At 68.1% G+C, this 114,061-nt stretch carries 101 protein-coding genes, 1 tRNA gene, 1 pseudogene and 1 CRISPR repeat array (1 of these 104 cut by a window edge); of the genes and pseudogenes, 52 read left to right on the top strand and 51 right to left on the bottom strand.

Going from position 1 to position 114,061, the window contains the following annotated elements; all coding sequences use genetic code 11:
• Positions 1-240: 240 nt before the first annotated feature.
• Positions 241-471 (bottom strand): hypothetical protein, encoded by a 231-nt coding sequence (locus tag ACT541_RS03535; RefSeq protein WP_476134310.1) that lies wholly within the window; start codon positions 469-471, stop codon positions 241-243.
• Positions 472-1,198: 727 nt separating this feature from the next.
• Between ACT541_RS03535 and ACT541_RS03530 the strand changes: the two genes are divergently transcribed.
• From ACT541_RS03530 to ACT541_RS03515, 4 genes are all read left to right on the top strand, one after another.
• Positions 1,199-2,437 (top strand): acetate/propionate family kinase, encoded by a 1,239-nt coding sequence (locus tag ACT541_RS03530; protein WP_476134308.1) that lies wholly within the window; start codon positions 1,199-1,201, stop codon positions 2,435-2,437.
• Positions 2,438-2,452: 15 nt separating this feature from the next.
• Positions 2,453-4,597 (top strand): phosphate acetyltransferase, encoded by a 2,145-nt coding sequence (gene pta, locus ACT541_RS03525; protein WP_476134306.1) that lies wholly within the window; start codon positions 2,453-2,455, stop codon positions 4,595-4,597.
• Between the two features lie 82 nt (positions 4,598-4,679).
• Positions 4,680-5,501, top strand: coding sequence for a threonine/serine exporter family protein (locus ACT541_RS03520; RefSeq protein ID WP_476134305.1), 822 nt, complete (start codon positions 4,680-4,682; stop codon positions 5,499-5,501).
• Positions 5,498-5,974: a threonine/serine exporter family protein gene (locus ACT541_RS03515; protein WP_476134303.1), complete on the top strand. Its 477-nt coding sequence runs from the start codon at positions 5,498-5,500 to the stop codon at positions 5,972-5,974. Before ACT541_RS03520 ends, ACT541_RS03515 begins: the two co-directional genes overlap by 4 nt.
• Position 5,975: 1 nt before the next feature.
• Here ACT541_RS03515 and pcaF read toward each other — a convergent pair whose 3' ends face one another.
• From pcaF to ACT541_RS03490, 5 genes are all read right to left on the bottom strand, one after another.
• A complete protein-coding gene (pcaF, locus tag ACT541_RS03510; protein ID WP_476134302.1) occupies positions 5,976-7,178 on the bottom strand; it encodes a 3-oxoadipyl-CoA thiolase in 1,203 nt (400 codons plus the stop codon).
• A gap of 797 nt (positions 7,179-7,975) precedes the next feature.
• Complete coding sequence (locus ACT541_RS03505; protein WP_476134301.1) at positions 7,976-9,019, bottom strand: cupin domain-containing protein; 1,044 nt, start codon at positions 9,017-9,019, stop codon at positions 7,976-7,978.
• 40 nt (positions 9,020-9,059) lie between these two features.
• Positions 9,060-10,244 carry a 3-hydroxybenzoate 6-monooxygenase gene (locus tag ACT541_RS03500; protein WP_476134299.1) on the bottom strand — a complete coding sequence of 395 codons (1,185 nt, stop codon included), beginning with the start codon at positions 10,242-10,244 and terminating at the stop codon, positions 9,060-9,062.
• A gap of 176 nt (positions 10,245-10,420) precedes the next feature.
• A complete protein-coding gene (maiA, locus tag ACT541_RS03495) occupies positions 10,421-11,068 on the bottom strand; it encodes a maleylacetoacetate isomerase (protein WP_476134297.1) in 648 nt (215 codons plus the stop codon).
• 11 nt (positions 11,069-11,079) lie between these two features.
• Positions 11,080-11,784 carry a fumarylacetoacetate hydrolase family protein gene (locus ACT541_RS03490; RefSeq protein ID WP_476134296.1) on the bottom strand — a complete coding sequence of 235 codons (705 nt, stop codon included), beginning with the start codon at positions 11,782-11,784 and terminating at the stop codon, positions 11,080-11,082.
• A gap of 239 nt (positions 11,785-12,023) precedes the next feature.
• Here ACT541_RS03490 and ACT541_RS03485 point away from each other — a divergent pair, with 239 nt between their 5' ends.
• On the top strand, positions 12,024-12,506 hold the full coding sequence (locus ACT541_RS03485; RefSeq protein ID WP_476134294.1) for a MarR family winged helix-turn-helix transcriptional regulator: 483 nt from the start codon (positions 12,024-12,026) through the stop codon (positions 12,504-12,506).
• A 214-nt stretch (positions 12,507-12,720) separates the two neighbouring features.
• Here the strand turns inward: ACT541_RS03485 and ACT541_RS03480 are convergent, their stop codons facing one another.
• The 14 genes from ACT541_RS03480 to ACT541_RS03415 form a co-directional block, all read right to left on the bottom strand.
• Complete coding sequence (locus tag ACT541_RS03480) at positions 12,721-13,425, bottom strand: ABC transporter ATP-binding protein (RefSeq protein ID WP_476134292.1); 705 nt, start codon at positions 13,423-13,425, stop codon at positions 12,721-12,723.
• An 11-nt stretch (positions 13,426-13,436) separates the two neighbouring features.
• A complete protein-coding gene (locus ACT541_RS03475; protein WP_476134290.1) occupies positions 13,437-14,189 on the bottom strand; it encodes an ABC transporter ATP-binding protein in 753 nt (250 codons plus the stop codon).
• Positions 14,186-15,202 carry a branched-chain amino acid ABC transporter permease gene (locus tag ACT541_RS03470; RefSeq protein ID WP_476134288.1) on the bottom strand — a complete coding sequence of 339 codons (1,017 nt, stop codon included), beginning with the start codon at positions 15,200-15,202 and terminating at the stop codon, positions 14,186-14,188. Before ACT541_RS03470 ends, ACT541_RS03475 begins: the two co-directional genes overlap by 4 nt.
• Positions 15,195-16,067: a branched-chain amino acid ABC transporter permease gene (locus ACT541_RS03465; protein ID WP_476134287.1), complete on the bottom strand. Its 873-nt coding sequence runs from the start codon at positions 16,065-16,067 to the stop codon at positions 15,195-15,197. Before ACT541_RS03465 ends, ACT541_RS03470 begins: the two co-directional genes overlap by 8 nt.
• Positions 16,068-16,211: 144 nt before the next feature.
• Positions 16,212-17,396, bottom strand: coding sequence for an ABC transporter substrate-binding protein (locus ACT541_RS03460; protein WP_476134286.1), 1,185 nt, complete (start codon positions 17,394-17,396; stop codon positions 16,212-16,214).
• Positions 17,397-17,640: 244 nt separating this feature from the next.
• The gene (locus ACT541_RS03455; RefSeq protein WP_476134285.1) at positions 17,641-18,429 is read right to left on the bottom strand and encodes an enoyl-CoA hydratase-related protein; all 789 of its coding nucleotides are present in this window, start codon (positions 18,427-18,429) and stop codon (positions 17,641-17,643) included.
• Complete coding sequence (locus ACT541_RS03450) at positions 18,426-19,454, bottom strand: zinc-dependent alcohol dehydrogenase family protein (RefSeq protein ID WP_476134283.1); 1,029 nt, start codon at positions 19,452-19,454, stop codon at positions 18,426-18,428. The genes ACT541_RS03455 and ACT541_RS03450 overlap by 4 nt, the downstream gene beginning before the upstream one ends.
• Positions 19,455-19,491: 37 nt before the next feature.
• Positions 19,492-20,682 (bottom strand): benzoyl-CoA 2,3-epoxidase subunit BoxA, encoded by a 1,191-nt coding sequence (boxA, locus tag ACT541_RS03445; RefSeq protein WP_476134281.1) that lies wholly within the window; start codon positions 20,680-20,682, stop codon positions 19,492-19,494.
• A 76-nt stretch (positions 20,683-20,758) separates the two neighbouring features.
• Positions 20,759-22,207, bottom strand: coding sequence for a benzoyl-CoA 2,3-epoxidase subunit BoxB (gene boxB, locus ACT541_RS03440; protein ID WP_476134280.1), 1,449 nt, complete (start codon positions 22,205-22,207; stop codon positions 20,759-20,761).
• 89 nt (positions 22,208-22,296) lie between these two features.
• Positions 22,297-23,982, bottom strand: a complete 1,686-nt coding sequence (gene boxC / locus ACT541_RS03435; protein WP_476134278.1) for a 2,3-epoxybenzoyl-CoA dihydrolase — start codon at positions 23,980-23,982, stop codon at positions 22,297-22,299.
• A gap of 138 nt (positions 23,983-24,120) precedes the next feature.
• Positions 24,121-25,689 (bottom strand): 3,4-dehydroadipyl-CoA semialdehyde dehydrogenase, encoded by a 1,569-nt coding sequence (locus tag ACT541_RS03430; RefSeq protein WP_476134277.1) that lies wholly within the window; start codon positions 25,687-25,689, stop codon positions 24,121-24,123.
• Complete coding sequence (locus ACT541_RS03425) at positions 25,686-26,495, bottom strand: alpha/beta fold hydrolase (RefSeq protein ID WP_476134276.1); 810 nt, start codon at positions 26,493-26,495, stop codon at positions 25,686-25,688. The genes ACT541_RS03430 and ACT541_RS03425 overlap by 4 nt, the downstream gene beginning before the upstream one ends.
• On the bottom strand, positions 26,495-28,063 hold the full coding sequence (locus ACT541_RS03420; protein ID WP_476134275.1) for a benzoate-CoA ligase family protein: 1,569 nt from the start codon (positions 28,061-28,063) through the stop codon (positions 26,495-26,497). Before ACT541_RS03420 ends, ACT541_RS03425 begins: the two co-directional genes overlap by 1 nt.
• Positions 28,064-28,084: 21 nt before the next feature.
• Positions 28,085-28,570 (bottom strand): 4-hydroxylaminobenzoate lyase, encoded by a 486-nt coding sequence (locus ACT541_RS03415; protein WP_476134274.1) that lies wholly within the window; start codon positions 28,568-28,570, stop codon positions 28,085-28,087.
• A gap of 139 nt (positions 28,571-28,709) precedes the next feature.
• On the opposite strand from ACT541_RS03415, the gene ACT541_RS03410 reads away from it, so the two are divergent.
• The 6 genes from ACT541_RS03410 (at position 28,710) to ACT541_RS03385 (ending at position 35,070) form a co-directional block, all read left to right on the top strand.
• Positions 28,710-29,732: a helix-turn-helix transcriptional regulator gene (locus ACT541_RS03410; protein WP_476134272.1), complete on the top strand. Its 1,023-nt coding sequence runs from the start codon at positions 28,710-28,712 to the stop codon at positions 29,730-29,732.
• Complete coding sequence (locus tag ACT541_RS03405; protein WP_476134270.1) at positions 29,729-30,256, top strand: hypothetical protein; 528 nt, start codon at positions 29,729-29,731, stop codon at positions 30,254-30,256. Before ACT541_RS03410 ends, ACT541_RS03405 begins: the two co-directional genes overlap by 4 nt.
• A 135-nt stretch (positions 30,257-30,391) precedes the next feature.
• Entirely contained in the window at positions 30,392-31,582 is a 1,191-nt protein-coding gene (locus ACT541_RS03400) for an ABC transporter substrate-binding protein (RefSeq protein WP_476134268.1), read from the top strand.
• 88 nt (positions 31,583-31,670) lie between these two features.
• Positions 31,671-32,537: a branched-chain amino acid ABC transporter permease gene (locus tag ACT541_RS03395; RefSeq protein ID WP_476134267.1), complete on the top strand. Its 867-nt coding sequence runs from the start codon at positions 31,671-31,673 to the stop codon at positions 32,535-32,537.
• Positions 32,534-34,309: a branched-chain amino acid ABC transporter ATP-binding protein/permease gene (locus ACT541_RS03390; protein WP_476134265.1), complete on the top strand. Its 1,776-nt coding sequence runs from the start codon at positions 32,534-32,536 to the stop codon at positions 34,307-34,309. The genes ACT541_RS03395 and ACT541_RS03390 overlap by 4 nt, the downstream gene beginning before the upstream one ends.
• Complete coding sequence (locus ACT541_RS03385) at positions 34,306-35,070, top strand: ABC transporter ATP-binding protein (RefSeq protein ID WP_476134263.1); 765 nt, start codon at positions 34,306-34,308, stop codon at positions 35,068-35,070. The genes ACT541_RS03390 and ACT541_RS03385 overlap by 4 nt, the downstream gene beginning before the upstream one ends.
• 158 nt (positions 35,071-35,228) lie before the next feature.
• Here the strand turns inward: ACT541_RS03385 and ACT541_RS03380 are convergent, their stop codons facing one another.
• Positions 35,229-36,038: a universal stress protein gene (locus ACT541_RS03380; protein ID WP_476134261.1), complete on the bottom strand. Its 810-nt coding sequence runs from the start codon at positions 36,036-36,038 to the stop codon at positions 35,229-35,231.
• Positions 36,039-36,333: 295 nt separating this feature from the next.
• Between ACT541_RS03380 and pheS the strand changes: the two genes are divergently transcribed.
• The 3 genes from pheS to polA all read left to right on the top strand — a co-directional run bounded on the left by pheS (position 36,334) and on the right by polA (position 43,121).
• A complete protein-coding gene (gene pheS, locus ACT541_RS03375) occupies positions 36,334-37,416 on the top strand; it encodes a phenylalanine--tRNA ligase subunit alpha (protein WP_476134260.1) in 1,083 nt (360 codons plus the stop codon).
• A 64-nt stretch (positions 37,417-37,480) separates the two neighbouring features.
• A complete protein-coding gene (gene pheT / locus ACT541_RS03370; RefSeq protein WP_476134259.1) occupies positions 37,481-39,901 on the top strand; it encodes a phenylalanine--tRNA ligase subunit beta in 2,421 nt (806 codons plus the stop codon).
• Positions 39,902-40,049: 148 nt separating this feature from the next.
• On the top strand, positions 40,050-43,121 hold the full coding sequence (polA, locus tag ACT541_RS03365) for a DNA polymerase I (protein ID WP_476134257.1): 3,072 nt from the start codon (positions 40,050-40,052) through the stop codon (positions 43,119-43,121).
• Between the two features lie 190 nt (positions 43,122-43,311).
• Here the strand turns inward: polA and ACT541_RS03360 are convergent, their stop codons facing one another.
• The 5 genes from ACT541_RS03360 to infC form a co-directional block, all read right to left on the bottom strand.
• Complete coding sequence (locus tag ACT541_RS03360) at positions 43,312-45,171, bottom strand: acyltransferase family protein (RefSeq protein WP_476134255.1); 1,860 nt, start codon at positions 45,169-45,171, stop codon at positions 43,312-43,314.
• 135 nt (positions 45,172-45,306) lie between these two features.
• On the bottom strand, positions 45,307-45,672 hold the full coding sequence (rplT, locus tag ACT541_RS03355) for a 50S ribosomal protein L20 (protein ID WP_476134254.1): 366 nt from the start codon (positions 45,670-45,672) through the stop codon (positions 45,307-45,309).
• 41 nt (positions 45,673-45,713) lie between these two features.
• Positions 45,714-45,911, bottom strand: coding sequence for a 50S ribosomal protein L35 (rpmI, locus tag ACT541_RS03350; protein ID WP_476134252.1), 198 nt, complete (start codon positions 45,909-45,911; stop codon positions 45,714-45,716).
• Positions 45,912-46,136: 225 nt separating this feature from the next.
• Positions 46,137-46,700: a putative glycolipid-binding domain-containing protein gene (locus ACT541_RS03345; protein ID WP_476134251.1), complete on the bottom strand. Its 564-nt coding sequence runs from the start codon at positions 46,698-46,700 to the stop codon at positions 46,137-46,139.
• Between the two features lie 118 nt (positions 46,701-46,818).
• The gene (infC, locus tag ACT541_RS03340) at positions 46,819-47,358 is read right to left on the bottom strand and encodes a translation initiation factor IF-3 (protein WP_476136017.1); all 540 of its coding nucleotides are present in this window, start codon (positions 47,356-47,358) and stop codon (positions 46,819-46,821) included.
• Between the two features lie 307 nt (positions 47,359-47,665).
• Here infC and ACT541_RS03335 point away from each other — a divergent pair, with 307 nt between their 5' ends.
• Positions 47,666-48,445 carry an alpha/beta hydrolase gene (locus tag ACT541_RS03335; RefSeq protein ID WP_476134249.1) on the top strand — a complete coding sequence of 260 codons (780 nt, stop codon included), beginning with the start codon at positions 47,666-47,668 and terminating at the stop codon, positions 48,443-48,445.
• Positions 48,446-48,490: 45 nt separating this feature from the next.
• Here ACT541_RS03335 and ACT541_RS03330 read toward each other — a convergent pair whose 3' ends face one another.
• From ACT541_RS03330 to ACT541_RS03295, 8 genes are all read right to left on the bottom strand, one after another.
• Positions 48,491-50,116, bottom strand: coding sequence for an ABC transporter ATP-binding protein (locus ACT541_RS03330; protein ID WP_476134248.1), 1,626 nt, complete (start codon positions 50,114-50,116; stop codon positions 48,491-48,493).
• Positions 50,113-50,529, bottom strand: coding sequence for a type II toxin-antitoxin system VapC family toxin (locus ACT541_RS03325; RefSeq protein WP_476134246.1), 417 nt, complete (start codon positions 50,527-50,529; stop codon positions 50,113-50,115). Before ACT541_RS03325 ends, ACT541_RS03330 begins: the two co-directional genes overlap by 4 nt.
• Positions 50,529-50,768: a hypothetical protein gene (locus ACT541_RS03320; RefSeq protein ID WP_476134245.1), complete on the bottom strand. Its 240-nt coding sequence runs from the start codon at positions 50,766-50,768 to the stop codon at positions 50,529-50,531. Before ACT541_RS03320 ends, ACT541_RS03325 begins: the two co-directional genes overlap by 1 nt.
• Positions 50,769-50,800: 32 nt before the next feature.
• Positions 50,801-51,907: an ABC transporter permease gene (locus tag ACT541_RS03315; RefSeq protein WP_476134244.1), complete on the bottom strand. Its 1,107-nt coding sequence runs from the start codon at positions 51,905-51,907 to the stop codon at positions 50,801-50,803.
• Between the two features lies 1 nt (position 51,908).
• Positions 51,909-53,012, bottom strand: coding sequence for a microcin C ABC transporter permease YejB (locus ACT541_RS03310; protein WP_476134243.1), 1,104 nt, complete (start codon positions 53,010-53,012; stop codon positions 51,909-51,911).
• A gap of 13 nt (positions 53,013-53,025) precedes the next feature.
• On the bottom strand, positions 53,026-54,918 hold the full coding sequence (locus tag ACT541_RS03305) for an extracellular solute-binding protein (protein WP_476134242.1): 1,893 nt from the start codon (positions 54,916-54,918) through the stop codon (positions 53,026-53,028).
• On the bottom strand, positions 54,915-56,771 hold the full coding sequence (locus tag ACT541_RS03300) for an extracellular solute-binding protein (RefSeq protein WP_476134241.1): 1,857 nt from the start codon (positions 56,769-56,771) through the stop codon (positions 54,915-54,917). Before ACT541_RS03300 ends, ACT541_RS03305 begins: the two co-directional genes overlap by 4 nt.
• 183 nt (positions 56,772-56,954) lie before the next feature.
• A complete protein-coding gene (locus ACT541_RS03295) occupies positions 56,955-57,500 on the bottom strand; it encodes a c-type cytochrome (protein WP_476134240.1) in 546 nt (181 codons plus the stop codon).
• Positions 57,501-57,726: 226 nt separating this feature from the next.
• Between ACT541_RS03295 and ACT541_RS03290 the strand changes: the two genes are divergently transcribed.
• The gene (locus ACT541_RS03290) at positions 57,727-58,488 is read left to right on the top strand and encodes a 3-deoxy-manno-octulosonate cytidylyltransferase (RefSeq protein ID WP_476134238.1); all 762 of its coding nucleotides are present in this window, start codon (positions 57,727-57,729) and stop codon (positions 58,486-58,488) included.
• 10 nt (positions 58,489-58,498) lie between these two features.
• Complete coding sequence (locus ACT541_RS03285; protein ID WP_476134236.1) at positions 58,499-59,386, top strand: prephenate dehydratase; 888 nt, start codon at positions 58,499-58,501, stop codon at positions 59,384-59,386.
• A 70-nt stretch (positions 59,387-59,456) separates the two neighbouring features.
• Here the strand turns inward: ACT541_RS03285 and ACT541_RS03280 are convergent, their stop codons facing one another.
• On the bottom strand, positions 59,457-60,236 hold the full coding sequence (locus tag ACT541_RS03280) for a HesA/MoeB/ThiF family protein (RefSeq protein WP_476134234.1): 780 nt from the start codon (positions 60,234-60,236) through the stop codon (positions 59,457-59,459).
• Positions 60,237-60,531: 295 nt separating this feature from the next.
• Here ACT541_RS03280 and ACT541_RS03275 point away from each other — a divergent pair.
• Positions 60,532-60,621: transfer RNA gene (locus tag ACT541_RS03275), tRNA-Ser, on the top strand.
• Positions 60,622-60,896: 275 nt separating this feature from the next.
• On the opposite strand, the gene ACT541_RS03270 is transcribed toward ACT541_RS03275, so the two are convergent.
• The 13 genes from ACT541_RS03270 to ACT541_RS03210 form a co-directional block, all read right to left on the bottom strand.
• Positions 60,897-62,687 carry a recombinase family protein gene (locus ACT541_RS03270; protein ID WP_476134233.1) on the bottom strand — a complete coding sequence of 597 codons (1,791 nt, stop codon included), beginning with the start codon at positions 62,685-62,687 and terminating at the stop codon, positions 60,897-60,899.
• The gene (locus ACT541_RS03265; protein ID WP_476134232.1) at positions 62,680-63,264 is read right to left on the bottom strand and encodes a DUF2924 domain-containing protein; all 585 of its coding nucleotides are present in this window, start codon (positions 63,262-63,264) and stop codon (positions 62,680-62,682) included. Before ACT541_RS03265 ends, ACT541_RS03270 begins: the two co-directional genes overlap by 8 nt.
• Entirely contained in the window at positions 63,261-63,602 is a 342-nt protein-coding gene (locus tag ACT541_RS03260; protein WP_476134230.1) for a DUF3489 domain-containing protein, read from the bottom strand. Before ACT541_RS03260 ends, ACT541_RS03265 begins: the two co-directional genes overlap by 4 nt.
• A gap of 351 nt (positions 63,603-63,953) precedes the next feature.
• Positions 63,954-67,360: direct repeats of the CRISPR family, unit length 32 nt; unit sequence GTTTCGATCCACGCCCCCGCGAGGGGGGCGAC.
• Positions 67,361-67,558: 198 nt separating this feature from the next.
• A complete protein-coding gene (gene cas2 / locus ACT541_RS03255; RefSeq protein ID WP_476134229.1) occupies positions 67,559-67,849 on the bottom strand; it encodes a CRISPR-associated endonuclease Cas2 in 291 nt (96 codons plus the stop codon).
• A gap of 7 nt (positions 67,850-67,856) precedes the next feature.
• The gene (cas1c, locus tag ACT541_RS03250) at positions 67,857-68,891 is read right to left on the bottom strand and encodes a type I-C CRISPR-associated endonuclease Cas1c (RefSeq protein ID WP_476134228.1); all 1,035 of its coding nucleotides are present in this window, start codon (positions 68,889-68,891) and stop codon (positions 67,857-67,859) included.
• The gene (cas4, locus tag ACT541_RS03245) at positions 68,888-69,559 is read right to left on the bottom strand and encodes a CRISPR-associated protein Cas4 (protein WP_476134226.1); all 672 of its coding nucleotides are present in this window, start codon (positions 69,557-69,559) and stop codon (positions 68,888-68,890) included. The genes cas1c and cas4 overlap by 4 nt, the downstream gene beginning before the upstream one ends.
• Before the next feature lie 16 nt (positions 69,560-69,575).
• Entirely contained in the window at positions 69,576-70,529 is a 954-nt protein-coding gene (cas7c, locus tag ACT541_RS03240; RefSeq protein ID WP_476134225.1) for a type I-C CRISPR-associated protein Cas7/Csd2, read from the bottom strand.
• A complete protein-coding gene (gene cas8c / locus ACT541_RS03235; RefSeq protein WP_476136015.1) occupies positions 70,526-72,388 on the bottom strand; it encodes a type I-C CRISPR-associated protein Cas8c/Csd1 in 1,863 nt (620 codons plus the stop codon). The genes cas7c and cas8c overlap by 4 nt, the downstream gene beginning before the upstream one ends.
• On the bottom strand, positions 72,385-73,050 hold the full coding sequence (cas5c, locus tag ACT541_RS03230; RefSeq protein ID WP_476134224.1) for a type I-C CRISPR-associated protein Cas5c: 666 nt from the start codon (positions 73,048-73,050) through the stop codon (positions 72,385-72,387). The genes cas8c and cas5c overlap by 4 nt, the downstream gene beginning before the upstream one ends.
• Positions 73,051-73,183: 133 nt before the next feature.
• Positions 73,184-73,315, bottom strand: coding sequence for a hypothetical protein (locus tag ACT541_RS03225; protein WP_476134222.1), 132 nt, complete (start codon positions 73,313-73,315; stop codon positions 73,184-73,186).
• A gap of 28 nt (positions 73,316-73,343) precedes the next feature.
• A complete protein-coding gene (locus ACT541_RS03220; RefSeq protein WP_476134221.1) occupies positions 73,344-75,605 on the bottom strand; it encodes a CRISPR-associated endonuclease Cas3'' in 2,262 nt (753 codons plus the stop codon).
• Between the two features lie 187 nt (positions 75,606-75,792).
• Positions 75,793-76,293, bottom strand: coding sequence for a hypothetical protein (locus ACT541_RS03215; protein ID WP_476134219.1), 501 nt, complete (start codon positions 76,291-76,293; stop codon positions 75,793-75,795).
• Positions 76,294-76,385: 92 nt separating this feature from the next.
• Positions 76,386-76,775: a hypothetical protein gene (locus ACT541_RS03210; RefSeq protein WP_476134218.1), complete on the bottom strand. Its 390-nt coding sequence runs from the start codon at positions 76,773-76,775 to the stop codon at positions 76,386-76,388.
• 211 nt (positions 76,776-76,986) lie between these two features.
• Here ACT541_RS03210 and ACT541_RS03205 point away from each other — a divergent pair, with 211 nt between their 5' ends.
• A complete protein-coding gene (locus ACT541_RS03205) occupies positions 76,987-77,190 on the top strand; it encodes a helix-turn-helix domain-containing protein (RefSeq protein ID WP_476134216.1) in 204 nt (67 codons plus the stop codon).
• Positions 77,191-77,279: 89 nt separating this feature from the next.
• On the top strand, positions 77,280-77,573 hold the full coding sequence (locus ACT541_RS03200; protein ID WP_476134214.1) for a hypothetical protein: 294 nt from the start codon (positions 77,280-77,282) through the stop codon (positions 77,571-77,573).
• A gap of 50 nt (positions 77,574-77,623) precedes the next feature.
• On the opposite strand, the gene terL is transcribed toward ACT541_RS03200, so the two are convergent.
• Genes terL through ACT541_RS03185 form a run of 3 tightly spaced genes read right to left on the bottom strand, consistent with a single transcriptional unit; the run spans position 77,624 to position 80,929 of the window.
• A complete protein-coding gene (gene terL / locus ACT541_RS03195; protein WP_476134213.1) occupies positions 77,624-79,057 on the bottom strand; it encodes a phage terminase large subunit in 1,434 nt (477 codons plus the stop codon).
• Positions 79,057-79,494, bottom strand: a complete 438-nt coding sequence (locus tag ACT541_RS03190; RefSeq protein WP_476134211.1) for a DUF5681 domain-containing protein — start codon at positions 79,492-79,494, stop codon at positions 79,057-79,059. The genes terL and ACT541_RS03190 overlap by 1 nt, the downstream gene beginning before the upstream one ends.
• Positions 79,484-80,929: a site-specific DNA-methyltransferase gene (locus ACT541_RS03185; protein WP_476134209.1), complete on the bottom strand. Its 1,446-nt coding sequence runs from the start codon at positions 80,927-80,929 to the stop codon at positions 79,484-79,486. Before ACT541_RS03185 ends, ACT541_RS03190 begins: the two co-directional genes overlap by 11 nt.
• 1,014 nt (positions 80,930-81,943) lie before the next feature.
• Between ACT541_RS03185 and ACT541_RS03180 the strand changes: the two genes are divergently transcribed.
• The 32 genes and pseudogenes from ACT541_RS03180 to ACT541_RS03025 form a co-directional block, all read left to right on the top strand.
• Positions 81,944-82,957 (top strand): AraC family transcriptional regulator, encoded by a 1,014-nt coding sequence (locus ACT541_RS03180; RefSeq protein ID WP_476134207.1) that lies wholly within the window; start codon positions 81,944-81,946, stop codon positions 82,955-82,957.
• A gap of 108 nt (positions 82,958-83,065) precedes the next feature.
• Positions 83,066-83,806 (top strand): serine hydrolase family protein, encoded by a 741-nt coding sequence (locus tag ACT541_RS03175; protein WP_476134205.1) that lies wholly within the window; start codon positions 83,066-83,068, stop codon positions 83,804-83,806.
• 55 nt (positions 83,807-83,861) lie between these two features.
• Positions 83,862-85,880 carry a CocE/NonD family hydrolase gene (locus ACT541_RS03170; protein ID WP_476134204.1) on the top strand — a complete coding sequence of 673 codons (2,019 nt, stop codon included), beginning with the start codon at positions 83,862-83,864 and terminating at the stop codon, positions 85,878-85,880.
• Positions 85,881-85,949: 69 nt separating this feature from the next.
• Entirely contained in the window at positions 85,950-86,504 is a 555-nt protein-coding gene (locus ACT541_RS03165; RefSeq protein WP_476134202.1) for a DUF6305 family protein, read from the top strand.
• Positions 86,505-86,642: 138 nt separating this feature from the next.
• Positions 86,643-87,977, top strand: a complete 1,335-nt coding sequence (locus ACT541_RS03160) for a hypothetical protein (RefSeq protein WP_476134200.1) — start codon at positions 86,643-86,645, stop codon at positions 87,975-87,977.
• Between the two features lie 39 nt (positions 87,978-88,016).
• Positions 88,017-88,157: a hypothetical protein gene (locus ACT541_RS03155; protein WP_476134199.1), complete on the top strand. Its 141-nt coding sequence runs from the start codon at positions 88,017-88,019 to the stop codon at positions 88,155-88,157.
• 10 nt (positions 88,158-88,167) lie between these two features.
• The gene (locus tag ACT541_RS03150) at positions 88,168-89,373 is read left to right on the top strand and encodes a hypothetical protein (protein ID WP_476134197.1); all 1,206 of its coding nucleotides are present in this window, start codon (positions 88,168-88,170) and stop codon (positions 89,371-89,373) included.
• A 174-nt stretch (positions 89,374-89,547) separates the two neighbouring features.
• A complete protein-coding gene (locus ACT541_RS03145) occupies positions 89,548-90,666 on the top strand; it encodes a hypothetical protein (protein WP_476134195.1) in 1,119 nt (372 codons plus the stop codon).
• Positions 90,650-91,090 (top strand): poly-gamma-glutamate biosynthesis protein PgsC, encoded by a 441-nt coding sequence (gene pgsC / locus ACT541_RS03140; RefSeq protein WP_476134194.1) that lies wholly within the window; start codon positions 90,650-90,652, stop codon positions 91,088-91,090. Before ACT541_RS03145 ends, pgsC begins: the two co-directional genes overlap by 17 nt.
• A gap of 31 nt (positions 91,091-91,121) precedes the next feature.
• On the top strand, positions 91,122-92,276 hold the full coding sequence (gene pgsW / locus ACT541_RS03135; RefSeq protein ID WP_476134192.1) for a poly-gamma-glutamate system protein: 1,155 nt from the start codon (positions 91,122-91,124) through the stop codon (positions 92,274-92,276).
• A gap of 1 nt (position 92,277) precedes the next feature.
• Entirely contained in the window at positions 92,278-93,558 is a 1,281-nt protein-coding gene (locus ACT541_RS03130; protein WP_476134191.1) for a methyl-accepting chemotaxis protein, read from the top strand.
• Positions 93,559-93,635: 77 nt separating this feature from the next.
• On the top strand, positions 93,636-95,564 hold the full coding sequence (locus ACT541_RS03125) for an ATP-binding protein (protein ID WP_476134190.1): 1,929 nt from the start codon (positions 93,636-93,638) through the stop codon (positions 95,562-95,564).
• Positions 95,542-96,954 carry a sigma-54-dependent transcriptional regulator gene (locus ACT541_RS03120; protein WP_476134189.1) on the top strand — a complete coding sequence of 471 codons (1,413 nt, stop codon included), beginning with the start codon at positions 95,542-95,544 and terminating at the stop codon, positions 96,952-96,954. Before ACT541_RS03125 ends, ACT541_RS03120 begins: the two co-directional genes overlap by 23 nt.
• Positions 96,955-97,359: 405 nt before the next feature.
• Positions 97,360-98,193, top strand: a complete 834-nt coding sequence (locus ACT541_RS03115) for a transporter (protein ID WP_476134187.1) — start codon at positions 97,360-97,362, stop codon at positions 98,191-98,193.
• 145 nt (positions 98,194-98,338) lie between these two features.
• Positions 98,339-99,430: an AraC family transcriptional regulator gene (locus ACT541_RS03110; protein ID WP_476134185.1), complete on the top strand. Its 1,092-nt coding sequence runs from the start codon at positions 98,339-98,341 to the stop codon at positions 99,428-99,430.
• Between the two features lie 169 nt (positions 99,431-99,599).
• A pseudogene (locus ACT541_RS03105) lies at positions 99,600-100,807 on the top strand (IS3 family transposase).
• Between the two features lie 145 nt (positions 100,808-100,952).
• Positions 100,953-104,750, top strand: a complete 3,798-nt coding sequence (locus ACT541_RS03100; protein ID WP_476134183.1) for a proton-conducting transporter transmembrane domain-containing protein — start codon at positions 100,953-100,955, stop codon at positions 104,748-104,750.
• Positions 104,743-105,705: a respiratory chain complex I subunit 1 family protein gene (locus ACT541_RS03095; RefSeq protein ID WP_476134182.1), complete on the top strand. Its 963-nt coding sequence runs from the start codon at positions 104,743-104,745 to the stop codon at positions 105,703-105,705. The genes ACT541_RS03100 and ACT541_RS03095 overlap by 8 nt, the downstream gene beginning before the upstream one ends.
• A gap of 10 nt (positions 105,706-105,715) precedes the next feature.
• Positions 105,716-106,144 carry an NADH-quinone oxidoreductase subunit B family protein gene (locus tag ACT541_RS03090; RefSeq protein WP_476134181.1) on the top strand — a complete coding sequence of 143 codons (429 nt, stop codon included), beginning with the start codon at positions 105,716-105,718 and terminating at the stop codon, positions 106,142-106,144.
• Between the two features lie 10 nt (positions 106,145-106,154).
• Positions 106,155-106,655 (top strand): 4Fe-4S binding protein, encoded by a 501-nt coding sequence (locus ACT541_RS03085; protein ID WP_476134180.1) that lies wholly within the window; start codon positions 106,155-106,157, stop codon positions 106,653-106,655.
• Positions 106,652-107,167, top strand: coding sequence for an NADH-quinone oxidoreductase subunit C (locus ACT541_RS03080; RefSeq protein WP_476134179.1), 516 nt, complete (start codon positions 106,652-106,654; stop codon positions 107,165-107,167). The genes ACT541_RS03085 and ACT541_RS03080 overlap by 4 nt, the downstream gene beginning before the upstream one ends.
• Positions 107,164-108,249 carry a hydrogenase large subunit gene (locus ACT541_RS03075; RefSeq protein WP_476134177.1) on the top strand — a complete coding sequence of 362 codons (1,086 nt, stop codon included), beginning with the start codon at positions 107,164-107,166 and terminating at the stop codon, positions 108,247-108,249. The genes ACT541_RS03080 and ACT541_RS03075 overlap by 4 nt, the downstream gene beginning before the upstream one ends.
• 9 nt (positions 108,250-108,258) lie before the next feature.
• Positions 108,259-108,492 (top strand): HypC/HybG/HupF family hydrogenase formation chaperone, encoded by a 234-nt coding sequence (locus ACT541_RS03070; protein WP_476134176.1) that lies wholly within the window; start codon positions 108,259-108,261, stop codon positions 108,490-108,492.
• Positions 108,489-108,941 carry a hydrogenase maturation nickel metallochaperone HypA/HybF gene (locus ACT541_RS03065; RefSeq protein ID WP_476134175.1) on the top strand — a complete coding sequence of 151 codons (453 nt, stop codon included), beginning with the start codon at positions 108,489-108,491 and terminating at the stop codon, positions 108,939-108,941. The genes ACT541_RS03070 and ACT541_RS03065 overlap by 4 nt, the downstream gene beginning before the upstream one ends.
• Positions 108,942-108,985: 44 nt before the next feature.
• Positions 108,986-109,558: a 4Fe-4S dicluster domain-containing protein gene (locus ACT541_RS03060; RefSeq protein WP_476134173.1), complete on the top strand. Its 573-nt coding sequence runs from the start codon at positions 108,986-108,988 to the stop codon at positions 109,556-109,558.
• A 19-nt stretch (positions 109,559-109,577) separates the two neighbouring features.
• Positions 109,578-111,497 carry an anaerobic carbon-monoxide dehydrogenase catalytic subunit gene (gene cooS, locus ACT541_RS03055; RefSeq protein WP_476134172.1) on the top strand — a complete coding sequence of 640 codons (1,920 nt, stop codon included), beginning with the start codon at positions 109,578-109,580 and terminating at the stop codon, positions 111,495-111,497.
• Positions 111,498-111,555: 58 nt separating this feature from the next.
• Positions 111,556-112,359, top strand: coding sequence for an ATP-binding protein (locus tag ACT541_RS03050; RefSeq protein ID WP_476134170.1), 804 nt, complete (start codon positions 111,556-111,558; stop codon positions 112,357-112,359).
• On the top strand, positions 112,347-112,547 hold the full coding sequence (locus tag ACT541_RS03045) for a CooT family nickel-binding protein (RefSeq protein WP_476134169.1): 201 nt from the start codon (positions 112,347-112,349) through the stop codon (positions 112,545-112,547). The genes ACT541_RS03050 and ACT541_RS03045 overlap by 13 nt, the downstream gene beginning before the upstream one ends.
• Entirely contained in the window at positions 112,544-112,819 is a 276-nt protein-coding gene (locus ACT541_RS03040; RefSeq protein ID WP_476134167.1) for a hypothetical protein, read from the top strand. Before ACT541_RS03045 ends, ACT541_RS03040 begins: the two co-directional genes overlap by 4 nt.
• Positions 112,820-112,939: 120 nt before the next feature.
• Entirely contained in the window at positions 112,940-113,581 is a 642-nt protein-coding gene (locus ACT541_RS03035; protein ID WP_476134165.1) for a Crp/Fnr family transcriptional regulator, read from the top strand.
• A 1-nt stretch (position 113,582) separates the two neighbouring features.
• Positions 113,583-113,999: a hypothetical protein gene (locus ACT541_RS03030; protein WP_476134164.1), complete on the top strand. Its 417-nt coding sequence runs from the start codon at positions 113,583-113,585 to the stop codon at positions 113,997-113,999.
• Between the two features lie 5 nt (positions 114,000-114,004).
• A protein-coding gene (locus tag ACT541_RS03025; protein ID WP_476134162.1) for a methyl-accepting chemotaxis protein crosses the window boundary here: on the top strand, positions 114,005-114,061 show its start. It continues 1,404 nt past the right edge of the window; only the first 57 of its 1,461 coding nucleotides appear in the window; its start codon is at positions 114,005-114,007; its stop codon lies beyond the right edge, outside the window.

The raw sequence follows: 114,061 nt of genomic DNA, 5'->3' as shown, positions 1-114,061 counted from the left end.
ACGGATGGATATGCGCAAGCCGCATCGACCGGCACGGAAGACCGTGCGCGACGACACGCCGCACCCCCGTCCGGACCGAAAACGGGCCGAAACGAGCTCCGGAGGCCCGGCGCAACCGGCGCGGACGCGGCAGAACCGTCGGCAGCGTGGGGATCGCAAAGCCGCGGCAGAACGGACGGACGCCGCGCCGCGAGGGGCGCAGGAGCGGTGGCGCGACGGACCGCCGGCGAACGGGGCGGCCTATTCGGCGGCGCCGCGGACCAGCCCGCCGTTGCACAGGGCATCGCAGATCGCCGCCCAGGCGCCGCGGTCGGCAGGCGACTGGCCGAGGCCCATGGCGGAGGCGAGAAGGTCGAGCGCCTCCCAATCCCGGCTGCGACGCGCGGCGGAAATGGCGGATTCGGCCGCGATCGCGCCACGACGCCACTCGCTCAGATCGCGATCGTTCATCGTATCGACTTCGTCGTGCATGGCACGCCTCGCTCAGTCGTATGGCCGGTGGCGTCGGCAGGTCGGGCGAGAGGTCGCTCGCTCCGGAGATGTCGGCAACATCGACGGAAGGCGATCCGCGTCGGCGGCAATTCGTCGGCGAGATCGGAGAATGTACGAGCGCCCAATCGGTCGATTTCGTACACGATCGCCTCTCGACGATCCTTGTCGGCACCGGCGCGTCCGAGCAAGAGCCGAGGAATAATACGATCGTATAAGAAACATCGCGACGACCGATCGGAAGTCGTCCGCGCCGTCTTCGACGGCAGATCTCGCGCGCACGTGCGGCGAACGGCGATCGTGTCGCGGAAGACCTTCGTCCAATGGTCGCGGAGCGCTGCCGCCGGTCGCGAAGCTGGAGTAGACTGACGAGGGCGCGACGATCGACCGACTCGTCGGCAACGAGAGCAGTGACGTAGAACGTGCCGGCCGCGAGGGCGGCGCGAGAGACTTGATGGGGCCGATCGCCCATGGGCCGGGCCGCCGCGCTGACGCGTGTCGACCGATGCGGGATGCGGCATCCCCGGCCAACGGGCGACGAATCCATCGAACGCATGGCCGGCCCGCGAAAAAGGCGCGGCCCGCGGCCTTCGTCGAGACCCCGACTGGGGTCTTTACTGATACCAAAGTATTCCTACTTTGGTATCACATTGGCCAAGTCATATGATGAGTAGCGACCTGCCTGGTCGCCCGCCCGAAAGGCCTGTCCATGTCGCAGTCGTCCCGCCTCGTGCTCGTCGTGAACTCCGGTTCGTCGTCGATGAAGTTCACGCTTCTGCCGGCCGGCGGTGGCGAAGCTCTGGTCTCGGGCATCGCCGAGTGCCTCGGGCTTCCCGAGGCGCGCATCGTCGTCAAGGAGAACGGCGCCAAGACCATCGCCGATCTGACGCGTGGCGACCACGCCGGCGCCATCGCAGCGCTCTTCGCCCGGCTCGACCACGAGGGCCTGCTCGACCGCATCGCCGTCGTCGGCCATCGCGTCGTCCAGGGCGGCGACATCTTCACCGAGAGCGTGATCGTCACGCCGCAGGTCGTCGCCGACATCGAGAAGCTCGCGCCGCTCGCGCCCCTGCACAATCCCGCCCACCTGATCGGCCTGCGCGCCTGCATCGAGGCGATGCCGAACGTGCCGCAGGTCGTCGTCTTCGACAGCGCCTTCCACCAGACCATGCCGGCGGCCGCCTATACCTACGCCGTGCCGCGCGTCTATGCCCGCGATCACGGGGTGCGCCGCTACGGCGCCCACGGCACGTCGCATCGCTACGTCTCCGCCGAGGCGGTGCGCGTCCTCGGCCTCGACCCGGCCGACCACGGCCTCGTCGTCGCCCATCTCGGCAACGGCGCCTCGGCGACGGCCGTGGTGAACGGCTGCTCGGTCGACACCTCGATGGGCATGACGCCGCTCGAGGGTCTGGTCATGGGCACCCGCTCCGGCGACATCGACGTCGGCGCCGTCGCCCACATCGCCCGCGTCAGCGGCAAGGACATCTTCCAGCTCGACGCCATGCTCAACAAGGAGAGCGGCCTGCTCGGCATCTCCGAACTGTCCAACGACTGCCGCACGCTGGAAGCCGCCGCCGACGAGGGCCACGAGGGCGCCAAGCTGGCGCTCGACGTCTTCGTCCACCGCCTCGCCCGCTACGTCGGCGCGCTGGCGACCTCGCTGCCGCGCTTCGACGCTCTGGTGTTCACCGGCGGCATCGGCGAGAATTCGGCGCGGATTCGCGCCATGACGCTGAAGCACCTCGCGGTCTTCGGCTTCGCGATCGACGAGGCGGCCAATGCCGCGACCTTCGGCGGCAGGGCCGGGGTCATCGGTCGCGGTCGCGCCACCCTCGCCGCCGTGATACCGACCGACGAGGAAGGTCTCATCGCCGCCGATGCCGCCCGTCTCGCCGGCCTCGACATCGAAGACGAAGAGCCCGTGCTCGCCGCCGAAGCCGTCTGATCCCCGGAGTTCGCCATGAACGTCGCCACCGCCCGTCACACCTTCTACCTCGTGCCGGTCTCGAGCGAGCCGGGCCTCACCTCGATGGCCCTCGGCCTCGTCCGGGCGCTGCAGCTCGCGGGCGTCAAGGTCGGCTTCCTCAAGCCGATCGTGCAGCCCGAGGCGATCGTCGGCGACACCGACCTCGCCTCGCACTTCGCCCGCACGCTCTGCGGTACCCAGACGCCCGAGCCGATTCCCTTCGACCACGCCGCCGAGATGGTGCGCGCCGGCCGGCTGTCGGACCTGATGGAAGAAGTGGTGGCGCTGGCCGAGACGGTGCGCGCGACCCACGACGTGGTGATCGTCGAGGGCCTGATCCCCGACGCCGACTTCCAGATCGCCACCCGCCTCAACATCGAGATCATCCGCTCGCTCGGCGCCGATCTGGTGCCGGTGATGATCGGCCATGCGCGCGATCCCGCCAAGCTCGCCGCCAAGACCGCGGCGGCGATCGAGCAGTACGGCGACGACGGTCGCCGACCGATCGCCGGCGTGCTGATCAACCACTGCACCACCGCCCATGCCGCGACGCTGGCGTCCGCCCGCCTGCTGAAGCTCGAGAGCGGCGCCGAGGTGCCGATCATCGCCGCCGTGCCGACCGCCGCGAAACTGTCGGCGCCGCGCATCCTCGACATCGCCGAGGCGCTCGACCTCGAAGTCTTCCATCGCGGCGACATCGCCTCCGCCCGCGCCCAGGCGCATCTGGTGGCAGCGCGCTCCTGCGAGAAGCTGATCGGCCATCTGCGCCCCGACACGCTCGTCGTGACCCCCGGCGACCGTTCCGACGCGATCCTCGCCACGGCGCTGGTCGCCCAGCGCGGCATGCCGCTCGCCGGTCTGCTCTTCACCTGCGGAACGCGCCCGGCGCCGGAGGTGGAGGCGCTGCTGCGCCTGCCGCCGCTCGACCGCCTGCCGCAGCTCGGCACCCGGGACGACACCTTCACCACGGCGACGAAACTCGCCAATCTGTCGAGCCACGTCGGTCGCGACGACGCGGTGCGGATGGAGCGGGTGATCGCCTTCGTCGCCGAGCAGATCGTCGTCGAGCCGCTGCTGTCGCGCATGAACCTGCCGGTCGAGGCCCTGATGCCGCCGCCGGTGTTCCGCCATCGTCTGGTCGAGGCGGCGCGGGCCGCCAACCGGCGCATCGTCCTGCCGGAAGGCGACGAGCCGCGCACGCTGCGCGCCGCGGCGATCTGCGCCGAGAAGGGCATCGCCCGCTGCGTCCTGCTGGGCAAGCCGGAGACGGTGCGAGCGGTCGCCGCCGACCACGGCATCGATCTGCCGGACGGTGTCGAGATCCTCGATCCCGAGACGACCCGCGGCGCCTATGTCGGCCCGATGGTCGAGCGCCGCAAGGCCAAGGGGCTCACCGCCGTCCAGGCCGAGAAGGGCCTCGAGGACACGGTCGTGCTCGGCACGATGATGCTGGCGGAGGGCGACGTCGACGGCCTCGTCTCGGGCGCCGTCCACACCACCGCCAACACCGTCCGCCCGGCGCTGCAGCTGATCAAGACCGCGCCAGGCTCGTCGATCGTGTCGTCGGTCTTCTTCATGCTGATGCCCGATCAGGTGCTGGTCTACGGCGACTGCGCCATCAACCCCAACCCGAATGCCGAGGAACTGGCGGAGATCGCCATCCAGTCGGCCGATTCGGCCGCCGCCTTCGGCATCGAGCCGCGCGTCGCGATGATCTCCTACTCGACCGGTTCCTCGGGTGCCGGCGAGGACGTGGAGAAGGTGCGCGAGGCGACCCGGCTGGTGAAGGAGCGTCGCCCCGACCTCGCGGTCGACGGCCCGATCCAGTACGACGCGGCTTCCGTCGAGAGCGTCGGCCGCCAGAAGGCGCCGGGCAGCCCGGTCGCGGGACACGCCAACGTCTTCATCTTCCCCGACCTCAACACCGGCAACACCACCTACAAGGCGGTGCAGCGTTCGGCGAACGTCGTCTCGGTCGGCCCGATGCTGCAGGGCCTGAGGAAGCCGGTCAACGACCTCTCCCGCGGCGCTCTCGTCGACGACATCGTCTACACGATCGCGCTGACCGCCATCCAGGCGGAGGCCGGCGACGGCGCCGCCAGGCGCACGGCCTCGACGCTCGACGCCGCGGCGGAGTGAGGATGGGGATCTCGACTCGCGATCCCTTCTCTGCGACGCTCTTCGGCCGGCTCGCGCCGACCGATCTCACGACGGAGCGCCCATGACCACGCCCGAGGCCGCGGCGGCCGACGCCGATCCCGATCCGTCGGTGCCGGCGCGTCATCGCGATCTCGAGCAGATCGCCAACGCGGCGCTGCGCCTCGGTCGGCTGATGATGGAATGCGGCGCCCGCGTCGGCGTGGTGCGCGAGGGCATTCGTCTCGTCGCCCTCGGGCTCGGCGCCGAGAGCGTCGGGGTGCGCTGCGGCTATGCCTCGCTGGCGGCGACCGTCGGTGTCGGCTCGATCACCATCACCCGCATGTCCGAGGTCGGCCGCCACGCGGTCAACCACCGGCTCGATCTGGCGCTGCGCCGCTATGCCCTCGAGATCCGCGAGACCGGCGGCACCGCCGCCGACGTCCAGGCAGGGCTCGACCGGCTGGTGCGCGAGACGCCGCATCATTCGCCGATGGTCATCGCGCTCGCCACCGGCCTCGCCTGCGCCGCCTTCGGCCGGCTGCTCGGCATGGACTGGGCCGGCTTCGTGCCGGTGTGGGTCGGCGGGACGATCGGCCAGCTCGGACGCCATCACCTGCTGCGGCGCGGCGTGAACCTCCACGTCATGGCGGCGCTGGTCGCCTTCACCGCCGGCTCGATCGGCGGCTGGGGGGCGAAGCTGCTCGGCTCCGGCAGCGTCGAGATGGCGTTGATGGCCTCGACGCTGTTGCTCGTCCCCGGCGTGCCGGCGACCAATGCGCAGATGGACATCATGGAGGGCTTCCCGACGGTCGGCTCGGCCCGCGCCGTGGTGGTCGCCATGATCATGGTCTTCTCCACCACCGGCATCTGGTGCGCCAACGCGTTGATGAGGGCCTTCTCGTGACCGCGATCCCGCCCCTTCTCCTCACCATCGGCCATCAGGCGCTGTTCGGCGCGGTGGCGGCCGTCGGCTTCGGCGTGCTGTTCAACTTCGGCCGCGCCAACCTGCGCTGGTGCGCCGGTGCGGGCGCTCTGGCGCTCGCGGTGCGCACGGTGTGCCTCTCGGCGCAGTGGAGCCTGGAGGCGGCCTCCTTCGTCGCGGCGCTGACGGCGGCGAGCCTCGTCGTCTTCTTCGTGCGCGAGCGCGGCGAGGGCGCCGACGCGATCGGGCTGGCCGGCTGCATCCCGATGGTGCCGGGCGCCTTCTTCGGCAAGGCGCTGCTCGGCTTCTTCGCCCTGACGACGCCGGGCGCCGCCGATCCCGGCGCGCTGATGGTCTCCTCGTCGGAGGCGCTGCTGCGCGTCGTCTTCACGCTGGGCGCGATCGGCGCCGGCCTCGCCGTGCCGACCCACATGACGCGCAATCGCGGGTTCTGATTCACACCCGCTCCAGCGCCACGGCGATGCCCTGGCCGACGCCGATGCACATGGTCGAGAGCGAATGGCGTCCGCCGGTACGCGCCAGTTCCAGCGCCGCCGTGCCGGTGATGCGCGCGCCCGACATGCCGAGCGGATGGCCCAGCGCGATGGCGCCGCCGTTGGGGTTCACGCGAACGTCGTCGTCGGCGATGCCGAGGGCGCGCAACGTCGCCAGCCCCTGCGAGGCGAAGGCCTCGTTGAGCTCGATCACCGAGAGATCGGCGACCGAGAGACCGAGCCGGGCGAGCAGCTTCTGCGACGCCGGCGCCGGGCCGATGCCCATGACGCGCGGCGGCACGCCGGCCGCCGCCCCGCCGAGCACGCGGGCGATCGGCGTCAGACCGTGGCGCTTCGCCGCCGCCTCGGAGGCGAGGATCAGTGCCGCGGCGCCGTCGTTGACGCCCGACGCGTTGCCGGCGGTGACCGATCCGCCCTTGCGGAACGGCGCCGGCAGGGCGGCGAGCGCCTCGAGCGTGGTGGCGCGCGGGTGTTCGTCGCGGTCGACCACCACCGGATCGCCCCTGCGCCTCGGGATGGTCACGGGGGTGATCTCGGCGGCGAGGCGACCGCTGCCCTGCGCCGCGGCGGCCTTTTCCTGCGAGCGCCAGGCGAAGAGGTCCTGGTCGGCGCGGGAGATGCCGTGATCCTCCGCCACGTTCTCCGCCGTCTCGGGCATGGAATCGACGCCGTACTGCGCCTTCATCAGCGGATTGACGAAGCGCCAGCCGATGGTCGTGTCGTGGATCTCGGCGGCACGCGAGAAGGCGGTCTCGGCCTTGGGCATGACGAAGGGCGCGCGCGACATGCTCTCGACGCCGCCGGCGATCATCAGGTCGGCCTCGCCGGCCTTGATCGCGCGGGCCGCCATGATCACCGCGTCCATGCCGGAACCGCAGAGCCGGTTGACCGTGGTGCCGGAGACCGCCAGGGGCAAACCGGCGAGCAGCAGGCTCATGCGGGCGACGTTGCGATTGTCCTCGCCGGCCTGGTTGGCGCAGCCGAAGATCACGTCGTCGATCGCCTCGAGGTCGAGCCCGGCGTGGCGGGCGGCGAGCGCCCTGAGCGGCACGGCGCCGAGATCGTCGGCGCGCACCGACGAGAGCGCCCCGCCGAAACGGCCGATCGGCGTGCGGACGTAGTCACAGACGAAGACCTCGGCCATGCGATGCGTTCCCCTCCTCGTCGGCCGTCGCGCCGGCCGGATGATGCGCCCCTGTGGACCGGGGTCGGATGTCTGGTGAAATCGGCGGCGGTCGGCGCGGTCACGCCGGTCGAGCGTCCCCCGCCCGACCCGTCGCCCCACGCCCGCACCCGTCGGCACCGCCACGGCGGCAAGCCGACCGGCCGCGCCTGCCGATGTCGAAATGGTTCCACGGCCACCGCCCGCCGTCCAATGCGATGTTCGCATCGACGAATATTGTTCGTGATTCGAACGTGATGAGGGGGCGATCGCGGAGGCGGGGGTGGAGGGGGGGTGGGGTGGGGGTGGGGAGAAACGAACGGGGTGGCGCGGCGGAGAGAGCGGCGGGGCCTGGAACCGGCGGCGAGAGCGGCAGACGGGGAACCGGCTCGTGGTCGCGACAGCGGCGGGCGACGCTGCGGCCATTCCGCCGGGGGCGGGCGCCGACCGATGTCCGGCGGCGCGTGCCTCCGCCCTCCCCTCGGGAGACCTTTACGCTGTTCGAAAAGAGTCCGGATCGACGCCGTGCGCGATCCTTCGAGACGCGCCTGCGGCGCTCCTCAGGATGAGGTTCCGTATACGTCCTCTTCAAAAAAAACAAACGCCTCATGCCGAGGAGGGCGCCATGGGCGCCCGTCTCGAAGCATCGCGCACGGCGTCGAACTCGGTTCCCCGAGTTGCGCAACGATCCCCGGGGAGCACCGCGCCCACCCGCCCGAAACGCCGGAGGGGAGGCGCCCGGCGGGTGCCTCCCCTTCGTGTGTCCCGTCCGATCGATCTCAGCCGAACAGCTCGTAGAAGCCGAGCTTCCTCTGCATCGGGGCGTCGTCGACGACGAAGAGATGGGCCGGTTTCGTCGCCGACGCGTTCTCGATCTCGACCTCGGCGTGGGTCGGCACGGCCATCGTGTCGAACTGCTCGAAGGCGAGCTCCACCCCGTCGATCCGCGCCGTGCCGGCGCCGTCGACGACGTTGATCACGCCCGAGGCCGAGTGGCGCGGCAGGCGCAGCGTCTCGCCGGGACGCAGGCGGATCGCCGAGAAGCCGAGGATCGGCATGCATTCGGCCCCGGTCTCCGGGTTGACGTAGGCGAGCCGTACCGCCTCGCCGCGCGGGGTGACGCTCTCGAGATCGGCGAGCGCCGCCCTCACCTCGCGCCAGGGGAAGCGCACCAGCGGATAGTTCGCCCGCGGCCGCGTCACCGCCGACCAGGGCAGCAGGCCGGCGCGGCGATAGCGGGTCTGCGAGCCGTCGGCCTCGTTGCGCGGGGTCTGCGGCGCGCCTTCGGTGCAGTAGGAGGCCTCGAGCGCATAGACCATCGGCAGGTCGAGCGCGTCCATCCACACGACCGGGCCGGTGCCGGCATGGCCGTGCTCGTGCCACAGGCCCGAGGGGGTCAGGATGAGATCGCCCGGCTCCATCGGACACTTCTCGCCCTCGACGATGGTGAAGCCGCCCTCGCCTTCCACCACGAAACGCACGGCGGAGGGAGAGTGGCGATGGTTGGGCGCGGTCTCGCCGGGCAGGATCAGCTGCATGCCGATGTAGATCGACGGCGTCGCCTGCATGTTGTCGAGACCGAGGCCCGGATTGGCGAGCACCAGCACGCGGCGCTCGGCCTTCTCGATCGGGGTGAGGCGACCGGCCTCCAGCAGCTGCGGCCGGACGTCGGCGTAACGCCACAGGATCGGCTTCGTCCGCCGCGACGGGATGCCGTAGGGCAGTGCCGCGCGCAGCGCCGGCCACAGCGGCACCAGATTGCGCGCCGTCAGGCCGTGGCGGTAGTCGAGCGGCAGGTCTTCCAGCCTTCCGAGTTCGGACATCGTGCGTTTCCTCCGGAATCTCGTCGTTCTTTTTCGTTGATCAGTCCGACAGGCCGTTGCCGCCGTAGAGCCAGGCGAGGCTGTCGTAGAAGCCGTCAGGCGTCTTGTCGCCGAGCCACTTGTTGCGCACGAGGCGTTCGACGCCCTGCGCGTGGTAGACGCGGCCGAGTTCGCGGCTCGACAGGATGACGCGGTAGGCACGCGGGATGCGTAGCGTCTGGTAGGCGAGGAAGGCGGTATTGAAGTCCTCGTGCCTCGTCAGCGCGTCGCCGAGGCAGACCGCGTCCTCCAGCGCCATGCACGCACCCTGCGCGAAATACTGGTGTGTCGGATGGGCGGCGTCGCCGAGCAGGACGACGTTGCCGTCGGTCCAGTTCTCGATCGGGTCGCGATCGCCCAGCACCCAACGCCGCCAGGTCTTCGGCACTTCGAGCAGCTTGCGCGCCTTCGGCACGATGTTGCCGAAGCGCGACAGCACTTCCTCGGAGGTGCCGGGTTCGTTGGTCCCGACATTGGCGATGTCGGTGACGAAGGTGGCGACCAGATTGAAGGTCTTCCAGCCCTGAAGGGGATAATGGACCATGTGGCACTTGGGGCCGGCCCAGAGCGTCGCCGCGTTCCAGCGCAGGTCTTCCGGCATGTCCTCGATCGGCAGCACGGCGCGATAGGCGACGTGGCCGGAGAGTTTCAGTGCGTCGCCGCCGGTCAGTTGCTCGCGGATCTTGGAGCGGACGCCGTCGGCACCGATCACCGCGTCGCCTTCGAAGACGTGGCCGGCCTCGGTGACGACCTTGGCACCCGTCGCGGTGTTCTCGTAGGAGACGACACGCTCGTTGTTGACCAGCGTCACGTCCGGGTGCGCCACGCAGGCGTCGTAGAGCACGCCGTGCAGATCGGCGCGGTGGATCACCGCATAGGGGTTCTTGAAGCGGTCGCGGAAGGGCTGGTCGACCGGAATGTGGGCGATCTCGTCGCCCGACATGCCGTCCATCATGATCAGCTTGTCGATGTAGACCGCCTTGGCGCGGCCGGCATCGCCGACGCCCAGCCAGTCCATGGCGTGGAAGGCGTTGGGGCCGATCTGGATGCCGGCGCCGATTTCGCCGAACTGCGCCGCCTGTTCGAGGACGGTGACGCGGAACCCGGTCTTGGCCAGCGACAGCGCCGCCGAGAGACCACCGATGCCGCCGCCCGCCACCACGACGGACCTCTTCGCCTTGCTCATGTCGTTTCACTCCCGATTGCCCGGCCGTCTGCGCGGCCTCGTTCGATTTCGGTATGCTGCATAATCATCAGTATACTGTCAATCTGAGATGCGAACGGCCGTCGAGGTTTCTTCCATCCACCGGCGCACCGCGAATCGCACGGCCGATCGGACGGCGGATCGCGACGCCGCCTCTCTCACGCCTCCGCGTCGGGCTGTTTGCCCGGCACGGCATTCGCGAAGGCGGGCAAGGCGTTGCACGCCGCCTCGACCTCGACGAGGCGCGGATAGGCCGCAAGATCGACGCCGAAGCGCCGGGCGCCACCGAGTTGCGGCGCGAGGCAGATCTCGGCCATGCCCGGCGTATCGCCGAAGACGAAGCGCCCCTTGCCGGCATGGCGGCGGGCGATCGCCTCGAGCGCCTCGAGGCCGAGGGCGTTCCAGTGGTGATACCAGGCGTCGACCTCGTCCTGACTGTGGCCCATCGGATCCTTGAGGTGGTTCAGGACGCGCAGGTTGCAGATCGGATGGATGTCGGCGGCGATCGCCAGGGCGAAGGCGCGGACCTCGGCCCGTTCGAACGGGTCCTTCGGCAGGAAGGCCGGCTCGGGGATCGTCTCCTCGAGCCATTCGACGATCGCCAGCGACTGGGTCAGCGCATGGCCGTCGACCTCGAGGGTCGGCACCAGCCCCTGCGGGTTCAGCGCGCGGTAGGCGGGCGTCTTCTGCTCACCGCCGCCGCGTCTCAGATGCACCGGCACGAAGTCCGGCGTCACGCCCTTGAGCGCGAAGGCGATGCGGCAGCGCCAGGCCGCGCCCGAACGGAAGAAGCCGTGGAACCGCATCGCCCTCTCCCTCAGATCGCGTCGGCCGGGCCGATCTTCAGGTCGAGCGGCGGCAGGCCGTCGATCGAGCCGGTGACCGTGTCGCCCGCCACCACCGGACCGACACCGGCCGGAGTGCCGGTGTAGATCAGGTCGCCGGGGACGAGGTGGTAGTAGCGCGACAGGTGCGAGACGAGTTCCTCGACCGACCAGACGAGGTCGGAGAGATGGGAGTCCTGCTTGGTCGCGCCGTTGACCGCGAGGGTGATGCGCTGCGGACCGATCGCGCCGAAGGCCGCCTTGGGCAGGATCGGCGTGATCACGGCGGACTTCTCGAAGTCCTTGCCGAAGTCCCACGGCCGCTGCTTGGCGCGCGCCTCGAGCTGGAGGTCGCGGCGGGTCATGTCGAGGCCGCAGGCGTAGCCGAAGACCGCGTCCATCGCTTTTTCGACCGGCACGTGCCAGGCCGGCGCGCCGATCGCCACGACGAATTCCATCTCGTAGTGGAAGTTCGCGGTGCCCGGCGGATAGGGGATGGTCTCGCCGGTCGGCACGATCGCGCCGGCCTGCTTGAGGAAGTAGAAGGGCGCCTCGCGGTCGACCTCGACGCCCATCTCCTTGGCGTGGTCGGCATAGTTGCGGCCGACGCAGAAGATGCGGTTGACCGGGTAGCGGGCCTCGTCGCCCACGACCGCGACGGTCGGAGCGGGGGCGACGGAAAACAGGAGCTTGGTCACGTCGGTTCGTTCCTCGAGAAGTGGAAGGAGGCATTCGCCGCCCAGACTACCGCATGAGGCGGAGTGGTCGAGACGAAAGTTTCATGTATGCTGCACTCATTAATCAGTATACTGATAGATCGATCCGAGTCAAGATGCGGCTCGAATCGCAGAATGGACTTGCGCGCGGAGACACGAGACCGATGATGACCGAGCCCGTTGCCGTCGCTTCGCGCCGACGCACCCGACGAGATCCTTCCATGAGCCTCGACCACGACATCGCCATCTATTCCATGCCGGGCCACGTGATCCGGCGCCTCAACCAGGTCGCCGTGTCGCTGTTCCACGACGAATGCGCCAAGGCCGGGCACGACCTGACGCCGGTGCAGTACGCGGCGCTGAAGGCGTCGCAGAAATATCCCGGCATCGATCAGGTGTCGCTCGCCGGCGCCATCGCCTACGACCGAACCACCATCGGCGGCGTCGTCGGCCGGCTGGAGGAGAAGGGCTACATCCGCCGCGCCGCCGCCCCCGAGGACCGCCGGGTGCGCCGCATCTTCCCGACGCCCGAGGGCGAGGCGCTGATCGCCGAGATCGATCCGATCGTCGCGCGCGTCCAGATCCTGATGCTCGACGGGCTCGACGACGACGAACGCGCGACCTTCGTCCGGCTGGCGTCGAAGGCGGCGGAAGCCGGCAACGACCGGTCGCGCGCGCCGCTCCGGCCCTACGAGCCGAAGTGAGACCCCGGTCTTCGTCGGACCCGGGCAGAGGCCCTTCACCCTGAGGTGCGAGCGCAGCGAGCCTCGAAGGGCGGAGGGCCGAGAGGCACGGCCCGTCGAGGCTTCGCCCTTCGAGGCCCGGCTTTCCGCCGGGCACCTCAGGGTGAAGCCGAACAGGGTGCCGACGGGCAAGGCTCCATACGGTCGGACGAGGCTGCGTGTCGTCATCGTCGCCTCACACCGAGAGATAGGTTTCCTGGATCGACGCGTCGGCGAGGAGTTCGGCGGTGGTGCCGCGCCAGGCGACCTCGCCCTTCTCCAGCACGACGTGACGATCGGCGAAGTCGGCCAGCGCCTCGATCTCCTTGTCGATGACGATCATCGCGAGACCCGTCCCCTTCAGCACGTCGAGCGCCTTCCAGATCTGCTGGCGGATCAGCGGCGCGAGCCCTTCCGTCGCCTCGTCGAGGATGAGGAGATCGGGGTTGGTCATCAGCGCCCGGCCGATCGCCAGCATCTGCTGCTCGCCGCCCGACAGCTGGTTGCCACCGTTGGCGAGACGTTCGGCGAGGCGCGGGAAGAAGGCCAGCACGCGGTCGAGCGTCCAGGCCTCCCGGCTGCGGGCCCCCGGGCGACCGGCCATCACCAGATTCTCGCGCACCGAGAGATTGGGGAAGATGCCGCGGCCTTCCGGCACCAGACCGATGCCGAGGCGGCAGACGCGATGAGGCGCCGCCCCGCCGATCGCCTCGCCCTTGAAGCGGATGGTGCCGGCGGTCGGCTTGAGGAGGCCGGTGATCGACTTGACGGTGGTCGACTTGCCCATGCCGTTGCGGCCGATCAGCGTGACGACCTCGCCCTCGGCGACGTCGAAGGAGATGCCGAACAGTGCCTTCGACGAGCCGTAGCCGGCGTGGAGGTCGGTGACTTCGAGCAGCATGTCCCACCTCCTCAGTGCGAATGGCCGAGATAGGCGGCGCGGACGTCCTCGTCGGCGCGCACCTCGGCGGGAAGGCCGGTCTTGATGACGCGGCCGGCGACCAGAACCGAGATGCGGTCGGCGAGGCGGAACACCGCCTCCATGTCGTGTTCGATCAGGACGATGGTCGTCAGCCCCTTGAGGCGGGCGACGAGATCGGTCATCGCCGCACCGTCCTGCCGCCCCATGCCGGCCATCGGCTCGTCGAGGAGCAGCAGACGCGGCTTCATCGCCAGCGCCATGGCGAGTTCGAGCTGACGGCATTCGCCGTGCGAGAGATCGGCGACGATGGTGGTGGCCTTGTCCGCCAGCCCCACCGTCTCCAGCGCCTCGCGCGCCGGCTCGACCAGCGCCGGATCGGTCCAGGCGCGGCGGAAGAAGCGGAAGGAATGACCCTCGCGCCCCTGCACCGCCAGCATGACGTTGGCGAGCGCGGTGAAGGAGGGGACGAGCGAGGTGATCTGGAAGGACCGCGCCACGCCGCGCCGGGCGCGCAGATGCGCCGGCATGCGGGTGACGTCCTCGCCGTCGAGCAGGATGGAGCCGAGATCGGGCAGGAGCTGGCCCTGGAGCTGCGAGACGAAGGTCGTCTTGCCGGCGCCGTTCGGCCCGATCACGCCGTGGATCTCGCCTTCCACCAGATCGAAGTCGAGATGGTTGGTGGCCATCAGGCCGCCGAAGCTCTTCACGAGGCCCTTCACCTCGAGCAGGCGATGCGTGCTCATCGGGCGGCCCTCCCGTTCGTCGCGAGCTTCACCAGATCGGCGAGGCCGCCGCGCAGCGTCAGCACCACGACGACGATGATCGCGCCGAAGGCGAGCTGCCAGTATTGCGTCCAGGAGGACAGCACCAGTTCGAGGATGACGAAGGCGGCGGCGCCGACGATCGGACCCCAGATGGTCGAGAGCCCGCCGAGCACCGCCATGACGACGAGATCGCCCGAACGCACCCAGCTCATGTCGGCCGGCGAGACGAACTGCTGGCCGGCGGCGAGCAGCGCGCCGGCGAGGCCGCAGACGACGCCGGAGACGACGAAGGCGGTGAGCCTGTAGGCATAGGGCGGGATGCCCGTCACCGTGACACGGCGCTCGTTCTCGGCCGAGGCCCGGAGCACGATGCCGAAGCGGCTGGAGACGACGCGGCCGAGCAGGAACACGGTCGCCGCCAGCACGCTCAGCGCGAGATAGAAGAACGGCGTGCGGGCGGAGACGTCGCGGCCGGCGAAAGTGATCGACGACAGGATCTGCAGCCCGTCCTCGCCGCCGTATTTCTGCAGCGCCACGGCGCCGTAATAGAGCATCTGGTCGAAGGCCAGCGTGATCATCAGGAAATAGGGACCGGAGGTGCGCAAGGAGACGACGCCGGTCGCGAGCGCCACGAGGCCGGCGACGAGACCGGCGAGCGGCAGGGTGATCGCCAGATCCGCGGTGCCGTCCCAGACGAAGGGGCCGAGCGCCAGCGCCTCGCCGTTGAACTCGTGGAAGGCGGCGATGCCGACGACGTAGCCGCCGACGCCGAAGAGGCCGGCATGCAGCAGGCTGACGAGGCCGGCGAAGCCGACGATCAGGTTGAGGCCGATCGCGGCGATCGCGAAGACCACGACGCGGGTCGCCAGCTTGATCAGGAAGGGGTCGCCGAGCGCGTTCGCGACCGGCGGCACGGCGGCGAGGATCGCGATCGCGACCACGGGCGCGAAGCGGTCGATCGGGGTCGGGCGGTGCGGGTCGAGCTCAGCCATGGACGGGGAACAGTCCCTTGGGTTTGAAGGCGAGGATCAGCGCCATCAAGAGGAAGATCGCCATCGAGCCGAGCGCCGGCGGCAGCATGACGCGGCCGAAGGTGTCGACGAGGCCGACGATCAGCGCCGCGACGAAGGCGCCGCGGATCGAGCCGATGCCGCCGATGACGGTGACGACCAGCGCCAGGATGAGGATGGGTTCGCCCATGCCGACCTGCACCGCCAGGATCGGCCCGGCCATCAGCCCGGCGAGACCGGCGAGCGCCGCGCCGAAGGCGAAGAGGCCGGCGAAGACGAGAGAGACGTCGACGCCCATGGCGGACGCGATGGCACGGTTCGACGAGCCGGCGCGGACCCACATGCCGAGCCGCGTCTTCATCACCACGAGCCACAGGAGGCCTGCGACCGCGAGGCCGACCGCCAGCACCACGAGGCGGAAGGTCGGGTAGACGAGACCGGGCGCCAGTTCGATCGAGCCGGCGAGCGCCGGCGGCAGCGGCATGCGCAGCGGCACGGGGCCGAAGACGAGGCGCGTCGCCTCGTTGGCCATCAGCACGATGCCGAAGGTGACGAGCACCTGATCGAGATGGTTGCGGGCATAGAAGCGGCGGAAGAGGCCGAGCTCCAGCACCACGCCGAGCGCCGCGGTCGCGGGGATCGCGACGAGAATGCCGAGCACGAAGGAGCCCGTCGCCGCCTGTACCGACGCGGCGAGGAAGGCGCCCGCCATGTAGAGCGAGCCGTGCGCCAGATTGATGAAGTTCATGATGCCGAAGACGAGCGTCAGCCCGGATGCCATCAGGAACAGGGTGACGCCGAACTGGATGCCGTTGAGCAGTTGTTCGGCGAAGAGGGCGAAGGTCATCGCGAGGCTCCGGCGATCGGTCGGCTTTCACGAGGGGAGAGACGATCGGGCTTCGATGCGCGAGGCGCGCGACCCCTCATCCGCCCCTGACGGGGCACCTTCTCCCACAAGGGGAGAAGGGAAGAGCCGCCTTCCCGCCTAGCCTCACTTCATCGCGCATTTGGCGACGTAGGAATCCTGGTGATCGGCGGCGATCAGCGTGCGCTTCGCCATCACCGGGCGGCCCTTGGCGTCCTTGACGATCTCGGCGAGCCAGAAGTCCTGCACCGGGTAGTGGTTGGTGTTGAAGCGGAACTTGCCACGGAGGCTGTCGAACTTGACCGTCTCCAGCGCCTTCTGGAAGCCGGCCGCATCCTCGACCTTGCCGCCGACGGTCTTCAGCGCCGCATCGAGCGCCAGAACCGTGTCGTAGGCCTGCGCCGCGTTGGGCGACGGCAAGCGGCCGTACTTGGCCTCGAAGTCGGCGCGGAACGTCTTCGACGCCGCATCGTCGGCGTCTTCCGCCCAGTGGGTGGCGGCGAAGGCGCCGACCGCGGCGTCGCCCATGGCGGGCAGCACCGTCTGGTCGAGCGAGAAGGAGGGGCCGTAGAGCGGCACGGTCTTCTTCAGGCCGGCCTGATCGTACTGCTTGACGAAGTTGATGCCCATGCCGCCCGGATAGAAGAAGAACACGCCTTCCGGGGCGGCGGCGCGCAGCTGGGCGATCTCGGCGGCATAGTCGAGCTGACCGAAGGCGGTGTAGACCTCGCCCACGACCTCGCCCTTGAAGGTGCGCTTGAAGCCGGCGAGGAAGTCCTTGCCCGCCGGATAGTTGGGCGCCATCAGATACATCTTCTTGATGCCGCGCTTCGTGGCCTCGAGGCCCATGGCCTCCGGCGACGTGTCGTTCTGGAACGAGGCGACGAAGAAGTGCGGATGGCACTGCGTGCCGGCATATTGCGACGGACCGGCGTTGACCGAGACGACGAAGGCGCCGGCGTCGAGCGCGGGCTTGGCCACCGCCAGCATGACGTTGGAGAAGTTCACGCCGGTCAGGATCTGCACCTTGTCGCGCTCGATCATCTTGTCGGCGACCTGGCGGCCGACGTCGGGCTTGGCCTGATCGTCGCCCTGGATCACCTCGACGGCGCGTCCGCCGAGCTTGCCGCCGGTGGCGGCGAGACCGAGGTCGAAGCCGTCGCGCAGCTCCTGACCGAGCTGGCCGCCGGGGCCGGAGAAGGTCGACAGGAAGCCGATGCGGATCGGATCCTCGGCGAAGGCCGCCGGGGCGGCGAGCATCGTGCCGGCGACGAGCGCGGCGGCGAAGGGGATGCGGCGATCGATACGCATGGATGCCCTCTCTCGTTTCCTCGGGGGCCTTTTCGGCCCTCTCCTTCGGCATGCGCGGCACTTCCGGCCGCTTGAACCGATTGAGGCTCACGATATAGATCGTCAGCATACTGTCAATATAGTGCAGGCCGATTTCTGCGTGTTTTTTCGTATGGTGGGCGGCAGACGGACGGGCGCGAGCGACCGCGCGCCGGCGGGGCCGCGGGCGAAACGGCGGATTTCCGCCGTCGGGGGATCGAGGATCTCAGTCGAAGTGCGGCGGGCGTTTCCGGGCGAAGGCGGCGAGGCCTTCGGCATAGTCGGCGTGGCGGCCGGAGATCTGCTGCGCCTCGCGCTCGACGACGAGCTGGGCGGAAAGATCGTTCGTCTCGGCGGCGCGCATCACCTGCTTCAGCCGGGCGAGGGCCGCGCGCGGGCCGGTGGCGAGCCGGGCACAGATCGCCTCTGCCCGTTCCATCAGCCGATCGTCGTCGACCGCCTCGGCGACGAGACCGAGGAGGGCCGCCTCTTCGCCGGTGATCGTCTCGGCGAGGAAGACCAGCGCGTTGGCCTTCGCCCGGCCGACGAGGCGGGGCAGCAGCCACGAGCCGCCGGCATCGGGGACGAGGCCGATACGCGAGAAGGGCTCGGTCAGCTTCGCGCCTCTCGCGGCGATCACCACGTCGCCGTGGAGGGCGACGTTCAGGCCCGCGCCGGAGGCGATGCCGTTGATCGCCACGACGACCGGGATCGGGATCGACCGGATCTTCTCGACCAGCGGCTCGTAGAACTCGGCGAGCGAGCGGCCGAGATCGAGCGGGCCTTCGGCGATGGCACGGATGCGGTCGGAGAGGTCCTGACCGGCGGAGAAGGCACGGCCCTCACCGGTCAGCAGGATCGCCCGACAGGCAGGATCGGCCTCCGCCTCGACCAGCGCCGCCATCAGGGCGCGGTGGAGATCCTCGGTGAAGGCGTTGAGCCGGTCCGGCCGGTTCAGCCGCAGCACGCGGAACCGATCGCGGATCTCGACGCGGACGAGAAGGGTGTCGCTCATGCGGCGCTCCCGAGATCGACGACGATCTTGCCGACGTGGGCGTTCTCCTTCATCCGCGCGAAGGCGGCCGGCGCCTCGGCGAGCGGGAAGCGGGCGTCGATCACCGGATCGATCGGCGACAGCGCGATCGCACGCAGCATCGCCTCGAAGGCCTCGCGGTCACCGCAGGTGACGCCCTGGAGGCGGACCTGCCGCATCACCGCGAGCGACAGATTGAAGGTGGCGAAATTGCCGGAGAGCACGCCGATCAGCGCCACCGTGCCGCCGGGGCGGACGAAGCGGATGGATTGATCGAGCGTCTCGGCGCCGCCGACCTCGACCACCAGATCGAGCCGTCCGCTGGCGAGATCGCGCACCGCCGGGCCCCATTTCGGCGTCTCGCGGTAGTTCACGACAGCCGCGGCACCCAGCCGGCGAAGGACCTCGGCGCGCTCCTCCGACGAGGTGATGGCGATCACCTTCGCGCCGGCGCGGACCGCGAACTGCAAAGCGAAGAGCGAGACGCCGCCGGTGCCCTGGATCAGCACCGTGTCGCCGGGGCGGACGCGACCGAGATCGACGATCGCCGACCACGCCGTCAGCGCGGCGCAGGGCAGCGTCGCGGCGCATTCGAGGTCGATCGCGTCGGGGAGCCTCACCACCGCCTCGGCCGAGACGATCATCCGCGTCGCCAGCGTGCCGTCGCCGCCGGGGCCACCGAGCGCGGTCGAGAGCTTTTCCGTCGTCGCCTCTCCGGAGAGCCAGCCGGTGAAGAAATGCAGCGCCACGCGGTCGCCCGGCGCGACGCGGCCGACACCCGCGCCCACCGCCTCGACGATGCCGGCGCCGTCGGAACAGGGCACCACGGGGAGCGCCTGTTTCGGATTGTAGATACCTTCGACCAGCAGCAGGTCACGGCGGTTGAGGCTGGCGTGATCGAGGCGCAGGCGGACCTCGCCGGGGCCGGGCTCGCGGAGCTCTCGCCGGGCGATGCGCAGCCCGTCGAGGCCGAAGGCGGTCAATTCCAGCACGGTGGCCGCAGCCATGGGCATCTCCTGCGACGGTCCTTTGGAGGAAGATGCCTCAATAGGTCTCGACGTGATAGCGGCCGGCCTCGCGCATGACGCCACGCAGCGCCTCCCAATCGAGGCCGGCGCCGCGGCAGACGTCGGCGAGCGCCTCGTCGACGCCGGTCTCCATGCCCTTGAGGCCGCACATGTAGAGATGCGTCCGATCGGACTTCAGCAGATCGGCCATCAGCGCCGCCTCGCGCCGCATCAGGTCCTGGACATAGACCTTGGGCTCGCCGGGCACGCGGCTCCAGGCGAAGAACTTGGTCAGCAGGCTCTCCGGCACCTTCTGCAGCGGACCGAAATAGGGCAGTTCCTCGGGCCGGCGGGCGCCGAAGAACAGCACCATCTTGCCCGGCGCATTGGGCTGGGTGCGCCGGCGCCATTCGGTCATGCCGCGGAAGGGAGCCGAGCCCGTGCCGGTGCAGACCATGACGATGTTGGCGGTCGGGTCGTCGGGCATCAGGAAGGTCGCGCCGAAGGGGCCGGTGACGGTGACCTCGTCGCCCTTCTTCAGGTCGCAGACCCAGTTGGAACAGACGCCGCCCTCGACGCGCTTGACAGTCAGGGACAGGTTGTTGTGGTTCGGCCGCTCGCCGTGGCGGGGGCTGGCGACGGAATAGAGCCGCACCCGGTGGGGCTCGCCGTTCGCGTCCACGCCCGGCGGGACGATGCCGATCGACTGGCCCTCGAGGACCGGGAAGGGCGTGTCGCCGAAGTCGAGGATGACGTGGCGGATGTCGGTCGTCGCATCGTCCGCGGTCAGCCGGTAGATGCCGGTGACGCGGGCGCGGGCCGGACTGGCGCGGTTGAAGAGATTGATCGCCGGCTTTCCCGCCGACTTCGGCGCGACCGACTTGCCGCCGGCACCGCCGTGGGCGGAGGCGATGATGGCGCCGACCTCGTCGTCGATCGCCTCGAGCGTGGCGAGGCCGCCGAGTTCGGGCTGGGCGGGGAGTTCGCCCCAGGAATGCTGCTCGTCGAGCGACCACGGCGTCGTCACCATGCGCCAGTTGTCGATGGCACCGGTCGGGCACGGGGCGATGCAGGCCATGCAGAAATTGCAGGTGGCGACGTCGACCACGTAGTTGTCGTCGCCATGGGTGATGGCGTCGACCGGGCACATCTCTTCGCAGGTGTTGCAGCGGATGCAGATCTCCGGATCGATCAGATGCTGCTTCAGGACGGTGGTCGGGGCGTTCATGGGCTGGCTCCGGAGATGGGACGACGGAGGTACGGTCGCGGCGGAGGGGCGGCCGAGCCGCCCCTCCCCGTCCTGGTCACGCGGCGATCTTCACGTACTCGAAGTCGCCCGGCTTGTTGTCGATGCCGACCTTGGGCGGGTTGATCCAGCCGGCGTAACGGCCCGGCTCCAGCTCCTGACGCATCAGCGAGTCGAGGAAGGAGAGGTCGTCGCGCGACGGCAGCCACGTGTCGCGCTTCGCCGCCCAGTCGGCTTCCGACAGGATGATGCCCTTCGGCGTCGCCTGCATCGGGGCGAACTCGCCGATCTGGCGGTTGAAGGCCTGATGCGGCAGCTCGAGGCGGAAGTCGATGCCTTCCTTCTGCATGATCTTGTTCCAGCGCTCGACGCCCTTGGCGCAGTCGGCGGAATAGTCGTCGCGCAGGCGCATGTTGAGCGCGGTCAGCGCCGGCACGTGCTCCTCGACGATCTTGCCGTCGACGAACTTCATCACCGGATAGGTGGCGTCGGTCAGGACGTGATCGTCGTCGATCTTGGTCTCGCCGAAGCGGCCCTTGAGGCCGGCGTTGTAGTAGTTCGCCGAGTTGGTCGAGATCTCCGCGCCGAACAGGTCCAGCGTCAGCGGATAGTGCATGTTGAGCTTCTTCTGGATCAGCGGCAGGTCGATGACGCCGAGCTCGCGGATCTTGGCGATGTCGTTCGGGTCGGTGATACCGGCGGCCTTCATCGCCTGACAGGTGCGCTCGATGGTGCGGCCGACGCCGGTCTCGCCGACGAACATGTGGTGCGCCTCTTCGGTCAGCATGAAGCGGCAGGAGCGCGACAGCGGATCGAAGCCCGACTGGGCGAGGCTCTCCAGCTGCATCTTGCCGTCGCGGTCGGTGAAGAAGGTGAACATGAAGAAGGAGAGCCAGTCCGGCGTCGCCTCGTTGAAGGCGCCGAGCATGCGCGGCGTCTCCTTGGAACCGGAACGGCGGCGCAGCAGCTCGTCGGCCTCCTCGCGGCCGTCGCGGCCGAAATACTTGTGCAGCAGATAGACCATCGCCCAGAGGTGACGGCCCTCCTCGACATTGACCTGGAACAGGTTGCGCATGTCGTAGAGCGACGGGGCGGTGGCGCCGAGGTGGCGCTGCTGCTCGACCGAGGCCGGCTCGGTGTCGCCCTGGATGACGATGAGCCGGCGCAGCATGGCGCGGTACTCGCCCGGCACGTCCTGCCACGCGGCCTCGCCCTTGTGCTTGCCGAAGTTGACCTTGCGGCCCTCCTCCTTCGGCGCCAGCAGCACGCCCCAGCGGTAGTCCGGCATCTTGACGTAGTCGAACTTGGCCCAGCCCTGCGGGTCGACCGAGACGGCGGTGCGCAGATAGACCAGCGCGTTCTGGAAGCCTTCCGGCCCCATGTCCTTCCACCAGTCGACGTAGTTCGGCTGCCAGCTCTCGAGCGCGCGCAGGACCTGACGGTCGTTCACGAGATCGACGTTGTTGGGGACCTTGGTCGAGTAGTCCACGTTGATCGTATCGGACATGACTTCCTCCCTCGGGGGGGACGGCCCCCGCTCGTTTCGTTCTTGTCGGGATCGAGGGCGCCGCCCGGGTCGGGCCGGGCGGCGCGACCTCAGACGCGGCGCATGTCGTAGGTCGGGCGCAGGCCGGTGCCGTAGCGGCGCAGCGCACCTTCTTCGCCGACCGCGTTGGGACGCTGGAAGATCCAGTTCTGCCAGGCGGTGAGGCGCGCGAAGATCTTGGATTCCATCGTCTCGGGACCGGCGAAGCGCAGGTTGGCCTCGAGGCCGGTCAGCGCGTCGGGCGAATAGGACGCCCGTTCCTCGAGATAGACGCGGACCTCGTCGGCCCAGTCGATGTCGTCGCAGGCGAAGGTGACGAGCCCGGCCTTCTCCGCCGCAGCGGCGTCCATCGCCTCGCCCTTGCGGGCTTCGAGCGCGTCGACCGCTTCCGGCGTGGCGAGGAAGCGGTTGGCGAGCCGGGTGAGGCCGTGGCTCATCGGATAGGGGCCGAAGTTGGCCGCGGTCAGCGCCATGGTCGGGGCCGGACGATTGTCGCCCTCGAAGCTGCCGATCAGCATGTAGGACCGGTCGGCGGCGAGCACGAGTTCGGCGAGCAGGCCGGTGAAGCAGGAATCCGGCTCGACCAGCGCCACCAGGGTGCGCGAGGTGACGTCGACGCGCTTCAGCGTGCGCTTCCAGTACTGGCGGATCTCGTTGACCAGCCAGTGGCCGGCGTTGGCCTCGAGGAAGGCGTCCCAGGCGGCGACGCGCGTGCCGTCGCCCTTCGACTTGAAGACGAAGGTGCCGATCTCGAAGGCGTTGTTGCGCAGATCGAGGATGGCGTCGTCGAGCTCGCGGGCGAGCCGCAGGATCCAGGCGTCCGACCCTTGCAACTCCAGCTCGGCGACCGAAGCGGGGGCGCCGGCGTCGGGACCCTCGAGCGTGATGGTGGCGATGCGGGCCGCACGGTCGATGTCGACCGTGACCAGCGAATAGTCGATGCCGTCGGCGCGGAACGAACGGGCGAGCGGCTTCAGCGTGATGCCCTTGCCGGCGCCGCGGGTGGACTTCGCGGCATAGTCGGCGGCGCGCTCGGCGACGACCTCTTCGAGGCGGGTCGCCGGCACGATCTCGTCGACGAGACGCCAGTCGACGGCGCGCCGGCCCTTGATGCCTTCCTCGATAGTGCAGAAGACGTCGGCGTGGTCGCGGCGGACCTTGCGCTTGTCGACGACGCGGGTGAGGCCGCCGGTGCCGGGCAGCACCGCGAGCAGCGGCACCTCGGGCAGCGACACGGCGGAGGAGCCGTCGTCGACCAGGATGATGTGGTCGGCCGCCAGCGCCAGTTCGTAGCCGCCGCCGGCGGTCGCGCCGGTCGCGACGCAGATCGTCTTGAGGCCGGAGAATTCCGAGGAATCCTCGATGCCGTTGCGGGTCTCGTTGGTGAACTTGCAGAAGTTGACCTTGTGGGCGTGTTCGGAGCCGGCCAGCATGCGGATGTTGGCGCCGGCACAGAAGACCTTGGGCTTCGCGGAGCGCAGCAGCACCACCTTCACGTCCGGATGCTCGAAGCGCAGGCGCTGCAGCGCGTCGGCGAGCTCGATGTCGACGCCGAGGTCGTAGGAATTGAGCTTCAGCAGATAGCCCTCGAACAGGCCGCCGTTCTCGTCGACGTCCATGGCGAGCGTCGCGACCGGACCGTCGAAGGAGAGCTTCCAGTGACGCCAGCGCGACGGGTCGGTCTGGAAGTCGATCCGCGTGGCGCCGTTCGCCAGCTTGCGTGCCTCGTCGGCCATGTTTCCACCCTCGTTGTGTTTGGTTGACCTGAACTATAATGCATGATTGTGCAGAGTCTAGAGGCTTTCGAAAGGTGACATGCATTTTTTTGCATGATGCCGGACGTACGAAAGCCGAGGGGGCGCGAACGCCCTGCCTCAGAGCGCGACTTCGGTGGCGTCGGCGGCGATCGCGGCGAGCATCGTCGGCGAGCCCTGCAACGCCGTGCGCTGCATGAAGAAGCGCAGGCCGCGGAGACCGCCCAGTTCCTCGCCGCCGCCGGCGCGGCCGGGGCCGCCGTGGACGCACTGGGGCATGACGATCGCATGGCCGGTGTGGCCGCGGCCGACTTCCGTATCGACCGTCAGGACGCGGCCGTGGAAGGGGGCGAGGCGGGCGGCGATCTCGCCTGCCTCGTTCGCGTCGTCGCCGTAGACCGAGGCCGCGAGCGAGCCTTCGCCGCGGGCGGCGAGCGCGACGGCCTCGTCGAGCGAGGCATAGGGGATGACCGTCACGACGGGGCCGAAGACCTCGACGTCGTGAACGGCGGAGAGCGTCGCGCCGGTGTCGGCGACGAGCAGCGTCGGGGCGAGGAAGGCGCCCTCGCCGACGTCGGCGCCGTGGACCGCCGCCGGAATGCCGCCGCCGCGCACGATGCGGGTCTCGGGCGCCAGTGCGGCGAGGCCGGCGAAGGCGGCGCGCAGCTGCTTCTCGTCGACCAGCGGGCCGACGGTGACCTCGGGAAGCGCCGGATCGCCGACGACGAGCCCGTCGATGCGGGTGGCGAGCGCTTCGACGAAGGCGTCCTTGACGGCCGCCGGCACCAGGATGCGGCGGATGTTGGTGCAGAGCTGGCCGGCCTTGACCGAGACGGCGGCGAGCGCCTGTTCGAGAAGGCGTTCGAAGGCGGCGGCCTCCGGCGTCGCCGAGGGGGCGAGGACGGCGACGTTGACGCTGTCGGCCTCGATGCCGAGGCGCGGGTTGGCGGCGAGGACCGCCGGATGCGAGCGGATCATCCGGCCGGTGTCGGCGGAGCCGGTGAAGGCGATGCAGTCGAAGGGCTCGACCGCGTCGAGCAGGCCTTCCGCCGCGCCGCAGACGAGCGACAGCACGCCCGGGGGCAGCACGCCGGCCTCGACCACCGCGCGGACCATGGCTTCGGCGAGCCAGGCGGTGCCCGACGCCGGCTTGGCGACGACCGGCATGCCGGCGACGAGCGCCACGGCGACCTTCTCCCACAGGCCCCAGGAGGGGAAGTTGAAGGCGTTGATGAAGATCGCCGCGCCCGGCCGCGTCGTCCAGACGTGGCGGGCCTCGAAGGGGCCCTTGGCGAGACGGTCGGCGCCCGGCTCGATCAGCCGGCGGGCGGAACCGAGACCGGCGGCGAGCCTTGCATAATACTTCAGGGTGGCGATGCCGCCGTCGACGTCGATCGACGCGTCGCGGGTCGTGTTGCCGGAGTTCTGCCGGGCGATCGCCAGCCAGTCGTCGCGGCGGGCGGCGAGCGCGTCGGCGATCGCGCCGAGCAGCGCACCGCGCTCGGCGAAACTCATCGCCGCGAGCGCGGAACCGCCGACGCTGCGGGCATGATCGAGGGCGGCGGCGCAGTCGACGCCGGTCGAATCGACCGTGCCGAGCGCCTTGCCCGTCACGGGGTCGACGAAGGAACGGCCGGGGGCGGCGCCCGCGACGAAGCGATCTTCGACGTAGCTCTGGAGACGGATCATGCGAAGACCTCTGAAACGGAGAACTCGGGAAAGGCAGCGAAGAAACGGGTGATCGCCGCGACGGTCGCGTCGCACGCCTCGCGGTGGGGCGAATGCTTCACGCCCGGCAGCATCTCGACGAGCACCGGGGCGGGCGACAGATCGACCGCGGCCTCGGGCTGGAGGCGCGTGCCGTACTGGTCGTCGACGCCCTGGATCACCAACATCGGCCGCGACACGGTCTCGAGGCTCGACCGGATGTCCCAATGGCGGAATTCGGGATCGAGCCAGGCGCCGTTCCAGCCGAGGAAGGCGACGTCCGGATCGGCATGCCAGCGGGCGAGCTTCGCCCTGAGATCGGTCGTCTCCCAGGCGGTCTTCGCCTCGGCGATCGCCGCGACGCACATCTCTTCGACGAAGAAATGCGGCGCGATCAGCACCGCCGCCTCGACGCGGGGGTCGCGGACGACCCCCAAGTGATGCGCGGCGATCGAAGCGCCGTCGGAATGGCCGACGAGGACGCCGCGGCGAAAGCCGATGGCATCGAGGAGCGCCGGCAGCATCTCCTCGGCCTCGCGCTGCATGTAGTCGAGCGGGCGCGGCAGCGGCACGGGGTCCGACTTGCCGTAGCCGGCACGCGAGAAGACGAAGACGCCGCAGCCGGTCGCTTCCTGCAGGGCCTGCGGAAAATCGAGCCACAGGCCGACCGAGCCGAGCCCCTCGTGGAGCAGCACCAGCGTCGGTGCCGTGTCGGGCGCAGGCCCGAGATGGACGAACTCCAGACGCCGGCCGGCAACCTCGACGAAGCCGTCGCGGGGGAGGGTCATCACCCTTCCTCGCGCAGCTTGAAGCGCTGGATCTTGCCGGTGGCGGTCTTGGGCAGGCCGTCGACCACCTCGATCCAGCGCGGGTACTTCCACATGCCGATCGACGCCTTGACGTGGTCCTTGAGCCTCTGCTCGAGGCCGTCGACGGCGGCGCCGTCCTTGAGCACGACGAAGGCCTTGGGCTTCAGGAGCCCCTCTTCGTCCGCGTGGGAGACCACCGCGGCCTCCAACACGTCCGGATGGGAGGCGAGCGCCGCCTCGATCTCGAAGGGCGAGACCCAGATGCCGGAGACCTTGAACATGTCGTCGGCGCGACCGCAGTAGGTGTGCCGGCCGGTCTTGTCGCGGATGTATTTGTCGCCGGTCTTGGTCCATTCGCCGCGGAAGGTGGCGCGGCTCTTCTCGCGCTGGTTCCAGTAGCCGTCGGCGGCCGACGGCCCGCGCACGAAGAGTTCGCCGATCTCGCCGTCGTCGACCTCGCGGCCGCTCTCGTCGAGCAGCTTCAGCTCGTAGCCGGGGACCGCCGTACCGGAGGTGCCGTAGACGATCGAGCCCGGCGCGTTCGACAGGAAGATGTGCAGCATCTCGGTCGAGCCGACGCCGTCGAGGATGTCGGCGCCGAAGCGCTTCGCCCAGGCTTCGCCGATGTGCTCGGGCAACGCCTCGCCGGCCGAGGCGCAGATGCGCAAGGCGGGCGAGCCGGCGTGGCTCGCGTGGTCGCGGTCGTGCAGCATGGCGGCGAAGAGGGTCGGCACGCCGAAGAAGATCGTCGGGCGGTGCGTCTCCAACATGGCAAAGACGGCGGCGGGCGTCGGACGGCCGGGGTTGAGCACCGCCGTGGCGCCGACCGACATCGGGAAGGACAGCGAATTGCCGAGCCCGTAGGCGAAGAAGAGCTTCGCCGCGGAGAAGCCGACGTCGTCCTCGCGGATACCGAGAATGGCCTGGCCGTAGAGCTTCGCCGTCGCCATCAGCGAGGTGTGGACGTGGCGGGTGCCCTTGGGCGCGCCGGTCGAGCCCGAGGAATAGAGCCAGAAGCAGGTCTCGTCGGGATGAGTCGGCACCGTCTCGAAGACGTCGGACGCCGCCGCCAGTTCCGCCGTCAGGCCGCGATGCGGTGCTTCGGCCTTCCCGCCGGCGACGAGCACGTGGCGCAGCGACGAGATGCCCGGCAGGACGGGGGCGACCACCGGCAACAGAGCGTCGGAGACCACCAGCACCTTCGCTCGGCTGTCGTCGAGCATGTAGGCGTACTGATCGGCGGCGAGCAGCGTGTTGAGCGGGATCGGCACGATGCCGGCGCGGATGGCGCCGAGGAAGACGACCGGCCAGTCGACCGTGTCGAGCATGATCATCGCCACCCGGTCCTCGCGGGAGAGCCCGAGCGCGGCGAGCACGTTGGCGAAGCGGCGGGTCTCGGCGGCGAGCGCCGAATAGGTGAGCCGGCGGTCGGGGTCGACGAAGGCGGGCTTGTCGCCGCGGCCGGCGCGGAGGTTGCGATCGAGCAGGTCGTCGACGGCGTTGTAGACGCGGCCCGCGGCGGCGATGTCGGACATGGGAGCGGTCATGGCGGATCTCCTCGGGGGGCGTCAGCGGCCGGTGAACTCGATCGCGCCGTCGGGCAGCAGATAGAGGACGTAGGCAGAGCCGTCGGTGACGGTCGGGTGATGCGCCGAGCCGGGGCCGTAGACGTACCAACCCTCGGGATGGCCGTCGAAATTCGGTTCGGCCACGACCGGCATGATCATGCCGATCTCGCCCTTGGGGTGGACGTGATGGGGGCCGCGGATGCTCTCCATCATCACCACGTCGACCGAGAAGGACCCGGCCTCGGCGCCGGGCGCGATCACCCGGCCCCAGCGGATGCCGCCGTTCTCGCGCGGGCAGATCCAGCCCTCGGCGTCGCCGGTCTCGATCAGCCGGGCGATGCGGCGGAACGTGTCGCCGTTCGGCGGAAACTCGGCCTCGAGCCGGGCGGCGAGCGCGTCGTCGAGCGGGCGGCCCTCGATCGCGCGCGCCACCGCGCCGATCTCGGCGGCGAAGGCCCGCCGCGCCTCGGTGTCTTTCTCGGTCATCGGATCGTCTCCCTCGGCGTCCGCTCTTCGGCCTCGAAAGGGGAGCGGAACTATATTGCATAATTTCATGCCGCGCCGGGCGGCTTGCCGTCAAGGGGGCGCTGTACTATTTTTCATCCATTCCAATTCGAGACCGCTCATGACCGCATCCGACGACCTCCCCGCCACCGACTCCCCGCCGCCGGACACCGAGGCCGCCGACGCCAAGGGCGCGGAGACGGTGCGCACCGGGCGGGCGGCGAGCCGTGAGGATGCCGACGAGGCCTTCCTGGTCGAGCTCGGCCAGCGGGTGCGGCGGATGCGGGCACTGCGCGGCATGTCGCGCAAGGTCCTCGCCAAGGTCTCGGGGATTTCCGAGCGCTACATCGCCCAGCTCGAGGGCGGCCAGGGCAACGTCTCGATCATGCTGCTGCGCCGCGTGGCCGAGGCGATCGGCGCGCCGCTCGAGGATCTCGTCGTCGCCGACGACGGCGGCGACTGGCGGCTGGTGCGCGACCTGATGCGCGGCGCCTCGCCGGCCGTGGTCGCGGAGGTCCGGTCTCTGCTCTCGGGCGAGAAGCTGCCGAGCGGGCCGAGGCCGGTCGGTGACCAGCACATCGCCGTCGACCGCGTCGCGCTGATCGGCCTGCGCGGCGCCGGCAAGTCGACGCTCGGGCGCATCGTCGCCGAGCGCCTCGGCTGGCCCTTCGTCGAGCTCAACAAGGAGATCGAGGCCGAACACGGCTTCTCGATCAACGAGATCCTCAATCTCTACGGCCAGGACGGCTATCGCCGGCTGGAGCGGGTGACGCTGCAGCGGCTGGTCGAACAGCCCGGCCCGATGCTGCTCGCCACCGGTGGCGGCATCGTCGGCGAGCCGGTGACCTTCGAGCTGCTGCTCGCCTCGTTCTTCACCGTCTGGGTCCGCACCTCGCCGGCCGAGCACATGAGCCGCGTCCGCCAGCAGGGCGACCTCCGCCCCATGGCCAACGACAAGGCGGCGATGGCGGAGCTGATCACCATTCTGTCGAGCCGGGAGCCGCTCTATGCCCGCGCCCGCGTGCAGATCGACACGTCCGGCGTCGGCGTCGAGGCGAGCGCCGCGCGGCTCTACGGGCTGGTCCAGTCCTACTGCGTCAACGGCTGCCCGTGGCAGTCGCGCAATCGCGGCGCCAAGGGGTGAGCGAGCCGACCTACCCCGCCGATCTCGTCGGACGCCCGCTCGCCGCACTTCTCGCCGCCCGCGCCGGCCTGCCCGACGAGGCGATGCTGGCGCTGCGCGTCACGCTCGACCCGCGCGACGCCATCGACGAGCATCGCACCACCGCCGATCTCGTCCGCCTCGGCCATCTCGTCACCTATGCCCGCATGCAGGACGGCATGAAGCTCGGCTCCGGCCGCGCGGTCCTGTGTTTCGCCGGCGAGGCGGGCGGACGGGCGCGGTTCGTCGGGTTCCATCGTTTCTTCGCGCGGCGGCCGGGCATCGTGCCGGGCGACATCGTCTACGACTACGACGTCGCCGATCTCTTCCATCAGTTCGCGGCCCGCGCCCGCAGGCCGGTGTTCCACGACGCGATGGAACTGCCCGGTCTCGCCGATCTCGCCGGCCGCCTCGTCGTCGCCTGGCCGCGCCCGGCGATGATCGCGGTCAGGCCCGCCGACCATCCGGCGCTGACGGTCGCGGCACTCGACCCGGTCTCGCAATGAACAATATTGCATGTTCGGCTTGACCTTCGAATGAGATGAAATAAAGTTCCTCTCGTGAGGGAGTGGCGCGCGGGGCCGACAGAGCCCACGGAAAAACGAACGCGCGCCGAAACGTCCAGTCCGGGAGGGATCACGATGACGTCGTCGCGACGCGAATTCCTGTTGTCCGCCGGTGCGCTCGGCGCCGCGGGGCTCTTGGGGGGCGTCGCCCCCTTCGTCCGCCCCGCCGCCGCCGCCGGCGCGCTGAAGATCGGCCTTCTCCTGCCGGCATCGGGCACCTATGCCCCGCTCGGCGAGGCGATCCGACGCGGCGCAGAGCTCTACGTCAAGGAAAAGGGCGGTTCACTCGCCGGTCGGGCGATCGAGTTCACCGCGCTCGACGACGAATCCGCGCCGCCCAAGGCGACCGAACTCACCAACAAGCTGGTGTTCGGCGAGAAGGTCGACGTGCTGGTCGGCACCGTGCATTCCGGCGTCGCCGCCGCCATGGTCAAGATCGCCCGCGAGGCCGGCGTCACCACGCTGGTGCCCAACGCCGGCGCCGACGCCATCACCGGCGGCCTCTGCGCTCCCAACATCTTCCGCACCTCCTTCGCCAACGGTCAGGTCGGCGTCGCCACCGGCAAGGCGATGCTGGCGGCCGGCATCAAGGAGGCCGTCACCTGCACCTGGCGCTACGCCGCGGGCGAGGAGATGGTCGCCGGCTTCAAACAGGCCTTCGAGGCGGGCGGCGGCAAGATCGTCAAGGACATCGCCCTACCCTTCCCCGACGTCGAGTTCCAGTCGGCGCTGGCCGAGATCGCGGCGGCGAAGCCCCAGGCGGTCTACTCGTTCTTCGCCGGCGGCGGTGCCGCCAAGTTCATCAAGGACTTCGCGGCGGCCGGCCTCAAGGGGCAGGTGCAGCTGTGGGGACCGGGCTTCCTCACCGACGGCGTCGAGCAGGCGGTGGGCGAGGCCGGCGACGGGGTGAAGACCGTGCTGCACTATGCCGACGGGCTGAAGAACCCCGAGGACGCCGCCTTCCGCAAGGCGTTCCAGGCGGCCCATGGCATCGCACCCGACGTCTACGCGGTGCAGGGCTGGGACGCGATGCGGGTGCTCGACATCGGCCTTTCGGCCGTCGGCGGCGACGCGGCGAAGAAGGACGAGCTGCACAAGGCGATGGCGGCGGCGAAATTCGCCTCGCCGCGCGGGCCGTTCGAGTTCTCCGCCTCGCGCAACCCGAAGCAGAACTTCTACCTGCGCGAGCTGAAGGGGGGCAAGAACGGGCTCGTCGGCATCGCCGCCGAGAGCCTCGCCGACGCGGCCAAGGGCTGCAAGGCCTGATCCCGCCTCACCTTCGAAACCGTCCGAGGGGCGCGCGGCGCGACACGCCCGCGCCCCTCCCGGTCCGTCACGAGAAGGTTTGCCCGCGATGGAGCTCGTGCTCGTCCAGATCTTCAACGGAATCCAGCACGGGTTCCTGATCTTCCTCGCCGCCAGTGGCCTGACGCTGGTCTTCGGCATCCTCGGCGTGATCAATCTCGCCCACGGCTCGTTCTACATGCTGGGCGCCTATCTCGCGCTGACGCTGACCGAGGCGACCGGCGACGTCTTCCTGGCGGTCGGCCTCGGCGTGCCGCTGGCGGTCGGCTTCGGTTGGGCGATCGAGCGGGTGTTCATCCGCCATCTCTATGCCCGCGACCACCTGCAACAGGTGCTGCTGACCTTCGCGCTGATCCTGATCTTCAACGAGCTGCAGCGCACGATCTGGGGCAACCATCCCCACGGCGTGCCGGCACCGGCCTATCTCTCCGGCTCGATCGCGCTGACCTCGACGCTGTCCTATCCGGTCTATCGGCTGGCGCTGACGGCGATCTGCGCCGCGCTCGCCGCCGCCATGTTCTTCGTGGTGCAGAAGACGCGGGTCGGCCAGTTGGTGCGAGCCGGCGAATCGAACCGCGAGATGACCGAGCTCCTCGGCTTCGACGCGACGCGGCTCTACGCCATGGTCTTCGCCGTCGGCTGCGCGCTGGCGGCCCTCGCCGGCATGCTCGCCGCGCCGGTCGAGAGCGTCTACCCGGGCATCGGCGAGCGCATCCTGATCATCTCCTTCGTCGTCGTGGTGATCGGCGGCATCGGCTCGATCAAGGGCGCCTTCGTCGGCGCGCTGGCGATCGGCGTCGCCGACGCGCTCGGCAAGGTGTTCCTGCCGAGCTTCGCCGGCGTGCTGGTCTATGCGCTGATGGCGACGGTGCTGGTCGTCCGTCCCGCCGGCCTCTACGGGAGGGTGATCCGATGATCCGCCTGCCCTCCGGCGCGGTGATCGCGCTGCTTCTGGCGCTGGCGCTGGCCTTCGCGCTGGTGCCGGTCTTCGCCGGCCCCTTCGAGGTGAAGTTCGCCACCCGGGTGATCGCCACGGCGATCTTCGTGATCGGCCTCGATCTGCTGATCGGTGTCACCGGTCTCGTCTCCTTCGGCCATGCCGCCTGGTTCGGCCTCGGCGCCTATGCGGTGTGGTTCGTCACCCCGCCGGACTACGAGCCGGCGAACCTCGCCGTGGCGCTCGGCGCCGGCATCGCGCTCCCGGCGGCCGTCGCCGCCGTGGTCGGCGCCTTCGCGGTCCGCACGCGCGCCTTCTACTTCATCATGGTGACGCTCGCGGCGTCGCAGATGCTCTTCGCGCTGTTCCACGACACCAAGATCGCCGGCGGCTCCGACGGTGCCTCGATCGACGTGAAGCCACTGCTGGAGATCGCCGGGCGGACGGTGCTCGACTTCTCCGGCCGCAACACGCTGCTGTGGTTCGCGCTCGCCGCCCTCGCCGTGGTCTATGTCGCGACGCTGGCACTCGCCCGCTCGCGCTTCGGCCGGGTGCTGCAGGGCACGCGCGCCAACGAGACGCGGATGAACGCCCTCGGCTTCGACGCCACCCGTTACAAGTGGGCGGGCTTCGTCGCCGCCGCCGCCATCGCCGGGCTCGGCGGGGCGATCTTCGCCTCGATCGACGGCTTCGTGCCGCCGGAGATCATGAATTGGCGCGAATCCGGCCTCGCCATCATGATGGTGGTGCTCGGCGGCGTCGGCTCGATCTGGGGGCCGATCGTCGGTGCGCTGGTCTTCTCGCTGGCGGAGGAGGTGCTGAAGAGCCCGAAACTCGTCGGCGCGATGGTCTCCGACCACTGGCCGATCGCCATGGGCCTGTTCCTCATCGCCGTGGTGCTCGGAGCGCCGAAGGGCATCGCCGGCTGGCTGCCGCAGCGCGCCGTCCGGCCCTGGACGGCGCCCGAGACGGCCGATCTCGAGCCGGCGAAGGAAACTGCCCACGCCAAGCCGCCGAAGCTCGACGTCGCCGGTCTGCGCCGCACCTTCGGCGGCCTGACCGCCGTCGACGGCGTCACCGTCGCCTTCGCGCCCGGCCGCATCCATGCGGTGATCGGCCCGAACGGCGCCGGCAAGACCACCTTCACCAACCTCCTCACCGGCACGCTGCCGGTCTCCGCCGGTACCATTCGGCTCGACGGCGTCGACGTCACGACGATGTCGGCGGCGAGCCGGGCGCGGCGGGGGATCGGCCGATCCTTCCAGCGCACCAACGTCTTCCTCGGCTTCACCGTCGCCGAGAACTGCGCCGTGGCGGCGCAGGCACGCGGGCTCGCAGGCAGCAGTCGGGCGCAGGAGGCCCGTGCGGTCGCCGACGCCCTCGAGGCGACCGGTCTCGTCGACCGCGCCGATCGGGTGGTGTCGTCGCTGTCGCACGGCGAACAGCGCCAGCTCGAGATCGCCATGCTGATCGCCTCCGGCGCCCGGCTGCTGGTGCTCGACGAACCGCTCGCCGGCATGGGGCCGGAGGAGACGGTGCGGGTGACGGCGCTCCTCAGGGAGCTCGCGCGCGATCACACCATTCTCCTCATCGAGCACGACATGGACGCGGTCTTCGCCTGTGCCGACACGGTGTCGGTGCTGGTCGGCGGCCGCCTTCTCGCCCACGGCACGCCGGACGACATTCGCCGCGACGCGGCGGTGCGCGAGGCCTATCTCGGCCGTTTCGCCGGACTGGAGGACGCCGCATGACACCCGCTCTCGCGCTCGCCCCCCGTCCCGCGCGCGCTTCCGAGGCGACCGAGCCGCTGCTCGCCGCCTCAGGCATCGCCACTGCCCACGGCCGCGTGCCCTGCCTGCGCGACGTCGCGTTGCACATCGCGCCCGGCGAGACGATCGGTCTCCTCGGCCGCAACGGCATGGGCAAGACGACGCTGCTCCGCACGATCTGCGGCCTGATGTCGGGCGGACCGACCGCCTCGATCCGCTTCCGCGGACGCGAACTCTCGGGCGCGAGACCTGCCGCGATCGCGCGGGCCGGCATCGCCCTGGTACCGGAGGGGCGCGGCATCTTCCCCAATCTGACCGTGCTCGAGAACCTGACGCTGCCGCATCGCGCCGGTCCCGGCGGGCGGCGCGACTGGACATTGGAGCGGGTCTTCGACCTCTTCCCGCGGCTCGCCGAACGGCGCGGCAACTGGGGCGACCAGCTCTCGGGCGGCGAACAGCAGATGCTGTCGATCGGCCGGGCGCTGATGACCAACCCCGAACTCCTGATGCTCGACGAGGCGACCGAGGGCCTCGCCCCCAAGGTGCGCGACGCGATCTGGAAGACGCTGTCGATCGTCGCGGCGACCGGCATGGCGATCGTGGTGGTCGACAAGAACCTCGAGGATCTGTTCGGCCTCGCCGATCGCCACTTCATCCTCGCCAAGGGCGAGATCGTCTTCGAAGGCACCACCGCGGCGCTGACCGCCGACGCCGACCTCGTCCACCGCTGGCTCGGGGTCTGAACGCGCGCCGATCGGGCGGCGAGAGGGCTCGACCCTCGCCCCGGAGGTCGCCGCCGCGTCTCGCGCATCACACGCGAAGACGCCGACGGGCCGGATCGATCTCCCCGATCCGGCCCGTCGCGTTTTCCGATCCCACGTCTTCGGTGGGGCCCGTGCCTTCAGTGGGCGAAGAGCACCGGCAGCGTCATGTGGCGCAGGATGTAGCGCGTGCCCGAGCCGCGGCCGAAGAAGGCGAGGCCGGCATGGTCGAAGGCGCCGATCGCCATCAGGTCGGCGGAATGGTCGGCCGCCTGATTGAGCAGCGTGTCCATCAGCTTGATCTCTTCGACGACGACCGTCTGGAAGCGGGCGCCGATGCGATGGGCGGCGAGCGCGCCGACGACCAGATCGGCGAACTCGTCGGTGGCGTCGCCCGGCCGGCCGGCCTCCACCACCAGCGCGTCGGCGCCGGAGGCGACCAGCGGCAGGGCTTCGTGCAGGGCACGGGCGGCGCCGCGCGAACGGTGCCAGGCGAAGAGCGGGCGGTGGCCGAGATCCTCGTAGTTGCCGGCATAGGGCACCATCAGCACCGGACGTCCGCTCTCGAGGATGATCTGCTCGGGCAGATCGGCCGGGGCGCGGCCCCCCTCCTCGGCCTGACCGAGGACGACGAGATCGAAGGTGCGGGCGATGTCGGTGGCGCGCGACAGGATCTCCTGTTCCGAACCGCGGTTGATGTCGACGAAGGTGGCCTTGTCGCCGAGCGCCGTGGTCGCGGCCTCGAAGGCCGCGCGCACTTCGGCGACGGCGACGACATACTCCGCCGGCGGCCAGGAGGCGACGACGCCGACACGGTGGGCGGCCAACTGTTCGGCAAACAGGCCGGTCAGGCGGGCGCCGTCGCGCGCCGCCAGCTTCACCGCGAGCGCGAGGCGGACAGCGGTGCGCGGAGAGCGGTCGAGATGCACCAGAATGTTCGCGAGAGCCATGGTCGTTCGTTCCTCGTCCTGGTCGGCGTACGGCCGTTCGTTTATTGGGCTCCTTCGCCCGAAAAGGGCTCGAGACGTCGTCCCATGGTAGGGGCGATCGGGTCGCTTCGGAAGCGGGAAAATCAGTATTGTTCGCATTTCGGACGGTTGTCCGCATTCCTCCGGAGCGCCGGTCGCGGCGGCGTGACCGCCCGGCCGGCAGGCAAGCGCCGGCAGGCCTTTCCCCGCACGGCGTTTCCGGCTAGAAGTGCCGCCGATTTCCCTTTTTGCGACGCATCCTTCGGAACACGGATCCATGAGCGACATCGACGATCTCGAAAAGTCCCTGAGCGCGGCCATCGCGGACGCCTCCGACGAGGCGGCGCTGGAAGCGGTGCGCGTCGGCGCGCTCGGCAAGAAGGGGACGGTGTCGGACCTCCTGAAGACGCTCGGCGCCATGGACCCGGAGGAGCGCAAGACGCGCGGTGCCGCCGTCAACGCCCTGAAGGAGCGCATCGGCGAGGCGCTCGCCGCCCGCAAGACCGTGCTGAAGGCCGCGGCGCTTTCCGCCCGTCTCGCCGCCGAGACGGTTGACGTGACGCTGCCCTTGTGGTCGAGCCCGGCCAACGAGGGCCGCATCCACCCCATCTCCCAGGTCACCGACGAGCTGACGGCGATCTTCGCCGACATGGGCTTCGCAGTCGCCGAAGGGCCGGACGTCGAGAGCGACTTCTACAACTTCACCGCTCTGAACTTCCCCGAGGGCCATCCCGCCCGCGAGATGCACGACACGTTCTTCTTCGAGCCGGGGCAGGACGGCAAGCGTCAGCTGCTGCGCACCCACACCTCGCCGGTGCAGGTGCGGACCATGCTGTTGCAGACGCCGCCGATCCGCATCATCGCGCCGGGCCGCACCTATCGCTGCGACAGCGACCAGACCCACACGCCGATGTTCCATCAGGTCGAAGGCCTCGTCATCGACAAGACCTCGACCATCGGCACGCTGAAGTGGGTGCTCGAGGAGTTCTGCAAGGCCTTCTTCGAGGTCGAGAGCGTCGAGATGCGCTTCCGCCCGTCGTTCTTCCCCTTCACCGAGCCGTCGATGGAGGTGGACATCCGCTGCGATCGCTCCGGCCCGGAGATCAAGTTCGGCGAGGGCGACGACTGGCTGGAGATCCTCGGCTGCGGCATGGTTCACCCGAACGTGCTCCGCAACTGCGGTCTCGACCCGGACGAGTACCAGGGCTTCGCCTTCGGCATGGGCATCGACCGCATCGCCATGCTCAAGTACGGCATGCCGGACCTGCGCGCCTTCTTCGACGCCGACGTGCGCTGGCTGAAGCACTACGGCTTCCGCCCGCTCGACCTGCCGACGCTGTTCGGCGGCCTCAGCGTCTGAACCCGACCCTTTCGCCTCATTCGTCGCGCGCCGTTCGCGCCGACGCACCGACGGGACCGATCCCATGAAGTTCACGCTCTCCTGGCTGAAGGACCACCTCGACACCGAGGCCACGCTCGACGAGATCGTCGCGATGCTCACCCGCATCGGGCTCGAGGTCGAAGGCGTCGAAGACAAGGGCGCGGTCCTCAAGCCCTTCGTGGTCGCCCGCGTCGTCTCCGCCGTGCAGCACCCCAACGCCGACCGCCTGCGCGTCTGCATGGTCGACTTCGGCGGCCCGGCACCGATCCAGGTGGTCTGCGGCGCGCCGAACGCCCGCGAGGGCCTGCGCACCGTCTTCGCCCCGGCCGGCACCTATATCCCGGGCAAGGACATCACGCTGGGCGTCGGCCAGATCCGCGGCGTCGAGAGCCACGGCATGATGTGCTCGGCGGCCGAGCTGGAACTCTCCGAGGACCACGACGGCATCATCGAGCTTCCCGCCGACGCCCCCGTCGGCACCGCTTACGCCGACTATGCCGATCTCGACGATCCGGTGATCGACGTGTCGCTGACGCCGAACCGTGCCGACTGCACCGGCGTGCGCGGCATCGCCCGCGATCTCGCCGCGGCCGGCCTCGGCACGCTCAGGCCCGACGCGGCGCGCAAGACGCCCGGCCGCTACGCCTCGCCGGTCAAGGTCTCGCTCGACTTCGCCGCGGGCGACGTCGTCGCCTGCCCGGCCTTCCACGGCCGCCACATCCGCGGCGTCAAGAACGGCCCGGCGCCGGAGTGGATGCAGCGTCGCCTCAAGGCTATCGGCCTGCGTCCGATCTCGGCGCTGGTCGACATGACCAACTACGTCTCGATCGACCGCGGTCGGCCGCTGCACGTCTTCGACGCGGCGAAGCTCTCCGGCGACATCGTCGCCCGCTACGGCAGGACCGGCGAGAGCCTCGAGGCGCTCGACGGCAAGACCTATGCGATCGACGAGCGCATGTGCGTCATCGCCGACGCCTCCGGGCCGCTCGGCCTCGGCGGCATCATGGGCGGCGAGGCGACCGGCTGCTCGGACGAGACCACCGACGTCTTCGTCGAATGCGCCTGGTTCGACCCGGCCCGCACCGCCGAGACCGGCCGGCGCACCGGCATCGTCTCGGACGCGCGTTATCGCTTCGAGCGCGGCGTCGATCCGGCCAACCTCGAGAACGGCATCGACTACGCCACCCAGATCATCCTCGACCTGTGCGGCGGCGAGCCGTCGGAGCCGGTGGTGGTCGGCGAGGCGCCGATCACCGAGCGGATCATCGAGTTCCCGATCTCGGAAGTGAAGCGGCTGACCGGCCTGACGCTCCATCGTGCCGAGATCCGCGACATCCTCGAGAAGCTCGGCTTCTTCGTCGTCGCTCCCAGCGACACGTTCCGCGTCGCGGTGCCGACGTGGCGTGCCGACGTGACGCAGAAGGCCGATCTGGTCGAAGAGGTGATGCGCATCCACGGCCTCGAGAACGTCGTCTCGACGCCGCTCGACGCCACCGGCACCGTCGGCAAGAAGGTGTTGACGCCGCTGCAGATCCGCCGCTCCAAGGCGCGTCGCGTGCTCGCCACCCGCACCATGCTCGAGGCCGTCACCTGGTCCTTCGTGTCGAAGGCCGAGGCCGAGCACTTCGGCGGTGGCAAGGCCGAGCTCGCGCTCGCCAACCCGATCGCCTCCGATCTCTCCGACATGCGCCCGTCGCTGCTGCCCGGCCTGGTGGCCGCGGTCGGCCGCAACGTCAAGCGCGGCACCGCCGACGTGGCGCTGTTCGAGGTCGGTCAGGTCTTCAAGGGCGACCGCCCCGAGGATCAGAAGCTCGAGGCCGCCGGCCTGCGCCGCGGCACCGCGTCGTCGACCGGTTCGGGCCGTCACTGGCTCGGCGCCGCGGGCGCGGTCGGCTGGACGGTCGCCAAGGCCGACGCGCTCGCCGTGCTGGAAGCGCTCGGCGTGGCGGTCGACCGCCTGCAGATCGCCCGCACCGCGCCTTCGTGGTATCACCCCGGCCGTTCCGGCACGCTGCAGATGGGGCCGCAGAACGTGCTCGCCCATTTCGGCGAGATCCATCCGGCCACCCTCGAGGCGATGGACGTGACCGGGCCGATGGTCGGCTTCCAAGTCTATCTGGATGCCATCCCCGAGCCCAAGGCCAAGGCGACCAAGTCGAAGGGCGCGCTGGTTCTGCCCGAGCTGATGGCGCTCTCGCGCGACTTCGCCTTCGTCGTCGACGAGAAGGTCGAGGCCGAGAAGATCCTCAAGGCGGTGCGCGGCGCCGACAAGGCGCTGATCACCGACGTGCAGGTCTTCGACGTGTTCCGCGGGGCGGCGCTCGGCGAGGGCCGGAAGTCGGTCGCGGTGGCGGTCCAGCTGCAGCCGCGCGAGGCGACGTTGACCGACAAGGACCTCGAGGCCGTCGCCGCCAAGGTGGTGGCCGCCGTGACCAAGGCGACCGGCGCGACGCTCCGCGCCTGAGGCCGACGGCATCGACGAAGACCTGAAACGGCGCCGCGGGCGCCGTTTCGCGTTTCGGGACGTCGGTGTCGGGGGCGCACCGCGCATTCCCCGGGGAGGAGCGCGATCCGTGCTTGTCCCGTCGTCCGGGGTCGCTACCATGCGCCCCATGAACACGATCCTCCCCAACGGTGCTTCCGCCCGTCCGGTCAAGGCCGGCGACCATCTCTTCCTGGTCGACGGCTCGTCCTACGTCTTCCGCGCCTATCACGCGCTGCCGCCGCTCACCCGCAAGTCGGACGGCGTGCCGGTCGGCGCGGTCTCCGGCTTCTGCAACATGCTGTTCCGCCTCCTCAAGGAGGCGAAGAAGACGGGCACCGTCGAACCGACCCATTTCGCCGTGATCTTCGACGCCTCGGGCGACACGTTCCGCAACGCGATCTACGACCAGTACAAGGCCCATCGGCCGGAGGCGCCGGAGGATCTCAGGCCGCAGTTCGGGCTGATCCGCGAGGCGACCCGCGCCTTCAACGTCGCCTGCGTCGAGCAGAGGGGCTTCGAGGCGGACGACCTGATCGCCACCTATGCGACGCAGGCGCGCGCGCTCGGTGCCGACGTCACCATCGTCGCCTCCGACAAGGACCTGATGCAGCTGATCGAGCCGGGCGTCGTCATGCTCGACACGATGAAGGACAAGCGCATCGAGACGCCGGAGGTCTTCGACAAGTTCGGCGTGACGCCGGACAAGGTGGTCGACGTGCAGGCGCTGGCCGGCGATCCGGTCGACAACGTGCCGGGCGTGCCGGGCATCGGCATCAAGACGGCGGCGCAGCTCGTCAACGAATACGGCGATCTCGAAACGCTGCTCGCGCGCGCCGCCGAGATCAAGCAGCCGAAGCGCCGCCAGTCGCTGATCGACCACGCCGAGGCGGCGCGCCTGTCGCTGCGCCTGGTGACGCTCGATCGCGCCGTGCCGGTCGACACGCCGATCGAGGATCTGGCGGTCGCCGAGATCGACGGGCCGCGGCTCGTCGCCTTCCTCAAGGCGATGGACTTCGGCTCGCTCACCCGCCGCGTGGCGGAGGCGACCGGGGCGGTCGCCGAAGCGATCGAGAAGGCGACCGTGCCGGTGTTGCACTGGCCGCCGGCGAGCGCGGGCGGGACGGCTTCCGTCGGCAGCCCCCCCTCCCCGACCCTCCCCCTCGAGGGGGGAGGGGGAGCGGGTGGCAGCGCCGACGCTCGAACCACGACGGCGGATGGCGCATCGCCTCCTTCGTCCCCTCCCCCCATGAGGGGGAGGGACAGGGAGGGGGGCTTCGGCGCCGCCGATTCCGCCTCGATCGTCGGCACGCCGGCCGCCCTCGCGGCCGCCCGCGCGGTGCCCTGCGGGCCGATCGACACGTCGGCCTACGAGACCGTCGGGACGCTCGAGCGGCTCGAGGCGTGGATCGCCGAGGCCCGCGAGGTGGGCGTCGTCGCCTTCGACACCGAGACCACCTCGCTCGACGCGATGCAGGCCGAGATCGTCGGCTTCAGCCTCGCCACCGCGCCGGGCAAGGCGTGCTACGTGCCGCTCGCCCATCGCTCCGGCGACGGCGGCCTCTTCGACGACGGGCCGGCGCCGGGGCAGATCCCGATCCGCGCCGCACTCGCCGCACTCGGTGGACTGCTCGCCGATCCGGCGGTGCTCAAGGTCGGGCAGAACCTCAAATACGACGCGCTGGTGGTCGGGAACCACGGGCTGACGATCGTCAACTTCGACGACACGATGCTGATGTCCTACGCGCTCGACGCCGGGCGCGGCAGCCACGGCATGGACGAACTCTCCAAGCGCCACCTCGAGCACACGCCGATCGCCTACAAGGACGTCGCCGGCTCGGGCAAGTCGTCCGTCACCTTCGACCGCGTCGCCATCGACAGGGCGACGGCCTATGCGGCCGAGGACGCCGACGTGACGCTGCGCCTGTGGCGCCTCTTGAAGCCGCGGCTGGCGGCGGAAGGGCTCGCCACCGTCTACGAGACGCTGGAGCGGCCGCTGGTGCCCGTCATCGCGGCGATGGAACGGCGCGGCATCGCCATCGACCGGCAGATGCTGTCGCGGCTCTCCGGCGAGTTCGCCCAGGGCATGGCGCGGCTCGAGGCCGAGATCGAGACGCTCGCCGGCGAGCCTTTCAACGTGGCCTCCCCGAAGCAGCTCGGCGAGATCCTCTTCGGCAAGATGGGCCTGCCCGCGCCGAAGAAGACCGCGACCGGCGCCTGGGCAACCGGCGCCGACGTGCTGGAAGATCTCGCGGCGCAGGGCCACGACCTGCCGGCGCGCGTGCTCGACTGGCGGCAGATCGCCAAGCTCAAGTCGACCTACACCGACGCGCTGCCGAGCTTCGAGAACCCGACGACGAAGCGCGTCCATACGTCCTTCGCGCTGGCGGCGACCACGACCGGGCGGCTCTCCTCGTCCGAACCCAACGTGCAGAACATTCCGGTCCGCACCGAAGAAGGCCGCAAGATCCGCCGTGCCTTCGTGGCGACGCCGGGCAACCTGCTGATCTCGGCCGACTACAGCCAGATCGAGCTGCGCGTCCTCGCCCACGTCGCCGACGTGCCGGCGCTGCGTCAGGCCTTCGCCGACGGCATCGACATCCACGCCATGACGGCATCGGAGATGTTCGGCGTGCCGGTTCAGGGCATGGACCCGTCGATCCGCCGTCGCGCCAAGGCGATCAACTTCGGCATCATCTACGGCATCTCGGCCTTCGGCCTCGCCAACCAGCTCGGCATCGGGCGCGGCGAAGCGGCGGCCTATATCGACAAGTATTTCGAACGCTTCCCCGGCATCCGCGCCTACATGGAGGCGGCGAAGGCGGAGGCCCGTTCGAAGGGCTACGTCACGACGCTGTTCGGGCGGCGGGCGCACTATCCCGGCATCACCGACAAGAACCCGGCGATGCGCGCCTTCAACGAACGCGCGGCGATCAACGCGCCGATTCAAGGATCGGCCGCCGACATCATCCGCCGGGCGATGATCCGCATGGATGCGGCTCTGAGCGATGCCCGGCTCTCGGCCCGGATGCTCCTTCAGGTGCACGACGAACTGGTGTTCGAGGTGCCGGAGGGGCAAGTCGAGGCGACCATCCCGCTGGTCAAGCGCGTCATGGAGAGCGCGGCGGAACCCGCCGTGCGTCTCGCCGTGCCGCTGGTGGTCGAAGCCCGCGCCGCGGCGAACTGGGAAGAGGCGCACTGAGGAAGAGGGCACGCGGGAGCGCCGTACCTGTTCGGCTTCATCCTGAGGTGCCCGGCCATCGGCCGGGCCTCGTGAGGCGCGAAGCCATGACGGGCGGTGCCACTCGGCCCTTCGCTCTTCGAGGCTCGGCTACGCCGAGCACCTCAGAGTGAAGGGCCTCTATCCACCTCCGACCAGGGCAAGTTGCCTCTCACTTCCTCACCGGTTCGGGAATCGCCTTCGCCACAAGCCTCGCGCCGGAAAGCGTCAGGTGGCCGTAGTCGAAGTGCATCGGGCCGCCGTCGGGGTCGAACAGGCGGCATTTGCCGGCCGGGCATTCGACGTCCCAGGCCGAGACCCAGACGGCGCCGGCGGCCTTCACGATCGGCGCCATCGTCCGATCGCGGTCGCGGCGTTCCATCACGCGCTTCTTCGCCGCCAGTTCCGGATCGCCGCGCATCATGGCGTCGGCCAGGATCGCCGGCATCTCGCCTTCGTATTCGACGGTCGGGCCGATCACCGTGACGGAGACGCCGCGCGCCACCAGCCGCGAGACGGTGTCCTTGACCAGATCGTCCTCGCCGTCGAGCCAGCGGCCGGCGAGGATGATCGCGTCGATCCGGTTCTTCACCAGCCAGTCGTCGAGGATCCACGGCATGAAGCCGAGGCAATGGCTCTCGGCGCGGACGTTCCACAGGCCGCGACAGGCCGCTCCCGTCGCCTGCATCACGTTCCAGGCGGGGAAGCGCTCCTCGATCGCCTTCCAGTACTGCGCCGCGTGGCTGTCGCCGAAGACCAGCATGTTGGGCTTCGTCGTCGAAAGCTTGAGGCAGGCGTCGCGTTGGTAGGTCTCGCCGAGCGAGACGAAGCAGGTGCCGTCGAGGAACTGCGCCCTGTGGTCGGCGGTCGCGGTGTAGTCGGCATAAGCCGCGACCTTGCGCACCTCCGGCGGATAGGTTCGCCAGTTCTCGGCATTGAGATGCACGACGCCGGCCGTCGCGACGATCAGGCCGACGCCGACGAGGCCGCCCGCCACCAGCCGGCCGGGGCGGAAGCCGCGGAAACCGTCGATCGTCGGGCGCTCGACGAAGCGATAGGAGAGCACGGCGGCGGCGAAGGACAGCGTCACCACGATCGCCGTGTCGGCGGGCGTCAACACCATGTCGTGGCGCAGGCGCCAGAAGGTGATGATCGGCCAGTGCCAGAGATAGAGCGAATAGGAGATCTTGCCGATGAAGCGGACGGGGCCGGCGGCGAGCAGCCGTGCGGTGATCGCACCGTCGCCATAGGCGATGATCAGCGCCGTGCCGACGGCCGGCAGCAGGCCCCAAGGCACGGGGAAGAGGCTCGTCGGGCGGATCAGCAGGTAGCCGAGCGCGATCAGGCCGGCGCCACCCAGCGCCGCCATGTCGCGGGCGCGCTGCGAGGCGAGCAGGGGCGCCGCACCGGCGGCGACCAGCGCGCCGAGCGCCAGTTCCCAGATGCGGCCGGGCAGGCCGTAGAAGCCGTGCACCGGCATCGACAGGCAGAGCCACAGGCCGAGCGCGAAGGAGAGAAGCGCCGTCACCACCAGCACCGGTTTCAGCCGGTCGGATGCGAAGCGATGAACGATCGCGATGAGGAGCGGGTGGACGATGTAGAACTGGTCCTCGACGCCGAGCGACCAGGTGTGGAGCAGCGGCAGCGTCTCGGCCGCCGGGCCGAAATAGCCGGTGGTGAACTCGAACCAGATGTTGGAGACGAAGGCGGCGGCGGCGGCGGTCGAGAAGGCGAGCGCCCGGAGATCGCCGGGGAAGAGGAAGAGGCAACCCGCGATCATCACGCCGGCGAGCATCACGAAGAGCGCCGGGAAGATGCGGACGATGCGCTTGCCCCAGAAAGCGACGACCGAGAAGCGGCCGGCCTCGATGTCGCCGAGCATGATCGAGGTGATCAGGAAGCCGGAGATGACGAAGAAGACGTCGACGCCGATGAAGCCGCCGGAAATCTGCGACACCCCGGCGTGATAGAGCACGATCGGCACCACCGCGACCGCACGCAGACCGTCGATGTCGTTCCTGTAGCGCAGCATGCCGTCGATCCCCGTTTCGCCGCCCCTCGATGCACCGGGCGGCTTGCGCGAGCAAGAGGGGGCGAAGGCGGCGGAAAAAAGAAAAGCCCCGCGCGGAGTTCGCGCGGGGCCTTTCGAACCGTCCGAGTCGGGCGATCAGGCGGCGAGAGCGGCCTGGGCCTTCTCGACGAGGGCCTTGAAGGCCTCCGGCTGGGTGATCGCGAGATCGGAGAGGACCTTGCGGTCGACCTCGATGCCGGCCTTGTTGAGGCCGTCGATGAAGCGCGAGTAGGTCATCGTCTCGGCGACCGAGCGGACACCGGCGTTGATGCGCTGGATCCACAGGGCGCGGAAGTTGCGCTTCTTGTTCTTGCGGTCGCGGTAGGCATAGATCATGCCCTTCTCGACGGCCGCCTTGGCGGTACGGATGGTGTTCTTCCGGCGGCCGTAGTAACCCTTGGCGGCCTTCAGAACCTTCTTGTGCTTGGCGTGCGAGGTGACACCGCGCTTGACACGAGCCATGGCTGGTAATCCTTACGAATGGTGGGGTCTGGCGGTGCGGCTCAGCCGTAGGGCAGGAACTGCTTGACGATCTTCGCGTCGCAGTCGGCGAGCACCGTGGTGCCGCGCGCGTCGCGAATGAACTTCGTCGTCCGCTTGATCATGCCGTGGCGCTTGCCGGCCTGAGCGACCTTCACCTTGCCGGTGGCCGTGAGCTTGAAGCGCTTCTTGGCGCCGCTCTTGGTCTTCATCTTGGGCATTTGGCTCTCTCGAGTTTGGGGACGCGAATACGGCGGCGCCCGAAAGCACCACCGGCCACGCGATCGGCAGACCGCATGTGAACCCTCGTGTCCCGAATTGACTTTGGGTTCGAGCCTTCATGAACCACCTCGGCATGCCCTTGGATCAGCCGGCCGGTTCGCGAGACCGCGGGGTTATAGGCGCATGATGTCGGAAATGCAACGGGGAACGAACCGCGCCGTGTCTCAGGCGAGCGCGATCGCCGCGCCGTGGCGGGTCGGGGTCGCCTCGTCGTCGAGTTCGACCTCGAAGGCCGCGTCGCCGACGGTGACGGCGAGCTTCTTCCCCCCGTCGAGCGGCTTCAGCGCGACCGTCGCCTTGACCGGCTCGAGGGCGGCGACGTCGACGACGATCGCCTCGAGGCTCTGCGCCTTCTCCGCCTTCTTGCCGAGCCGCTTGACCAGCGCCATCAGGCCGAAGGGCGAGCCGGCGACGAGACAGTCCTGGAGGCCGGCGAATTCCTTGCGCGGCTTGCCCTCGCCGTCCGACCAGCCGCCGTAGCCGTCGTGGCGCAGCGCCAGCGTCGGGCCGCCGAGACGGGTCAGGTGGAGGGAGCGGACGCAGGCCCATTCGGCGTCGACCACGATGCGCCAGCGGGCGCCGAAGGCGGCCTCGCCGGCTCCGCCGATCGCCACGCCCTCGGCGGCGATCTGGCTGTCGGAGATCTTCAGCTCGACGTGTTCGAGGCCGGTGACGGCCGCATCGTCGCCGATGGTGCGCCAGCGCAACTGTCGAAGAGTCGTGCTCATCGGACGGTCTCCGTCATCGTCCGGCCGCGTCGCGAATGGGGGCCGGATGGAAAACGCCCCGCCGAGGCGGGGCGTCGAAAGGCTCTGCCGGCAGGGCCTCCGGCCGTTCCGGCACCGCTCAGCGCGGCGCCAGAATCATGATCATCTGCTTGCCTTCGAGGCGCGGATCGGCCTCGACCTTGGCGATGTCCGCGGTGTCGTCGCGGAAGCGGGCGAGAACCTGCAGACCGAGATCCTGATGCGCCATCTCGCGGCCGCGGAAGCGCAGGGTCACCTTGACCTTGTCGCCTTCCTCGAAGAAGCGGCGAGACTGCTTCATCTTGGTGTCGTAGTCGTGGTCGTCGATGCCCGGGCGGAGCTTGATCTCCTTGATCTCGACCACCTTCTGGTTCCTGCGCGCCTCGGCGGCCTTCTTCTGGGCCAGGAACTTGAAGCGGCCGTAGTCGAGAAGCTTGCAGACCGGGGGAACCGAGTTCGGGGCGATTTCGACGAGGTCCAGGCCGGCTTCTTCGGCACGATCGAGCGCGTCGTAGAAGGCGACGACGCCGACGTTGGTGCCTTCTTCGTCGATCAGCTGGATTTGCGGAACGCCACGGATCTCTCGGTTGATGCGCGGCCCTTCCTTGGGCGGCGGCGGAGCGCGGAACGGACGGCGAATGGTCGTGATCTCCTCTGATGACGTCGACAAACCGGCGACCGCGCTCGATGACGATGCGGTCCCCTCGCGTCTTGCACGGAAAGCCCCGCGCGCGATGCGCCGAGGCTTTCGGCCGACGAGGGTCGGTGCGTCGAACCGTTGCTCGACAATTCGCCGAAATCGCCGGGAAGTCAACGCCCGAGACCACCCGCGGGCGTGGCGAGGCGTCGCGAAGCCGCACGATCGCCTCGACGCGGTGAAGAAAATGCTTCCCACGCGCGTGGTCCGCCGATAGGAGCGACGGCGTCGGATGCGAGGAGAGAGCGCGATGGTCGAGAGGCTGACGGTCGGCACGGGCGAGGCGGCGCGCGAGATCGCGATCGAGCGGCGGGCGGGCGCCGCACCCGGCCTCTTCTGGCTCGGCGGCTTCCGCTCCGACATGGTCGGCTCCAAGGCGCTGGCGCTCGACGCCCACGGCGCGGCGCGCGGCCTCGCCGTCACCCGTTTCGACTACTCCGGCCACGGCGTCTCCGGCGGCCGCTTCGTCGACGGCACGATCTCGCGCTGGCAGGAGGAGGCGAGCACCGTCCTCGCCACCACGACCGGTCCGCAGATCCTGATCGGCTCGTCGATGGGCGGCTGGATGGCGCTGCTGCTCGCCCGCGCCGAGCTCGCCCGCGTCGGCCGCGCCGGCACGCGCGTCGCCGGCATGGTGCTGATCGCACCGGCCCCCGACTTCACCGAAGAGCTGATGTGGGCGGGATTCTCCGACGAGATCCGCCGCACCATCCTGGAGGAGGGCGTCTACGCCGAGCCATCGGACTACTCCGACGAGCCCTACATGATCACCCGCGGACTGATCGAGGACGGACGGCGGAACCTGCTGCTCGGCGGCACGATCGAGACCGGCTGTCCGGTCGCCATCCTGCAGGGCAAGCGCGACGCCAGCGTGCCGTGGCGCCACGCGCTGCGGATCGGCGAGCGTCTGGCGCTGGACGACGCGACCGTCACTTTCGTCGACGACGGCGATCACCGTCTGTCGCGGCCGCAGGACATCGATCTGATGCTGAAGACGATCGACGCGATGGTCGGTGCCGCGACCGCGTGACCACGCGGAGAAGCGGCCCCACCACGGCGCCGCGTCCGTCCCGTCTCACTGCCGGACCGCGCCCTCGACCGCCTCGAGGCGGAAGGCCGCGGCCATCAGGGCCTTGGTGTAGTCGGTCGTCGGCCGTTCGAAGATCTCGATCGCAGGACCCTTCTCCACCACCTTGCCGTCCTTCATCACGATCACCTCGCCGGCGAGCGCGCGGACGACCTTGAGATCGTGGGAGATGAAGAGATAGGCGAGGCCGTGTTTCGCCTGGAGGTGGCGCAACAGGTCGACGACCTGCGCCTGCACCGACATGTCGAGCGCCGAGGTCGGCTCGTCGAGCACCACCACCGCCGGCTCGAGCACCATGGCGCGGGCGATCGAGATGCGCTGGCGCTGCCCGCCGGAGAACTCGTGCGGGTAGCGGTGGCGCGTCTCGGGGTCGAGACCGACCTCCTCCAGCACGCGGATCACCTTGTCCTCGCGCTCCTGCGGCGACAGCTTCGGCATGTGGACCTCGAGGCCCTCGGCGACGATCTCGCCGACCGAGAGGCGCGGCGAGAGCGAGCCGAACGGGTCCTGGAAGACGATCTGGGCTTGGCGCCGCATCGGCCGCATGGCCTTGGCGTCGAGCCCCTCGACCGAGCGGCCGAGCACGACGATGCGGCCGGTCGAGGGCAGGAGGCGGAGGAGCGCGAGGCCGAGCGTCGTCTTGCCTGAGCCGGATTCGCCGACGATGCCGATGGTCTGGCCGGCGCGCAACGTCAGCGACACACCGTCGACCGCCTTCACGTGGTCGACGGTGCGGCGGAAGAAGCCCTTCCTGATCGGGAACCAGACCTTCACGTCCTCGGCTTGCGCCACCACGGGCGCGGAGAGGTCGATCGCCGGCGGCTCGCCCTTGGGCTCCGCGGCGAGCAGCTTCTTCGTGTAGGCGTGGCGCGGCGCGGCGAAGATCTCCGCCGTCGGTCCCGCCTCGACGATCTTGCCCGCGGTCATGACGCAGGTGCGGTCGGCGAATTTGCGGACGATGCCGAGATCGTGGGTGATGAAGAGGACGGACATGCCCATCCGCCCCTTGATCTCGGAGAGGAGTTTGAGGATCTGCGCCTGGACGGTGACGTCGAGCGCCGTCGTCGGCTCGTCGGCGATCAGCAGATCCGGCTCGTTCGCCAGCGCCATGGCGATCATCACGCGCTGACGCTGACCGCCGGAGAGTTGGTGGGGATAGGCGCCGAGCCGGTCGGCGGCACGCTGGATGCCGACGGCCTCGAGCAGTTCGAGCACGCGGCTGCGGGTGGACTGCCCGCGCGAGAGATCGTGCAGCTCGATGATCTCGGCGACCTGCCGCTCGATGCTGTGGAGCGGGTTGAGCGAGGTCATCGGCTCCTGGAAGATCATGGTGACGTCGGCACCGCGGATGCCGCGCAGCGTGTGCTCGTCGGCCTTCAGGAGGTCGACGCCCTTCATCAGGATCTCGCCCGAGGGGTGCGACGCCGCCGGATAGGGCAGCAGCCGCGGGATCGACAGCGCCGTCACCGACTTGCCGGACCCGGATTCGCCGACCAGCGCCAGCGTCTCGCCGCGCGCGATGTCGAAGGAGATCCGATCGACGGCGAGGCTCGTCCGCCCCCCCTGATGGAAGGCGACGGAGAGATCGCGGACGGAGAGGAGGGGTGAGGTCAAACCAGTCCGTCCAGTTCTTCGAGAGAGACCTTCCGCATGCCGGTCGGAACACGCAGCTTGCGATCGGAGGAGACGAAGGCTTCGCATCCCGCTTCCATCGCGGTGGCGACATGGATGGCGTCCGGCGTCTTGTCGTGCAGATCGACCCGGACTGCCGCCGCCCGCCGGAGGACGCCCCTGTCGATGGGCCGAACGTCCAGGGGAGATCCCCCCGGCGTCAGAATGTCCTCGTAGGCCGCGATCTCGCGATCGTCCCGGTCGCGGATCGACCCGGTCAGCGTTTCCAGCAAGGTCAGCTCGCTGGTGATCAACGCGTGATCGTTCTCGACCGCCCGGGCGAAGAACTCCGCCGTTTCCGAGGTATCGCCCTCGATCAGTCGAATGAAGAAGTTCGCGTCGAGGTAGATCCTCATCAGGAATCCCATTCGTCGCGGATCTGGCGGATCTTGGCGGCCGCCTGCTCGGCGGTCGTGCGCTTGTGCTTGGAGAGACCGGCATAGCGCAGAATGCGTTCGGCCGCGGCGAGCCGTTCGGCCTTGCGGTCGCCGAGGTCCTCGATCACCACCCGCACGGTGTGCGACGGGTCGATGTCGCCGCGCAGATCGGCGGGAAGCTCCGAGGCGACGATCTCGCGATGCACGGTCTTGTTCATGACGCTCTCCTCGCCCCCGATCCTAGCACATCTCACGAGAAGGTCTTTCGCGGGTCGAAGGCGTCGCGCACGGCTTCGCCGACGAAGATCAGCAGGCTCAGCATCAGCGAGATCAGGAAGAAGCCGGTCAGACCCAGCCACGGCGCCTGGAGGTTGTTCTTGCCCTGCGCCAACAGCTCGCCCAGCGACGGCGAACCCGGCGGCAGGCCGAAGCCGAGGAAGTCGAGCGAGGTCAGCGTGGTGATCGAGCCGTTGAGGATGAAGGGCATGAAGGTCAGCGTCGCCACCATCGCGTTGGGCAGCAGGTGGCGCCACATGATGCGGGCATTGCCGACGCCGAGCGCCTTGGCGGCGCGGACATATTCGAAGTTGCGCGCGCGCAGGAACTCGGCTCTGACCAGACCGACGAGGCTGACCCAGGAGAACATCAGCAGGATGCCGAGCAGGATCCAGAAGCTCGGCACGAACATCGAGGAGACGATCAGCAGCAGGTAGAGATGCGGCAGCGACGACCAGATCTCCATGAAGCGCTGGAAGGCGAGGTCGAGCCAACCGCCGAAATAGCCCTGCACCGCGCCGGCGGCGACGCCGACGATGGAGGAGACGACGGCGAGCGCCAAGCCGAACAGTACCGAGATGCGGAAGCCGTAGAGCAGGCGCGCCGCGACGTCGCGGGCCTGATCGTCGGTGCCGAGCCAGTTCCAGTTGCCCACGGTGCAGCCGGGATCGTTCACGCCGCCCGGATAGCGCTCGCAGCGCTTCTCCTTCGAATACATCCACGACGGCTTGGCGGGGGCCGGCTCGGGAATCTCGTTGTTGGGCGTGTTGTAGGCGTAGCGGACCAGCGGCCAGATCATGAAGCCGTGCGCTTCGATCTCGTCGCGGATGACCGGATCGCGGTACTGGGTCTGCGGCAGGAAGCCGCCGAACTTCTCCTCCGGATAGTCGGCGAGAAGCGGCGACAGGATCTCGCCCTTGTAGACGATCAGGATCGGCCGGTCGTTGGCGATGAGCTCGGAGACGAGCGACACCGCGAAGAGCACCAGGAACACGACGAGCGACCACGCCCCGCGGCGGTTGGCCCTGAAGTTGGCGAAGCGCCGGGCGTTGAGCGGCGAGAGGGGGGCGAAGAGTGCCATGTCACGCCTCCCGGCTGTCGAAGTCGATCCGCGGATCGATCCAGGTGTAGGTCAGGTCGGAGATCAGGTTCACCACCAGCCCCATCAGCGAGAAGACCCAGAGCGTGCCGAAGACCACCGGATAGTCGCGATTGACCAGGCTCTCGAAGCCGAGGAGACCGAGCCCGTCGAGCGAGAAGATGGTCTCGATCAGCAGCGATCCGGCGAAGAAGGCGCCGATGAAGGCGGCCGGGAAGCCGGCGATGACGAGCAGCATCGCGTTGCGGAAGACATGACCGTAGAGCACGCGGCGCTCGGTCAGGCCCTTCATCCGCGCCGTCACCACGTACTGCTTGCGGATCTCGTCGAGGAACGAGTTCTTGGTCAGCAGCGTCGTGGTGGCGAAGGCGGCGAGCGACATGGCGGTCAGCGGCAGCACCAGGTGCCAGAGATAGTCGACGATCCGCGCCGGCCAGGACATCTGGCTCCAGCCCTCCGACGTCAGACCTCGGAGCGGGAAGAAATCCCAGAACGAACCGCCGGCGAAGAGCACGATCAGGAGGATGCCGAAGAGGAACCCGGGAATGGCGTAGCCCACGACGATGGCGGCCGACGTCCAGACGTCGAAGCGCGAGCCGTCGCGCACCGCCTTGGAGACGCCGAGCGGGATCGAGATGCCGTAGGAGATCAGCGTCATCCACAGGCCGAGCGAGATCGAGACCGGCATCTTCTCCTTGACCAGATCGATCACCGAGATCGAGCGGAAATAGCTCTGGCCGAGGTCGAAGACGGCGTAGTTCTTCATCATGATCCAGAAGCGCTCGAGCGGCGGCTTGTCGAAGCCGAACTGCTTCTCGAGCTTCTTGATGAACTCCGGATCGAGGCCGCGGGCGCCGCGGTACTTCGACGACACGTCGGCACCGGCGCCGCCCGCCTGGACGCCGCCGAAGTCGCCGCCGCCGCCGGAGACGCGGGCGGTTGCGCCGACGTCGGTGCCGGTCACCTGGGCGATGACGCGCTCGACCGGACCGCCGGGGGCGAACTGCACGATGGCGAAGGAGATCGCCATGATGCCGATCAGCGTCGGGATCATCAGCAGGAAGCGGCGCAGGACATAGGCGGCCATCGGGCGTCTTTCCTCACAGGCCCTTGCCGAGGGCTTTGGCGCGGGTCTCGTCCACCCACCAGGTCGATTCGATGGCGCGATCGTAGCGCGGTTTCACCACGGGTCGATCGAAGACGTCCCAGGCGGCGATCCAGTGGCTGGGCTTGAACCAGTGCGGCACCCACCAGCGCCCGGCGCGGAGCACCCGGTCTAGGGCGCGGGCGGCGGCGACCTGGGCCTCGCGCGAGGGGGCGGCGAGCATCGCCTCGATCAGCGCGTCGACGACCGGGTCGGCGATGCCGGAGAGGTTCGACGAGCCGACCGCGTCGCGCGACGAGGAGTGCCAGAAGCGGCGACTGGTCTCGTCCGGCGTCGCCTCGACCGAGAAGCGGCGGGTGACGACGTCGAAGTCGAACTCGAGCATGCGCTTCTCGAACTGCGACGGGTCGACGACGCGCTCGGCGGCGAGGATGCCGAGGGCCTGCAGGTTCTTCACGAAGCCGCCGACCACCTTGGTGAAGGCACCGTCGGCCTCGAGGAACTCGATCTCGAAGGGACGGCCGACGCCGTCGACGAGGCGACCGTCCCTGCGCGTCCAGCCGGCGGCGGTGAGCAGTTCCGAGGCGCGGCGCAGCGGCGTGCGGTCCTGCCCGGTGCCGTCGGTCACCGGCGGGCGCCAGGCCTCGCCGAAGACCTCGTCGGGCACCCGCCCGCGGAAGGGCTCGAGCAGGGCGAGTTCGGCCGGCGACGGCCGGCCCGTCGCCTCGAGGTCGGAGTTGACGAAGAAGGAGGCGGTGCGGGCGTAGGAACCGAAGAAGATGTTGCGGTTGGTCCATTCGAAGTCGAAGGCGAGGCCGATCGCCTCGCGCACCCGCGGGTCGGCGAACTTCGCCCGCCGGGTGTTGAGGAACCACCCTTGCGCCCCCGAGGGCGAACGATCCTCCAGCTCGATCTTCTTCACCCGCCCGTCGGCGACGGCGGGAAAGTCGTACTGCTTCGCCCAGGTGGCGGAGGTGAACTCCTCGCGCAGCGTCGTCTCGCCCGCCTTGAAGGCCTCGAAGGCGACGGTGCGTTCGCGGAAGACGTCGAAGCGGATGCGGTCGAAGTTCCAGCGGCCGCGGGCGACCGGCAGATCGGCGCCCCACCAGTCCTTCACCCGCTCGTATTCGACGAAGCGGCCGGCCTCGAAGCGGCCGACCCGGTAGGGGCCGCAGCCGAGCACCGGCTCGAGCAGCGAATTCTCGAAATCGTGCTTCGCCCAGAAGGCCTTGGAGAAGATCGGCTGGGTCGCGACGATGCCGGGAAGGGCGCGGCCGCGCTTGTCCGACAGGCGCACCACCAGACGGTGCCGGTCCTCGGGCGTCGCCGAGACCATCTCGCGCAGCAGTTCGGCGGCGTGCGGGTGGCCCTTCTCCTTCAACGTCACGAGCGAGAAGGCGGCGTCCTCCGCCGTCAGGGGCGAGCCGTCGGAGAAGCGCGCGGAGGGGCGCAGGCGGAAGATCAGCGTGGCGCCGTCGTCGCGGACCTCCAGGCTCTCGGCGATCATGCCGTAGACCGCGTCGGCCTCGTCGAAGGCGCGCTCCATCAGGCTCGTCCGCGTCAGGCCGAGGGCGATGGCGCCGTCGCCCTTGAGGATCAGGTCGTGCAGCGAGTTGAAGGTCGACGGGTTCTGATTGTAGGCCCAGACCGAGGCCTGGGTCGCCAGCGTGCCGCCCTTCGGCGCCTTCGGGTTCACCCAGTCGAAATGGGCGAAGTCGGGCGGATACTTCAGATCGCCCCAGACCGAGAAGCCGTGGCGCGGGCCCTCGGCGGCGCGCAGGCTCCCCGGAACGGCGCAGGCCGCGAGGCCTGCGACGCCGGCCGCGAGCGCCTCGCGCCGGGTGAGACCGGCGGTCGCCGACCGGGTCGCCCCGGCAAGAGGCCTCACTTCGGCACCCCGGTCTTGGCCGCGGCGGCGGCGTCCCACCACCAGATGGCCGGGAACCCGGTCGACTGCGAGGGCAGCGGATCGGGCCGGCCGAAGCGGTTCCAGCGCGCCATCCGCGTGTCGGCCGTGGTCCAGCCCGGGATCACGTAGTGGTTCCACAGCAGGACGCGATCGAGCGCACGGGTGGCGGCGACCAGTTCGTCGCGATCCTTGGCGTAGAGGATCACCTTGATGATCGCGTCGATCGCCGGGTTCTCGATGCCGCCCCAGTTCTGCGACCCCTCCTGGCGGGCGGCGGCGGAGCCCCAGAAGTTGAGCTGCTCGTTGCCGGGCGACAGCGACTGGGCCCAACCGGTGTAGATCATGTCGAAGTCGCGGGCGCGGACGCGGTTGACGTATTGTGAGGAGTCCACCACGCGGAGCGACAGGTCGATGCCGATCTTGGCGAGGCTCTCGCGATACCTGACGCCGACGCGCTCGAAGGTCGGTCCGTTGTTCAAGAACTCGATGCGGAAGGGTTCGCCGGTGTCGGCCCTGGTCATGACGCCGTTCCTGATCACCCAGCCGGCTTCCTGGAAGAGCCGCAGCGCCTCGCGCAGATTGTTGCGCGCGGCAACGGCGTCCTTGGCGACAGGATTGGCGAAGGGCTTCTCGAAGACGTCCTTCGGGATCGGCCCGGCCTTCTCCGCCTCGTGCAGGATCTCGAGCTCGCGGCCCTGCGGCAGGCCGGAGGAGGCGAGTTCGGTGGGGAAGAAGTAGCTCGGGATACGGTCGTACTCCCCGAAGAACAGCGTCCGGTTCATCTCCTCGTAGTCGAGGGCATAGGACAGGGCGAGGCGGACACGGGGATCGGCGAACTTGGCCCGGCGCAGGTTCGGCACGAAGCCCGCCATGATGCCGCGGCCGGCGACCGGGATCTTCTCCAGCACGACGCGACCCTCGGCGCGGGCCGGGAAGTCGTAGGCGGTCGCCCAGTTCTTGGCGATGTTCTCGAAGCGGGCGTCGTAGCCGTCGCCCTTGAAGGCTTCGAGCTCGACCGTCTCGTCGCGGAAATAGTCGTAGCGGATCTCGTCGAAGTTCCACATGCCGACATGGGTCGGAAGGGTCGCGCCCCACCAGTCCCTGACGCGTTCGAAGACCACGGTGCGGCCGGCCTCGAAGCCCTTGAGCCGATAGGGGCCGGAGCCGAGCGGCATCTCGAGCGTCGTCTCGGTGATCGACCGCTTCCTGCCGTCGGGGCCGGTGCCTTCCCACCAGTGCTTCGGCAGAACCATGAGCTGGCCGACGATCTGCGGCAGTTCGCGATTTCCGGCCTGATCGAAGGTGAAGGTGACCTCGTTCGCGCCGGTCGCCTCGGCCTTCACGACGTGCTTGTAGTAGAAGGCCTGGGCGGGATTGTTGGCGGTGATCGCCTGGAACGACCAGACCACGTCTTCCGTCGAGATCGGCTTGCCGTCGTGCCAGCGCGCCTTCGGGTTCAACCGATAGGTCACCGACGAGAAGTCCGCCGGCCAGGTCAGCGCCTCGGCGATCTCGCCGTACTCGGTCGACGCCTCGTCGAGCGCCGACGTCATCAGGTGCTCGTAGATCAGCTCGAGGCCCGAGGCGGCGTTGCCCTTGGCGATCACCGGATTGAAGCTGTCGAAGGTTCCGGTGTCGGAGAGGCGCAGCGTGCCGCCCTTCGGCGCATTCGGGTTCACGTAGGCGAAATGAGCGAAGTCCTTCGGGTACTTCGGCTCGCCCATCAGCGAGGAGCCATGGTGCCAGACCCTCTCTTCGGCATGGCCCGTCGGGACGGCGAGGAGCGTGGCTCCGGCGGCGAGGAGGACGGCGGCCAGGGTGAGAAGGCGCATGGGCGTTCGATCTCGCTTTCGTGGTCGATCGGCCGGAGACAATCCGACGATTCGGGCGAGATTATACGTTTCACGACGAATTCGCAGTCGTCGCGGCGGTCGGTCTCGCGCGGCGCGGCCACCCCGACGCGAAGACGGCCGGGATCGCTCCCGGCCGTCGTTCGTTCCGCGCCGTTCCGCGCCTCAGGGCAGCGGCACCGGGCTGTCGGAGAGCGAATGCAGATAGGCGATCACGTCGGCGCGATCGGCCCCGTCCTTGATGCCGGCGAAGCCCATCGCGGTGCCGGCGACGAAGCCCTTGGGGTCGGCCAGGAACTTGTCGAGGTCGTCGAAGGACCACTTTTCGCCGGCCTTGCCGCGATCGGCCATGCCGCCGGAATACTTGAAGCCGCCCATGTGGGCCTTGGGCCCACCGACCACGCCCCACAGATTGGGGCCGACCTTGGCGCCGCCGCCCTTCTCGGGCGTGTGGCAGGACGAGCACTTGGAGAAGCTCTTCTTGCCGCGCTCGACGTCGGCGGTCTTCATGCGTACCTCGATCGGCTCGACCTTGGCGGCTGCGGCGGGCGCCGCCTCCTGCTTCGGTGCGCCGGCGACCGCCACGACGAAGCCGGGCTTGGCGGGAAGCTCGGGGGCGAAGATGATCGATGCGGTGATGCCGGTGACCATGGCCCAGATACCGGCACCGAAAAGCGCGCCGGCGTAAGAATTGATCGCGCGAAAATCCATGTGGAACTCCGTCCGAGTGGTCGCGGGCTGCGAACCCGCCCGACCGGTGTCGGCACGACCGCGCCTCGCGCCCTCGGCACCGCCCGGAAGCCCCTCCCCGACGGCGACGGCGGCCGCATTCCCGGTCCTGCCCCTCCGAGCGGGACACTACGTGCTTTTCCGAGAGCCTGTCCATAACTATAAGAGCCGTCGAGCCTCTTCACGCCGTCTCGCGAGATCCCTGCCGATGTCCGCCCCCGCGCTCCGACCGATGATCCTCATCCCCGCGCGCATGACCGCGACGCGCCTGCCGGGCAAACCGCTCGCCGACATCGCCGGCGTGCCGATGGTGGTGCAGGTTTGGCGCCGCGCCCGCGAAGCCGACATCGGTCCGGTCTTCGTCGCCGCCGACGACGCGGCGATCGTCGCGGCGGTGCGCGACCACGGCGGCGAGGCGATCCTGACGCGTCCCGACCACCCCTCCGGCTCCGACCGCATCCACGAGGCCCTCGGCCTCGTCGACCCGGACGGCCGCCACGACGTGATCGTCAACGTCCAGGGCGATCTGCCGACGATCGATCCGGCCGCCGTGCGCGCGTCGATCGCGCCGCTCTGCGAGCCGAGCGTCGACATCGCGACGCTCGCCGCCGAGATCGTGCGCGACGAAGAGAAGACCAACCCCAACGTGGTCAAGGTGGTCGGCTCGCCGATCGGCGAGAGCCGCTTGCGCGCGCTCTACTTCACCCGTGCCACGGCGCCGCACGGCGACGGACCGCTCTTCCACCACATCGGACTCTATGCCTATCGTCGGGCGGCGCTCGGCCGTTTCGTGTCGCTGCCGCCCTCGGTGCTGGAGCGTCGCGAGAAGCTCGAGCAGCTGCGCGCCCTCGAGGCCGGCATGCGCATCGACGTCGAGGTCGTCGCGACGGTGCCGCTCGGCGTCGACACGCCGGACGACCTCGAGCGCGCCCGCACCATTCTCGCCGCCGGCCCCGCCGGCAATCAGTGAAGGACCAGCCATGACCGGCCGCAAGAAGATCGTGTTCCAGGGTGAACCGGGAGCCAATTCCCACATCGCCGCCCGCGAGGTCTATCCCGACTTCGAGGCGATCCCCTGCGCGACCTTCGAGGACTGCTTCGCCGAGCTCGAGAACGGAACCGCCGACCTCGGCATGATCCCGATCGAGAACTCGATCGCCGGCCGCGTCGCCGACATCCACCATCTGCTGCCGCAATCGACCCTGCACATCATCGGCGAGTACTTCCTGCCGATCCGCCATCAGCTGATGGCGCCGAAGGGGGCGAGCCTCGAGACCCTGAAGACGGTGCAGAGCCATCCGCAGGCGCTCGGCCAATGCCGCGAGAACCTGCGCAAGCTCGGCCTCAGGCCGATCGTCGGCGCCGACACCGCCGGTTCCGCCCGCGAGATCTCGCAGATCGCCGATCCCTCCCGCGGCGCCATCGCCTCGCGGCTGGCGGCGGAGATCTACGGCCTCGACATCCTCGCCGAGGACATCGAGGACCAGGACCACAACACCACCCGCTTCGTCATCCTGTCGACCGAGGACCTGCGCGCGGCGCCGGGCGTCGGGCCGATCATGACGACCTTCGTGTTCAACGTCCGCAACGTGCCGGCGGCGCTCTACAAGGCGCTGGGCGGTTTCGCCACCAACGGCATCAACATGACCAAGCTCGAGAGCTACATGGTCGACGGCCACTTCACGGCGACGCAGTTCCTCGCCGACGTCGAGGGCCATCCGAGCGAGCGCGGGCTCGCCAACGCGCTGGAGGAGCTCGGCTTCTTCGCCGACTACCGGATCCTCGGCGTCTACCGCTCGGCGCCGTGGCGCGAGACCATGCGCGAGCCGCAGCTGCGCTCGGTCCGCCCGGCCGTGCGTGGCATGTGAGACGCACGATATCGTCGAAACGAAGAACGGCCGGGCATCGCCCGGCCGTTCTTCGTTTCGTGCCCGAGGCTCACGCCCGACCGGGGACCGGCGGCCGCGTGACCTTGGGATTGCGGGCGTAGTCGATGGTCTCGAAGCGCATCGACTTGAGATCGACCATCAGCAGGCGGCCGAGGAGGAGATCGCCGACGCCGGTGACGAGCTTCAGCACTTCGGTGGCGGCGAGCGTGCCGAGCACGCCGACGGCGGCGCCGAGGATGCCGGCTTCGGCGCAGGCCGGCACCAGACCGGGCGGCGGCGGCGCCGGGAAGAGGCAGCGGTAGCTCGGGTTGGGGCGCCCGTCGGCCCCGTCGAGATGGGGCATCAGCGTGGTGATCGAGCCGTCGAACTCCGAGACCGCGGCGGTGACCAGCGGCCGGCCGAGCGCGAAGCAGGTGTCGGCGGCGAGGAACCGGGTGGTGAAGTTGTCCGAGCCGTCGACCACGACGTCGACGCCCTCGACGAGTGCCGCGGCATTCTCGGCCGTGAAGCGGGCGGCGACGGGCACGACCTCGACATGCGGGTTGATCCGCCCCATCGCCTCGCGGGCGCTCTCGACCTTGGGCCGACCGATGTCGGCGGTGGCGTGGATCACCTGACGCTGGAGATTGGACAGCGAGACGACGTCGTCGTCGACCACGGTGATTCGCCCGACGCCGGCGGCGGCGAGATAGAGCAGGATCGGCGAGCCGAGCCCGCCGGCGCCGATCGCCAGGACATGGGCGGCGCGGATCTTCTGTTGGCCCGGCCCGCCGACGTCGGCGAGGACCACGTGGCGGGCGTAGCGTTCGAGTTCTTCTTCGCTGAACATGGCGCGACGATAGCCTGCGTCGGCGCCCGCCGCCAGATGGCGCGGACGCCCGCGGCATCGCGGACGAGGCATGCGCGGCAGGTCCGCCGAGGCACCGGCCCACGTCGCGGTCCCGGTCTCGCCCCCATCTCGACACCCGTCTCGACCGAGAGCGGCGCGTGGGACGCGGGTGGACGGCGAGGCCTCGGCTGTGGACGACGCGGGACGTTTGCGAGAAATGTTCGACGGGCCTTGCGGCGCGCGGCAGGCCTGTGTATAGGGACCTCGCTCGTCGACCACGAGTCCTTGCTTCTGCGGAGAGGTGCCGGAGTGGTCGATCGGGGCGGTCTCGAAAACCGTTGTACGTGCAAGCGTACCGTGGGTTCGAATCCCACCCTCTCCGCCATAAGCCCCCGATATCTTGGGGCTTTTCTGCCTTTTTCCCATCATGCCGAATTCACCCGACGTTTCCGTGACTTGCACGGTCGTGTCGGTGGGACATGCACCGCGAGACCGTCGAGGTACGGGAATCGCGGCTCTCCGACGCCGGAAGTCTCGACTGACCGATTTCGCGGTACACTTTCCCTCTGCCGCGCTCACCGACCCGCCGGAACGACGAACCCCGCCTCAGGAGGCGGGGGCACGGAATGTCGCGAGGTTGGTCTGCCGTGTTCGGTGGCGTCACCTGAATGCGAGCACTCGTCTCTGCTCGTCCCAGTCGGCCGGTAGGTCGGAGGTCATCGCGAGCTTCTTGGCCGAGAGCTCGATCGGCTGCCGACCGTCGAGGATGGCCTCGGTGACGTCGGGTGCCAGGAAGGCCAGGCGTAGGATCCGCGTGAAGTAGGGAGAGCCGACGCCTTCGGCCTCGGCCAGCTCGCCGATCGCCTTGCCGTCTCCTTCGAGCAGGCGTTCGCGATAGTGGCGCGCCTGACCGAGCAGCCGGAGGAGGCTCCGATCCGGCTTGCGGGAGCGCTGGAGGTCGGGCGCCTCGACCAGGAGCTTCATCTCCATCCCGACCCGCTTCAGGTTCACCGGTACTGAGAGGATGACGGCGTCGACTTCGGAGACGGGTTCTTCGCCACGCGGTTCCGTCGAGAGCTTCACGAGGTCCTCGCCGGTCGTGCCCGCGACCTCGCTCAACCCATCGGGATCGACGGTGATCTCGAGGGACGAGCTTCCAAGGGTGATGCCGGTGACGAGCCGGTGGAGGATCGCGATCTTCTCGGGTCGCGGGAGTGATGGCCACTTCGTCCCGAGATCTCCGGCGCGCTCGATACGGCGCCTCCGCTCCTCGATGGATGCGACACGGGCAGCGACGATCCCGTCGACCGCGTTGGCGTCGCGAAGAAGCGCCGCGAGCCGGTCCTCGACCACGGCCTCCAGATCGATCGCCGGAATGCGGCGCGATGCGCCCCGACGGCGTCGGTCGCTCGGTTCGTGAGCTCCCTCCGCAGGTGGCGCGACCACCAGATCCCGGCTGACGTAGTAGCGATAGCGCCGGCCTCGCTTGTTGGCATGCGTCGGCGTCAGCGGGACCCCGTCCTCGTCCCGAACCAGCCCGGCGAGCAGGCTCGCCGAAGCCGCATTCGACCGGAGCTTCCTCTCCACCCGGTTGTCGGCGAGCATCGCCTGGACCCGATCCCAGAGTTCCTGGTCGACGATTCTCCCGTGCTGGCCGGGATGGATCTTGCCCTTGTGGGCGATCTCGCCGCGATAGAGCCGGTTCTGGAGAAGGTGATAGAGCGCGCCGCGATCGAGCGACGGGGCCTCGTCGGAGCCCTTCGCTGCCTTGCCCCGGATCCCCGTCGCGCGGAGTTCGTCGCGCAGGTCGAGCACCGAGCCCAATTCGAGGTATCGCCGGAAGATGGACCGCACCGTCTCGGCTTCGGTCTCGACGATCTCCAACTTGCGTTCCCGGACCTCGTAGCCGAGCGCCACGCGCCCGCCCATCCACATGCCCCGCGCCTTCGAGGCCGCGATCTTGTCGCGGATGCGTTCGCCGGTGACCTCGCGCTCGAATTGGGCGAAGGACAGCAGCATGTTGAGGGTGAGCCTGCCCATCGAGGTCGTGGTGTTGAAGGACTGGGTCACCGAGACGAAGGAGACGTTTGCCTCGTCGAACACCTCGACGATCTTGGCGAAGTCACCGAGCGAGCGCGTCAGCCGGTCGACCTTGTAGACAACGACGGTGTCGACGAGCCCGGCGGCGACGTCGGCGAGGAGACGCTTCAGGGCGGGCCGATCCATCGTTCCGCCGGAGATGCCACCGTCGTCGTACATCTGCGGCAGGACCACCCAGCCTTCGGCCCTCTGGCTCGCGACATAGGCCTCGCAGGCCTCGCGCTGAGCATCGAGCGAGTTGAAGCTCTGCTCCAGCCCCTCCTCGGAGGACTTGCGGGTGTAGACGGCGCACCGGATGGCTCTGACCCGCGTGACGGGCGAGGCATCGGTGATCTTCTTCGGCTTACGCATCGGTCGGGATCTCCTCGCCCTTGGAGGGACTTTCCACGTCGCTTCGGGTCTTTCCCCGGGCCGCGAGCCCGAAGAATCGCGGCCCGGACCAGTGGGCGCCGGTGATCGCCTCGGCGATGCCGGAGAGCGACGCCCACACCCGACCGTTCCATTCGAAGCCACGCTCGACCACGGTGACCTCGTGAACCGTGCCGCCCCATTCGCGAACCAGCCGGGCACCGGGCTTCAGCTTCGTCCGCTTGGCGCGTCCGATGTCGCCGGTCGTGCCCATGGACCGCGCGAGCTCGCGCAAGCATGTCTCGGCCGCCTTCCTCAGGCCGCCGCGCGTCTTTTCCTGGATCTTCCAGGCGATACCCAGCACGAGGAGATCGGTGCGGATGCGGTCGGGCGGATTGGCGCGAAAGAGCCGCCGCCATTCGGCGCAGAGTTCTTCGCGAGGCAGGGTGCGGAGCGCGAGGAGGCGAGCGCGCAGCTCGTCGCCGGAGGCCATGGCCGTCCTGCGCCGCGCGGTGCGGTCGGCGCCTGACGCCGCTGCCGAAGCCGTCATCTCGATCGAGGTCGGATCGACGAGGGTCATGCCTCGGCCCCGTCGGAGGCGAGCCGATAGGCCAAGCGCCCGAAGCCGTCGACCCCGTGCACGATCTGGAAGCCCTTTCGACGCTGGCGGCTCAACGCCGCGCGGATGGTGTGCGGCTGCCATCCCGAGAGGGCGGTGAGTTCCTCCACCGTCGCGCCGTCGGGTGCGCTGATCGCCGCGAGGATCCGGGCGATCTTGCTGGAGTTGGCGTCACCGGCCTCGGAGGCGAGCGAAGTGTCGGCAGACACGACCTGCGCGGGACCGGCATCCGTATCGGCGTTGTCCGCTGCGGTGAGATCGGCCGGCCGACCGAAGAGGTGGAGCTTGAAGGGAGACATGGGCGGTGTCCTCGACGCGGACACCCGGTGTGCCCGCTTGCACTGCCCCGAGCCCAGGATCGATGCCGATCCCAGGCATTGCGGCACTGGGTTCTGCCCCGCTGCCGCAACGCACTACCGCTCCGATGCCGGGGGAAGTCCAGTCGAAAAGGCGCCATGCCAGCCGCAGGCATCAAAGGACTTCGCCTCGGCGATGACTGCCCTCGTTTCCGGCCCAGCCTAGCTTCGCTCCACGCCCCCGCGAGGGGGCGACCCAATTCCGGCCCCAACTATGATGCCGGGGGCGGTTTCGATCGACGCCCCGCGAGGGGGGCGACACCAGTGGCGCGACGTGAACGGCGGCCAGCCGATGTTTCGACCCACGCCCCCGCGAGGGGGGCGACTCGACCGGATCAAGACGGAGATCCAGGCGGCCAAGTTTCGATCCACGCCCCCGCGAGGGGGCGACGCTGCGATCCGCGCCGACGGTTACGAGCCGTGGGTTTCGATCCACGCCCCCGCGGGGGGGGGGGCGACCCGAGCGACTGTCCATCGAGCCCCTGAGCTACGGTTTCGATCCACGCCCCCGCGAGGGGGGCGACGTCACACCGCAGCCGTCTGGCTGGCGGAGGCGGGGTTTCGATCCACGCCCCCGCGAGGGGGGGCGACTCCAGCACCGGCCAGTCGTCGGCGAGCGCATAGTGTTTCGATCCACGCCCCCGCGAGGGGGGCGACTCCACGACGGCGAGGTCTACGACCCGATCGCCAAGTTTCGATCCACGCCCCCGCGAGGGGGGCGACCCTCCTGTCTGGAATGGGCGTCGAAGAGGGAAAGTTTCGATCCACGCCCCCGCGAGGGGGGCGACCACGGTCGACATCGGCAGCGGCAAGCGAGGCTTCAGTTTCGATCCACGCCCCCGCGAGGGGGGCGACCGCTTCGGCCTGACGATCGGCGACTGGGTGCGCTGGTTTCGATCCACGCCCCCGCGAGGGGGGCGACACACGGTCCAGCAGAGCGGCCCGACCGCCTCGCCGTTTCGATCCACGCCCCCGCGAGGGGGGCGACGGACCAGGCGCGTGATCTCGAGCGTCGCGGCATCGTTTCGATCCACGCCCCCGCGAGGGGGGCGACCCTCGACCAGTCGCACACGGCCGTCGCCGAGACGGTGTTTCGATCCACGCCCCCGCGAGGGGGGCGACTGGACGCCCGAGAGATAGGCCACGCCCTCGACGAGGTTTCGATCCACGCCCCCGCGAGGGGGGCGACCTTGGGCGATCCGTCAATCACCCTCAGCATCGTGGAGTTTCGATCCACGCCCCCGCGAGGGGGGCGACGGAGGAACGGAACGCATGACCCGTCTGGTTACTGTTTCGATCCACGCCCCCGCGAGGGGGCGACGGTGATATCGCGGATAAGCCCGCCCGACCTGCTTTGTTTCGATCCACGCCCCCGCGAGGGGGGCGACCCAACACGGCCCATTGGACCGCGCCTGCTCAGATGTTTCGATCCACGCCCCCGCGAGGGGGGCGACGCGGCCTCCCGGAGGTGTCCGTGTTCTGGGAGGCGTTTCGATCCACGCCCCCGCGAGGGGGGCGACCGCGCAGGAATGCCTCGACCAAGTCACCATCGGTGTTTCGATCCACGCCCCCGCGAGGGGGGCGACGCGTAGTCGAGTGGAGGCACGTCCGGGAGCTGTTCGTTTCGATCCACGCCCCCGCGAGGGGGGCGACTCGCCGGCTTCGCCCTATGGGCGTGGCTGACGCCGTTTCGATCCACGCCCCCGCGAGGGGGGCGACGCGCCACGATGACCCGAGGCGACGACCGGAGATGTTTCGATCCACGCCCCCGCGAGGGGGGCGACGATAAGCCTCCATCACCATATGGCGGAAGAATTGTTTCGATCCACGCCCCCGCGAGGGGGGCGACTGCGGCGCACGGCCGAAGCGGGGTGCGAGGTCATGGTTTCGATCCACGCCCCCGCGAGGGGGGCGACGGCCCGGGCGCTGGCGCTCCTCGAGGCCGAGCAGTTTCGATCCACGCCCCCGCGAGGGGGGCGACAAGCTCCTCGGTGACCAAGGACTGAATGGCGGCGGTTTCGATCCACGCCCCCGCGAGGGGGGCGACCGCACGGCGGACCTCGGCCACAGCATCGTCCATCAGTTTCGATCCACGCCCCCGCGAGGGGGGCGACACGAAGAGCAGGATCGCGAGCGCGAGAGCCCACCGGTTTCGATCCACGCCCCCGCGAGGGGGGCGACCCCGCCGTGCTCGGGGTGTCACCGTAAGTAGTGCCGTTTCGATCCACGCCCCCGCGAGGGGGGCGACGCGGGCTTGCTCCTGGCGCAACAGGCCGGCCTGGGCGTTTCGATCCACGCCCCCGCGAGGGGGGCGACGTGCGGCAATCCCGCCTGGACGCACCAGTCCTTGTTTCGATCCACGCCCCCGCGAGGGGGGCGACCCTGTCGGCGATCCAGCATGGTGATGTTCGACCGGTTTCGATCCACGCCCCCGCGAGGGGGGCGACCCGACGATCGCCGCCAACAGGCTCGCCCGCGGGGTTTCGATCCACGCCCCCGCGAGGGGGGCGACCGGTCTTGACCGCATAGGTCGTCGCGCCGCCGTCGTTTCGATCCACGCCCCCGCGAGGGGGGCGACGTCGCCGGGGTTATTGATGTAGCCGAGGCACGCGTTTCGATCCACGCCCCCGCGAGGGGGGCGACGCGATCGTCGGCTTCTTCCCGCGGCCGGCGTAGAGTTTCGATCCACGCCCCCGCGAGGGGGGCGACATTTCAGTTTTTGCGCATCGCTCGAATTGGAGGAGTTTCGATCCACGCCCCCGCGAGGGGGGCGACGTAGATCGGGCGACCCTGGGCGAGCGGGGACACGTTTCGATCCACGCCCCCGCGAGGGGGGCGACGCTTCGACGCATTCTGGACTGCTAATCCCGAGAAGGTTTCGATCCACGCCCCCGCGAGGGGGGCGACACGGGTTACCCTCGCCGACGCCGGCGACGTCAACGTTTCGATCCACGCCCCCGCGAGGGGGGCGACGTCGCCGTTTCGGCGGAGGAGGCGGCATGACATCCGTTTCGATCCACGCCCCCGCGAGGGGGGCGACCGGTGGCAAGGCGCATGCGACAGCGCGGGTTCTCGTTTCGATCCACGCCCCCGCGAGGGGGGCGACTCTCGCCGAGCCGGGCACGCCCGCGTTCGAAGCCGTTTCGATCCACGCCCCCGCGAGGGGGGCGACGGGGGACGATGGCCGCCCGGTCGCCGACGATCTTGTTTCGATCCACGCCCCCGCGAGGGGGGCGACTGATTGATCCGTCGGCCCGGACGACCTCGTAGCGGTTTCGATCCACGCCCCCGCGAGGGGGGCGACAGCGGGTGACGATGGTCTCGGGATCGGGGACGGCGTTTCGATCCACGCCCCCGCGAGGGGGGCGACCCTGACCGGGTGGGGAGAGTGTCGCGGTGCACTGGTTTCGATCCACGCCCCCGCGAGGGGGGCGACCGGCTCGCATTCCAGAAATTCCGGGTTGAATATCCAGTTTCGATCCACGCCCCCGCGAGGGGGGCGACGCGGCGTCGAGACCCGCGCACGGGCCGACAAGGCGTTTCGATCCACGCCCCCGCGAGGGGGGCGACGGCGCGTCCCGATCTCTCCGGTCTCGGTTGGAGCGTTTCGATCCACGCCCCCGCGAGGGGGGCGACGGTAGGCCCGACGCCTCGGCGCGGGTGGCGACCGTTTCGATCCACGCCCCCGCGAGGGGGGCGACCGTCCATCTCTAACGCGTTCATTCCCATCCACAAACCGCCGAGTGCGCGCGAACTCCGCGTCGCCGTGTCGAGACAGGCGGCTCCGTCGCCGGCCGTCTTCGGAAAACGTCTTCGTCGTCATCGGGTTGATTGCAGTGCGAACCTTCCTGCTCTTCGGTGCATGCTCGTGGTTCGCACCGGTTCGCGGGATGCCGGTCTCAGACGATCAGCGGTCCGTCGAGATCCGTCGCCGGCTTCGCGCCGACGTGCTCGACGCGGCGATGCCAGTTGGCGCCGAGCATGTAGTAGCGCAACGAGTCGTGGTCGGGATCGATGATCGCCTCGAGGCGGGCGCGCAGGGCCGTCCACTGCGCCGGGTCGACCTCGATCTCGAAGACCGAGAACTGCACGCGTTGCCCGTAGTCGCGGCAGGCCTTGGCGACGCGGCGCAGGCGGCCGGCGCCACCGGGCTCGGAGGTCGCGACGTCGTAGGTGACGAGAACCATCATCGGCGGGTCACTTCCAGAGCCAGGCGGGATAGGCGTCGATGTCGCCGCGCAGGCGGCGAGCGAGAAGCTGCGCCTGGAGATGAGGCACGAGGCCGTAGGGCGCGACCTCGTCCAGGAAGGGATGGCGGCGCTCCTCCTTCTTGCGTTCGGTCCAGGCGGCGAGAACCGTGCGGCGGCCCTCCTCGGCGAGCCAGACGGCACCGCCGTCGCGGCGTTCGAAATCGGCGGCGCGTAGTTGCCTTCGGTTGATCAGCGCGAGCGCCAGACGGTCGACCAGAACCGGGCGCAGCTCCTCCATCAGATCGAGTGCGAGGCTCGGGCGGCCGGGGCGATCGCGGTGGAGGAAGCCGACGGCCGGATCGAGCCCCACGCCCTCGAGGGCGCTGCGGCAATCGTGAACGAGCAGCGTGTAGAGGAACGACAAGAGCGCGTTGACGCAATCGAGCGGCGGTCGGCGGGACCGGCCGGCAAAGCGCATCTCGGGCTCGGGTGCGCGGATCAGCCGGTCGAAGACCGAGAAATAGAGCCGCGCCGCGTCGCCTTCGAGCCCGCGCAACTCGTCCGCCTCGACCGGGGCCAGCATCGCGCGGCGTATGATCCCGGCCATGCGGTCGATCACCTGTTCCAGATCGCCGCGTGCCTCGGGGGCCATGTCGGCGCCGTGGTCGCGCAGGGATCGCGAAAGAACGGCACGCTGGTTGGCGACCTTGCCGCAGACGAAACCACGGACGTAGTCGACCGGGGCGTCGGCGGCGCGATATTGGGCGCGGCGCAGGAGCACGTTGCCGGAGACCGGCCCCTCTACCCGCGCCTGGAACCGGCCGACGCGATCGAGCAGGACGAGCGTGATGCCGGCGCTGGCGCAGGCCGCGATGGTCGCGGGCGAGAGCAGGATGGCGCCGAAGACGACCACGGACTGCAGCCGGTGGAGCGGCACGCGCAGACGTTCTTCGCCTTCCACTTCGACGACGAGGTTTTCGCCGTCCTTCTTCACGGCGGCGCCTTCGGTCGTGACCCAGAGCGTGTTGAGGAGTTTCTTCATGGCACTTCCGGCGGGTGCTCGGTTGGATCGGTGAGATCGTTCATCAGGCGTCGCTCCATCCAGGTCCGCGCGGATCGACCGCCGAGCCGCGGGGAGCAGAGATCGAGGAGCGAGCAGGCGCGACACCGATCGGACCGGTAGACGGCGGGCGGCGTTCGCCCCTCGGCGACCATGGCGACGAGCGCCGTCGCGGTCGCTTCCGTCTCCCGGCGGAGCGCATCGTCGAAGGGCACACGCAGGCGCCGCCGCGTCTCGCCGTAGAAGAGCGCCCCTTCCGGCACGGGCTGCCCGAGCGCCTCCTCGAGCGCCATGCCCTGGGCACAGAGCTGGATCTCGTCGGCGCGATGGAGCTTGGGCGCGCCGCGCTTGAACTCGACCGGCAATGCCGTCTCGCCACCCGCGCCGTCTGCGGTAAACTCGACGAGATCGGCGACGCCCGCCACGCCGAGCCGGCGCGAGCGCAGCGGCAGGGCGGTGACGCGACGCACACCCTTGCGGCGTCGGCTGCCCGGCTCGTCGGCGTTGACGTGCAGGACGCGGCCCTCGGCGGTGAAGCGGTTCTCCGCCCACAGCCGTTCGACGTGGATCAGGGCCGCCTGCCGCGGGCAGTAGTGCATGTGCTGGAGGGCGGAGAGGGGCAGCGGATCGTCGCCTTCGTCGTCGTCCATCGCGCCCTCCGCTCGTTCAGAGAAGTTCGAGGATCTCCACGCCCTCGGGCAGACCGGCCTTGTCGACGGCGATCCGATAGTCGGTGAAGGCGCGCGCCGGCGGCAGGTTGTCGAGCCGCGCGTCGCCGATCGGGATCGTGTCGTCGCCGGAGGCGCGCCCCGCCGTCACGCGCTCGAACAGCGCATGGGCGGGAGCGTTGCCGAGGGCAGAGGCGTGGCGGAAGACGATCAGCCGGCGCGCCGCCATCTCGCCGCGTGCAGCGGAGCGGTCGTGCTCGAACAGGTTCGCCAGCGCCTCGAAGAGGAGATCGAGATCGGCCTCGGAGAAGCCGGTTCGCTCGGCGAGCTTGGCAGAGACGAAGCCGTGCACCCGGTAGAGCCCGTAGGGCACGACATATTTCCGGCCCATGGTGCGGTTGTCGGTGCGTTCGTCGCCGTCGGAGCCCTCGTCGCGCTTGGACTTTTCCTCGGCGTTGGTCGCGGCCATGCGGGTGATCGAGATCTCCAGCGGCAGCACCGGCTCGACCGATCGGCCGAAGGCGAGCTGCACCGGCCCGCGTACCTGCCCGCAGTTGATGCCGGTCGACATCACCGCGCCGAAGGTGCGCACGTCGAAGAAGTTGTCGCACATGAAGGCGGTGAGCGCGGCGGCTTCCACATCGCCCTTCGGATTGAGCTTCTTGTCGGTGTCGGCCTTGGCGTCGCCGGGGCGCACCGCCTTGTAGGCCTCGCGGTGCTTGTCGTTGAGGATCGCGCCTTCCGAGACGTAGATGCGGAAGCGCTGTTCGTCGCCCTTGGCCAGTTCGACGTAGTTGCGGATCTTGCGCTTGAGGCTGACGTCGGTGACGAGGCCCTGATTGGTCTCCGGATCGAGGCGCGGCAGATTGCCGGCGTCCGGGTCGCCGTTGGGATTGCCATTGGAAACGTCGAAGAACAACACGAAGTCGTGGCGGCGGCCGAGGGTGGTCATTCGTTCGTCTCCTTCGAAGCGGTTTCGCCGTCGAGCGCGGGTTGATCGGATGCAACGAGATTTTCGGAGCCGCTCTTGTCGCTCTTTGCAAAGCGCTGGTGGAAGTAGCCGACCTGGAACCGGCCCTGCTCCTGAAGCCGCAGCGACTTCGGCATGTTCATCTCGAGTTCGGACCAGACGGATCCCATCTCTTTCTCAAGCCAATGAGCAAGCCTCTTCTTGGCCGGGTCCTTGGCTGCGGACGAGAGATGATGCATGCCGTTCTTGACCAGCATCGGAAAGATCTGGGCCGGAGCGGTACATGCACCTCCGAAGTAGCGGTCCCGGATGGTCGCGTTGACCTTTCCGAGCGCCAAGAGCTGGCACTTCTCGAGCAGGGCAAACAGACGGCCCAGACGATAGGCAGCGTTCGGTTCTTCTCGATCGAGGGCCATCGGCAGAGACTCCCTGACGCCACTGAGGCGATCGTTGCGATTGATGACGGCTCGGCAGATGGCCGCACGACGTGCTGTTACCCGTCCTTGCTCGGCGCGAACGCGACGACACACGGCATCGAGCAGAGAAAGGGGGTATCGCCCTCCAGAGAGGATCGCCCGCATGATCTCTCCCGACAGATTCGGTGGAGGGTCAGACCCTTGGGCCTTTCGCCAGACCGTCGTCCCGCTCTGAACACGAGGAACATGGACCGCCGTTTCTTCTGCAAGCATCCACGCCGCCAGTTGCCGAACGGGAACGGGAGGTTCGATCTGCAAATCTCGATGGTGAGCGAGCAGATTCTCGGCGATGTGTTGGAAATCATCTTCGAAATAGAACCGGACCGAGATCCGCGCGGCGTTGGGCGCCAGACCGAGGACGAAGAAGCGGACGCCCTTCGGCAGATCGACGGCGAGGTCGGCGACGGGCAACCCCTGCCGGACCTTCTCGAGCACGGCGCCGACCTTCGAGGCCTCGGCGGCCTCGTCGACCTCGCCGCCACCCATGAAGTCGGCGAACCAGCCCTCCGCGAAGTCGACGGCCTCGGCGTCGGTGGCGTCGGCCCAGAACACGGTCGAGGCGTCGCCGATCTGGATGCGGCGCCGACTGCCCTTGGCGAGGAAGGCGTTGAGCGCCGTCACGTAGGCGAAGGCGGCGAATTCGGAGACGGGGGCGTTTTCGCCCTGTTCGTGGCCGTAGGAGGTGAAAGCATCGAGGTTGAAGGAGACGAGCGAGGCACCCGACGACTGGGCATTCCACACCCCCTTCACCGCCGGATGCAGACGGGCGATCGGCCCGCGTTCGCCGGTGACGAGGCAGGCGGCCTCGGTGCCTTCGCTCGACGCCAACCGTGCCCAGAGGGCGCGCGCGGCCGGGCGATCATGGATGCAGAAGATCTTCATGTTCGGGCCGTGCATCTCGGAGGCGAGTGCGAAGACGACGTTCTCGTCCTTCATCTCTTCCGGCCACTCGGCGGTTGCGAAGGTCTCCGGCGTCCAGGCCTCGAGAAAGCGACGCAGCGCCAGGAGGCCCGGATCGGTCGCCTCGGCGAAGAGTTTCAGATGGCGGTCGCGAAAGGCGGCGCGCTCCTGAGCGAGGCGCTTGCCCTCGCCCGCCGTCACGCCCAGCGCATAGGACGTCTTGTCCCAGAAGGTGTTCGACGCGACGCCCGACGTCCGCTTGACCGGAGCCGGCACCCGCATCATGCGGGGCTCGCGCTTCTTGCCGGTGTCGCCGCGCAGGTCGATCGGGGCACCCACCACCGAGCCGTCCTCGGCGAGCGGGATCAGGAAGCCGATCTTCTCGCTCGAGAAACCGAAGGACGGCACTTCGCCGCGTTTCTCGAGGCGCTCGTAGGCGCGAACCAGAGAGGCGAGCGGGCTCATCGGCGGATCTCCGTCGAGCCGGGTGCCGGCACGCGCATCACGCCGTCCTCGAGCCGCGCCCGGAAGAACAGCGACGAGCGATCGCCAGCATGGTCGATGTCGAAGAGCATGAAGCCGAGGTCGCGGGTCTCCGTGATCGCCTTCGGCATCGGCGTTTCGGGGGGAATGAGTTCGAACCGGGCGGGGAACTCCCGCGTGCCGAGGCAGGGCTGGTGGAAGCACTGGCCGCGCGCGGCGCGCCGGTTGAAGATGTCGAGGTGCTTGCCCTCGTTGTCGTCCGGTCCGGCCTTGGCCGTCGCCTCGAAATGCGCCTCGATGACATAGGCGACGTCGACGAGCACCGTGGCGGCGCGCTGCTGGCGATCCTCGTCGACGCGTAGGCGCAGATCGCCGAGGTCGCCCGACTTCATGGCAGAGCGGATCTTGGTGACGGGAGCCTTGGAGCCGACCTCGTTGCGCCGGATCGACTGAAAGCGGATCGGCTGCAGCACATGGATGGCGTCGATCACCCAACGAATGGCGGGCTTCCAATGGATCGCCTCGAGCAGACCGCGCGCCGCAGACGGCGTCATCACGTCGTAGGAAACCCGCTCGACCTTCATCTCGGGACGGGTGAAACAGGCGAGATCACCGGAAACGAGAAGTCTGACGCCATAGGGCATGGGTGGCTCGCCCCTTCGGTCTTTCTATCAATGATTGATTTCTGACACTTGTTTCAATCCACGTCGAGGTCGCCACAGCGACTTCAACGACCTTTTTTGAAGGGGCGAGCCTGAGGAAGGCCCTATCACTCCATCACGAGCGGAACCATCCCCACACGCCGGCGATCACGATGAGATTTGCGACCACGGCGACAACTCGCTCGAATTCAGACCACGACAGCTCAGGCATGACCCTCTCCTCGATCCACGGGTCAAAGATGGACATGGTCGCAATTTACTTCAAGTGCCAGAATTCAACAAATCAGGAAATCTGTGTCGTGCCCGCCCGCCACCTCCCAGCGCAGGCCGACGGCGCGATCGTAGAGCGCGTCGTCGGCGAGCACCGCGAACTGGTCGCCGTGCTCGCTTTCGCCGACCAGCCGGACGGCGCCACGCGCCATGAGTTCGGCCCGCGCCTTCGGCGGGATCTGGACGAGGAAGCGTTGCAGACCGCGCGCCGCCACCGCAGGTGGGATCCAGCCCTTCTCGAGTTTGTCCAGGACCGCCTTCGCCTCCGGATCGATCGCCACGATCACCGGCGCCATCTCGCTGTCGATCAGGCGGAAGCGCTCGCCCACGTCGCGGTAGCGGAAGTGGGGCACGCCGGCGGAGACCACCCAGGCCTTCATGACCTCGTGGACGTCGAGCCGGTCTTCGCCGTATTGCCAGAACACTTCGCGGAAATAGTCGCGCATCGCCGCGTTGGTCGTCGGATCGGCGTGATTGGCTGAGGCCCGCGCCGCGGCGGCGGCGAGACCCGCGATCTCGCGCGGCGAAGGTCGATCGGCGGGGCGGAAGACCGTGACGATGCTCTCCTCGATCGGCCGCTTGCCCTCGCGATTGCAGCGCCCGGCGGCCTGCATGATCTGGTCCAACCCGGCTTCGGCCCGCCAGACGCGCGGGAAGTCGAGGTCGACGCCGGCCTCGACGAGGCTGGTCGCGATCAGGCGGCAGGGCAGGCCATCCTTCAACCGCCGCCGCACGTCGTCGAGGATGCGCAGGCGATCGGCTGCGTATTGGCGTGTCGTGAGGTGAACGGCGCCCTCGAGCCCAGCGTCCCGCGCCATCCCGAAGAGGGCGAGCGCATGGGCGCGCGAGTTGACGATCACCAGAGCCTGCTCCGTGCCCTCGAGGGCCGACACCAGCGCCTCGTCGTCGAGCGCGCCCCCCGCGACCAGCCGCACCCGGGCGAGCGTCCGGTTCAACCGGTCGGGCTCGGGTGCCAGTTCACGCGACGGATCGAGCGCCAAACCGTCGGGGAAGCCGTCCGCCACGCCCAGCGCCGGCTGCGTCGCCGTGCACAGCACCACCGAGGTGCCGTAGCGCGCGGCGAGTTCATCGATCGCGGCGACGCAGGGGCGCAGCACGGGGCGCGGGATCGTCTGCGCCTCGTCGAGCACGATCACCGCGCGCGCCAGATTGTGCAGCCGCCGCGCTCGCGAAGGACGATGGGAATGGAGGCTCTCGAAGAGCTGGACGTTGGTCGTCACCACGATCGGTGCCGCCCAGTCCTCCATGGCGAGGCGGAGCTTGTCGCGCGCCTCGCGTGCGCCGAACCGGGCCTCGTCGATCGACGAATGATGCTCGAGCACCACGTCGTCCCCGAGCACATCGCGGAAGATCTTCGCCGTCTGATCGATGACGGAGGTGAAGGGGATGGCATAGACGATCCGCTCGAGCCCGTGCCGCCTGGCGTGATCGAGCGCGAAGGCGAGCGAGGCCAGCGTCTTGCCGCCGCCGGTCGGCACGGTGAGCGTGAAGAGGCCCGTCGGCTTCTCGGCGCCTGCGCGGACATGGCCGAGGATCTCGCCGCGCAGACGATTGACCGCCGTATCCGGGGCCGCCGCCGCGAGGTCGCGCATCTTCGTATCGAGGCGGACGATCAGGTCGTCGACGACATCGGGGAGGCGCGGCCAGTCGCGGTCGGGCGTCTTGCCCTCGGCCTTCGCGTAGAACGCCTCGGTGTCGCGGAAGTCGGCATCGACCAGCGCCGAGAAGAGCATGCGCCCGAAGAAGGCGAGCGCACGGGGGGCCTTCTCGGGATCGATCTTCGTCTTCCCGATACACCCGGGCCAGAGACCCGAGACGTCCGGCGCAATCTCGCTCCGCCAGACCGCATCGAGCGGCGCGAGATCGCGGCCGAGACGGTCGTCGAGCGCGCCGGCAGTCCCGACGCTGTCGGGAAGCCCGGCGTGGTGGCCCGCGATGGCGTGGGCGACGAGGCGCGCGATCATCAGATCGGGCCCGACCTTGCCGGCTGCCGCCGTCGCCAGCTCGATCACCGTCCGTGCGCCCGCCGTGGCGTGGTCGACCTTCTCGCCCTTGTCGCGGATACGGCGCTGGAAGGCCGCGGAATACTTGCCGAGATCGTGCAGGAGACCGGAGAGTCGCCCGGCGCGACCCGCGCCGAACTTGGCGGCGGCCCCCTCGGCGAGATCGGCGACGCCGATCAGGTGATCGACGAGCGGTTGCCACTCGGTTTCGGGGCGGTCGGCGAGAGAATGGGCGTGATGCATCGGCATGCCTCCCTGCCGAAATGAATGGTTGCTTTCGATTGATGGACAACCAATCAGGTTTTCGGCGGCATGAACAGACCGGCTGCCGCACACGCCGAGCTCCCCGCGGAACATCGCTTCATCGAGCTCGCGGAAGATGCGGTTAAGGGCGCGCGCGGCCGCGCCCATACTCCGAGCCTCGCGTTCGTCACTTCGGTTGCTGACGCCCGAGGATCTCTCCCTCCAGCGTGAACCAGTAATTGAACGAGACGCCGCCGGCGTTCCTGCAGGTGACGAAGAACGTCGGTCCCTTGCCGAACGAGGCGGTCCTCGACGGGGAGTAGGCGAGGGTGCCGGGATCGATTTCCGCGCATCCGGCGACCTTCGGCCAGGTGGCTTCGACCGCGGCGACCAACTGCTGCCGGTAGGGCTTCGTCTCGGCGTCCCAGTAGAAGTCGGCCTCGACATGTTGACGGCGCGCGGGAGGGTTGGAGCTCGAAGGCGCGGGGGTACTTGCCGGCGGGCTCTGTCGAGACAAGACGACACCGACGGCGATGATGCCGATGACGACGATCGCTCCGGCGACGATCGCCTTGACGAAGCCCGCATCGTCGGCGGGGCGCGCACGTCGGGTTTCGCAGGTCGGGCAGCGGGCTTCGGCATTCAGGTCGCCGCCACAGTGGCGGCATTTGGCGAGATTGGCAGTCATGTCGACCATGATCCTGGATCGGGTTGGCAGAAGGGCTGGATGTCGCGGGCCTTCACGGTCGGTCCGCGCCGGCACGGGACGAGCGCGTCGCGTCACTGGCCGGCGGAGAGCGCGCGAAAGCCCTTCACGACCGCGCACTGCCGAAGGAACCGCTGGGCATCGGGAGTGAAGCGAACCCGGGATTGCTCGGGATCCTGTTCCGGCGATCCGTGCATCAGGATCTCGGTGCACGACTGGACCATCGTCTCCCAGGACCACACGCGATCCCCGCCGTTCTTGTCGAAGGAGCGCTGGAGGAAGCGCTCGACCTGCTCTTCCTGGATCTCCGCGATCCCGACGCCGAGGACCGCGAAGGCCGGGGCGGTCGCCAGAAGGGAGGCGGCGAGAGCGAGTGCCGCGCTCGGGAGGTGTCGGATGCGGCGCCGGGAGCGGTCTGCGGATCGAGCGTCCGTGGTCGTCGTCACGATGGTGTCGGAGGTCATGGGGGTCTCGTCGGGTGAGGTGTCGGCGCGGGCGCCGTTCGGGTGTCGGAGCCCCGGCCGAAGCGATCGCCCGGGGGCTGGGTGACCGCCGGCGGGGAGTCCATGTCGACGATCAGTGACGGCATTGCCCATGCTCGCGCCGGCTGTGTCAAGTCGAATGTCACTGATCGTCGATAGACGGATCGTCGACATCGGGACGACCTTCCCGACCATGGACATTCGCGAACGCCTCGGTCTGAACCTCAGGCGCCTGCGCCAGGAGAAGAGCTGGTCGCAGGAGGATCTCGCGCACGAATCCGGTCTTCATCGCACCTACATCAGCGACCTCGAGCGGATTGCCCGCAACCCGACGATCACCGTCGTCGAACGGCTCGCGCAGACGCTCGGCGTGAAGGTCGGCGAACTCCTCGACTGAGTGGCCTCGCCCAGGATGCGACTGGACTTCCGGGCACCGACGAGCGTCGGTGGCGGACAGGGACCAGACCGCGAGCGAGGCACGGCAAAATGGCGAAGAGGGCATCGAAGAGGGCTTCGGCGCATCGTGGCGTCGAGCGCGGCGGTCGCGAGGCGGTGTTGTCGTCGGGGGTCGGCGCGATGCGCTGGCGCCTGCTCGAGGCCGCGACGCGGATCGAGGCGGCGGCCGAAGCGTTGGAGCGTGGCGACGGATCCCGCGCCATGGAGCATCTCTTCGAACTGGAGCCGCTCGTCTTCGACACGGAGCGCGTCCTGTCGGCGCTGTTTCTGCTCGCCCGCGAGGCGGACAGTTCGCCCGGGACGGCCGGTGGCCGAGGGCATTGAAGCAGGCGAGGCTCGGGATCAGTCCCGTCGCCTTCTTCCTGTCACTGCGGTCACCGTCTCGGGCGCCCCTGAGGCCGGGGCCGCGTCGCCGGCCGCTGCTGCTCGACCGGGGTGATCCGCGTCAGTTCGTGCAGCGCCTGACTGGTACTGTCGACCTGATCGTCGTTCCGCCCCGCGGGGAAGGCCAGCAACTCGCCGAGGTAGTCGCCGAGCCAGGGCGCCGCGGAGGGCAGGAACACCTGGCCGGCCTCGAAGCGCGCCGACTGGGCGAGGAGGCGCGCGGTCTTGTCGAAGCGGGGCGCGCGCAGCACCGGATAGAGCTCGCCGGTCCGCCTCAGATCCTGGGCGATCGCGCGACCGAGGTCGGTCTCCTCGATCACGGTGATGTCGGCCCGATGCTCCTTGTGGACCGCGACGATCCGGCGGCGCAGATCCGGCACCTGCCAACGGCCGCGAACGACGTCGAGAAGGTAATAGGTCTCTCCGATCGCGCCCCAGACCGTGCCGACGGACCAGTCGGAGGTCTCCGTCGTGGTCGAGGCCGTGTCCCACGAGCAGATGGTCCGCTCGAAGGCTTCGGGGCGCTCGTCGTAGCGGCGGATCCACTCGCGCCGAATGACGTTGCCCTCGGCCGGGATCGGGGCCTGCTGATACTGGGCGGAGAAGTTCAGGGTGCCGAGGTTGCGTCGCAGCGCTTCGAGCACCTCCATCGGCTCGCGTTCGGGATGGAGCAGATCGCCGGCCCGGCGATGGAAGACCTGATGCGGTTCGGGACCCGTCCGGTAGGCCGCGTCTTCGACGGCGATCGCCGGGATCGACACCACCTCCCAGTCTTCTTTCGACAGGACGTGGCCGACGAGATCGTCCTCGTGCAGACGCTGCATGACGATGACGATGGCGCCGGTCGTCTTGTCGTTGAGGCGACCGTAGAGGGTGTTGTCGTAGAACTCGGCGACGCGCCGCCGTTCGGCCTGCGACAGGGCGGCGAGCAGGCCCTTGATCGGGTCGTCGATGACGATGAGATCGGCTCCGCGGCCGAGGACCGCGCCGCCGACCGAGGTGGCGAGCCGGTAGCCGCCGCGCGTCGAGGCGATCTCGTCGCGGGTGGCACGGTCGATCCGGAATTCGGGGAAGGTCCTCGAGAACCAGGGGCTCTCGAGGACGGTACGGGTGTCGGCGCCGAGCTTGCGGGCGAGCTCGGCGGCGTAGGAGACCGCCATGATGCGTTTGTGGGGGAACGTCCCGAGCATCCAGGCGGTGAAGCCGATCGAGACGGTGATCGACTTCATGGACCGCGGCGGCACGTTGACGATCAGACGCCGGCACTCGCCGCGCGCCACCCGCTCCAACTGGTGGGTGATCGCGCGGATGTGCCAGTTCTCGCGGTACGGGGTCGCCGGTTCGAGCGCTGCGAAGCAGCGCTCGACGAAGGCGGTGAGGTCCGTCCGGAGAATGGCCTCGATCAGTCGACGGCGGTCGGACATCAGGCAGCCTCCCCGTCATCGGTGGGGTCCCCGGCGGCACGACGCCTCCGGAGGAACCGCTCGATGATCTCGTCGTCGGTGCTGCTGCCGTCGTCGATCGCGGTGTCACGACTGCCGGCCGTCTGCGAAACAAACCTCTCCATGAGCATCACCAACACCCGCACCGCAGGAACGTTGCCGCGGGCTGCCTGATTGGTGACCTGCTCCAGGATCGCCTCGAGCTTCGTAATTTCGACCGACTTGCCCTGCATCGTCAGACGCACGGTTCCCCGCGTGACACGGGTCAGCATCTCCCCGAGGGTCTCGTCGTCGCGACGCGCCTTCTTCCGCCGACCCTTCGGATTGCCGGAGCATCCCTTCTCGAAACGCGTGTGGCGCGGCGGCTTGCGGTAACCGACTTCGTAGTCGTCATCGTCGTCGTGGTTTTCATTCGTCATCGGAGGTCTCCTTGGTCTCGGTGGTGGTCGCGGGGGACGCAGAGGCGGCACGCTCGGTGGCGGTCTCGGCGAAGGTCTTGCCGGTCTCGGCATGGACGGCCGGACGCCCGGTCAGCTTCTCCCAACGACGGATCGTCAGGTCGACATACGCGGGGTCGAGCTCGATCAGGCGGGCATGACGACGGGTCTTCTCGGCGGCGATCAGGGTGGTGCCGCTGCCGCCGAAGGGGTCGAGGACGAGACCGCCCGGCTTGGAGCAGTCCTTGATCGCGTCCATCACCAGGGCACAGGGCTTCACCGTCGGGTGCGACGCCAGATCCTCCATCCGACCGCGGCGGAAGGTGTTGGCCCCCGCGTAGGTCCAGACGTTGGTGCGGTAGCGCCCATGGGCGCCGAGCGCGATGTTGTTGACGTGGGGCGCCTTGCCCTTCTTCCAGACCGGGATGAGCTCGTGCTGGGAGCGATAGAGGGAGCCCATGCCGCCGTTGGTCTTCGACCAGCAGACGATGTTCTTCAACGCGTCGAAGACGGCATGACCGGCCTCGAGCATCTCGTGGAGATGGGCCCAGTCGATGCAGGTGAAGATGATGGCGCCGTCCTCGGCGACCTCGGCGATCCGCTCGAAAGCCGTCTTCAGGAAGGCGACGAACTCGGCTCGGCTCATCTCGCCGGAGGCCATCGCGAACTCGCGATGCCTGACCTTGCCGAGCCCGCCGACGTGGCCGTCGACCTTCACGTTGTAAGGCGGGTCGGTGAAGACCATCTGGGCCAGTCGGTTGCCGAGAAGGATCTCGTGGACGATCGCTTCGAGGGCGCTGCCGCAGGCGATCCGGTGGGTGCCGAGATCCCAGACGTCTCCGAGCCGGGTCACGACGACGGCGCCGGCGGTCTGCGGCAACGCGTCGGCCGGATCGGCCTTCGGCTTCTTCTCCGGCGGCCCGTCCAGGATGATCTCGATCTCGGCAGTCTCGAAGCCGATGTCCTCGACCAGTCCGTAGTCGAGGACGACGAGTTCGGCGGTTTCGATCTGCCTGAGCTCCTCGTCCCAGCCGGCCTGCAATGCGAGATAGTTGTCGGCGATCCGATAGGCGCGCTTCTCCGCGTCGCTCATGTGGGAGAGCACGATGGTCGGGACATGCTTCATGCCCAATCGCTTTGCCGCTTCGAGCCGTCCGTGGCCGACGATCACTTCGCCGTTCTCGTCGATCAGGAGCGGGTTGACGAAGCCAAAGCGAAGGACGCTCCTCATCAGTTTGTGGATCTGCGCCTCGCTGTGCGTCCTCGCGTTGCGTGGCGAAGGCTTCAGATGTGCGACCACCCGCCGGGTGATGCAGAGATCGAGCGACGCGAAGAGATCTGCCTCCGACGGCGTCGGCGCCGCGGTGGGTACGGGTGGCGGCACCGGCCTCGGCCGACGGCGGAAGGGAATGTTCATGCGAAGTTCCTTGCTTTCCTGGCGCTCGGCAAGGCGATCCCGTTCTCGGAAGACGGACCGCGGTCGCGTCTGCCGAGTGGTCGTGCCCCCGAGTGGCGGCTACTGATGTGAGGGCCTGGAAATCAGGCCACGTTCCGAGTTCGATCGGACCTTTGGCCCGATCGCCAATTTAGATGATGGCGAATTGGCAAGAACGCAAGCGGTTTCAAGCAAAGTACTCTCTCTTCGTCAGAACAAGCAGACAACACTGTCTCTGTCAACTCGCGAATACGCCACACAGTGACGTAATAAAGCGATGTAATGCGCCGGTTATTTGTACAAATACTATGAAATTGCGGAGTACAAAAATTTCTCACGGCCTTTCTCGAATCTCGATACGGAGCGAGACTGGCCGTCTTGGGGGATTTCATTGAGGTGCCGCGCCGCGCCGACTGGGAGGCTCAAACCCCGAGGCACTCGAATCGAGGGTCAATCTTGGCGCGGGTGCGAGGCTGCGAAGTATTCGGTGCCACGCGTTTGAGCGAGGCGAGCGGTGCAAAGGGGTCCAAGCACGACGCTGATCCACGCGACGGGACGCTCCAGGGTCGCGGGCTTCGTGCGGGGCACGGCCGGCAATGTCCTTCTCGTCTGGAAATTTCCAGTTCCGGATGGTGGAGAAAAAGCGGGCAGCAGGTCATTCGAACGCGGGCCGACCACATCCTCTTGCGCGCGATCGGCGCGCCGCCGGCGAGCTTTTCGACCGGACCCGCTGGACGTGGACGTTCAGATCGAATCCGCCAGCCAGCCCCTGGGGCGGAAGGTCGCAACAGTCACACAAAGCGGTCCTTGCCGATTTCCATGAAACGTCGGAGGTTCGTACCAGCGAATGCGGCGGTCGTCGCCGGAACCGGGCGATCGGCAACAGGCCGTCGAGCCGATGAGAAATCCCGATGCCGCAACCAGCCCGCCGCCGCGGCCGAAAGCGGCAAATTCGACTTTGCGGTATTCCCAGAGGCGACCGCGGACAAATGTAAGATGCTCGAAACAGCAATGATGCTCGATGGTCGGGAGGCAGAGATCGGTCGCGGCGGCCGGTCGCGATCCCGCGATTGGGACGAAGTTGCCGAGTTCTGTAGAGCGGTCTACATGCCGTACAGGGTGCAACCGGTGGAGCGCTTCTGCAATCCCGACGCACTCATGCTGTCGACTACGATAGGGCGGGTGACGATGACCCGCTTCTGCTACGGCACGGCGGTGCATCTCGACCGCTTCGATCCGGCCGCCGGCAACATCTTGGTACTCAACACGCTGACCGGAGGACTGCGACATCGCGGCGACGACGAGCCGGTCGTCACGCGGGCCGGCGAGAGCTTCGTCGTCGACTGCTCCCGCGCCGACTACTGGCTCGACGGCGACGTCGACCATCTGCAGCTCAACCTGACGGTGTCCCATCGTACGATGGAGGAGACGGCCGAGCGATGGTTCGGCTTTGTGCCCGACGACCGGCTGTGGGGGCGGCGGGTCAAGTTCGGCGGGGCACATTCGCGCTGGCAAGCGTTGCTTGACTATGCCGCTCGAACGGCGTGCGCCGACCTGCCGATGCCGCCCGACGGCGTCTTCGGGCGTCATCTCGAGGAGATGATCTGTCTCGATCTCCTGCGCGAGTGGGCCGAGGGCGCCGGTGTCCGCCTCGATCGTGGGGGCGGCGGGGCGGCTCCGCACTATGTGCGCCGAGCGGAGGAGATCCTGCGCCAAGAGGCCCGCGAGGCGCCGACCGTGGCCGAGGTCGCTCGTCGCATCGGCATTTCCGCACGAACGCTGTCGGAGGGCTTCCGGCGTTTTCGAGGCGTCTCGCCCAGGGCGTTTCTCGCAGCACGGCGGCTGGAGGGCCTGCGCGCCGATCTCAGCAACGCGCCACCCCACCTAACCGTGACCGACATCGCGATCGACTGGGGTTACGTGAATTTCGGCGCGTTGGCCGGTGCCTATCGCCGCCGCTTCGGGGAGCTGCCCTCGAAAACCCGTAGCCGAGTCCGTGCGGGCGGCTGACCCGAGCGCTCCGTTTTCTTCCGATTCCGGACGGTCCCTGCCGATTCCAAGCGGATTTCGTCCGATTTGCGGACGACCCTCCCGGGCACGAAACTCGGGAGGAAGTCCATGAACGATCCGACGGGCATCTGCGATCCCTCCGTGTTGTGCAGCATCACGGGCGAGCGCCGAGTGCCCGGGGTGGCCGCCTGCGTGACCGATCGTCACGGCGACGTCTATCGCCGCGCCGCGGGCGAACGCCGTCTCGGCGGGGAGCCGGTGATCGAAGGCTTCGACGACGCAGGCCGGCCCAAACTGCGGCGACCTCGCTCCGCGATCGCCACCCGCCAGCTGATGCTGCACGCCGCCAGTTTCGGTTACGACGCCTTCGACGAAGACCATCCTCGTCTCACGAGCGACCTCGACCAGCCGTCGGTGACCACGAGGTGCCAAACGGCTCTCGCGACACCGCTGGTTTTCGGTCCAGGCGAGCGACGGGAATATGGCTCCAGCATCGACTGGGCCGGGCAAGTGGTGGAGAGCGTCCCCGGCGAACGCGATCCCGGGTCTCCCCGCGTCGCTTTCACCCTGCGGCGGCGACCCCTGCGGTCCTCTCCCGTCCGACAGAGCGGCCATAACATGCGGCAAGTTCCATTCCTCCGGTTATACGCACGCCAACCTGCCCCCTCGGCATGGGCGACGGCGCTTCCGACGCAGAAATCCGCCACCTGCTCGCCTGCCGAGGCATCGCCCGGCCGATGCACGGCGACCGCCTCGATGACTTCGGTTATGGCTCCGACCGGCAGCCCCCTGCTGGTCCACATTAAATCGTTATTTTTCAACTGCTTATATAATTGGCACGCTTCTTGATAAAAGAGGTCGCGGCTCGACGCTGCCATGTTCCCAGGAAGAGGAGATGCGTAAAATGCCAGGGTTCATCAGGGGTTCCGTCAAGAGAAGGCTGGCCTGTGCGGCTGTCACGCTCGCCGTCATGGCGGCGATGCCCTCGCTAGGCTGGAGCGACGTCGGCAATCCCAAAGCCAAGCCGGGCATGGCGCCCACGGTGGAATACAAAGAATACGTCACCGAGGTCGACGTGCCGATCAAAATGCGTGACGGCACGATCATCATGGCCGACGTCTATCGGCCGAAGGGCGAAGGCAAGTTCCCGGTCATTCTGGACGGTACGCCCTACGGCAAGACCAATGCGATGATGTTGGCCGCCGGTACATTCGTGCCGCACGCCACCTCGCGCGGCTATGCACTGGTCGTCTACGACGTGCGCGGGCAGAACAAGTCGGAAGGTTCGATCGACTTGCACGTCAACCTGAAGAACGACGGCTACGACGTCGTCGAGTGGGTCGCGCAGCAGCCCTGGAGCAACGGTCGCGTTGGTGTCGACGGCGGGTCATACGACGGTCAGGTCGGCCTCAACACGATCCTCGCCCATCCGCCGCATCTGCAGACCGGCATCGTCACGGTGACGGCCTCCGATCTCTATCGCCAGTGGTATTATCGCCAGGGCGCTTTCGAGTTCGGCTTCCTGTCCGGGTGGACCGGCCTCAACTTCTCGCGCCGGCTTGCGCCGCGGCTCATCACCGACGAGAAGGCTCGCCAGGAGTATCTCGACAACCTCACGCTCTATCCGGCCGACATGGCCTCCTACGTGAACGTGCTGCCGCTCGCGGACTTCGAGCCGGCCAAGATGGGCGACAAAGGCCAGTACAACTATCTCAAGGACTGGATGCAGCACAACGTCGACAGCGAATACTGGTGGAAGCGCAATCCCAAGACCTACTTCCACGAGGTCACCGTCCCGGTCATGCACCTTGGCGGCATGTACGACGTGTTCGAAGCCGGTACTGTCGAGGCCTGGACGTTGCTCCAGCGCGAAGCGGCGACTCCGCTCGCCCGCGACAACCAGACTCTGTTCCTCGGCCCCTGGGACCATGCCGAAATGCCTTGGGCGAACTCGCACTTCGACAAGGTCGGTTCGATGAGCCTCGGCGACGACCTCAAGAACTATGACCATGCCAACATGCGGCTGGCCTATTTCGACTACTGGCTGCGCGACATCCAGCGCCCGGGCTTCGACCCGAATGCACGCGTCAATCTGTGGACTTTCAACGCAGACAAGGGCAAGAGCTGGTCGACCAAGGCGACGTATCCGCTGCCCGAGACGGTCTACACCAAGTACTACCTGACCCCGGAGAAGAGCGGCTCCAGCAAGGCGCTCTACGACGGCAGCCTGAGCACCAAGGCGCCGACCAAGGAGGCCGCGCCGGTCACCTACAAGTACGACCCGATGAAGCCGGTTCCTACCCGCGGCGGCAACAACCTGTTCGCCTTCGCTGTCGATCCGGAGGGGACACCCTCCGCCGGCACCACCGGCTCCATGTCGGCCGACGCCGACCTGATCAAGGCGGTTCTGCAGCGCGACGAGAAACTGCCGACCACCGGCCACGGCCCGGAGGACCAGCTGCCGGCCGAATTGCACACGATCACCTTCTCCACCCCGGTGCTCGATCAGGACACCGAGGTGACTGGCAACATCCGTGCGACGCTCTTCGCGGCGACGGACCAGGTAGACACCGACTGGGTGGTGCGCGTGAGCGACGTCACGCCGGACGGCAAGTCGATCATCGTCGGTGACGGCATCGTGCGCGGTCGTTTCCGCGAATCCGGAACGACCCCGACCCTGCTCGAACCCGGCAAGGTCTACGCCTACGACATCGACCTTTGGCACAACAGCTGGATCTTCAAGCCCGGCCATCGCATCCGCGTGGCGGTCACCAGTTCCAACTGGCCGCGGTACAGCCGCAACATGAACGTCGCCGAATTCCCCGAACTCGCGACTGAATGGAAGGTCGCCAATCAGAAGATCTACATGGACCCGGACCATCCGTCCCATGTGATCCTGCCGATCATTCCGAAGAAGAAGTAATCCGCCAACTCGACAGACCCACTGACCCACCGGCGCCCCTCGCGGGGCGCCGGACGGAGAAAACTTGTCATGAAGACCGCCAAGACCTACCTCGCCGCCTGCGCACTCGTCCTCGGCTTTGCCGCCGGATCGGCCGCTGCCGCCGACTTCCCCAAGCTCGAGGGACCGATCCTGCTGACCTCGGCCGGGCAATCGCCCGACTGCAACACCGTCAAGGTTCTCGCGCAAAAGGCCAAGCTCGAGAACGTCACCTTCAAGCCGATGGCGACCGACGCCGATCTCGGCGACGCTAAGACGCTGCTGATCACCGTCGGCGTCAGCCACAAGGGCTTCGGGGTGGCCGGTGTCAACCTCGATACCGAGAGCGCACGTTCCAAGGCGCTGATCGGCGCCGCCAAGGCCAAGAAGATTCCTGTCGTGATGATCCACATCGGCGGCATCGAAGGTCGCGAGGCGATGTCGCAGCAGATGCTCGACGTGGTCGCTCCGGCCGGCGACGCCTTCGTCGTCTACACGCAGGGCAACGGCGACGGCTATTTCACCAAAGTCGCCGGTGAGAAGCCGCTGATTCTCGCCGACAAGCCCATGGAATTGATCAAGATATTCGCTGAACACGCCAAGTGATCCACGAATCCGCCGGCGGCGAGCCCCCCCCCGCCGACGGAGCACCCCACTCCGCCGGCAAACAGCCCCTCGTTGCCGGCGGAGTGTCTCTCGCGTCGGCGACGCGCCCGATCCGCAATCAAATTCCATGAGGTTTCCATGTTCGCTCACTCCCACGGTGACGCCATGTACTGGACGGCCGGGTTCGCTCTGCTCGTCATGGCGCTCACCTTCGCGGTCATGATGGTCTTGGCGAGAAAATACAACCAGAAGATACCGCTCGCGATCACACTGTTTGTTGCAGTCGGTGCCAGCGCCGTGGCGACGGGTTTCAATCCGCTCCGCCACCTGTTCGAGGGGCCGACTTGGTACATCTACATAAATCTCGTGATTTTCTGCGGTATGATATTCCTGACGACGATGAAGGCCGCCGGAAATCTCGACTGCATAGCCTATGACATCCTGGCGAACTTCCGCACCAAACCGGCTGTCGTCCTCGTCCTGGTGATGGTGCTGCTGTTCTTCCCCGGCATGGTCACCGGCGTCGGCACCGCGGCGATCCTGTCGACCGGCATGGTCGCGGTCGTGATCCTGCGGGTGTGCGGCATTCCCAACGTGAAAATCGCGGCGATCCTGGCCGTGGTGACGACGATCGGTTCGGCGGCACCTCCGGTCAACCTTCCGGCGATCATCATCGCGAGCGGCATCAACATGCCCTACGAGGGCTTCGACCGTATTCTCTGGGCGCTGACCCTTCCCGCCGGCTTGTTCTCCATGTTCTGGCTGGGATGGCGCGACTATCGCGTTCCCTCCCTCGAGGCGATCGAGGAGGCGCTGCCCAAGCCCGAGCGCAAGAACGCGATCATGCCCTACGTGCCGCTGCTCGTGGTGATCACCATCATGGTGTGCATCCGCGTCTTCCCCGGCCAGTTCCCGGACATCGTCACGCCGATGGTGTTCATGGTCGGATCGATCGTCACGCTGTTCACCGGCCGTCGCTTCGACTACGTCGCGGCCTGCCGCGAGGCGATCGGCGGCGGCGTGCTGTCCACCGTCGCCCTGATCTTCGTGATCGGCGCCGTGGTGCAGGTGACGACGCTGACCGGTGCCAAGGGGCTGCTGGTGCTCGCGGCCATGGTGATCGGCGCGACCGCGCCGGCGCTGATGTATCTCGCCATGGCGATCTCGTTGCCGCTGCTCGGCGGCGTGCTGACCCAGCTCGGCACCGCGGTCATTCTCGGCATTCCCTTCGAACTGGCGATGATCTCGAAGAACCAGGTCGCCTTCGTGGCCGGCCTCTCGATGCTCTGCTATTTCGCCCAGCTCGTGCCGCCTTCGGCGCTCGGCGGATACTTCGCTCGCGATCTCGCCGGCGAGAAGGATTACATGCCGATGCTGAAGAAGTGCATCGTGCCGAGCCTCTTCACGATCATCTATGCGGTCATCGAACTCGTCTTCGCCAACCAGTTCGCCGCTGTCTTCGTTCCGTTCTGAGCCCGCGAGGAGTTCAAAATGCCTCAATACATGATCATCATGGGACTTTACACGGCCCTGACCGCCTTCATCCTCTATCTGGTATTCACCATCGTGCTGCGATCGAAGAATATTTGGGAACAAATCATGTCGATCATCGTCATCGTTCCCTTCGCCATGCGTCTGTTCTTCATCAAGTGAGGCCGCGATCATGACCAACGGAAGCAAGACCGGCTGGGCGGTGATCGGCGCGTCTGCCGCCATCAGTCTCGCCCTGACCGTGAATTACGCCCAGATGTGGCGCGACGACATCATCGTGCCCGGCCCGGGCGTCACGCAGGTCAAGTGGCTCAGCGACTACAACCCGAGCCTGAAGGGAACCCTCGGCGACACCCGCGTCTATGTTCTCGAGGGCAAAGAGCCGGGCGGCACCTTCCTGGTGCTCGGCGGCACCCACTGCGACGAGACCGCGGGGTTCGCGGCAGCCCTGGTCGTCGTCGAACACGCCACGGTGCAGAAGGGGCGGGTGATCGTCATACCGCAGACCAACAACACCGGGTGGACCAACAACTATCCGCAGGAGGCCCACCCGCAGTTCATCACCATCCCGCAGAAGGCGAACGGCGAAGGCCGGGTCTTCCGCTTCGGCTCGCGCACCGGCAACTCCGGCGAGCTATGGCCGGATCCGGAGGTCTTCATCCAGTACCCGCACAAGCAGAAGTACTCCGGCGAGGAGATCCGCAATCCGAACCGCGCCTATCCCGGCCGGCCGGACGGTACATTCCAGGAAAACGTCGCCTACGGCATCCAGCAGCTCCACCGGGCCGAACACGTCGACATGCAGATCGACCTGCACGAGGGGCAGCCGGAATATCCCTTCGTCAACGCGGTCAGCTCGCACAAGCGCGCCGCCGACGTGGGCAGCGGGGCCGTGCTCGAGATGCAGATGGCAGATCTCAACATCGGCATGGAGACCTCGCCGGATTCGTTCCGCGGTCTGTCGAACCTCGAGATGGGCGACATGTTCCCCAATCTCTACGCCTTTACCTCGGAGACGATGAACCCCGCCCAGGGCAAGATCCGCGGCATCACCGACGAGTATCTGACCGTGGATGGCGTCGACGCCTTCTACGACAAGGCCGCCAAGCTCGGATACCTCTTCGCACCATGGCCCGAGGGCGGCAGTCCGCTGAAACTGCGGGTCGGTCGCAACATCCAACTCCTGCAAGCACTGACGACGTCGCTCTCCGAGAGCAAAGGCATCGCGATCGGCTGGGGCGACATCCCGACCTATCAGGATGTCATGACCAACGACGTCGGTCACTATCTGGCCTCGGTGCCCGAGGGGACCGAACGACCCGGCATCCGCGCTCTGCCGGGCTTCTGGCGGTATCTCTCTCAGAGTTGGTACCGCTGACCGGCCTGGCGGACGGGGGCGTTCTACGCTCCTTCCGCATGGACCGCACGGGTCGCAAGGGTGACCCGTGCGGCCCGAGTCCAGATCGCCGGGCAGGCGCGGTCACCGGTCACGGACCGGGCCCTACGCTCCGCCCCCTTCCGACGCGGCTGCGATCGCGATGGTGGTAATGCGATGCTTCCTTGGATCTGCCTCGTCTTGGTGATCACGGCGCTCGTCATCGAGAGCCGTCGCGTCGAGCGTGACAGACGTCGCGTCCCGGTACGCATCCACGTCCACGGAACGCGCGGCAAGAGCAGCACGGTGCGTGCGCTCGCCCGCCTCCTGCGCGAACGCGGGCTCTCGGTACTCGCCAAGACAACCGGCGACGCGCCCGAATACATCTTGCCCGACGGGCAGATCGAACCGATCCGCCGGATCGGCCCGCCTCGCATCCATGAACACGTCACCGTTCTGAGGCGTGCCGCTGCCCTCGGCGTCGACGCCGTCGTCGTGGAGGGCATGGCGCTCGGCCCCGAGACGGTATGGCATTCCGAAGCCATTTTGCGCGCCACCCATGCCGTCGTCACGAATACCCGCCCCGATCATGCCGAGACCATGGGGCCGGGCCGGGCCGGAGTGCAGATGACCCTGTCCTACATGATCCCCCCCAGGGGTGAGCTCTTCCTGGGCGACGAGGAGGGCACCGAGGATCTGGCCGCCTTCGCTGTCACCTGCGGCTGCCGCACAATGATCGTCGAAGGCCCGACGTCGGAACGACAGGCCGAGCGGCTCGCGAGCGCCGTCGCCGAGCGCATCGCGCCGAACCCGATCGCCTTCCCGCCTTTCGAGCTCTGCGACGCCGCGACTCGCCGCGACTTCGACCTTGTCCACGACGGCATGACGGTTCGTTTTCGCGATCTCTTCTCGGCCAACGACGCAGAAACCTCGGCCGCGTTGTGGTCCGAGAACCGACCCGATCGGCAGAGGCTCCAGGTGGCGCTGCTGGCGACGCGCGCCGACCGCCCTCTGCGTACCCGCGATCTTCTGGTGCGGCTGCTCGTCGACGAGCGCTTCGACCTCATCGTGCCGCAGGGCGACCATGCCGGATACGTCTGGTTGGCGGCGGCGGGCGACCGACGCCTGAGCCGGGTCCCGCCATGGGGACGACCGGTCGACGTGACGACTCGTCTCTGCCGAGCGGCCGCGGCGCGCGGCCTGTGCGGCGTCGAGATCACCGGCATCGGCAATTGTCACGGCATCGGCGAACGGTGGCGCGACCTCGTGAAAGGGAGCCGTGACCGTGCTCGTTGAAGCCATTGCCCTCGCCCTGTTGTTCGGCTTCGTGCTGTTCGAGCTGACCGGGCTGACCGCCGGAGGGCTGATCGCCCCGGGCTACTTCGCACTGACTTTCGATCAGCCCTGGGTCATCGCAACCTGCCTGGCGACGTCGCTCGCGACCACCGTGATGGTGCGCGGCCTCGCCTTCTTCTCGATCCTCTACGGGCGTCGGCGTTTCGTCGTCTCCGTTCTCGTCGCCTTCGCGCTGCAGTGGACCCTGACTGCGCTGCTGCTCGGCGGCGATCTCGGGCGTGGACGGCTCGACGTTGTCGGCTACGTCGTGCCCGGCCTGGTGGCGAGCGAGATGGATCGGCAGGGTGTCGGCCTGACCCTGCTCGCGCTGCTGGTGTTGTCCGGTCTGGTCTTTCTCACCCAACGCGCGGCGCTTTCGCTGTGAAGGAGGACCGTCGATGCTCGGGAGGCACTTCGTGACGCCCCTCCATGCTGCCTTCGCTCTGCGCGACGACGGTCGCCGGCCGCGCCAACCGTTCGGCCCCCGCCTCTCGGCAACCGTGCGGCGGACACTGACCTGGATCGCACTGGGGCTCGTGCTCGCCGTGCTCGCGGTCCATGCCACGCGCAATCCTTGGATTCCGGACGAGGACGCGCTCCGGGCCGGCGAGCTCATGACGCGTGGGTTGAGGGAGCTCGGCCGCATGCGGCTCGAGATCGGCGAGCCGATCGACCCGAAACTCGATCCGGCCGGTTCCGGTCTGATCGGCGTCGAATACAGCGACATCACCACCAGTCTCGGTGACCTCGTTGCCAAGCAGACCTCCCTCAATCCAGCCTTCGCCGGCCTCGTGGTGCGGTGGCTGAAGGAGGCGGAGGTGCATGCCGGCGACCGCATCGCGGTGACCTTCTCGGGTTCGTTTCCCGCTCTCAATCTCGCCGTTTTGTGCGCGATCGAAACGTTGCGGATCGATGCCCAGGTAATTTCGTCGGTCGGTGCCTCGATGTACGGCGCCAACATATACGGCTTCACTTGGCTCGACATGGAGAAACGTCTCGCCGAAGCGGGGATCGTTCACACACGCAGCCGCTGGGCCTCGCTCGGCGGCATCGCCGACACCCACGGCGGCGTCTTCGAGACCGGCATCGCCGAGGGCGAGGCGGCGATCGCGCGAAACGGCATCCCCTATCTGCGCGAGGGGACGCCGGCCACCGTGGAACGCGACGCGCTGCACCGGATGGCCCTCTACTTCGCGGAGGGGACTCCCCGAGCCTACATCAACGTCGGCGGCAACGTGACCGCGATCGGCTGGATAAACGAGACCCATGCCCTCGAGGGTGGCCTCGCGCGGCACCTCGCTCCGAACGATGCGCCGAAGCGCGGCCTGCTGCATCGCATGTCCGAGAAGGGCGTGCCGGTCATCCACATGCTCAACATCGAGCGGCTCGCGGCGGCGAACCACCTACCGATCGCACCACGTGTTCTCGCCTACGACATCGACTTCCGAGCGGCCCATCGGAGCCAACTGTTGCAGCTGCTCGGCCTTCTCGCGCTCTGGTTCGCCTTCGCCGCGGTCTTGGGGAGTTTCGCGGCGCGCGACCCGGTCGCGTTCGATCCCCGGAGGAGATGACATGTTCGACAAGTCGAAGAGCCGTCGTGATGGGACTTGGGAAGTCGAGCGCCTGCGCCTGCTGGATCGTCATGCCGGGGTCGGTCTGTGGGATCTCCACGTCGACGACGCTTGGGCCGATCCGCGACGGGAATTCCGCTATTCTTCCGAATTCCGTCGGCTGCTCGGCTTCCGCGACGAGACCGAATTTCCTAACGTGATGGAGTCATGGAGCGGCGGGGTTCACCCCGACGACGTAGCCGGGGTCGTCGCAGCCTTCGACGCCGCTCGTCTCGATCGTAACGGCCGGACCCGCTACGACGTTCACTTCCGGTCCCGTACGAAGGACGGATCCTACCGCTGGTTCCGCAGCACCTGCGGCTTTGCCCGCGACCACGACGGCGTCGCCCTACGCGCTTGCGGCACGCTGATCGACGTCCACGAGCAGATGGAGGCCGCGCTCGCCGCGCAGCAGCGCACCGAAGTGGCCCGCGAATTTCACTCACGCGCTTCCATCGTGACTACAGCGGTGGCGACGGCGGCTGAGGGACTGAGGGAACTCGCCCGGTCGGTGATGTCCGCGGTGAGTGACGCCACCGCACGGGCCGAACAGGCGGCCGGCGCGGCGTCGCGGGCGACCTCGAACGTCGAGACGGTGGCCGCAGCGACGGAGGAGCTTGCTGCATCGGTCGCCGAAATCAGCCTCAGAATCGCCGAAGCGGCCAAAGTCTCTGCGGCCGCCTCGGAGCAGACCAGTCGAGCGAACGACCTCGTGCGCGGTCTGTCTGCCGCGGTCGCTCGCATCGGCGACGTGGTCAAGCTGATCGGCGCTGTGGCCGGGCAAACCAACCTTCTCGCACTCAATGCCACGATCGAGGCGGCCCGGGCGGGCGACGCGGGTCGGGGGTTCGCGGTCGTCGCTGTCGAGGTGAAGAACCTCGCCACTCAAACTTCGCGGGCCACTGACGAGATCGCCGGCCACATCGCCGCTGTCCAGATGGAGACGGACCACACCGTAGCCGCAATCGGCGAGATCGGCGCGGTCATGGACAGGATACGGCAGATCTCGTCGAGTGTCGCCTGCGCCGTCGAGGAACAGGTGGCCGCGACCCACGAGATCGAGCGAAGTATCCAGGGGGCGGCGGCCGAAGCCAAGAGCGTCACCACGAACACCGAGGGTGTCGCTCGGGCCAATGCCACGGTGGAGCGATCGGTCGCGCACGTGCTCGAGCACTCCGACGGGCTGACCGGCCACGCCGATCGCATGCAGCGATTGGTCGCCGACTTCGTCGAGACGCTCTGAGCGGCGCTGCGTGACAGGCTCGCGCGTCTGCCTCGAGGCTGTCCAACGTGCTTCCCACAATGGAAGGATCCTTCGACATGAGCGATGATCCTACCTCTCGTGCCCCGGCGCTTCCGGCGCGCGGCGATCCGCCTCATCGGCCGCCAGTCGGCCGCTCGCGGTGGCGCTTCGGGTTCGCGAACCCGACGAACAAGAGCGGCGGTTCGATGGTCTGGCGCCATTTCCTGATGCTGGCAAAACGGAACGCGCTGTTGTTCCTGCTGATTCCTATGGCCTGTGGTCTGGGTGCAACCGTGGTGGCCTACAATCAATTTGTCACCTGGGACAAATCGCTGAACGCCTACTACGGCTATAAGCAGAGTATTCCGGCGAGCTTGGGCGCCTATGCGCCCTATGCCTTCATGGAAAAGGGTGGCATGCTCGACGGCTACATCATCCAGCTGACTCGTTCGATCGGCCGCGAAATGCGGGCGCGCATCGACGTGGTCAGTCGGAAGCTCGATGACACGCAGGAATCGGCGATCATACGCGACGTCGACGTCGTCCTGTGCATGGTGAAGACACCACGTACAGCGCTCCACTTCGACTTCACCCCACCTTATGCGGTCAACTCGCTGACTCTGGTAAAGCGTAAGGGCGTTTCGACGCCGCTCGACTACCACGACGAACTGGGCAAGGGGCGCTTCGTCTTCAACCGAGACGGCGTTTATCACGACCTCCATGGCGATGAACTGACCAATGTCGGCATGGCCGCCAATGCCGAAGAAGCGTTGCGATTGATCGACGAGGGAGCTTACGACTATACGATTCTCGAAAACTACATCGCCCAGCGCATTCTCGGCATGATCAACCTCGAGAACGTCGAAATCGCAGGCGATACTCACGAATTGGTCGAATACAGCTTTGCCATCCGCAAGAAAAACCCGGACCTCTACCGCATCTTCGCCAATGGCCTCAGAGCCCTGCAGGAAAACGGCGAGTTCGATCGCATCCAGACGCGATGGGTCGAGGAGCGCTTTCTGATATCGAAGTCGGCGCGCAACACGATCCTGACGTCGATCATGATCGGTGCCGGCATCTCGCTTGCGGTTCTTGTCCTCTTCTTCCTCTGGACCAGCCTGCTCCAGGAGGAGATAGGCATCCGGACCGCCGAACTGTCGTCCGAGATCGGAGTAAGAAGGCGCACGGAGGCGCAGTTGCTTACCAATCAGGCGCAGCTCATTCAGGCCGACAAGCTCGCCGCGATCGGAACCCTGGCCTCCGGCATCGCGCACGAGATCAACAACCCGAACGGATTGCTTTCGCTCAACATCTCCTTTCTGAAGCGCTTCGGCGTCGACCTCCTGAGGACGCTCGACGAGCATCGGATCGCGGACGACACGCCCTTCGCCGGCATCCCCTACTCGATGCTGCGCGTCCACCTGCCGAGCCTCATCGCCGACATGGAGGTCGCCTCGACCCGTATCGGCGAGATCGTGGACGACCTCAAGGATTTCGCTCGGCCGGACAGCACTCGGTGGGGTGCCACGTTTTCGATCAACGATCCGACGCGCTCGGCGCTACGCCTGCTCGAACACACGATCCGCAAGTCGACGGATCACATCGACGTCGATCTGGCCGAGGATCCGCCGCCGATCAGCGGAAGCTCCCAGAAAATCGAGCAGGTTCTCGTGAATCTGATCGTCAATGCCTGTCAGGCGCTGCAACGGCGCGACCAGCGGATCCACATCGCGACGCGATGGAACGCAGAGACGAACGAGGTGCTGTTCGTCGTGCGCGACGAGGGTTGCGGCATCCCGGAGGAGAACATTCCACTGCTGCGCGATCCCTTCTTCACCACCAAGCGTGAATGCGGCGGCACCGGGCTCGGGCTGTCGATCAGTGACACGATCGTCAAGGCGCACAGCGGCACGATGGAAATCGAATCCCACCCCGGCGCGGGTACGACGGTGACGCTTCGCCTGCCGGCGAACAGGAGTGGCGATGGCAATGGGCAAATATCCTGAATTCTCGCTGCTCCTCGTCGACGATGAGGAATCTTGGTTGCGGTCGCTGTCGTTGTCGTTGCTCAGCGCGGCCTCGATCGACAACGTTCTCACCTGCCGCGACGCCCGGCGGGTGATGGACGTGCTCGAGCGCGAAGACGTGGGCTTGGTGCTACTCGATCTGACGATGCCCAGCATCCAGGGCGAGGAACTCCTCGAGCGCATTCGCGCCCGCCATCCCGAGATCCGGGTCATCATCATCACCGGCCGCAATGATGTCGACGCCGTCGTCCAGTGCATGAAGAAGGGCGCTTACGACTATTTCATCAAGATCTGGGGCGAAGACCGTCTGATGACAGGCATCCTGCACGCGGTGCAGAGCCTGGAACTCGAGCGTCAGAACCGCCGTTCGGCCGAACGCTTGCTGGAGACTGCGCTTGAGCACCCGGAATCCTTCGAATCGATTGTCACCGCCAGTGACGCGATGATCGGCGTCTTCCGTTACGTCGAGGCGATCACCACCAGCCGAGAACCGATCATCGTCACCGGCGAGAGCGGGGTCGGCAAGGAGGAGATCGCGCGGGCGATCCACAAGGTCGGCGGGCGCGGGGAACTCGTCTGCGTGAACATGGCCGGTCTCGACGACACGATGCTCGACGATACACTGTTCGGCCACAAGCGCGGTGCCTTCACCAACGCGCAGGACGAGCGCGGCGGTCTGGCGGTTCGTGCCCGAGACGGAACGCTCTTTCTCGACGAGATCGGCGAGATGAGCAACATGGCTCAGGCGAAGCTGCTCCGGTTCATCCAGGAGGGCGAATACTATCCGTTGGGCAGCGACGTACCCCGCAAGCTCTCCTGCCGAATCGTCGTCGCCACCAACCGCGACCTCGACAAGGGGCTCAAGGACGGCACCTTCCGCCGCGACCTCTTCTATCGCTTCGCCCACCGCATCCACATTCCGCCGCTGCGCAACCGGCGCGAGGACATTCCGCTGCTCGTCGCCCATTTTCTCGAACAGGCGGCGCAGGTGTTTCGGCGAACACGCCAGACGATCACGCCCGAGGCGATGCTGATGCTGTCGCGCTACGACTGGCCGGGAAACGTCAGGGAACTCCAGAAGTCGATGCTCCACGTCGCCAGTCTGCCGAAGGACGTGCTCGGGATGGACGACTTCAAGCCTGTGCTCGATGTCGAGGCGATCGACCATCGGGAGCCGCCGGGTGCGAAGGATCTACTGCGGCTCCTGCTCCAGCTGAGCGAAATGCCGTCCTTCGCGGAGATGAAGCAGATCATGACCAACGCCGCGCTGATCCGCGCCAGCGGAAAGCAGGTGGCGGCCGCCAAGCTGCTCGGCATATCCCAGCCGGCACTCAGCAAGCGGCTGAAGGCCGAGCGCGCCGACGACTGAGCATCGCAGATCGGGTCGATCCACTTCGCCAGCGAAGGCTGGGCGACGATCGCTGGACCACGCGATCTCCCTTGTCGCACTCGATGTTTGCTGTTCACGCAGGCTGCGATGATCGGTCGCTGCCATCGATCGGATGATTGCGGTTTCCCTGCCGATCCGAGACAGGCCTTGCCGATCGGAAGCAGAGCGCCATTCGGCGACGTCGCATTGTCCACGTGATGGGTCGGGACCCCCCGTCGCGTCGACTGCGAACGGCATGACGGCAACCGACCCTGGGGGAGCGCCCGTCCGTTGGATGGGCAATCGGCAATCGGCGGGCGCCGCTTTGGCGCGACCGCTCGACGTGGGAGCCTCGCACCGATCGGTCGGACCGTCGGCGAGCGAGCCATCAGGGAAGAACCACCGATGAAGAAGACGATGCGCTGTGTGGGTGCTCTGACCACCCTCCTTCTTTCCTCGACGCTCGCGTTCGCGGGTTCGGAGCTCTTTCCGGGAATCTCGACCGGCATTCCTATGGGTGCGCCGTTGCCGGAGGGCGTCTATCTGATCTCCATCCCGACCTACGGGACGCGCACGACGTCGCCGAACGTTGATCTCTTCGCCTCGGCGCCGGCTTGGTTCATTTGGTCGACGCCGTGGACGATCGCCGGCGGCCGAGTGATCCTGGATACGGTGACGCCCTACGTCGATCTCTCGGTGCGAGGCGGTCCGCATTTCTCCGGGTTCGGCAACACACTGGTCGAAGCGCAGTTGAAGTGGGACCTCGGCGGCGGCTTCTACGGCGGCTTCCAGGCCGGTGCGCACCTGCCGGTCAAGTCGGATGTCGGACACGACTGGGCTGCATTCCAGGGAGTGGCGGCTCTCTCCTACCTGAAGGACGGCTGGGACCTCAGCGCCACCACGGCGTATGGCACCGGGCATTCCGGCCTGACCGGCGGCCCGGACTGGTTCAACCTCGATCTGACCGCCACGCACAAGTTCGGCAAGGTCGAGATCGGCGCGGTCGCCTTTGCCTCTGCCGACCTGTCGTCGCCCTTCAGTGGCTACTCTCGGCAGAGCCAGGTCGCGCTCGGTGGTCTGGTCGGATACGACTTCGGGCCGGTCAACGTGCAGATGAAGGTCACCACCGACGTCTCGCAGACCAACTACGGCGGTCGCGACACCCGGATGTGGGCCAACATCGTGATGCCGTTGTGGAACCCCAAGCCGGCGGACCGGGCGGTCGTCGTGAAGAACTGAGGGGCGAAGCGGGGCGACGGAGGCGACTTCGCACTCCGTCGCCCCCTGTTCAAGGGGCGATCGACCGCGGTGGCGCACAATCGGCGGTGCAATCGACCATGACGAGGGGCTTTGTCGACGTCATCGGGAGGATGATCGACGGGCCATGTTCGAAGACGCGTTGCTCTACGATTCCCACGGGCGCCCGATACGAGCGCGCCATTGCGTGCACACCAGGGATTGGGAGGAAATTCGCGAGTTCTGCCACCGCGCTTACGTACCATGTCGGATCTCTCCGGCGGCCCGGCACGCACGGCCCGACGCCGCGCTGCAGGCTTTCGCGATCGGCCGCTTGACGGTGTCGTGGATGTCGTTCGGCACCGCGGTGCGCGCCGATCGCTTCGAGCGATCGGCCGAGAAGATCCTGGTCTCGACGACGATCGCAGGGCAAACGCACCACGGGATCGACCGCGGCGAGGCGGTCACGACCTGCGCCGAAGAGAGCTTCGTGGTGGACTGTGGGCGGGTCGACTACCGCTTCGACGCCGACGAAGGCAACCTTCAACTCCATCTGGCGATCCCGCGCGCTCTGTTCAAGGAGACTGCCCGGCGCTGGCTCGGCGTCGACCTGGACGAACGGCTGTGGACGATCGGCACGAGGTTCGGCGGGCCGCGATCGGCGTGGTTCGCCTTGCTCCAATATCTTGTCCGCACGATCGGCGAAGCGTCGGAGCGGTTGGTCGACGATCGGGGCGGTCCGCGCCTCGACGAGCTCGTCTGCATCGAGGTGCTGCGATCGTGGACGGCGAGCGCCGGGATAAGGCTCGACGCGGGCGGTTCCGGTGTCGCGCCCTACTACGTCCGAGCCGCCGAAGCCCTTATGCGTCGGCGGGCGTTCGATCCTCCTGCGATTGCGGAAGTCGCCGCCGCGGTTGGCGTCAGCGTGCGCACCCTGTCCGGTGGCTTTCGCCGGTTCCGAGGATCGACGCCGCGCAAGTTTCTAAGCGAACAACGGCTCATCGGCATCCGCGAGGCTTTGAGGTCGGCGGGCCGCGAAGAGACCGTGACCATGATCGCGAGCCGTTGGGGCTACGCAAACTTCGGCGTATTCGCCAAACTCTATCGGACACATTTCGGGGAGCTTCCCTCCGTGACGCTCTCGAATCGGATCCAGAAATTACCGCCACCTTCTCATTTGTCTGATGAATATATTCTACGGCAAACTGCTAATAATGCAGATATATTGTGCAAAAAATAATAAAACTTATGCGTTGCGAATGACGTGCTCCCCGCCTTCCTACCACCCGGCTGGGCCTCTCCGGGGGCGCCGTCATGGCGGGGCGGATGAAAATTGCGCCCCATTTGACGTTGCCCCTCGGGCCTAATCCGGTTTGAAGTTCACTCTGGCCCAATTCGAGGACCAGAGCATGAGACGTAGCCGTTTTACCGAAGAGCAGATCATCGGCATCCTGAAGGAACATGAGGCCGGCGTTGCGGTCTCGGACCTGTGCCGCAAACACGGCGTCAGCGATGCGAGCATCTACAAGTGGAAAGCCAAGTTCGGCGGCATGGACGTCTCCGAGGCCAAGCGCCTGCGGGCGTTGGGAGACGAGAACGCCAAGCTGAAGCGGATGTTGGCGGACGCCATGCTCGACAACGTCGCCCTGAAGGACCTGCTGGGAAAGAAGTGGTGACGCCCGCCGAGAAGCGGAACGCCGTTGCCCATCTCATGGCCACCCATGGGATGAGCGAACGGCGGGCGTGTAAAGCCACCGGCTTCTGCCGCATGACCATTCGCTACGAGGCCACGCGGCCGGATGACCGCGTGCTCCGTGAGCGGTTGACGGAACTCGCTCGGGAACGCCGACGGTTCGGATATCGTCGCCTGCATGTGTTGCTCCGGCGTGAGGGCCTCGTCGTCAACCACAAGAAGCTGTTCCGGCTCTATCGTGAGGAGAGGCTCGGCGTGCGCCGGCGCGGCGGGCGAAAGCGTGCCCTCGGCACACGGGCGCCGATGCAGGTCGCCCTGCGGCCGAACGATCGCTGGAGCCTCGACTTCGTCTCGGATCAGCTGACTGACGGGCGCCGCTTCCGCATTCTGACGATCGTCGACGATTGCACCCGCGAGAACATCGCCTTGATCGCCGACACGTCGCTCTCGGGGCTGCGGGTGGCAACCGAACTCGATCGGTTGGTCGCGACACGCGGCAAGCCGAGGATGATCGTCAGCGACAACGGCACTGAGCCGAAGGCCGGCGAAGCCAGTTCACCAGCAATGCGATCCTGAGCTGGGCCGACCGGTCCCGGGTCGAGTGGCACTACATCGCACCGGGAAAGCCCACCCAGAACGCCTTCATCGAGTCGTTCAATGGGCGCCTGCGCGACGAACTCCTGAACGAGACGTTGTTCACCACACTCGCCCAGGTCCGTGCGCTGCTCGGTCGCTGGCGTGCCGACTACAACGAATCCCGTCCGCATTCGCGGCTGCGGCTGGCAGACGCCCGCCGAGTTCGCCCGCACCTTCCCGCGTCGAGAGACGGCGCTGCGCAACCCGACCTGCTCCGCGCCGTCTCCCGCCACTCACCCCGCCCCCAAGGGCAATCACAGCCGCCGGAGCGAACTCAGAACCGGATAAAACCGGGGGGCAACGTCAGGACCATCGGCGACCGCCGAATTTCCCGAATGTCTCCCAAATGACGGAATTTCCTGCTCCCGCTCGCTAAGCCGAGACCGACTGGGTCCGTCTTCCCGACGGATCCCCGAACGTCGCGGGATCGGTCATGTCGGACATTCCTCTGCTCGCTGGTATCGGAGCGGCCCTGCTGCTCTCGTGTGAAATTCTCGCTCTCTTCGGCGTGGGCGATCTCAGGCGCATGCTCTTCTGGTCCACTCTGGCGGAGCTCGGATGGGTCTTGGTCGGGTTGGGAATGGGCAGCGGCATCGGCGCGACCGGCGCCTGGATGCACCTCGCCCTCCAACTCGTGATGCGCACGCTCGTGCTTTTGGCGGCGATCGAGATCATCCGGGTCAACCGCTCGAGCCGCGTCGCCGATCTCGTCGGCAGCGTCGACCGCACACCCTTCGCCTCGCTGATGTTCGGCTTCGGCATGTTCTCGGTGATGGGCCTGTCGCCCTTCAAGGGCTCCTTCTCCAAGTTCGTGGTGCTCTATGCAGCGATCGAGGCCGGTGCCTGGCCCGTCGCGGTCGTCGGCACCGTCGCCGCGATCGTCGCAGCGGTCTATTCGATCGTCGCCATCCAGCGGATCTGCTTCGAGCGACAGAGCCACGGTATTCTCGCCGACCGGCCGATCTCGTTCTTCGCCCTGCGTCCGGCGCAAGGGCCGATGGTCGTCGCGGCGGCGGCGACCATCGCGTTGTCGCTCGATCCCGAGCCCGTGCTGAACCTCGCCGCTCGGATTGCCGGTCTCTCGCCGCACGCCGTTCCCGAGTTCGAGACCGCCTGGCCGCTTCCGGTGCTCGCTCCCTATCTCGGCGGCTTCGCGCTCTTCGTCGTCGGCCGCTTCTCGAAGACCGTACGGTCGATCGGCGCCGTCGCGCTGGCGCTCGCCACGCTCGGCATCGTCGTCCATACGGCTCGAGCAGGTGATCTCGGCGGTCTCTTCGCCGAGATCTTCGCCGCGATCGGCCTTGCCGTGACGGTCTATTCGGTCCGCTACGTCGACCACTCCCATGCGCAGAACCGCTACTGGTTCTTCCTCTTCCTGATGCTCGGATCGCTGATCGGCGTGGCCACGGCCGATCACCTCGGCAGCTTCTATCTGTTCTGGGAGCTGATGACCTGGACGTCCTATCTGCTCGTCATCCACGAGCAGACCCCGGCGGCGCTGGCGGCGGGGCGGAAGTACTTCCTGACCTGCGCCGGCGGCGCCTACGTCCTGCATTTCGGCATTCTGCTGCTGCACGCGCAGCTCGGAACCTTCGAGATCCACGAGATCACCGCCCGCATCGGCGAGTTGTCGCCGCTCGCCGCGGCCGTGGTCCTCGGCTCGTTCCTCGTCGGCTTCGCGGCCAAGGCCGGCCTCGTGCCGCTGCACGGATGGTTGCCCGACGCCCATCCCGCGGCGCCCTCTTCGATCTCCGGACCGATGTCGGGCATCCTCACCAAGGCCGGCCTCTTCGGCATGCTCAAGCTCCTCTTCGGCATCTTCGGAGCGACGGCGCTGGCGCGTCTGGGAACCATCGGCGGGCTCTCTCTGCCCGGCGCGACCCTGATCGGGCTCGGCGGTGCGACCTTCCTCCTCGGCGAGGTGATGGCGCTGCGTCAGCAGGATCTGAAGCGGCTCCTCGCCTATTCGACGCTCGCCCAGATCGGCGAGATCACCATGGTGATCGGAATAGGCACGGAGGCGGCGCTCGCCGGCGCGCTCGTCCACGTCGTCGATCACGCCGTCATGAAGACGTTGCTCTTCTTCTGCGCCGGCGCCTTGATCATGCGCGCGGGTGGGCGAAATCTGGCGGATCTCGCCGGCATGGGGCGGGCGATGCCCTTCACCGCCGCCTGTTTCGGTATCGGTCTGCTCGCCATCATGGGCGTGCCGCCCTTCGCCGGCTTCGTCGGCAAGTTTCTGATGATCTGGGCGGCGGTCGAGGCCGGGCGGATCGACGTGGCCGCGATCGTGCTCGCCGGCAGCGTCGTCGGCGCGATCTACTACGCCCGCATCCTGCGGGTCGTCTTCTTCGGCGAGCATCGTCGAGAGAAGGTCGCCGAAGCGCCGCTCTCGATGCGCCTGGTGCTCGCCGTGCTCGCCGCCTTCGTGGTCGGGATCGGCCTGTGGCCGACGCCGCTCATCGATCGGGTCGTTCCGGTCGCGGAGGCGCTCGCCGCTCACGCGGGGCTCGCCATCACCCATCTGCCGGCCTTGCGGCTCGACTGGTCGATCGCCGCCGCTGTGGCGCTCGCCGGTTCGATCGCGGTCTGGGCTTTCGGGCGCGGATCGCCGCGCCGGGCGGGCGTGATCGCGGCGCTGACCTCGGCCTTCGCCTTCGCCGGCGTACTCGCCGAGCCGGGGCGTTACGACGCGCTCTCCTTCGCCTTCGCTCTCCTGATCGCCGGTGTCGGATGCCTGTCGCTGGTCTTCTCGATCGGCTACATGGCCCACGGGCATGCGCAGAACCGCTTCTTCGCCTTCTTCACGGCGATGATCGGCGGGCTCCTCGGCGTCGTGGCGGCACGCGATCTCTACGGTTTCTTCGCCTTCTGGGAGATCATGAGCAGCTGGACGCTCTATCTCGTGATCATTCACGAGGAGACCGACGAGGCTCTCGGCGAGGGGACCAAGTACTTCGTCTTCAACTTCGCCGGCGCGAGTTTCCTGTTCCTCGGCGTCGCCATTCTGGCCGTCGGCACCGGCACCTTCGAGATCGCGGCGCTGCCCGCGGCCGTGGCGGCGATGAAGCCGGCGTGGTTTGCCGCAGCGGTCGGACTGATCTTCACCGGTCTCCTCGCCAAGGCGGCTCAGCTGCCGGCGCGCATCGACTGGCAGATGCATCCGGCGCCGGCGCCGACCCCGGTCTCCGGTTACATCTCGGCGGTGCTCCTGAAGGTCGGCCCCTGGGGGATCCTCAAGTTCTTCGTCGCCTTCGGCGGGGCCGCCGGTCTCGCCCGGATCACGGCACTCGAGCCGGCCTGGGCGCCGTCGCCGATGACCGTGGTCGGGACGATCGCCGCCGTCACCATGCTGGTCGCAGGCGCGCAGGCCGCCGTCCAGACCAGTATCAAGCGCCTGCTGATCTGGTCGACGGTCTCGCAGCTCGGCTACGTGCTCCTCGGCCTGGCGATCGCCACCGATCTCGGCATCGCCGGCGGCCTCATGCACTTCGTCAATCACATGCTGCTGAAGAACGCCCTGTTCCTCGCCGCCGGTTGCATCATGGCGCAGGGCCACGTGACGAGCCTCGACGAACTGGGCGGGCTGGGGCGGCGGATGCCGATCACTTTCGCGCTCTTCCTCCTCGCCGGCCTGTCGCTCTCCGGCATTCCGCCACTGGCCGGTTTTTCTTCCAAGTGGCTGATCTATCGGGCGGCCTTCGAAGGCGGACACTGGGCCTTCGGCCTGGCGGCGCTGATGTCGAGCCTCTTTACGCTCGCCGCGGTCCTCAAGTTCGCCCATGCGGCCTTCATGGGCCAGGCTTCGGCCAAGACGGCGAAGATGCACGAAGCTCCCTTCGTCATGCTCGCCCCGATGATGCTCCTGGTGGCTGCGAGCCTCGTCGTCGGCGCGCTGCCGGGCGTCGTTCTGGTGCCGATCGCGGCCATCCAGACGTCGCTCGGTCTGCCGGCGATCACCGCGACATGGTTCGGCGGCCTGCCGGGCGAGGCGGGTTGGCATCCGCTCGTGCTCACGCTCGCCTTGGCGACGACGGGCGCCGTCGCGGCCCTCTATCCGCTGCTCTCCCGTAGCCGGAAGGTTGCCACCCGCATCCACGCCTGCGGCGTCGGCGACATCCCGCTCGCCCGCATGCACGTCCCCGCTTCCGGTCTCTACGAAACCCCCGACCGTCTCATTCGGACCGCGCTCCTCGCCGGCCCCTCGAGCGACGAGCACGCCCATGACTGACGATCTCCTCTCCTTCCTCTTCGCCGTTATGGTGTTTCCCGGCGGGTTCTTCGCTCTGACCGTCGGTCTCCTGCTGCGCGGCCTCGACCGTCGCGCCGTGGCGCGCCTGCAGCGGCGCGTCGGTCCGCCGCTGATCCAGCCGTTCTTCGACGTGCTGAAACTCCTCGGAAAGCGCACCATGGTGCCGGAAGGCTCCAACGTCGGCGTCTTCCTGTGGGCGCCGGTCGTCGCCGTCGCTGCCATGGCGGTGGCCGCCGCGATGATCCCGATCGGCGGCTTCTATGCGCCGACCTCGGCGCTCGGCGACATGCTGGTGCTGCTCTATCTGGTCACGGTGCCGGCGGTGGTGCTGATGATCGCCGGCTCCGCCTCGGGGTCTCCCCTCGGCGCCATCGGCTTCTCCCGCGAAATGGCGATCATGCTCGCCTACGAGGGGCCGCTGCTGCTCGCGCTCGTCGCCGTGGCGGTCGTCGCGGGTGGCCATCTCGGCAAGCCCATCGCGCTGTCGCTCGCCGACATCGTGGCGGTGCAACGGACGCACGGGGCCTTTCTCTTCGAACCGCGGCTCTGGCCGGCGCTCGTCGCCTATGTCGCCTTCGTGCCGGCCAACCTCGGCATCTCGCCCTTCGACATTCCCGAGGCGGAATCGGAGGTGCTCGAAGGACCGCTCGTCGAATATTCCGGCCCGGCGCTGGGGTTGACGAAGCTCGCCTCCGCCCTGAAGTCGGTCGTGGTGATCGGTCTCGGCATCGCGCTCTTCTGCCCGATCGGGCCGAGCGGCCCGCTGGCGCTCGTCGTCTGGCTCGCCCAGTGCGCCGTCGTCACCGTCTGCGGCGTCTCGCTGGTCAAGGCCGCGTTCGGACGCATGCGCATCGACCAGGCCGTCGTCTTCTACCTGAAATGGCCCGAACTGGCCGGCATCGCCGGTCTGGTTCTCGCCGTCACCTGCTTCTGAGGAGGGCGCCATGAGCTTGATGCAGAAGATCTTTCGCCGCTCGCCCTGGCTCTATCGGATCAATGCCGGCTCCTGCAACGGCTGCGATGTCGAGCTGGCGACCACCGCTTGCATTCCGCGCTACGACGTCGAGCGGCTCGGCTGCCAGTACTGCGGCAGTCCCAAACACGCCGACATCGTCCTGATCACCGGTCCGCTCACCGCACGGGTGAAGGACAAGGTGCTCCGCCTCTGGGAGGAGATCCCCGACCCCAAGGTCACCGTCGCCGTCGGCATCTGCCCGATCTCGGGCGGCGTGTTCCGCGACGGCCTGCCGATCGAGGGGCCGATCGATCGGCATCTGCCGGTCGACGTCAATGTCCCCGGATGTCCGCCGCGCCCCCAAGCGATCATCGAAGGCATCGCCCAGGCCATCGCGATCTGGTCCGAGCGTCGATAGGAGCCCAACCATGTCCTTCCTCAAAGTCCTGATGAAGAACCTTTTCGCCGGGCCGTCGACGGTGGCCTACCCCTTCGGACCGGCCGACACGCCGGCGGCCTATCGCGGGCGTGTCGTCTTCGACGCGCAGGCTTGCGTGGGGTGCCGCATGTGCGCCCACGTCTGTCCGGCCGGCGCCATCCGCCTCGAAGATCGGCCCGACGGGCTGCATTTCGGCATCTGGCACAACACCTGTGCCAACTGCGGGATGTGCGCCCACTACTGCCCGACCGACGCGATCCGCCTCTCCGACGATTGGCACCTCGCCCATCCGCAGAGCGAGAAATACGCGATGGCCGATCACGCCGTCGTCCCGTGCGTCCGGTGCACGTCGTGCGGCACCGAGATCGGACCGAGCGCCGACGCCCTGATGCGCCGCGCCTTCCGCGGCGTCGCCAAGCGCACGGAACATCTGACGCGGCTCTGTCCCGACTGTCGCCGCGCGGCCAGCCTCGAGGGAGCCCTGCCATGAACACGACCTCATCCGCCGACGCCATTCTCGACACGACCCGGGCTCTGCCCGGCGGCGTGACCGTCGAACACGGAGCGCACGGTCTGGTGACCGTCTGGGTGCGCCTCGCGGAACGCGGCGCGCTCGCCGCCGCTGCCCGCTCTCTCAAGGCGATCGGCGCGCGCCTCTCGATGGTGACGGCGATGCCGGACGTCGCCGATCCGGGCCACTTCGTCGCCTATCACTTCGACGTCGCCGGCTCGACGGTGACGGTCACCGTCCGTGTCGCCCCGGGCGAGGCGGTCGAGACGATCGTGCCGATCTTCCGCAACGCCGACTGGCACGAACGCGAATTCGCCGAGCTCTACGGCATCGGCCTCGCGGGTCGCCCGACGACGACGAGCCTCTTCCTGGAGGAGCGGCAGTCGGGGCGGCGCCGGAGCGACCTCATTCCCCTGTCGATTCTCGCCAATGCGGCCAGCACCAAGACCCTCTGGGAGACCCTGGAAGCCGCGAAGGAGGCCCGGACATGAACACGTTCCAGATTCCCGTCGGGCCGCTGCACGTGGCACTCGAGGAACCGATGTACTTCCGCATCGACGTCGACGGCGAACGGGTCGCGGCGGTGGAGATCACCGCCGGTCACGTTCACCGCGGCATCGAGCAACTCACCGAGCGTCGGAACTTCTGGCAGAACATCGTGCTCACGGAGCGGGTCTGCTCGCTGTGCTCCAACAGCCATCCGCAGACCTATTGCATGGCGGTCGAGCACATCGCCGGTATCGAGGTGCCGTTGCGGGCACACTACCTTCGCGTCGTCGCCGACGAGATCAAGCGGATCGCCTCGCACATGTTCAACGTGGCGATAATGGCCCATATCGTCGGCTTCGACTCGCTCTTCATGCACGTCATGGAGACCCGCGAGATCATGCAGGACGTCAAGGAGACGATCTTCGGCAACCGCATGGACGTCGCGGCGAACACCATCGGCGGCGTCAAGTACGAGCTTTCGGAAGAGCGCCGCCGATGGCTCGTCGCGCAGCTCGATCTGCTGGAGCCGATCGTGGTCGGCGAGATCACGCCGCTCTACGCGACAGATCGTTCGATCCTGTCGCGCACGCGCGGCGTCGGCGTCATCGGGTACGAAGACTGTCTGAGCCTCGGTCTCGTCGGACCGGTCGCGCGCGGCTCCGGCGTCGACCACGACGTACGCCGCGTCGCGCCCTATGCCGTCTATGCCGCCCTCGACTTCGACGTCGTCACCGAGACGGGCGGCGACGTCTGGTCGCGCGCCATGGTTCGGCTCGGCGAGATCCGGCAGTCGATCCGTATCCTGCGGCAGTGTCTCGACGCGCTGCCCGATGGTCCCGGAGGCGTCGTCGGCTGGCCCACGATCCCCGCCGGCGAAGCGGTCGCCAAGACCGAAGCGCCGCGCGGCGAGGTGGTTTACTATCTCAAGACCGACGGATCGGAGCGGCCGGAGCGTCTGAAGTGGCGCGTTCCCAGCTACATGAACTGGGAGGCCCTCGGCGTGATGATGAAGGACGCGCGGATCTCCGACATTCCGCTCGTCGTCAATTCCATCGACCCCTGCATCTCGTGCACCGAACGGTGAGGCGCGGCCATGTGTCTGGCAACCAACGGACGGGTTCGGGAAATCGTCGACGACGCGCGACGCCTGGTGGTGGTCGACATCGAGGGCCGTCCGCAGACCGTCAACATGACGCTGCTCGTTCCGTCCGAGGAAACGCTCTCGACCTGGATCGGGGCATTGGTCCTCGTTCATGTCGGATTCGCGTTGCGGCGTACCGACGAAGATGAACTGCGGGCCCTCGAGGGCATCCTGCCTATGCCGTGACGGCGTCGCGCCGGCGACAATCTCCCGAATGTCTCGTGGATGACAGACCGTCGACGGAGCCCGCAGCTAACTGGGCAGGTAACGGGCACGATGCCGGAGCCGAGAACATGCACGAGATGGCGATCACGATCGCCCTCGTCGATGTCCTGAACGAGGAGATCGAACGTGAAGGCGGGGGACGTCTCGTCGACGTCGTACTGACCGTCGGAGGGTTGGGAGCCTTGGAGCCGGGGGCGCTCTCCGCCTGCTTCGAAACCGTGGTCGAGGGCACCCCGCTCGAGGGCGCGCGTCTCTCGGTCCGACGTCTGCCGATCCGCATTCACTGCCGACGCTGCGAACGCGACGGCATCTCGAACGAGCATTTCCGCTGCATCGATTGCGGCGGGACGGACGTCGTCGTGCTCGCTTCCGAGCCGATGCGCGTCGAGAGCATGACCATACAGAGGTGAAGTCCAGACGAGCACGACGCGTTTGCGTGCGGAGGACCGAGAAAATGCCGTCTCAACGAGAAAACGAAATCATCTATGCCGATGCCGACCGGTGTCTCACCTGTCATTCCTGCGAGCTGGCCTGCGCCGTGGCGCATGCGGACGGGCACGACATGTTGTCGGCGATCGCCACGCGCGAGCCTCTCGTCGCCCGCAATCACGTCGTCGCCTTCGAAGGCGGCGCCATGCCGATGCAGTGTCGCCAATGCGAGGATGCACCCTGCACCTTCGCCTGTCCGACCGGGGCATGCCGGCAGGCCGACGGGCGCGTCGACATCGTCGAGCAGCACTGCATCGGCTGCAAGCTCTGCGTCATGGTCTGTCCTTTCGGCGCCATCACGGTTCGCTCCGAAGAGCACCATGCCGAGGACGCCTGTACCAACCGGGGCGTCGCCAAGAAGTGCGACCTCTGCATCGACTGGCGCGCCGCCAACGGCAAGAGCGAACCGGCCTGCGTCGAAGCCTGTCCGACCAAGGCCATTCGCGTGATCGATCTCGAGGCCTATCGCGTCGCGCTGCGCGCCGCCCGTGCCCGCGAGATCGCCCAGTCCCATCGTCACATGCGCACTGCCTTCTGATACGCGAGGAAGCCTCCAGATGACCCTCCATGACTGCACCCACTGCTCGTCGGATGCCTGCGCCACGGAAATGCTCCACGTCGCGGAAGCCCGGAGCATCGAAACCGCCTGGCATCGTCATGCGGCCCAACAGCCGCAGTGCGGCTTCGGCTCGTCCGGTCTGTGCTGCCGCATCTGCATGAAGGGGCCGTGCCGGATCGACCCCTTCGGCAACGGGCCGAAGTTCGGTATCTGCGGCGCCGATGCCGACACGATCGTCGCCCGCCACATGGTGCGCATGATGGCGGCCGGCGCGGCGTCTCATTCCGAACACGGCCGCCACATCGCGCTCGCGCTGCGCCATCTCGCCGACGGCCATCTCTCCGACTACCAGATCCGCGACGAGGCGAAGATGCTCGCGGTGGCGGGTCGGCTCGGCGTCGCGACCGAAGGGCGCGCGCTGATGGACGTGGTGCGCGACGTCGCCGACATCACGCTCGGCGACTTCCAGAACCAGGACGAGACGAAGCCCTGCACCTGGCTGACGACCACCTTGCCGCAGAAGCGACTGAAGAAGCTCGGCGATCTCGGCATCCTGCCGCACAACATCGACGCCACCGTCGCCCAGACCATGAGCCGCACCCACATCGGTTGCGATGCCGATCCGACCAATCTGATCCTCGGCGGTCTCCGCGTGGCGATGACCGATCTCGACGGCATGATGCTGGCGACGGAACTTTCGGACGCCCTCTTCGGCACGCCGAAGCCCGTCGTCACCACGGCCAACCTCGGCGTCATCAGGGCCGACGCGGTCAACGTCGCGGTCAACGGCCACAATCCGATCCTGTCGGACGTCATCTGCGAGGTCGCCGCCGACCTCGAAGCCGAGGCGATCGCCGCCGGCGCGCCGGGAGGCATCAACATCATCGGCGTCTGCTGCACCGGCAACGAGGTGATGATGCGTCACGGCATCCCGTTGGCGACCAACTACCTCTCGCAGGAGCTGCCGATCCTGACCGGCGCGCTCGAGGCGATGGTGCTCGACGTGCAGTGCATCATGCCGTCGCTGCCGCGGGTCGCGGAGTGCTATCACACGCTGATCGTCACCACCGACAAGCGCAACAAGATCAAGGGCGCCACTCACGTCGACTTCGTCGAGGAGAAGGCGGTCGAGACGGCGAAGCAGATCCTGCGCATGGCGATCGCCGCCTTCGCGCGGCGCGACAAGAACCGCGTCAACATCCCGAAGCTCGCGCAGCGGGCCATCGCCGGCTTCTCCACCGAGGCGATCGTCGCCGCCCTGACGGCCGTCGACGCGGCCGATCCGCTGAAGCCGATGATCGACAACATCGTCAACGGCAACATCCAGGGTGTCGTCCTGTTCGGCGGCTGCAACAACACCAAGACGCAGCAGGACGCCTCCTATTTCGAGATCGCCACTGCTCTGGCCCGTCGCAACGTGTTGGTCCTGGCGACGGGCTGCGCCGCCGGCGCCCTCGCCAAGGCCGGTCTGATGACGCAGGAGGCGACAGAAAAGCATGCCGGCGAAGGCTTGAAGGCGGTGATGCGCGCCATCGGCGAGGCGGCGGGTCTGGGCGGCCCCCTGCCGCTCGTCCTCCACATGGGGTCCTGTGTCGACAACTCCCGTGCGGTGATCCTGGCGACGGCGCTGGCTGACAAGCTCGGCGTCGATCTCTCCGACCTGCCGGTGGTGGTCTCCGCGCCAGAGGCGATGAGCGAAAAGGCGGTGTCGATCGGCACCTGGGCGGTGACGATCGGCTTCCCGACCCATCTCGGCACCGTGCCGCCGGTCGTCGGATCGGCGACCGTCACCGGTCTGGTCACGGAGACGGCCAAAGACCTGGTCGGCGGCCACTTCATCGTCGAGACCGATCCGACCGCTGCCGCCCGGAAGCTCTTCGCGGCGATCCAGGAGCGTCGCAAGGGCCTCGGCCTCTGAGGATCATCCCCTGACACGGGCCCGGGCGATCCCCCGGGCCCGGGAGAGGACGACGGACATGAAGATCGCGGTTACCGGAAAAGGCGGCGTCGGCAAGTCGACCATCGTCGGCATGCTGGCGCGTGCCATGGCGGAAGACGGTTGGAACGTCATGGCGATCGATGCCGACCCCGACGCCAATCTCGGCTCGGCGATCGGCGTGCCCGCCGACCGCCTCGCCGAAATCGTGCCGATCTCGCGCATGAAGGACCTCGCGCGCGAACGCACGGGTGCCGCCGAGACGGCCGGCAGTCACTTCATCCTCAACCCCCGGGTCGCGGACATGCCCGACGACTTCTGCTTCGAGCATGCAGGCATCAAGCTTCTGCTGATGGGAACCGTCGACCATGCCGGCAGCGGCTGCGTCTGTCCGGAGCACACCCTGGTGCGTACCCTCCTGCGGCATGTCCTGACCCGTCGTCGCGAATGTGTCCTGATCGACATGGAAGCGGGGGTCGAACACTTCGGTCGCGGAACGGTCGAAGCCGTCGACCTTCTCCTGATCGTCGTCGAGCCAGGCAACCGCTCGTTCCAGACGGCGCGGCAGATCGAGAAGTTGGCGCGCGAGCTCGGCATTCTCAGGATCGCGCTCGTCGCCAACAAGGTCGACAGCGATGCCGACGAAGCGTTCGTCCGGGCCGAGGCCGCCGGCTACGAGTTGATCGCGGCTCTGCCGTCCGATCCTGACATCCGGTCGTCGGATCGGATCGGCCGTTGCTGCTACGACCTCTCGGAAGGCGTCCGCGAACGGGCTCGTCAGTTGGCGAACACCATTCTCCAAGACGTCATCGGACATTCGGGGAAGCTGCCATGTGCCTCGTGAAGGTCGAATTCGAAGGGTTCGAACCCGCCTCGAAGCCGTTGAGCGAAGTCGTCGACATCGCCGCCAAGGGGAATGCGGTCGAAGTGACGACGCTCTTCGGCGAGCATCACCTCGTCGAGGAGGCCCGCATCGCGCGCGTCGACCTCACGAACAACGTCGTCGTCCTGTCGAGGAGCGTCCTGCCGTGAACGCCAACGAAATCGCCGACGCGGCCCGCGCACAGGACTTCGAACGTCTGTACGCGTATCTCGTCCATTTTGCCGAACACCTGTCGTCGCATTGCACCGACGTCGCTCGCCGGCGCGCGCAGGTGGAGGAAACGCTCGAGCTGACACGGCTGTTGGACAGGGCGACGACCGATCTGGAGACGTCGTACCGTTCGATGATGGATGTCGTGACGCATCTCTCCGAGTCGATGGACAATCACTCCGAGCATGGACATGATCATCGTCACCTGTGAGAATTCGTGTGTGACTACCTTGTCTCGAATTGTTTCTCCCTAGTGCATTGCCGTCATTCTTCAGATGATTTAAACATTTCGTCTTGGAATGTCCGAAAACGGCAGCGCTGGGAGGCGAGGATGCCGCCGAAATTCAGTATCTCAAACATTCTGACCGGGCCGGTCGGAGACGAGTTCTTTCGGGGTTTCGTTCAAAGAAACTATGCGAAAGGCAGCCTGGTCGCGACCGGGGACATGGACGAGAACGGGATCCTCGTCGTGATGAACGGTCGTCTGCGCATGTTCCTCATCGGCGAGGATCGCGAGCTCAGTCTGTTCTACCTCGGCCCCGGCGACATGTTCTGCATGCATTCGGGTTGCCTCGTCGAGGCGATCGAACCGACCGATCTGCGCATCACCGACATCGCGACCTTCGATCGCAAGCTCCGAGAGAGTCCGCAGATCGCCTGGGCGCTGATTTCGATCCTCGGGCGAGCCCTGGCGTCGTTCCTGCGAACGATCGAAGATCTGATGTTCCATGACATCAAACAGCGGATCGCCCGCTTCTTCATCGATCAGGTGGCGGCAAGCGGTCGAGCTTCGCCGGCCGCGGCCGAAGTCGAAATCCGTCTCACCGTCGAGGAGATCGCCAAGTCGGTCGGATCGTCTCGCCAAGCGACCTCGACGGCGATGAACAGCCTCATCAAGGAAGGTCTCATCAGCCGGCTGCGGCGTGGCGCCTATTCGATCCCGTCGATGGAGCGCCTTCGAGCGATTCGCTGACATGTCGGAACACGCGCCGCTTCTGCCGCGATGGAAACATCACGAGGAATCCCCGAGGGACGGGGCGTCGAGCAAGGCGATCATGCACCTCGGAGACATGTCTGTCGCGGCGCTCCTCGTCTTCGTCTTCGCCCTGCCTCCCGCGGTCATGGCCGTCTGGCCGAGCGACGGCGCGTCTCTTGTCGTCCTCGGCGGCAAGGATCCGCTAGCGACCGTCGTCGAGGCGGGCGGTTCCCTTGTTTCGAGTGCCGATGCGGATCGAGCGATCGTGACCCGCGCTCCGGAAAACGCGCGCGAAGGCTTCGTCGCGAGGCTGCTCGGCGCCGGCGCCGGCATCGTCTTGGCATCACCCGACGATGTCGGCTGTCGGGTCGATCCGCCGCGTTCATTTTCGTCGACCCACGGTCCCAAGGAGTGAATTCGATGCGTGATGCGGGTCTGCTCGAACTGCGGGGAGCCTTCCGGCGTCTCTTCGTCATG

The sequence above is a fragment of the Pinisolibacter sp. DMC100 genome (genome assembly GCF_056313705.1).
The sequence above is the reverse complement of the archived record's forward strand: the minus strand, read 5'-3'. Positions and strand labels throughout refer to the sequence as shown.

Bases quoted from the DNA above. Each gene is read 5' to 3' on its own strand.
- ACT541_RS03535 (WP_476134310.1), bottom strand. From the start codon at position 471: ATGCACGACGAAGTCGATACGATGAACGATCGCGATCTGAGCGAGTGG.
- ACT541_RS03530 (WP_476134308.1), top strand. From the start codon at position 1,199: ATGTCGCAGTCGTCCCGCCTCGTGCTCGTCGTGAACTCCGGTTCGTCG.
- pta (WP_476134306.1), top strand. From the start codon at position 2,453: ATGAACGTCGCCACCGCCCGTCACACCTTCTACCTCGTGCCGGTCTCG.
- ACT541_RS03520 (WP_476134305.1), top strand. From the start codon at position 4,680: ATGACCACGCCCGAGGCCGCGGCGGCCGACGCCGATCCCGATCCGTCG.
- pcaF (WP_476134302.1), bottom strand. From the start codon at position 7,178: ATGGCCGAGGTCTTCGTCTGTGACTACGTCCGCACGCCGATCGGCCGT.
- ACT541_RS03505 (WP_476134301.1), bottom strand. From the start codon at position 9,019: ATGTCCGAACTCGGAAGGCTGGAAGACCTGCCGCTCGACTACCGCCAC.
- ACT541_RS03500 (WP_476134299.1), bottom strand. From the start codon at position 10,244: ATGAGCAAGGCGAAGAGGTCCGTCGTGGTGGCGGGCGGCGGCATCGGT.
- maiA (WP_476134297.1), bottom strand. From the start codon at position 11,068: ATGCGGTTCCACGGCTTCTTCCGTTCGGGCGCGGCCTGGCGCTGCCGC.
- ACT541_RS03485 (WP_476134294.1), top strand. From the start codon at position 12,024: ATGAGCCTCGACCACGACATCGCCATCTATTCCATGCCGGGCCACGTG.
- ACT541_RS03480 (WP_476134292.1), bottom strand. From the start codon at position 13,425: ATGCTGCTCGAAGTCACCGACCTCCACGCCGGCTACGGCTCGTCGAAG.
- ACT541_RS03475 (WP_476134290.1), bottom strand. From the start codon at position 14,189: ATGAGCACGCATCGCCTGCTCGAGGTGAAGGGCCTCGTGAAGAGCTTC.
- ACT541_RS03470 (WP_476134288.1), bottom strand. From the start codon at position 15,202: ATGGCTGAGCTCGACCCGCACCGCCCGACCCCGATCGACCGCTTCGCG.
- ACT541_RS03465 (WP_476134287.1), bottom strand. From the start codon at position 16,067: ATGACCTTCGCCCTCTTCGCCGAACAACTGCTCAACGGCATCCAGTTC.
- ACT541_RS03460 (WP_476134286.1), bottom strand. From the start codon at position 17,396: ATGCGTATCGATCGCCGCATCCCCTTCGCCGCCGCGCTCGTCGCCGGC.
- ACT541_RS03455 (WP_476134285.1), bottom strand. From the start codon at position 18,429: ATGAGCGACACCCTTCTCGTCCGCGTCGAGATCCGCGATCGGTTCCGC.
- ACT541_RS03450 (WP_476134283.1), bottom strand. From the start codon at position 19,454: ATGGCTGCGGCCACCGTGCTGGAATTGACCGCCTTCGGCCTCGACGGG.
- boxA (WP_476134281.1), bottom strand. From the start codon at position 20,682: ATGAACGCCCCGACCACCGTCCTGAAGCAGCATCTGATCGATCCGGAG.
- boxB (WP_476134280.1), bottom strand. From the start codon at position 22,207: ATGTCCGATACGATCAACGTGGACTACTCGACCAAGGTCCCCAACAAC.
- boxC (WP_476134278.1), bottom strand. From the start codon at position 23,982: ATGGCCGACGAGGCACGCAAGCTGGCGAACGGCGCCACGCGGATCGAC.
- ACT541_RS03430 (WP_476134277.1), bottom strand. From the start codon at position 25,689: ATGATCCGTCTCCAGAGCTACGTCGAAGATCGCTTCGTCGCGGGCGCC.
- ACT541_RS03425 (WP_476134276.1), bottom strand. From the start codon at position 26,495: ATGACCCTCCCCCGCGACGGCTTCGTCGAGGTTGCCGGCCGGCGTCTG.
- ACT541_RS03420 (WP_476134275.1), bottom strand. From the start codon at position 28,063: ATGACCGCTCCCATGTCCGACATCGCCGCCGCGGGCCGCGTCTACAAC.
- ACT541_RS03415 (WP_476134274.1), bottom strand. From the start codon at position 28,570: ATGACCGAGAAAGACACCGAGGCGCGGCGGGCCTTCGCCGCCGAGATC.
- ACT541_RS03410 (WP_476134272.1), top strand. From the start codon at position 28,710: ATGACCGCATCCGACGACCTCCCCGCCACCGACTCCCCGCCGCCGGAC.
- ACT541_RS03400 (WP_476134268.1), top strand. From the start codon at position 30,392: ATGACGTCGTCGCGACGCGAATTCCTGTTGTCCGCCGGTGCGCTCGGC.
- ACT541_RS03395 (WP_476134267.1), top strand. From the start codon at position 31,671: ATGGAGCTCGTGCTCGTCCAGATCTTCAACGGAATCCAGCACGGGTTC.
- ACT541_RS03390 (WP_476134265.1), top strand. From the start codon at position 32,534: ATGATCCGCCTGCCCTCCGGCGCGGTGATCGCGCTGCTTCTGGCGCTG.
- ACT541_RS03385 (WP_476134263.1), top strand. From the start codon at position 34,306: ATGACACCCGCTCTCGCGCTCGCCCCCCGTCCCGCGCGCGCTTCCGAG.
- ACT541_RS03380 (WP_476134261.1), bottom strand. From the start codon at position 36,038: ATGGCTCTCGCGAACATTCTGGTGCATCTCGACCGCTCTCCGCGCACC.
- pheS (WP_476134260.1), top strand. From the start codon at position 36,334: ATGAGCGACATCGACGATCTCGAAAAGTCCCTGAGCGCGGCCATCGCG.
- pheT (WP_476134259.1), top strand. From the start codon at position 37,481: ATGAAGTTCACGCTCTCCTGGCTGAAGGACCACCTCGACACCGAGGCC.
- polA (WP_476134257.1), top strand. From the start codon at position 40,050: ATGAACACGATCCTCCCCAACGGTGCTTCCGCCCGTCCGGTCAAGGCC.
- ACT541_RS03360 (WP_476134255.1), bottom strand. From the start codon at position 45,171: ATGCTGCGCTACAGGAACGACATCGACGGTCTGCGTGCGGTCGCGGTG.
- rplT (WP_476134254.1), bottom strand. From the start codon at position 45,672: ATGGCTCGTGTCAAGCGCGGTGTCACCTCGCACGCCAAGCACAAGAAG.
- rpmI (WP_476134252.1), bottom strand. From the start codon at position 45,911: ATGCCCAAGATGAAGACCAAGAGCGGCGCCAAGAAGCGCTTCAAGCTC.
- ACT541_RS03345 (WP_476134251.1), bottom strand. From the start codon at position 46,700: ATGAGCACGACTCTTCGACAGTTGCGCTGGCGCACCATCGGCGACGAT.
- ACT541_RS03335 (WP_476134249.1), top strand. From the start codon at position 47,666: ATGGTCGAGAGGCTGACGGTCGGCACGGGCGAGGCGGCGCGCGAGATC.
- ACT541_RS03325 (WP_476134246.1), bottom strand. From the start codon at position 50,529: ATGAGGATCTACCTCGACGCGAACTTCTTCATTCGACTGATCGAGGGC.
- ACT541_RS03320 (WP_476134245.1), bottom strand. From the start codon at position 50,768: ATGAACAAGACCGTGCATCGCGAGATCGTCGCCTCGGAGCTTCCCGCC.
- ACT541_RS03315 (WP_476134244.1), bottom strand. From the start codon at position 51,907: ATGGCACTCTTCGCCCCCCTCTCGCCGCTCAACGCCCGGCGCTTCGCC.
- ACT541_RS03310 (WP_476134243.1), bottom strand. From the start codon at position 53,012: ATGGCCGCCTATGTCCTGCGCCGCTTCCTGCTGATGATCCCGACGCTG.
- ACT541_RS03300 (WP_476134241.1), bottom strand. From the start codon at position 56,771: ATGCGCCTTCTCACCCTGGCCGCCGTCCTCCTCGCCGCCGGAGCCACG.
- ACT541_RS03295 (WP_476134240.1), bottom strand. From the start codon at position 57,500: ATGGATTTTCGCGCGATCAATTCTTACGCCGGCGCGCTTTTCGGTGCC.
- ACT541_RS03290 (WP_476134238.1), top strand. From the start codon at position 57,727: ATGTCCGCCCCCGCGCTCCGACCGATGATCCTCATCCCCGCGCGCATG.
- ACT541_RS03285 (WP_476134236.1), top strand. From the start codon at position 58,499: ATGACCGGCCGCAAGAAGATCGTGTTCCAGGGTGAACCGGGAGCCAAT.
- ACT541_RS03280 (WP_476134234.1), bottom strand. From the start codon at position 60,236: ATGTTCAGCGAAGAAGAACTCGAACGCTACGCCCGCCACGTGGTCCTC.
- ACT541_RS03270 (WP_476134233.1), bottom strand. From the start codon at position 62,687: ATGCGTAAGCCGAAGAAGATCACCGATGCCTCGCCCGTCACGCGGGTC.
- ACT541_RS03265 (WP_476134232.1), bottom strand. From the start codon at position 63,264: ATGACCCTCGTCGATCCGACCTCGATCGAGATGACGGCTTCGGCAGCG.
- ACT541_RS03260 (WP_476134230.1), bottom strand. From the start codon at position 63,602: ATGTCTCCCTTCAAGCTCCACCTCTTCGGTCGGCCGGCCGATCTCACC.
- cas2 (WP_476134229.1), bottom strand. From the start codon at position 67,849: ATGATGGTTCTCGTCACCTACGACGTCGCGACCTCCGAGCCCGGTGGC.
- cas1c (WP_476134228.1), bottom strand. From the start codon at position 68,891: ATGAAGAAACTCCTCAACACGCTCTGGGTCACGACCGAAGGCGCCGCC.
- cas4 (WP_476134226.1), bottom strand. From the start codon at position 69,559: ATGGACGACGACGAAGGCGACGATCCGCTGCCCCTCTCCGCCCTCCAG.
- cas7c (WP_476134225.1), bottom strand. From the start codon at position 70,529: ATGACCACCCTCGGCCGCCGCCACGACTTCGTGTTGTTCTTCGACGTT.
- cas8c (WP_476136015.1), bottom strand. From the start codon at position 72,388: ATGAGCCCGCTCGCCTCTCTGGTTCGCGCCTACGAGCGCCTCGAGAAA.
- cas5c (WP_476134224.1), bottom strand. From the start codon at position 73,050: ATGCCCTATGGCGTCAGACTTCTCGTTTCCGGTGATCTCGCCTGTTTC.
- ACT541_RS03225 (WP_476134222.1), bottom strand. From the start codon at position 73,315: ATGTCCATCTTTGACCCGTGGATCGAGGAGAGGGTCATGCCTGAGCTG.
- ACT541_RS03220 (WP_476134221.1), bottom strand. From the start codon at position 75,605: ATGCATCACGCCCATTCTCTCGCCGACCGCCCCGAAACCGAGTGGCAA.
- ACT541_RS03215 (WP_476134219.1), bottom strand. From the start codon at position 76,293: ATGACTGCCAATCTCGCCAAATGCCGCCACTGTGGCGGCGACCTGAAT.
- ACT541_RS03210 (WP_476134218.1), bottom strand. From the start codon at position 76,775: ATGACCTCCGACACCATCGTGACGACGACCACGGACGCTCGATCCGCA.
- ACT541_RS03205 (WP_476134216.1), top strand. From the start codon at position 76,987: ATGGACATTCGCGAACGCCTCGGTCTGAACCTCAGGCGCCTGCGCCAG.
- ACT541_RS03200 (WP_476134214.1), top strand. From the start codon at position 77,280: ATGGCGAAGAGGGCATCGAAGAGGGCTTCGGCGCATCGTGGCGTCGAG.
- terL (WP_476134213.1), bottom strand. From the start codon at position 79,057: ATGTCCGACCGCCGTCGACTGATCGAGGCCATTCTCCGGACGGACCTC.
- ACT541_RS03190 (WP_476134211.1), bottom strand. From the start codon at position 79,494: ATGACGAATGAAAACCACGACGACGATGACGACTACGAAGTCGGTTAC.
- ACT541_RS03185 (WP_476134209.1), bottom strand. From the start codon at position 80,929: ATGAACATTCCCTTCCGCCGTCGGCCGAGGCCGGTGCCGCCACCCGTA.
- ACT541_RS03180 (WP_476134207.1), top strand. From the start codon at position 81,944: ATGCTCGAAACAGCAATGATGCTCGATGGTCGGGAGGCAGAGATCGGT.
- ACT541_RS03175 (WP_476134205.1), top strand. From the start codon at position 83,066: ATGAACGATCCGACGGGCATCTGCGATCCCTCCGTGTTGTGCAGCATC.
- ACT541_RS03170 (WP_476134204.1), top strand. From the start codon at position 83,862: ATGCCAGGGTTCATCAGGGGTTCCGTCAAGAGAAGGCTGGCCTGTGCG.
- ACT541_RS03165 (WP_476134202.1), top strand. From the start codon at position 85,950: ATGAAGACCGCCAAGACCTACCTCGCCGCCTGCGCACTCGTCCTCGGC.
- ACT541_RS03160 (WP_476134200.1), top strand. From the start codon at position 86,643: ATGTTCGCTCACTCCCACGGTGACGCCATGTACTGGACGGCCGGGTTC.
- ACT541_RS03155 (WP_476134199.1), top strand. From the start codon at position 88,017: ATGGGACTTTACACGGCCCTGACCGCCTTCATCCTCTATCTGGTATTC.
- ACT541_RS03150 (WP_476134197.1), top strand. From the start codon at position 88,168: ATGACCAACGGAAGCAAGACCGGCTGGGCGGTGATCGGCGCGTCTGCC.
- ACT541_RS03145 (WP_476134195.1), top strand. From the start codon at position 89,548: ATGCTTCCTTGGATCTGCCTCGTCTTGGTGATCACGGCGCTCGTCATC.
- ACT541_RS03130 (WP_476134191.1), top strand. From the start codon at position 92,278: ATGTTCGACAAGTCGAAGAGCCGTCGTGATGGGACTTGGGAAGTCGAG.
- ACT541_RS03125 (WP_476134190.1), top strand. From the start codon at position 93,636: ATGAGCGATGATCCTACCTCTCGTGCCCCGGCGCTTCCGGCGCGCGGC.
- ACT541_RS03120 (WP_476134189.1), top strand. From the start codon at position 95,542: ATGGCAATGGGCAAATATCCTGAATTCTCGCTGCTCCTCGTCGACGAT.
- ACT541_RS03115 (WP_476134187.1), top strand. From the start codon at position 97,360: ATGAAGAAGACGATGCGCTGTGTGGGTGCTCTGACCACCCTCCTTCTT.
- ACT541_RS03110 (WP_476134185.1), top strand. From the start codon at position 98,339: ATGTTCGAAGACGCGTTGCTCTACGATTCCCACGGGCGCCCGATACGA.
- ACT541_RS03100 (WP_476134183.1), top strand. From the start codon at position 100,953: ATGTCGGACATTCCTCTGCTCGCTGGTATCGGAGCGGCCCTGCTGCTC.
- ACT541_RS03095 (WP_476134182.1), top strand. From the start codon at position 104,743: ATGACTGACGATCTCCTCTCCTTCCTCTTCGCCGTTATGGTGTTTCCC.
- ACT541_RS03090 (WP_476134181.1), top strand. From the start codon at position 105,716: ATGAGCTTGATGCAGAAGATCTTTCGCCGCTCGCCCTGGCTCTATCGG.
- ACT541_RS03085 (WP_476134180.1), top strand. From the start codon at position 106,155: ATGTCCTTCCTCAAAGTCCTGATGAAGAACCTTTTCGCCGGGCCGTCG.
- ACT541_RS03080 (WP_476134179.1), top strand. From the start codon at position 106,652: ATGAACACGACCTCATCCGCCGACGCCATTCTCGACACGACCCGGGCT.
- ACT541_RS03075 (WP_476134177.1), top strand. From the start codon at position 107,164: ATGAACACGTTCCAGATTCCCGTCGGGCCGCTGCACGTGGCACTCGAG.
- ACT541_RS03070 (WP_476134176.1), top strand. From the start codon at position 108,259: ATGTGTCTGGCAACCAACGGACGGGTTCGGGAAATCGTCGACGACGCG.
- ACT541_RS03060 (WP_476134173.1), top strand. From the start codon at position 108,986: ATGCCGTCTCAACGAGAAAACGAAATCATCTATGCCGATGCCGACCGG.
- cooS (WP_476134172.1), top strand. From the start codon at position 109,578: ATGACCCTCCATGACTGCACCCACTGCTCGTCGGATGCCTGCGCCACG.
- ACT541_RS03050 (WP_476134170.1), top strand. From the start codon at position 111,556: ATGAAGATCGCGGTTACCGGAAAAGGCGGCGTCGGCAAGTCGACCATC.
- ACT541_RS03045 (WP_476134169.1), top strand. From the start codon at position 112,347: ATGTGCCTCGTGAAGGTCGAATTCGAAGGGTTCGAACCCGCCTCGAAG.
- ACT541_RS03035 (WP_476134165.1), top strand. From the start codon at position 112,940: ATGCCGCCGAAATTCAGTATCTCAAACATTCTGACCGGGCCGGTCGGA.
- ACT541_RS03030 (WP_476134164.1), top strand. From the start codon at position 113,583: ATGTCGGAACACGCGCCGCTTCTGCCGCGATGGAAACATCACGAGGAA.